Source organism: Aliikangiella marina (assembly GCF_007004765.1).
In the GTDB taxonomy this organism is placed as follows: Bacteria; Pseudomonadota; Gammaproteobacteria; order Enterobacterales; family Kangiellaceae; genus Aliikangiella; species Aliikangiella marina.
Map to the genome: position 1 here is coordinate 230,687 of NZ_VIKR01000004.1, position 115,343 is coordinate 346,029.

The following is a 115,343-nucleotide window of genomic DNA, read 5'->3' on the forward strand; positions in this document are numbered from 1 at the left end:
ATCGGAACTTCAGTTTCACATCGCCAGCAATAATATGTCTTCATAATTAGTCGCTACCCAAATCCTGTCAGTCCTTTAGTAAAAACAAATTGGTACTTTGATTTCTCTAATATCGACTTAAGCTCAGGACTGACAAATAGGTAACGCTTATCCATCACAAGAAATCGGCTACCATCTAAGTCAATATCATTAATCTGGTCAGAATCAAAGTGCTGAGTGATGACCATTTTTACATAGTTTGAATATTCTTCGTTGCTACTTCGATCAATAATCGTTGTGGGTTCATAGCTTACCCTTTCAATATCCAAGCTTTGGAAAAAATCAGCTAGCTATTTCTCGGCAATGACATAGTTGTACCCGACCATTAAAGGTTCGACCTTACCTTGTTTTATGAGCTGGTAATTGCCATCGTTCAATTTGAACAAGTCGACTTCGTTGCAAATGTTTAGATGATAGGGATTCATGTTTATTCAAACTTTCTAATTGTTATGAGTGCAGTGTGCCTATGTTGTTTTTATTTATCAACAAGTTACAACTGTGATTAAACGAACAGAAAAAAGGGCCGACAAGTCTTTATTTATTAGAGAAGTAAATGAATAAAATTTACAGAAATCAAAAGGTACGAGTTAACTGAATTTCAGGCATAAAAAAACCCGTAAACTTTACAAAATAATTTACGGGCTTTTTAATATTAACGTATTGATTTAATTAAATTTATTTCTCTAAACTTAACAAATCAGGTCTGTGGTAAGTTTTAGAAAGGAATATCATCATCAAATGAATCATTAAACCCATTATCCATTGGCGCAGCTTGCTGTGGCGCTTGTTGCTGCATTGGTTGACCTTGATTCATCGGTTGGCCTTGATTCATTGGTGCTGATTGCGGTGGACGCTGGCCGCCACCCATGCCGCCTTCTGCACGACCACCTAACATTTGCATTACGCCGTTAAATCCATCAACAACAACTTCTGTGGTGTAGCGATCTTGGCCTTGCTTATCTTGCCACTTGCGAGTTTGCAGCTTGCCTTCGACATAGACTTGTGAACCTTTACGTAGATACTCACCGGCAATTTCAGCTAGCTTGCCGAAAAAGGACACGCGGTGCCACTCAGTTTTTTCTTGCATTTGACCGGTATTTTTATCTTTCCAGCTCTCACTGGTTGCAATACTGATGCTGGTGATTGCACTGCCGTTTGCTGTATATCTAACTTCAGGATCTTGTCCTAAATTACCTACTAAAATAACTTTATTGATGCCGCGAGTGGCCATGAAATGTAACTCCTAAGATTGAACAGAGGTTGAGGCGTGTCTATTTTATAATCAAGGGCTCAACCCATTACCGCTTACTATATTTCTCCAAGCTTTTCGGATCAAGCTGCTTTTTGTCGACTTTCAAGTAGACTGCGCCTGCTTCTGGTAAGGCAACCGCTTCGGATACCCCTTCAATTGCTTTAATTTCAGCAACTAAGCCCGGAAAAGCTTCTTCTGAAACATCCGGCATGGTCAAAGTGTATGAGGTGACAGCCGGCGGATTTTTTAAACCGATCAGTAAGCCACCCCAAACCAACGCCATCAAACCACCCATTTGGTAAACGCCGGCTTGTCCGAAATGCTGCAATACCAACCCAGCTGCCGGGCCGCCTAAAAATGCCCCACTAAACTGAAAAGTCGAATAAACTCCCAATGCCGTACCTTTGCCGGATAAAGGCGCAATCCGAGAAATCATCGATGGCAACAATGCTTCCATTAAATTAAAACCAGTGAAATAGACCACTATTGCGGCCACCACCGGCCAAAGCGTTAAAGTCGAACCGCCAAAAGCAAATTGTACCGCTGCAATGAGTAACACGCCGGTCAGCATGACTTTAGCATGCTGTCGATTCTTTTCGGCATAAATAATCATGGGTAACATTAGTACAACCGCCCCCACCATTGTCGCCAGATAAACCCATGAATGTTGAGCAAGGTCTACCCCAAGGGACTTCAATTGGCTTGGAAAGGCGACAAAAAATGATGTCAGTAAAAAATGGAGAGTAAAAATGCCAAAATTGAGGCGCATCAATTGGCCGTCTTTAAATACCTGAGCAAACTGATTGGAATTGGCAATCGCATCGCGCTGCACATAGGTATGCGAAGGATTTGGCGTAAGGTACTTGATCACAAACATCGCAACCACGGCTAAAACCGCGATAACCACGAATATGCCTTGTAATCCCAACCAACCGGTCAGCCATGGTCCAACAATCATCGCCAGCGCAAAGGCCGCACCGATGCTCATACCGATGCTCGCCATAATTTTAGTTCGCTGTTCATCCCTTGATAAATCAGCGGCTAGCGCCATGACCGCACTCGCAATTGCGCCACAACCTTGTAATAACCGCCCGGCGATCACCCCATAAATATGGTCGCTAAACGCTGCAACAAGACTGCCTATTGCAAACAGGGCAAGACCAAACAAGATAATTGGTTTGCGACCAAATCTATCGGAGAGCCAGCCAAATGGGATTTGAAAAATCGCCTGCGTCAATCCATAAGCGCCAATAGCGAGTCCTATCAATGCGGGGGTATAACCGGTCAATTCTTGACCAACAATGGCGAACACCGGCAGCAGCATAAATAATCCAAGCATCCGCAAAGCAAATACACTACTTAAAGTTAGTGCAGCTTTTTTCTCAATAGAATTCATTGCAGATTGATTATTCATTTTGCCCTTAAGACTGTGATTGCGTTATTATGGTTAGTTCGTTTTTCGCGCATTGCTAAAATATCCAAATAGCAATTTTTCTCGTAAAACCTGAAAGCCCAGTTGGGTTCAACTGGTGCAATCGCTCGCTTTTTGCGACTAGATTGCAAAGCTTAACATCAAGTTTTCGTTCGCATTGAATTAACTCAAAACCGGCATTATACAAGAACACTAATGGATCACATAGAAGTCAGGGGTGCTAAAACCCACAATCTAAAAAATATCGATGTCACTTTGCCTCGCGACAAGCTGATCGTGATAACCGGCCTGTCCGGTTCTGGGAAGTCATCCTTAGCTTTTGATACCTTGTACGCAGAGGGTCAAAGGCGTTATGTCGAATCTTTGTCTGCTTATGCACGGCAATTTCTATCACTGATGGAAAAGCCGGATGTCGAACACATCGAAGGGTTATCGCCTGCGATTTCGATTGAACAAAAATCGACCTCTCACAACCCGCGCTCGACCGTAGGTACTATCACAGAGATCTATGACTACCTAAGACTATTATTCGCCCGTGTCGGCACGCCATACTGTCCAGAGCACAACCTTAAGCTGGAAGCACAAACGGTCAGCCAAATGGTTGACCACACGCTTGCATTGCCAGAAGGCAGTAAGCTGTTGTTGTTGGCGCCGGTCGTCAGAAACCGCAAAGGTGAGCATGTCCAGTTATTTGAAGAGTTACAAGCCAAAGGTTTTGTGCGCGCAAGAGTGAATGGCAAGACTTACGAACTCACTGAAGTGCCTAAGTTAGAACTGCACAAAAAACATACGATAGAAGTAGTCGTCGATCGCTTTAAGGTTCGTAAAGATTTAAAACAACGACTCGCGGAATCTTTTGAAACGGCGCTAGAACTTGCCGACGGCCTCGCCATGATTGCGCCGATGGAAGACAAAAGTGATCTTGAAGAAGTATTGTTTTCCGCAAAGTTTGCCTGCCCAGAATGTGGTCACAGTTTATCTGAACTAGAACCTCGCCTGTTTTCTTTTAACAACCCGGCCGGTGCTTGCGGAACCTGTGATGGTCTGGGTGTTGATCAATTTTTTGATCCGGATCGCATCGTGGTTAACCCTGAAATATCGCTTGCTGGTGGTGCAATTCGTGGCTGGGACCGAAGGAATATTTATTATTTCCACATGCTCAATTCGTTGGCTGATCACTATGGGTTTGACATTGAAAAGCCATTCAACAAATTAGCCAAAAAACACCAGAAGACCATTCTTTTTGGTAGCGGCAATACCAAGATTGAATTCACCTATGCCAATGACCGCGGCGACGTCATGACACGCAACCACAAATTCGAAGGCGTTATCCCGAATATGCAAAGACGCTTTCGTGAAACTGAATCGATGGCAGTACGCGAAGAGTTACAAAAGTACATGACAACCCAAGCTTGTCCTTCCTGTGGTGGAAGCCGCCTGAAAGAAGAAGCACGACACGTTTTAATCAAAAATCATAATTTGCCGCAGTTAACCGCGTTGCCGATAGATGAAGCACACACATTTTTTAGCAAGTTAAAGCTACCTGGCAAGCGAGGAAAAATTGCAGAAAAAATTCTTCGGGAAATTTGTTCTCGTTTAGAGTTTTTGGTGAATGTTGGCTTGGAATATCTATCAATGGAACGTAGCGCGGAAACTTTGTCAGGTGGAGAAGCACAACGTATTCGACTGGCCAGTCAAATTGGTGCCGGTCTGGTCGGCGTTATGTATGTTCTTGACGAACCTTCGATTGGCTTACACCAACGAGACAATGAAAGACTATTAAAGACGCTTGTCCATCTGCGCGATTTAGGAAACACCGTGTTAGTCGTTGAACATGATGAGGATGCCATCCGTACTGCCGATCATGTTTTAGATATTGGACCCGGTGCTGGCGTCCATGGGGGTGAAGTTGTTGCAGAAGGTACCCTAAAAGACATTCTTAAAAATAAAAAATCGCTCACGGGTCAATACCTCTCGGGTAAACAAAAGATCGATATCCCGGAAAAACGTCATGCTGCTCGCGATGGCGAACATCTTGTATTGTCTGGTGCAACTGGCAACAACTTGCAAAGTGTTGAACTGAAATTACCCGTTGGCGTATTCACATGTGTTACCGGCGTTTCTGGTTCAGGTAAATCAACCCTAGTTAATGACACCTTGTACCCAATCGCAGCCACCCAATTAAATAAAGCCTCAACCTTAACACCCTCGCCTTATGAGTCATGCGAAGGAATGGATTTGTTTGATAAGGTGGTTGATATCGACCAAAGTCCAATCGGTCGAACGCCCCGCTCAAACCCTGCGACTTACACCGGTATTTTTACGCCGATTCGAGAGCTTTTCTCTGGCACTCAAGAAGCACGTTCTCGAGGCTACAAGCCTGGTCGATTTAGTTTTAATGTTAAAGGCGGTCGTTGTGAAGCTTGTCAGGGCGACGGCGTAATCAAAGTCGAAATGCACTTTTTACCCGATATTTACGTGCCCTGTGATATCTGTAAAGGAAAGCGTTACAACCGAGAAACTTTGGAAGTCACTTACAAGCAAAAGAATATTCATGAAGTGTTAGAAATGACGGTCGAAGATGCTCGCGAATTCTTTGATGCTATTCCGGTGATTGCGCGTAAATTGCAAACCTTAATTGATGTTGGTTTGTCTTACATCCGGTTAGGGCAAGCTGCGACGACTTTGTCGGGTGGTGAAGCACAAAGGGTTAAATTATCACGAGAACTCAGTAAACGCGACACCGGCAAAACTTTATATATTCTCGATGAACCAACAACGGGTCTTCACTTCCATGATGTAAAACAATTACTCGCCGTACTCCATCGTCTTCGTGATCATGGTAATACGGTTCTCGTTATTGAACACAACCTCGATGTGATAAAAACAGCAGATTGGATCATCGATTTGGGACCCGAAGGTGGTAATAAAGGTGGTCAAATTATCGCAGAAGGAACGCCTGAGAAAGTCGCCAAAGTCAGAAAGTCTCATACCGGCCGTTTCTTGAAGGATATGCTTAAGTAGTTTGCATGCGAGACGATTAGCAGCCGGGCAAGTTTATTGCTCGGCTGTTAAATGATTATGATCAAAATTTTTCAAAATAAACGGTAGCCAATATTTTTTGTTGTGATTTTTATTTATCTTTGACACGAAAGGGTTATTTAGATGGAATAACTTTCGTTTCTCTAGGTTAGCTTGCTTTATCGCCACACCAAAATACTGATTAAAAAGTCGGTCAAAGCTGCCGTCATTGATGGCTTTAATCAAACCAAACTCAATTCGCTCTTTCAGCCCTTGATTATCTTTTGCGACAAAAAAATACACTGGCAAATCATAATAAATCAGCAGCGCGTTATCGACTTTCATTTCCGGATATTCTTGACTCAATAGCCTATGCTCTCGATAGATTTCATTGATTCCTCGTGGAAATGCATCAAAACGCTCAGCGTTTAGCATCTTAAACAAACTGTTATAGTCGGTGACTGGCGTCACCAGTAAACCGGCATCTTCGAAGATCAATTTATCCAGCCACCCGGCTCCTTGGCCAAAATTCAGTGTTTTTAGTTCCACAAAATCATTGATCTTCGCTAATCGATCAACTTGATTGTTTTTGACCAACATCAGCCTTATTCCCTGAATCCCTTTTACCAGAGGAATAGGAATCGCAAGCATAGACTCGCTTAACTCTGTGGAGTCCGGCGAGGTCATAATGTTGAGGTACTTACCTTTTCTTACTTCTTTAGGGATCCGAGAACTGGGAATAACAAAATCACCATTACGCAACTGGTATGCACCATACTTTTGCGCTGACTTTTCGAGGGCGAGTGTTAATAACTCATAAAAATACTGATCTCGAATATCCGAGTTACTGGCAGGCTTTGGATAGATAACGGCCAACCTTCCTTCATCCGCCAATAGATCAGCAGATGTTAAAACGCTCAGAAAAATACAATTAAACGCGATAAAAATACGTTTCATGGCTTCTCAATTGAAGTTAGGTTCTATTTCGACAATGATTAATGGCGGTATTATATCGTTATGCAAGCAAATCGTTTGATTTTGAATGTGAAAAAGTATTAACTGGCTTAACTGGTTGATATTAATGATATATTTACAACATGTTTTGCGCTTTTGAAAGGCATTTGTAAACCGAGTTCTTAGTTTGCAAACCCAATAACAAGGAATTCTTATGATAAATCGGTTCTCTCATCAAATTTTAGCGTCTGCTTTAACGTTGGTTATATTCCTCAACCCCTATGCATTATTCGCTAAATCCAGCGCAAGTCAACTTGATCAGTTATTTCAAGCTGCAGCAGATTCTAATACCGTTCCAGGTATCAGCGTTGCAATTGCGAATAATTCGGGTGTGATTTATGCCAAAGGCTTTGGCTTTGCTGATATCGAAAACAAAGTCCCAATGTCACCGACGACAAAGTTACGAATAGGTAGTGTTTCCAAAGTAATGGCAACCGCTGCTTTGATGAGAATGGTTGAGGATAATAAAGTCGATTTAGCGGTAAATGTTGAAGACTTAGTAGATGCATGGCCGAAAACCCATGCTGATATAAATTTTTATCATTTAACCGGACATACCTCAGGGATCCGTCATTATCAAGGTAGTGCTGAATTTTTATCAAATAAGCAGTACAACTCTCGCGTGGAAAGTCTGAATATTTTTAAAGACGATCCACTCCGTTTTACACCCGGCGAAAAGTTTGGATATTCCACCTACGCTTGGACTTTGATTAGTGCTGCACTGGAAAAAGCCGATGGTAAAAGAGATTTTAATCAGCTAATGCAAGATTATGTTTTTAATCCGCTTAACATGAAACACTCTTTACTAGAAAAACCTTTGACTGAAGTTGCTGAATCACAAAAACCTTATTCGGTTTCAGCTGGCAAGCTGGTTGATTCACGTGAGGTCAATAACAGCTACAAGTATGCAGGTGGAGGAATTTTATCAACACCAACTGACGTGGTTAATTTTGCCATGGCGCATACCAAGCCTGGTTATCTTAAAAAGCAAACTCTCGAACAGATGTTTACCAATCAGCGTTTTAACGATGGTAAGAAAAACCAATATGGAATTGGTTGGCGGGTCGGTTTTGAGCGGCAAATTGCGCGATTAAAAGGTGACTCAGATGAAGAGAAAAGATTAGTTGAAATTATGCAACGTCATCCAAATTCTGTGTTTCATAGCGGCGGCAGTATGGGCGCGTCAAGCATGTTAATTTTGTGTTTGGATCATAATCATGCTGCGGCAATGGTAAAAAATGTCGATGGGGATCGTTCGTCTAATTTGATGAATTTGACTTTGTTGGCGTTGGATGTGGCTATGGGGGATCCTTACAAATAAGAGCTTGATAGTTTCTGATTAGCCATAAAAGTTACATCTAAACCTATGAGAGTTATGTACTCGGGTGTTTTAAATGACATTGGGTATATCGCCCCTATTAGAAAGTATACTTTCCAAAATTTCTATAAACTGATTACTCAAATAATAAAGCAATATTGGGTATCATCTATCTCTTAATATCGATTTCACTTGTCATTCGCCAAGATACTCTCATCCTTAAAATAAAAAAGCGCATTAACTCAGCGTTAATGCGCGAACTATGATATAAGCGTTTAACTAAACTTCAAGTCAGTAAACTTTTTTACTCCTCATCACATGGACATCCGAGTTTTCTTTGGCGGGCAGCTTCTCGTCTACTCCAAAACCTAGCAGTAAAGTCTTCATTTCCACCGAGCTCATCGGGAACAAGACTATTAATCATTATCTGCGTTGCGGATGACGCTGCATTACCGACAATATCATTAGACAAGTTCTCGTAAATACCACCAACAGCTCCTCCAATTTGGCCAACTGCGGCCTGAGTTCCGAGGCCGCTCATGGATGGCGCATTATCATTACTCATGCCTAGAGCGTCTACTGCCGCATCAACAGCGCTGCTCACAGCCATACTGTTAAACGCTTCCATTCCAGCTTGTACTAATCTGCTAGAAGGTTTATAGAGTCTATTTAAGTAACGCTCTAATATTCCCGAAACAGCTCCCTTACCAGCTCCTACTAGAACGCTGCCTAATGTTGCACACCTTTTTTGTGCAGCGCTAATGAGACCATTTCCGCCAGCGAACACACCTGCACAAGCATTTGGATTTCTCGTACACATTGTAAGTGTCGTGAACAAGCCATATTGATCAGTACCTTGTACTGGGTTCTGATGCACGTACCCGTAGGTATTTGATCCATCATATAAACCAAGAGGATCACTCTGGATATAACGGCCAATCTCAGGATCATAATCACGGAAGTAATTGTGATGCAATCCAGACTCTTGGTCATAGTATTGGCCAAGGAAACGGATATTATTAACGATTGTTTCGTGAACAACTGTAGCGTCACCGAAGGGAGTATATTCAGCTTGCCAAACAATATTTTGATTAACATCTGTCATTAACTCCGGAGTGCCCAAATGCGAGTTGTGGTAATAATAAACGTTATCACCAACTAGCTGCGCCAGCGGCTGGTTGTTAAAATGAACGTACTCTTTTATAGTGTTGCCTTGCCCGTCCGCTTCTGCAATCAAACTACCATTAGGCCCATAAATATAATGCGTTTCAACACCACTAGTAGCTTTAATACTCCGTTCGCCATTTGCATTATAAGTATACGTTGTTGTTGCTCCGCCAATACTTGACGAGCTCATACGGTTAGCTTGGTTGTATGTAAAAGTTAAACTATCTTTTCGAACGGTATTCCCGTTCTCATCATACTCGAAAATCGTCGATCCAGTACCATCTATCTGAGTCAATTTACCAGCAGTTGCAGGGCTCGCTTGACTTGCTTCGCCACCAGTGGTTCCAGTCGCTAAACTAGCAATTTCTTCAACGGTTAAAGCACGATTAAACAGCATTAATTCATCCACGCTTCCAACCATCCCATTGAATCCGCTTTGATTTGCACCAATGGTAAATAGTCGACTAGTCGTCGGTGGAGTCGCGTTGTTAGAAGATGCTACTTCAACTCCATTGATATAGAAGCGAAGCGTTCCATCTTTTAAAGTGCCAGTCCAATGCTGCCATTCGCCGGCATAACTAGAATAATCAGTTCTAGCGATCGAGCTGCCCGCTCCGGTATACGCACCACACATTCCCAGGTAACAATAGAAACCAAAATCTCCACGCGCCCAGAACAGGCCTTGCCCTAGAACAAATCCGATAGATTGAACGTCAGTAATCTTAACCCAAAAACTAATGCTCAGCTCATCAGTGGTTCCCCATGAGGCCGGGGTAGTAACAATGGCATAGTCTTGTGAGCTGGGCATGTGGATCCCGTCATTAACTTTGCCTGACTCATATTGAGTCGCCCAACGAAGTTCAGTGGTTGCGCCGGGATTATTTGAATCATTATTGTCGGAATCAAATCGGTAATGTGAAATGGCTTGTGCGCTGACATCGCTGCCAGTTGAAGCCGCATATGAATAGCTTTGGATTTGACCGTTGTCGGCTTTTTGAGTTCTGTCGCCAACACGGTTGTAAGCAAAACCAAAATCACCGTAGCTGCCGCTCGCCGTTACTATACGGCTGAGGGAGTCATAAGTAAAAGTATCACTGCTAGGGATATTAATATTATTGATATTTGTGATGTTATTAACTAAGTCATATTGATAACTTTTTTCACTAATCCCAAAAGTTTTACTCTCCACTTGACGATAATCTTGGTCATAAGTATTAACATGACTAAGACCATTACCGTACTGGAAAGACTCGAGCGGACCAAACGGCAAATAATTAAGGTTTGAAGCAATAGATTTAGTTTGGTTGTTAATTGTTGCATTGATGCTTTCGACTAATCCATTCGCGCCGTAAACGTAATCAATTCTTGTACCAGAAGGATAAGTGATCCCTGTGGCTCGCCCAACAGTGTTATAGTGATAATCAGTAACATAATTCTTACCATTAATAACTTTGGTTTCTTGGGTTACCTTACCAAAAGCGTTATAAACGTAGGAAGTAGATCCTGATGCATCGCTTACAAAGGTTAATCGACCAATACCTTTATTACCATTAGCAACATCATCATATGAGAAAGCTACGTTTTCTGACCCGTCCGAATAGACTCTTGTCTTAACTCGATTTAATGCATCGTAGGTGTATGTTACCGTTACCCCTCTTGCGTCGGTTTTCGTTAAGAGGTTTCCAGCGTTGTCATATGTAAAGGTTGTTAGTCCTGTATCTTCACTGTTTAAATTGATAAGCTCACCGAATGCATTGTAGTTGTAGACTGTCTGTTTACCTTCGGCATCAGTAACAACTTTTATCTTTCCTTCGCTATTGTATTCAAAGTCAGTTTCACCGTTGGCTGCATCTACAGTTTTGCTAATTCGGTTAAACGCGTCAAAGATCGATGTCGTCGTATTATTAAGAGCATTGGTGTCAGTTTTTGGATTACCTTCTTCATCATAGGTAAATTCATTAAATTGACCTGAGTTACCAAGCACTTTAGTAAGTTGTCCAATTGCATTAAATATTGAGGTTTGCAGCTTTAAAAGATTACTTGAATCGTCTTTGATTTTCGTTTCTGTAACATTGCCCATCAAATCACGAACATATTCTAATCGATTACCCGTCACATCTACGATAGCAGTCAGTCGCTCACCACTATCATATTCATAAGTCAACGTTTGGCCAGTAGGTGTCGTAACTGTTTTAATCGACCCTGTATCAAAATATTTATATGATGTAATCGCGCCGTTCAAATTCATTGACTCTAACCAACCACGTGGCGTGTAGGTCAGCACGAATTCGGTACCATTTGGATCAATGATTTTTCCTACGCGTCCACTGTTGTCATAATTGTCAAAAGTTGTAGTTTGATTCAGTGCGTTTTTAATCGTAACTAAGTTTCCATTTGCATCATAGCTGTAAGTCGTTACATCTGAAATATCAGTTCGTGGTCCATCGACAGTTAATAATAGTCCATTAGCATCATATGTATAGCTCGTAATACGACTTGTATTGGTATTTAAGTCCCATACTTGAATTGAAGCAAGCTTGCCATTTGCACTGTATGAATAAATTGTTTTCTTGCTTCCTTCAGTGATAGTTTTTGGTAGTCGAAAAATGGGATCCCAAGTTGTCTCTGTTACCTTTTCTAGTGAAGTACCTTCTGCTTCAGTTTGCTTAATTATTAATCCATCAGAGTTACGCTCTAATTTGGTAACTAATCCTTTAGGACTCGTTGATTTCACTAATTTGTTTAGTGAGTCATACTCATATTCCCAAGTCCCCACTCCACAACTAGCGCAAGGAAGCTGCTCACTCTTCACGGTAACTTTTTGGTTATTCCTAATTTCGTGATGAATTACTTCTTCATGGAATAACTCGTTTGAAACATAAGTCTTAACTTTCGTTTGACCAGAGATATCATAATTCACTTCGCCTTTTTCGATACCACCACTGTGTTCACTTGTTATTGCTCTTCCAAATGAATCATAAGACCAACTAGCAAAACGAATACCTTTTTCATTTATTTTACCAGTCATATGTTTGGGGAAACGAGTATCTTCGTAGAGATAATCTATAGTTGGATTATCGCTTGAGTCAGTTGCTGTTTCATCTGGAAAAACAACCTTAATGAGATTGTTGATAGCATCGTAATAAAATAAGTATTCGTTATTGTCAGGGTCTATTAACTTATTCAGGAGTCCATTGTCATTATAGAAGTAACGCAATTGTTGCCCAAAATGATTGGTCACAGTGCTTAACCTACCTTCTGGTGTATAACTGTAACGGCGGGTAAAACCGTTACTTGTGACTTTTTCGCTTACTCGACCGTTATTAAATAAGATTTGTTTTCCTGAATTAGTTGTGTAAATAAAGTTTCCGTTACTTCCAGTAATGTCTCCATAACGACCTGTTAAATCGGTTAAGGGTGTTCCGACCTTTCCTATGTAAATTCTGCTCTTCGGTTCGTCAATATTTAGTCGTTGCGGGTCATCGTCTGCAACTTGGCGAACAATTTGATTTACCCCCCCCCAGCTCAAACGAACAATAATACCTCCATTTTTTTCAGACTCAGTTACTAAACTTAAGCCATTATTGTCATACCGCTGGTTACCGACATTAAATTGGAACTCACCTTCCGTTGATTGGTCTTGCAAGTTGGTTACTGGACTAGTGTAATTAATTGTATAGCTTAAAGGATCAGCACCTTGCCCCTGGTAAATAACATCCGTTTCAACCTTTTGACCTGTCGAGCAGTTGATAGGGTTTAATGTTAGCTCATGCACTTTTGTTGGACAAAACTCTTTCGGTGATTGAAGACAATATTCGAATCGGCCATCATCGTTTGCGTCGTAACCATATGGGTGCGATTCTGGGCACTCTTCAATGTGCAGAACATCAAAGGTGTGCTCTCCGCTGTCAGGGCTTGCTTCCCAAGTGTAATGGTGCTTTAAATAAGTCGATGTTGGCCCAGCTGGCGCCGAGCCAATGATGCTTCCCGGACAAGTGCTGTTGTAAGGTGAATCTCTATACGGAGATTTATTAGAGCAAAACCAATCGGTTGCGTCCTCTATTTTTTCAAACCTATCAAGAAAGGTATAACCGACTACCTTGTAGCTATCGACTTTTTCTTTTTCAAAATCCAACCATTCCTTTTTCGCTGCCAAAATCGAATCGGTATACATAAAAAGTAAAACCATAAAAAACTTAATAAGAATTTTGTACATTAACTTCCCTCTAAACCCTAATTTTTATCTGTGGACTACGTGCGCAGTGAATAAAACCATACTGCTTTTGGGTAACTTATAATATTTAACAATCAACCTACATTTAGCAAGGTTAATAGACTGATTAAAATACTCTCTAAAACCATCAAACTTGAGAAACTGTCGCTCAGTCATTCTGATAAACTCAAAATCTTAGGTTCGTATTAACTCAACGACTTTTCTAATGCCGGTATTAAGGTAACAATCAATTTCAAAATTAGTTATCAATATCCTGCCAAGCGTTATCAAAATCCTGCCAAACCATGAAAAAACAGGCTTAACAGTTAACTCCACGGAAAATCCGCTTAAAAACACCTCCCAAAAAAATGCTCAAAATTTGTACAAAACCACCCATAATGAGCGCAATTTTCCGGCGCGGGATTATAAAGAAGAGCGCGTTAAAGTAAACAGTGAAAATCACCAATTGAGATATTGAGCACAATTGCAAAATCTTGGACATAAAAGTGGAAGTTAGACCCAATTTAGACAGGGAACAAATCCAGACAGGCATCAGATATCGCTTGTCGCACAAGGACCGTGGTTGAGTACTTATATTTAATATCGTTATTTAGGAGGTTGACGCAGCTAGGCGTCAGTTTTTAACTGAACTTTGCTTGTCCAGAATTGATATCTAGAATTGATACCTTTGGAGTTGGTGAGACCAAACCCAGACAGGCACCATAAATCGCTTGTCGCACAAGAACTGTGGTTGAGTACTTACATTTAATATCGTTATTTAGGAAATTGACGCAGCTAGGCGTCAGTTTTTAACTGAACTGTGCTTGTCCAGAATTGATATCTAGAATTGATACCTTTGGAGTTGGAATCAATGCACTCGGCCTATCCTCGGTTATGGCAAATGAGCTAGGTATTGAGGCACTTATCTTGTAAAAAATCAAGTTATCATCTTTATACTTTAAACCGTGAAATTGGAAAATTGTAGGAAAGACAACGATTACTTCTATAAGTAAGTACTTATCAACGCTACCATTTTCTCATTCTCTCGATATTTCGCATGCTCTAACGGGGTTTGCTTGTCATAGTTTTTGTGAGTTAAATCTGCGCCGGCCTCTAATAACAGTTTTGCTGATTCATAAGCATCGTTTTCGATTGCAACATGCAGTGGCGACTGGTCAAGCACCCAGACACTGTTCACATTGACTTGTTTATCGAGCAAAAATTTAACCAGCTTTGGATAAATAATGACTTGGTCATAATTCAAGGCATACGAATCTTTAGGATCGAAGCCGTACTGGATGAGTAACTCAAATAACCTCATCGCATTCGCAATACTTCGGGGTTTACTAATCGCTTCATCAAGCGGGCTTGACCATTTGCTCTTACTGGATTTTGGGGCGCTTTGTAATAGCCGTTCGAACAACTGCGTATTGTAAGAGTCTTGATGCTGCGCAAAGAACGCTTTTAATGCATAACGACTATCTTTGGGTGTATTGATATAGTCGACAGGTACACCTTGCGTCAGTAAGTGATCCGCAAAAGCCACCAGATTATTCTTTAACGCAAAATGCAAGGCATTCGTGTGATACTTATTCCAATCTTTGTTTTTCAAGTCACTTTTGTTTTGAGCTAGCAATTTAACTATCGGTAAATTTTTATTTACCACCGCAATATTCAACGGTGTTCTGTCGTATCGGTCTAGTTGATTTACAGTCGCTCCGGCTTGCATGAGCTGCTTGACCTTGGTTTCATCGTTACTAACAACTGCTAAATAGAGCTGAGAAAGTTCAGGTAATAAATTTATTTTAGCTAATATGTCTTTGTGTCGCTTAGTTGGTGTGTACTCCTGAGTCGCAAATTCTTTAAGTTGGGTAAATTCAATCAAATAAGGAAATCGACTTGCAGCGTTACCGACTTTTAATTTTCGCAAATGATTTATTGCTAACACCTGTATTTGAAAAAGATGTGTTGAATCTATGCCGTAGCCGAATGCCGGGATACTTTGATTGGAAAGCGCAGCTAAGGCTCGGGTAAATTGCTGAACCGATGATTTATCATCAAAAAGTCGATCGAACATTGGGTACTTACTATCAACAACTTTACTTGTCTCATTCGAGTGATTTAAAAATAATTGACTCATTCGAAAAAGCAAATCCATTGTCAATGATTTATCATAATAATCCTCATTGACATCGTAAAACAGAATGATTTGCCTGGCTAGAAAAGTTGCAAATTCATTATCTCCTCGCAAAATCGCCAAAGATAATACTTTGAGAATTTTTTCAGATGAAAACTCATCGAAGTAAAAGCGTGAGTGCTTGACTAAATCTCGATAAATTGAATAAAGCTCCAATAAAGGTTCTGCATCGTTTTCTTTGATCCATTTTTTAAACCAATATTCTCTGTTGTATTCAATCTGATTACTTAATCGGTTAGTGAGTATTCCTGGATCAAACTCGTCACTGACTAATAATTCATGCACTCTATTGAAATCTCGCGCAACGGCTTGCAATACTTGTTGCGAGAAATCGGTCAATCGATAGTTGTTGATTGCTGCTACATAATCACTACCAGGAAGGTTGATTCGGCGACCTTGCAAAATGCTTAACCAATTATTGCGCGCTATTTCGTTAGCATCCGGTGGGTCGGATCTATCCCATTTCTGATATAGCTCAGATTGGTTGGCCGACAGCCTTAGACCATATTCATCCTGTAAATAAAAATAAAGCCTAGCGATATCTCCCATCCTAGACTCAGGTGGTTGGACAATACCTGCAACTTTATCGATTTTTAATCCACAACGACTAGACCTCGACTGAGCTTTAACCTCACCAAAGGCTTTGATATTTGACCAATCAAAATCGGATATTGCAGCGAGTGGGTAAAGCGTATGGAGATCATTTTCTAGCTGCTTTTGTAGCTTAGAATCGGGTACAACAATCAAGTTGTGCCAACTTACCTCAGTGTTAGTAAGCTTAGCATTACAAGTATCAGCATCGATTTGATCACTCATATCAAAGGAGCATTCACAAAAGAAACTTTTATTATTTTGGGACTCAACGATTCTAATTTTTTCGAGACGTTGCTCCGTCGTCAAAGCTAGCAAGTCTTTCGGTTCTGCCAATATTGGAGCACCGACTAAACAACCAAGTAATACAGCCAATCTGCGACACAATTTAACTCTATCCAAAGACTGATTCGTATTTATAGATTTCATCACGTCAAAAGCCTTAATCATGCCCATAGAAGTAGACTCCTTTATTCTTCAGTGCAGCTTCTTTTAGAACATGATAGATGCGTATTTTTTCAAGTTGGCGCCAATCACCATTGGAAAGTGCCAGGTTTTGCGAGCCCAATACATTTGGTCTTTTATCGCGCTTTTTTTGTTCATTAAGTAATTGGGTCATTTGCCAGAACAACCGTTTTATTTCTTTAGGAGAAAAAACCACAGTAGTGCGACAATCACCATGAATGAGATACCCGCCTTTCTCAGCACATGGGCGTATATCGTCAGATTTAACCATTACTCGTCCAGTAAGTAAGTGAACAGCTGGAGACTGAGGGAATATTTGTTTCAATCGCTTTGCCCAAAACATTAATGTTTGATGCGCCAATAAGTCACCACTATAGGAGTGAGGATATTCAACCGCGTATTCCTTGGTATGCTCTTGCAGATAATCGACTATCATCCAATCAGAATAACGCCCAATTGGCGCATCTGAATAACTTTCTTGCTCTAGCTTTTCCAGTGGCCCTCTAAGCTTTGTGTCATAATCCCGAGTAAATTTATGGTAGTCAAAAAGCAATGGATACCAACCAAATCCATCAGCTTTTACTGGTATGCTTTGCGCAAGCAAGATAACGATGAACAAAATTCTAATGGTTCTCACGGTAAAATCCTAAAACAAAAAGCCACCCCAAAAGGTATTTGATTATGGGTTTGGATACTGGTTATTTAAATTGAGGTTATCTGAAAGCTTTTTTTAACTCAACACTATTGGCTGTCGTTTTGAATATCTGCATAAAATGATGTCACCAATCAAGCGGTTTGATTAGCGCGCTTTATTTTACTTCGGTATTTGTTTCTGAAGGTTATGATCAACATATATAACCCCGTTAATGATAACACCAGTAATCCGCAAGCGGCAGGTAGGAACAACCATAAGCGCGCCTTTTCATGAAAAAAACTTCCATCATGAATACTTTCAATCAACTCTGAACGCCGCAATGCAGTTTGAAGTATCTTGCCATTATGTGCATCTATTTGGATTTCCCAAGATGAATGAGCTCTGACTTTAATTAACCCTTTCGCAGGACGAATATCCAGCCGTTCAATATCCTGCCATTTGTTTATCCCCGCCTCAGGAACAGATTTAGCAATGCTTAATATTTGTGTGAGTGTTAGTGGAGAGGTGGTTAAAGCGAGCGCTTGTTCACCTGCTTGAGTAGCTGGCTGCACCCAATTGAGTTCTTTTTTTAATTGGAGTAACAATCCAGAAATGACTACAACAATAATCGGTAGAACTATGGTTAAAGAAATCCAAAAATGACTACGGCGAAAGAAAATATTAAGTTTCATAGACAACATCACCCATTAAACAGGGCTTTGACCTTACACTAATCACTCAAGGATAAATAGTCTGAACACCCTATTTCAAGAAAAAGACCTTCGCCCACGAAACGCTTTGACAGGCACAATATCTACATTAACGTACAAAAACAATCGACAAAATCCTACCGTTCAAACTAATCATTCAGATTTTGACTAGTCGGAATGTAAGCAATAGACCAAATGGTGCCTGTCACAAATTCAGGCCTCACAAATTCAGCCCATCGACAAAATCCTACAGTTCAAACTAATCAATCAGATTTTGACTAGTCGGAATGTAAGTAATAGACCAAATGGTGCCTGTCACAAATTCAGGCCTCACAAATTCAGCCCATCGACAAAATCCTACCGTTCAAACTAATCATTCAGATTTTGCTAGTCGGAATGTAAGCAATAGACCAAATGGTGCCTGTCACAAATTCAGCAACTTGAGTTAAATGATGTCAACCACAGGCGTTAACGGGCGTTCTGTTAAGACCTCCAACTCGCTTTACGAAATAATTGGCTATTAAATTCACTATGAAGAACCGATATAAACCCATGCATCGCCATCTACTGGCTATTTTGATGTTGCCATTATTTGTCTTAGTAGGAGGCTGTGGGAGTTCCTCTGAAGCACCGGTAATCGATGCGTCTTTCGATGAAGATAACGCTCAACCCACAAACGAAGTTAATGTTGGTAGCGGGATCACCGAACAGGCGAATTACACTTACGAGGTAATCCGTGATATCACTTACGCTAAGGGTTCGAGTCATTCTAGTTGGAACTCCGATGAAACTCAGGTAATCGAACTTAAATTAGATATTTATCAAACCTCAAACCAGTCCTCACAAAAACCTGTGGTGGTGTTTATCCATGGCGGTGGATTCCAAAGTGGTGATAAAGCAACCTCACACGCAGCAGCACTTGTAGGATACTTTGCTGAAAGAGGTTTCATCGGAATTTCGATCAACTACAGACTCGAAGGCGATTACGGCACACTACCAACAGAACTAGTCAATGCAATCGACCGATTACCCGACTTAGATGAAGCTTCAAGAAACCAAATAAAGGCAATTTATCCGGCAACTCGCGATGCGAAAGCTGCAATTAGGTGGATTTATGCCCATGCTGAGACTTTTGGAATCGATACTAATTTTATTACGGCGATTGGCGGCTCAGCGGGTTCGTTTATTTCGATGGGGCTCGGTGTCAGCGAACCTGAGGATTATACTAATGAGATCAGTGGGTCTTTTGATACTACGCTAAGTTCAACTCACCTCGATTACCCTTCTAAAATTCATACCATCATTGACCATTGGGGAGGCACCGGCGTGCTTTCGCTATTGGAAATTGCTTACGGCCTTGGTCGCTGGGACAGTAGTGACGCTCCGGTGAGTATAGTTCACGGTACCGAAGACACAGTCGTTCCGTTTAGTGAAGCAGAAGCTATCAAAGCTTACTATGAAACGAATGGTGTACCATTTCAGTTCTATCCACTCGAAGGCATCGGGCATAGTGCTTGGAGTGCTACAGTTGAAGGAAAAGGTTTACCGGAACTGGCTTTTGACTTCATTGTCCAGATTCAAAACATCACAGTGGCTGATTAATTCAGCCACTGATTGCCTTATATGATATTTTTAATCAATGTTTATTAATCGAATCGGGGCGCCATTTAGTTAATCGTTTTAATAAAATCATTTGCCTCTTTGATCGAGCTATTCATTTCTTTGATTAACCGAGACACATCGGATTCAATTGTTTTAAGTTCACCCTTGATCGATGCTATTGCTCTCGCATTGAGGTTATGTTTTAGATAAAGAACTTGGTCATTAAAAACATTTAACACAGGCTGCATACTTTTTTCTGCGCGACGCATTGACTTAATCAGTCTTTGATATTGACGCTTGGTGTCAGAAAGCTGTTGTTGGCTCTTACGTCTCAATGAATCACTTGTATATTGCGAAAGTTCATCTTCCCATTCATCAAATAACGCTTCAGAAACATTAGCTACACTATCAATACGGTCAGAGACTTCTTGAGCGGCTTCTTTGCTTGATTCGTACTCATCATTTAAGCGGTTGTAAACTGACTCGAGTTCACCGCCATCAAAATTAACAACACTTTTAAATTGTTCTAATGCCGACTGAAATTGTTATTTGGCTTCTTCCTGACTATCCCGTGTATTCTCCACGCGCGAGACTAATACGTCTCTTTTATGGATACCAACTTTTTCTAATGCTCCGTAGTAGGCCGTTTGACAAGCAGAAAGTGACACGACCATTACTAAGGCCGTTAATAATCGAATTTGCATAACGCTCATTTTCTTTTCCTTGAAAGTAGATCTGCATCTAGACTAACGATAATCGCAGAGAGAGACAAGTGAATTTAAAAGCGACCATCACTGATGTTTATTTTTTTCTTCAATCCACTTGGACATAAACTTGGTACTCCGGTGTGAGTGATGCTTGAGCATGCTACCGACAAAATTGTCGAGTCGGTGCTGTGATAAACAGTCTTCAATCTGATAGATTCGCTGAATGAGTCGGTGGCCATTTTTTTGGCCATCAAATCGATCATTTAATAGTTTTTGAATCCGATTGGTTGCCTGTGTCCACGTCCCAGGATTCGTGTATAAATCCACCGCACCCGCAACAATTTCCTCGACCGAGTCAGCAATTGCCCCTGGCCACGGCATGTCGCCAAACATCCCTTCTGCGCCAATCGAAGTGGTCACACTTGGTGTATTCGCCCGCATCGCATCCAACAACTTCCCTTTAATGCCTGCACCAAAACGAAGTGGAGACAAACACACTCTGGCAGATTGAAGTACGGTTAACGCATCCTCGGTCCAACCTTTCACCAAAAAACCAGTTTTAGGGTCATTCAGTTGGGTTGCCTTTTTCGGCGGATACGAGCCGTATATATGTAGCTCAGCCTCTGGTAGTTGCCGCCGAATTTTCGGCCAGATTTCCCGAAGATACAAAACGGAGTCCCAGTTGGGTGCATGTCGGAAGTTACCGATAGTAACAAAATGCTGTCGTTCATTAAATTCAGGTCCGCTCGCTTTTAACTGTTGCCCCGTCAGCATAAAGGGCAAATGAAATAGCAATTGCTGATCGACTCGATAGTGCTGTGTTAAATGTGCCACTTCGAAGTCAGAAATGATTAAAGCGAGATCAGTGCGTAAAATAGCAGCGACTTCTCGCTTTGCTAAATCAGACGCATAATCCGCTTGATTAGGATTGCGAAACGCTTTGAGGGCCGTTTGCCTTGCTGCTCGTAGCGACTGCAGGTCTTCGGTATCCAGAATTCGTAAAGCCATGGGGGCTTGTTCTTCGACTCGCCAGCCGAACTGCTCCTCCATCATAAACCGATCAAACATCACATAATTAGGTTGCAATCGATGCACAAACTCATCGAAGGTTGAATCGTTTAATAAAATCTCAATCGCCTCAATATCAAGCAAAGACAGATCAACCATATGCTCGGTCTTTTGAGCCGGTGTTGCAAAAACGACTCGCCATCCCTGTGACTTAAACAATTTTAAAAGCGAAAGCATATGCGAGCCAGCCGCAGATGAGTTGGGCTCTGGCCAAACATATCCAATCACTAGAATCGTTTTATCCATTAGGTCACTTACCTTAAATCCGCTTACTTTAAATCCGCTTACTTTAAATCCGCTTACTTTAAATCCGCTTACTTTAAATCCACTAACATTGTGGCCGCGAAAGAAATTCACCGGCGCAAAGTATAATAGAAGGACAGTAGCAGAAGAAACCGATTAGTAAAAAGATTATGAGACGTAGAAAGCAGAAAAACATGAAGGAAAAATATGAAGGAAAATATGAAAGATAATATAAAGAAAAAGCATCGAGGAAAAGCACGGCGCAAATCAGAGTTTAAAATCTTTCGAGTATTTATGAGTGATAACCCAGCTACCCTCAAATGCTGACGTTGATCTCTATTGGTTTTATATGCTTTGGATCTTATGTATGAGAAATTGTCTAGCTAGCCTTAAGTAAGTTGAATCTGTCTCGTGAATAGCTTCGTAAAAAATCTCAGATGTCGAGTTAGGCTATTGTTTTTAATGAGATTTATCCTGTTTCCGTGTGCTGTGGTTAAGTTTTTGGGACCTCGCAATATATATCTAGTCACAAAATCTTCATCAAATTAAGCAAATATTTTCTTGATCTTCCCAGGCCTTTTTCTATAATGACGATCCGTCACGTGACGATTCGTCATTTATCCAAAGTAGAGATATTAAGCGGTTATGAGCCCAAGAACCATCAGCGAGACAGAGTTTCATGCGCGCGAGCAAGAATTGCTTAACGTTGCCAGAAGTCTGGTAGAAAACGAGTGCTTGACTAGTTTAACCATCGACAAACTGGTTGCCGCATCGCCTTATTCGAAAGGCACGATCTACAAGCATTTTATCAGTAAAGAAGACATGTGGATGGCAATCTGCAATATGTGTGTTACTGAAATCCACGAGTTGTTCAGTCGAGCACTATCTTTCAAAGGTAGCAGTCGAGAGCGAGTCCTGGCGGTATTTGTATCTTACTTGATTTGGGCGAAATTACATCCAGCGCAATTATTTGCCGTGCTTTCGGCGCATTCACCGAGCGTTGCTTCGCTATGCTCTGACGACAGAAATACCACTCACCATCAACTCGAATCCGATTTGATGGGATTAATGAACCAAGTGATCGCCGAAGCCATCGAAGCCGGTGACTTAGTCTTGCCTGAAGGCATGTGCTTTGAACAAATTACTTTCGCTATGTGGTCCGCCAGTTGGGGAGCAATGGCATTAATTATGAGCAAAGGCCACTCATGTGAGCTGAACCAAATGGTTCTTGAAAGAGAGTCCTTTACTAACGCCAAATTGATTCTCGATGGGTTTCAATGGAAACCAATGTCTCAAGATTGGAATTACAACGAGTCCATTAAACGTATTGCAAACGAGCTATTTCAGCCAGAAATTGAAGCGCTGGAAAAAGCTGGCAACCCTTTTATATTTGTTTAACAGTTGAGTAAAACATCATGGAAAAATTTTCTAGTTTTATCCAGACCTATCGATGGTTAGTTATTCTAGTCACTCTGATTACGGTTGGTATCGCCGGATATGGCGCTTCTAATTTAACTTTTAAGAGTGACTATAAAACTTTTTTTAAGGAAGAAAATAAGCAGCTCAATGACTTCCTGCAAATGCAAAAAATTTATAGTAAAAGCGATAATGTCGCGATCATTGTTGCGCCCAAAGATGGCAACGTGTTTACCAAGGAAAATTTAACCGCGATTTGGGAATTAACCAATGAAGCATGGTTAATTAAATACAACTCGCGTGTTGATTCAATTACAAACTTCCAGTACAGCTATGCCGAAGAAGACGACCTGATCATTGAAGATTTGGTACTTGAAGCTGATATGCTTGACGATGAGATGATCGCTCGAGCTAAACGTGTTGCATTGAGTGAACCACTACTGCAGAAAAAACTAATTTCTTAATCGGGCGATGTTGCTGTGGTAAATGTCACCATTCGCTTGCCGGCGATCGACATGACCTCTGAAGTCCCAGAAGTTTCGGGAGATGCGCGCGAACTCGTAGCCCGTATGAGTGAGAAGTATCCCAATATCGATTTTATGCTGTCGGGCATGATTATGATGAACACCAGCTTTCCGGAAGCTTCGAAAAGTGATTCATCGATTCTTATTCCAATTATGTTACTGGTCGTTATTTTTACCGTAGGCGTGCTACTAAAAACGATCAGCGGAACCTTTGCAACGTTAGTTGTAATACTAACAAGTATCGCTGGTGCTATGGGTATGTGGGGCTGGTTTGGTGGATATCTCACGGGCCCATCAGCGGCTGCGCCGACGGTAATCTTAACCTTAGCGGTTGCCGACTGTGTTCATATTTTATCAACTTACTACTACAACATGCGACACGGAATGGAGAAAATTGAGGCCATTAAGGATAGTCTCAGAGTCAATATGCAACCGGTGTTTTTAACCAGTATCACTACGGCAATCGGCTTCATGACGATGAATTTCTCTGATGCTCCGCCATTTGCCCATTTGGGTAATATTGTCGCGATTGGCGTTATGTTAGCGTTCGTTTTCTCAGTAACTATTTTCCCCGCGATGCTTATTATCATGCCAGCCAAAGCAGGTCGCACCGTTGAGCACAAAACAGATTCAATGGATCGACTGGCAAGCTTTGTGGTTAAGCGTCGGAAAGTACTATTGCCTGGTATGGCGCTCGTCATCCTGGGCTTCACAGCTTTTGTTCCCAATAATGAATTGAATGATGATTTCGTCAAGTATTTTGATGATCGAGTTCCGTTTCGTCAGGCCACTGACTTTATGGGCGAAAAAATGTCGGGGATGACAACTCTAGAGCTCTCGTTTGACTCGAAAGAGAGCAGTGGAATCAATGATCCTAAGTTCATTAAATTTGTATCTGACTTTTCCGACTGGCTTCGCGAGCAAGAGGAAACCGATCATGTTAATACGATTACCGATACCTTAAAGCGTCTTAACCGAAATATGCACGGCGATGATCCGGCTTGGTATAAACTTCCCGATCAACAGGAAATGGCCGCACAATATTTATTGCTTTACGAACTATCCTTGCCGCAAGGTCTCGATGTGAATAATCAACTCAATGTCGATAAATCGAAGACTCGGGTAATCGCAACTTTTAGAAATCTTACCTCCAATGAAATTATTTCTTTGGAAAAAAGAGTGCTTGATCATTTTGAGTCAATAGACTCACCTTATGAGCTTCAAATAGCGAGCCCATCTTTGATGTTTGCGCATATCGGCGCGGCAAATATCGTCAGCATGATTACCGGTTCATCAATTGCGTTAATCTTAATTTCTATTTTGCTTGGGGTAGCGCTTCGTTCGGTTAAATTTGGCCTCATTAGCTTAATTCCAAATTTAACGCCAGCCGCAGTGGGTTTCGGTTTGTGGGGACTGTTTGTCGGTGAAGTTGGACTCGGTCTATCTGTCGTTATGGGCGTTACCTTAGGGATAATTGTTGACGACACGGTGCATTTTTTGAGTAAGTACATACGAGCAAGACGTGAGAAAGGCCTTAGCTCGGAAGATGCTGTTCGTTATAGTTTTGCCAGCGTTGGAAAAGCGCTTTCGGTTACCACGGCAGTACTCGTTGCAGGTTTTGGCGTAATGGCTACTTCTAGCTTTAAAGTAAATGCAGATATGGGTTTACTCACTGCCATCACAATTTTGATCGCATTAATTATTGACTTCCTATTCTTGCCACCGCTCTTGATGAAGCTTAAGAGCCGCAAGGATAAAAAAGTTGAACAAGAAAATAAGGCTTCACTGACCGAAGCAACTCAAGAATCTTAATTAGTATTTAGACTATAAAACCAATTCCATAAGGGAGTTATTAATGAAATTTTTAAAAACAAGTTTAATCACTTTAGCATCAGTGCTTGTATTGAGCGCTCCAGCTTTCGCTGGCGAAGCCGAAGACAAAGGCTTAGCTATCGCTAAAGAGTCCAAGGTCAGAGATCTAGGCTGGGGAGATACACAAGCAAGAATGCAAATGCTATTAAGAAATCAACACGGCGAAACTTCTACTCGGCAAATGCGCATCAAGAGTATGGAGCAGGAAAATGACGGCGATAAAAGCTTAACGATTTTCGACTCGCCGAGAGATGTTAAAGGTACCGCCTTCTTGAGTTTTTCTCACCCAACGGCAAATGATGAGCAGTGGTTATATTTACCAGCACTCAAACGCGTCAAGCGAATTTCTTCTCGCAATAAGTCAGGTTCTTTTATGGGCAGCGAGTTCTCTTTTGAAGATTTAACCTCATTTGAAATTGAGAAATACACCTATAAATATATCAAAGACGATACATTCAATGGCGTTGATTGTTATGTAGTCGAACAGTACCCTGTAGACAAATACTCCGGTTATACCAAACGTGTCGTGTGGATTGATAAAGCCGAGTACCGTAGTCAGAAAGTTGAGTTTTATGATCGAAAAAAGTCACTACTAAAAACCCTCACCTTCAGTGATTACAAAAAATATCTCGATAAATACTGGCGTGCAACCAAACTCAGCATGGTCAATCATCAATCCGGTAAAAGTACTGATTTAACCTGGTCTGATTATCAATTCAGAGCGGGGTTAGACGAAAAGGACTTTAACAAAAACGCACTCAAACGAGCGCGCTAGACGGCTGGTTTATCTAACGTACAAAGTCTATCGAGCCTAAATTCCAGTAGGCCGATAGACTCACCTAAATTTATTAAAGAGTTTCCTAAAAATGACTAAAAAACTGTTGATGTCTGCAGCTTTGTTGGCAGGTTCGAGTATTTTTAATGTTGCCGCAGAAACGGAATTTGAATTTCGCGGTAACGTTGAGCTTCAAGGGCGATTATTTACTGAAGATGCTTTATTTCCACTACAAAATGATGAGCAGTTTTCACTCGCCTTTGCGCCGGAGTTCTACTGGAGCTGGAACAATGGGGATGATGCTATAGAGTTTGTACCGTCGTACCGCCTCGATCAACATGATGATGAGAGAACGCATGGGGACATCCGCGAGTTGGCTTGGATCCATGTCGGCGATGATTGGGAGACCCGAATTGGTATTCGTCGTGTATTTTGGGGCGTTACCGAATTCCAACATTTAGTCGATGTCATCAATCAAAGCGACTCCGTCGAAGACATTGATAATGAGGATAAACTCGGTCAACCCATGATAAACCTTTCGTTGGTGAGAGACTGGGGGATTATCGATTTTTATGTTTTACCTTACTTTCGAGAACGAACCTTTGCTGGTCCGGAAGGACGTCCAAGCATTCCGATTATTGATACCGATAACGCATTTTACCAATCAAGCGATGAGGAGAATCATATCGATTTTGCCGTAAGATGGGCACACAGTATCGATGATTATGAACTTGCGGTTAGCGTTTTTGATGGTACTAGTCGCGAGCCACTTTTGGTGCCGACAAATCCAATCGACCCCAACACCACACTTACTCCGCTTTATATTCAAATTACTCAAGTTGGAATTGAACTACAAGCTAATATCGAGGACTCTTTGTGGAAACTTGAAATGATCCACAATCAAAATGATATCGAAGATTACTGGGCATTGCAGGGAGGGATCGAATATTCTCAGTATGGTGTGTTTGATTCTAACGCCGATCTCGGCTGGCTGGTTGAATACGGATGGGATGAACGCGGCGAAGATAGTCCTTCAAACTTTCAAAATGATATCTTTTTTGGCAATCGCTTGGCACTAAATGATGTTGATTCAACCGAAATTCTGTTCGGCCTAAGTTACGACTTAGATTTTGATTCTACCAATGTATTGCTAGAAGCTTCCCGTCGTTTTGGTAATAGCGTCAAAGTCTCATTAGATATGCGTTTGTTTGAGTCAGATGACTTTAATGATCCAATTTATTTGTTCCGACGCGACGATCATCTACAAATCACCGCGCAGTACTTTTTTTAGCCAACCCTAAAGCGTCGATTTTAATAACCGTTTTACTCTTTCCCGTCCTAGCCAGTTAAGTCATTGATTTTTAATACTTAACTGGCTTTTTTTATTGTGCCTGAAAAAGCGACATGCCCATTTTAATTGGCTAATTAATGCTAGACAGTTTAAACGTCGAGCAATAGACTAAATCTAACTGAAGCAAAGCTGTAAATGTTTAAATGTCTTACTACGCCCTAACTCATGGTGACGCAATTGATTGGTTGCAAACGCTACCGGATGAATCGATCGATTTAGTCATCACCGATCCACCGTATGAATCCTTGGAGAAGCATCGTGCAATTGGCACGACGACTCGACTAAAGGACTCTAAAAGTTCTTCGAACCAATGGTTCAACATTTTCCCCAATAACCGCTTTCCCGATTTGTTTAGTGAAGTATTCCGCGTTCTAAAACCGAATACTCATTTTTATTTGTTTTGCGACCAAGAGACGATGTTTGAAGCGAAGCCCATCGGTGAGAAAATTGGCTTTAAGTTTTGGAAACCCATCGTATGGGATAAAGAAAAAATTGGCATGGGGTATCACTACAGAGCAAGATATGAGTTTATTTTATTTTTTGAGAAAGGGAAAAGAAAACTCAACGATCTTAGTATTCCGGACGTTCTCTCAATACCGCGAATTTGGAAAGGTTACCCAACAGAGAAACCAGCAGCGCTGTCTAAAATTTTGGTTGAACAAAGTACTCAGGAAAACGAAATCGTTATCGACCCATTTTTTGGCTCGGGTAGCGTCGGTGAAGCGTCTCTGTCGGCTTCCCGACAGTTTTTAGGATCGGATATTTCTGACAGTGCACTAGAACATGCGAGTCTCCGCTTGGCCGCAATCGATGGCACAGAAAGTAAAACACCACAGGATCTCATCGATTTTTCGGCTTATAATAGCGCAGCTCAACAAACATTAGATTTAGCAGAGCTTTAAGTGATTTTACTTTAGGATCAAACATTGAACGGAAATGAATACGCAGACTGGGTCGCTAACTACATCAAGCATAATTTTGGTCAACGCGGACTCAAAATTTATCGCGAGGTCAGTATCGGTAAAAGTATTATCGGTAAAAATCGTCGAGTCGATGTATTAGTCATTGACGAGTCTCAAAATCTCGCAGTCGCAATAGAGTGTAAATATCAATCGACATCCGGTACCGTCGACGAAAAAATTCCCTATACGCTCGCCGACACCAAAGCCATGCAGATGGATGCCTACATTGCCTATGGCGGTGGTGGTTTTTCTAAAGGTGTCATCCATATGCTTGAAGCATCTGAGCTAGCATGTCACGCAGAGCCGAGCGAAAATGATATTCTTTTATACTCTCAAACTCGAGATACTCAAGAACTCGATCAAATCTTGGCCATGCGTTTTGGTTGGTGGGATGTATTTACCGAGGGAAAGCTGCCGCTATAACAACTGGTCAAACGGCTTAGTTTTCTAATGCACAGCTTTCGCTGAGACATATTTTTTTATATATCAACGCTCGAAAACCAAAACAGTAAGCGATCATTATTAAAACAACGGTTAATGTCTGACTAATCAACCGGGCGACATTTCCGGAAAAACTAAATAAATTAACCAACCGGTTGATCCCACTTGCGGATACTCCCTGAAATAGGTCGACTGTCATCTGCATAGCAAGACCGATCAAAAGTAAGCCCATAAAAAAAGAAAGTCTCAATTTCATTAGCGTGTCCATAAAGTGAATTCATTCAAGGTCAAGTAATCGATCGTTTACTGATCCAACTGCTTTATTAGTCGCATTGAGTAGCGATTTATTACACTAGTCATTTAAATGTTAGTCCTAGCACCACTAATTAATTTGCCTAGTGACCATTGACTTTAATCAGAATTCATCAAGCTTACTCACTATCTTGGTCCGATTTAAGCGAGGATTAAACCAAGTAAAATTACACAGACAAAGGTTGTGCTAAAAAATGTTAAAAACAGGTAGTTAACCGCGTTTATATCGATTAAAGAGACGTAAAGCTTATCCGTAAATAGCGAATAGCTCGTTGGCATGATCGCGCTTACTGCCATCGCAGCTGATAAATCGACGCACAGGGAACGACTCTATCAGAGCATCTTCGTAGATTTCACGAGTCATTGAGGTATCATGATTGGATATGATGACTTTGACGCCACGGGCCGCCAACTTTTTCGCCCGATAAGCCAATTCTATTTGCTGATCATAGGAAAATCCTTGTGACGCATAACTGGTGAAACTTGCGGTTGGCGAAAGAGGTACGTACGGTGGATCGCAATAGACAACATCCCCTCGTCGAGCACGGTTCATGACGGAGACGAAATCTGCGCACACAAACTTTGCGTGTTTCGCGTGAGAAATAAAGTGAATCATTTCCTTCTCGGGGAAATAGGGTTTTACGTATTTTCCAAAAGGCACGTTAAACTCATGAGATTTATTGTATCGACATAGTCCATTAAACCCATGCCTATTTAAATACACAAAAATCGCCGCTCTTCGTCTTCCTTTAACACCGGAATTAAATTCAGTGCGTAATTTGTTATAGGCTTGCTGCTTATTATTCTCTTCACTAAAAAAAGAGTTTGCATACTTAACAAACTTGCCCTTCTCTTTTTGCAGGCATTGGTAGAGGTTGACTAAATCCGGATTGATATCGCCCAATAAATATTTGTCAAAATCAAAGTTTAAGAAAACCGCGCCGGATCCCACAAAAGGTTCGATTAGCTTACGACCATGTAAATGGGGAGCAAGACGATCGACCAAACGGTATTTTCCGCCAGCCCACTTTAAAAATGGTCGACTGCGCTGTGCTGTTATTGGGTAATATTTAGTCAATGAAGACTCTAAGGATACGACGTTTAGGTAGGGAGTTTACGGAAATCACCGCCATTAGTGAAATGATTTGTTGATTTAAATGAGTTGAACGCTCCCCTAAAAACACCTAAGCCGTTTGCGATAACAAAGGTTGTTGTTCGAGATCTTCCAAGGCACCTGAGTTGGCAATTCGTTGATTAAGCGCAAGCGATGCTCTTCGAGCGGCCACTGGGTTGGTTACTGAGAAACCGTCGTTTTCCTCGCTGACAGAGACCGACACTTCTCCAACTCGAGTATCATTGTTCGACTCATTCGACGCTTGAGCTTCTTCAGTGCGCTGGACGCTAAGCTCGACTCTTGCTTGGTTGGCAATTTGGCCCGCGATTGCTGCGACCTTTAAATCTTGTCCAGAAGGATCGGCTGGGGCCAATGCAGCACGCTGCACTTGTTGCATTTTTTGAATAGTCGCCTGAGGATCGCCAGGTACCCGACTAGTATCAATGGAAACTTCACCCGCTATTGCATATCGCTTACCGTCTGGGCCGGTAGTGTAGGTGTAGCTTGGCGCACCGGCGTATTGTCCGCCGACGGCCGCATGTGCTCTTTCATGGGCTTTTACTTCAAGATCGGTTCTTTTTAATTCATCAACAATACGCTGCTCTTGAAGTTCTTGCCTTTTCTCTTGCCTGCTCTCTTGTCCTTCTGCCTGTTGCTGACTGTTTTGGTCTTGCCTCGATTGGCCTGATTGTTCACCTTCCTTATCAACTCGATCTCGTTGATTGGACGGTGAATTACTCTCAACATTGGCGCGCTGCTGTTCAGCTGTATCAGCGGTCTTTCGAGCTTTCGGGCTATCTGTTGTCGATTTAGGCTCAGGAACCGGATTCTTTTGGGCAGACTCAGCCGCTACCGCTTCGGTAGGTGGGTTTGCCGTAGAAACAGGCAAAGCAACTGGCGCTGAGGATATAAGCATTTTTCTTTCTTAAAACAATCTGTAAAAAACTTTAAAAATGGTCACTAAGCCTTAACATCAAGTAAGGTACCAACTAAATCTGAGGCCGTTTCGATTATTTCGACACTCGCCCGAGCATCAATTTCCGCAACTTTTAAATCAACAATACTACTGGTTAAATCTTGTTGGTTAATTCCCGCTTGCGATGCATCTTCGACAGACTGCGACGCGATTTCTTGCGCGGCTTTGTTAGCACGCGAAGCAGCATCTTGAAAACCCTGCACCCCAGTGTTTAAAATTCCAGAAACATCCACGGCAAACCTCTACTTCAATAACAACACGACAAAAAACGAATAAAAACATTTACTTACCTAAAAAACAAAGGTCAGTTAAACGCGCCCGTATCTTTGTTATCGGCCGCCAAATGTCGAGATTTAGCGATTCCTGAAAATATTTTGTGTTTCCGCTTTTTTGAGAATGTTACAGGTTTTAAAGCGAGGCCCAGTCACTCGGGCGGAATGGAGTTAAAACAATAAGATAACCAGCCAAACAACGACTAGTAAAGTCAGACAAGTAAATACCATCGCAGAGCCAATATCCTTTGCTCTTCCCGATAACTCATGATGTTCTGGACCAATTCGGTCTATCGCCGCTTCAATCGCGGAATTACTCAATTCAGCAATAATCACCAGAAAAAGTGGCATTATTAACCATAAAAAATCGTATTTGGTTTCAGCTAACAAATAAGCCAAGGGTATCCCCACTGCAGCGAGCAAAACCTCTTGCCTGAATGCCGCTTCGTTATTCCAAGCGGCGGCAAAGCCTTTCATTGAGTAGCCGGTGGCATCAATAATACGCGGAATGCCGGTTTTCCCTGGTTTCGCCATCTTTTATTATTCCTTTGATTATGCTTTTGATTAATTCATTACTTGGCTTTTTATTGGCGATCTTGTGATTGGCGATCTTGCTTTTCTTGAGCAACCATTCGTTTAACATCTGCAAGTAGCTTCTTGGCATCAAATACAATACCGTCTTTAATCGTATATTTTACACCGCCAACTGTTACCGGTTTATTATTCTCGTCTAACTTAATATGCCCCGTACCGTAAAGTGTCTTAAAATTATGTAAAGGGTTCTCCTCAAGGACAACTAGATCTGCTAACTTCCCTACGCGTATAGAGCCGATATCATCGGCCATGCCTAATGCTTCAGCACCGTTAATGGTCGCAGACTTTAATACTTCAAGCGGATGAAATCCGGCTTCTTGCAGTAGTTCAAGTTCTCTGATGTATCCAAACCCATAAAGCTTGTAGATATAACCTGAGTCAGAGCCTGTTGTTACTCTTCCACCGTGATTTTTATAATCGTTCAAAAAAGTCATCCAGCGTGAAAAATTTTGCTTCCAGTTAATTTCTTCTTGAGTCGTCCAGTCAAACCAATAGGAACCATGCGAATAACGGCTGGGTTGGAAAAAATCCCACAACCTTGGCAAGGTATATTCCTGATGCCAATCTGCATTTCGTTCACGCATTAGATCGCGACTTGCTTCGTAAATTGTCATGGTTGGGTTAATAGTGAAGTCTAATTCAATTAATTCATCTCTCACTTGATTCCATTTTTGACTGCCGGGCTCTGCAGCTTGCAACCAAAGTTTTCCAGCTTCTCCAAAGCGGTGCTGTTCATTGTTATAGTTATAATCCAGCGAATAATTTTGGATAACTTGATCATCAAACATCGCTTCGGGTAAGCCGTACCAATGCTCCATGGTATCTAAACCCAATCTTGCACTGTCAATAACGTTCATATGGACTACATCTAGTTGAGCATGATGCATCATAGTCTTTAAATTCTGCGCCTTGGCTTCTTCAATAGCAGCTTTCATTATCGACGGGTGAGCACCAAAAAACTTAATTCCTTTCGCCCCTTGTCTGGCAATTTTTTTAACCCAGGTTTTGGCTTTCTTCGGCGAAGTGATGGCTACAGGATAGCCCATTCCGAACCCAAAATAAGGCACTATTCTCGGTGCTGTAATGGTATTTTTTGCACTACGATTGACATGGTCCATGGTGAAACTGACCCCATTAAAACTGCCAGGTTCGCGGACTGTGGTAATACCATGCGCCAACCAGAGTTTGAGGGAGTATTCTGCAGAATTTATTTGCTTGTCATTGCCGATATGGCCGTGCATGTCAACAAATCCGGGAATGACATAATGACCAGTCAAATCCATTTCTTTATCGCCTGGTAAAACCTCTGGTCGCGTCGCGACGATGGGTACGCCAGGATAACCGACACTAACTACTTGTGTAATTCGATTTTGCTCAATAACGATATCCATTGGACCGCGTGCAGGCGCGCCTTCGCCATTAATTACCGTAACACCACGAAGTATCAAGCGACTGAATGGCCCCTCCCCTTGCGTTCTCTCAGGTGCTTTTTCTGGCGCAGCGATCGATGAATTGCTGGAGCAAATCACTACAAGCGACAAAATCAGTGAAATTATTCGATAGTTTTTCATTATTTTTTTACCTTATTGACGAGTCGCTCAAACTGTTGTTTCAAAACTTGTTCTACCGGACCCGGCCAAGCTTTTAACCCTGGGACCGCACCGCTCACTTGATAAGTCACTTTTAGCGTCGTCGTACCATCAGAATTACTGGCCATTGAGAAGTCGAGTACGCCGTTAACCGGAATAGTTTGTAAAGGACCTAAACCTCCAACCAAACGAATGAGTTTGTTGGGCTGATAATTGACAAGTTCTAAATGTCGCACAATACCTTGATCACCCAAACGCTCACAAAAGCAATGGCGCTTTTTTAAATCAATATACAGGTTTTCTGATTTTCCGCTGTATGTGTGACTGGGGTGCCACCAATATTCTATTTTAAGTATTTGCTTATTTAATCGTTCCACTTTTACCGGAAGTTTTTCTTCAAATTGAATCGAAAAATAGTGCTCATTGGCTTCCAAGATTTCTGCATGAGCATTGGGAACAAAAAAAATCAGAATAATTAAAAGTAATTTCGTTTTTATTTTAAGCATTATATTTCTCAATAAAGTCATTAGTATTTTTATTCTACTCAACCAAGTGAATTCCAGATTTATCGATGGTTATTTTTCGCTGTTTGTATAGTGAACCAAGTTCTGCTTTATAAACTTTTTTACTCACACCAAATGTTTTGTAGATTAGATCCGGTGGAGCCTTGTCATTAATGGTTGAATGGCCATTATTCTCGGCTAAATGTTTTAAAATTTTATTCGCCAAGGTCTCGTTTTGTTCAAACCCCGGTTTTTTTAACGTGATATCCAGTCGTTTATCCTGCCGTACATTCTTGATAAACCCTTTGAGCTGCTGACCATAACGAATTTCTCGGAATCGATCGCTTTCGTGCAAAATTCCCCAGTATGATTGATTAACGATCATCTTGGTGCCTAAATCAGTTTTATCACCCACAATAAGGCTCACAGGCTGACCGGTTTTTAGTCCTTTAGACTCCGGTTTAACAAAACGATTGAGCTTACTCGAGCCACATATTCTTCCGGTATTATCCTCATATACGGCGACAATATGAAATTCACCAGGATTCATTTTTTTACTTTGCTGGCCGAAGGGCACAAAAAGATCTTTCGGCAACCCCCAATCTAAAAAGGCCCCAACTTTGCTCACCGAGACGACTTTTAGACAGGCGATTCCACCGATTTCTACCCGCGGCTTTTGGGTCGTTGCAACCACCTTATCGTTAGCGTCTTGATACAAAAACACTTGGATTTTATCCCCAACTTCACAGTGCGAAGGGGTCAACTTGGCAGGCAAGAACAATTGGCCAAATTCTCCGGCAAACAGAAAAGTACCGCGAGCTGTTTTCTGTGCGATTTTTAAATAATTGAACTGACCGATTTTAATCATTTTGATTGGCTATTTTGACCGTCAACTGTCGATTTAAGATAACAAGGCCTCGAGTTTAACACAGCGGCTTGCAGATTCGATGGCATTATCTCCAGTCAAATAAGGAATTTCCGCAATCAGGGGACATTTCAAGCTGGACTTTAAGGTTGCCAAGTTTTCTTTTTGTACTTGCATATTTGGGTCAATGAAATTGGCCACCCAACCGATTAAATTCAACCCTGCTGCGTTAATGGCAGCTTGAGTCAGCATCGCATGATTAATACAACCGAGTTTCATACCGACCACCAGAATCACCTCACAGTTTTCAAATCGCGCGTAGTCGGCAAAGGTTTCTGCTGCATTGAGCGGCACTAACCAGCCTCCAGCGCCTTCGACTAAACAAAAGTCGCTGGTCACCTTGTTCACTGGACAGGCCTTTGCGACAGCTTCTACCGATAATTCCACGCCTTCCTGGATGGCCGCTATGTGAGGCGCTATGGGCTGCTTGAGCGCAAAAGGATTAACCCTTTCATAATCCGGCTTATCATCCAATGCGGCAATCAAAGTTAACGCATCATCATTTCGTGGCAGACCATCGACAATTTCGCAACCGGCCGCTACCGGCTTAAATGCTGAGACAGTTTTCCCGGCCGCCTGCAATGCGCCAATAAGACTTGCTGTAAAAAATGTTTTGCCAACTTCAGTGTCAGTCCCTGTAATAAAAAATGGTGCGCTTGCCATAATGATGTTTTGACTCTCTTTTGCTGTTTCTTGCTTAAGCGTAATGATTCTACCAGCTGACGATTTTACCTTGTCTCTTAGAGATTAAATAGCTTCCCTCTGACCATTTCTCGATATTCTCCAGGCGTCATCTTGTTTTTGATTTTAAACTGCCTGGCAAAATAGCCTGCATCTTTAAATCCCACTCTATCAGCGATCGCTTGATGGCTCAGGTTGGTATCTTTCAACATCTCTTGTGCTTTTTGAATTTTTAAATCCGCACCGTAACTCAGCGCGGACTTACCCACCGCAGCTTTGAACCGTCTTGAAAAATTTCGCACACTCATGTTAGCCATTTTAGCGAGTGATTTTAAATTAAAATGTTGGGAGTAATGGGATTGCATCCAATCTTGAACTTCAATAATGCCTTCATCCGGATGGCGTGACGCCCCTGTTGTATACCAGGGCTTATCGTACGTACGATTAATTTCATGACTGAAATGCTGCTCAATGACTTGACTCACCTCTTTACCAAACTTGTTTTCAATAAAATAGACAGTCAAGTCTACCAACGCATTAATACTGCCACAGCAAAACAAATTGCCCGCCTGGGTAATGAAATGATGGCGCTGTAAATTAACATTCGGGTATTTGCGTTCAAATTCATCAAAGTAGTACCAATGCGTGGTAGCGACTTTGTCATCCAACAACCCTGCGCGCGCCAACAAACCAACGCCGGTGCCGGTGGCACAGATTTGTGCACCCCGTTCATTTTGCGCTTGCAACCAGCGGATGAGCACAGGTGATCGATCAACCACAATATCAGGGTTCCCCCATATCGGCGGTAAAAAGATCGCATCCGCTTCAGGCGCGCTAGCCAAGTCAAATTTTGGTACGATGCTGAGGCCTCTCGCGTACTCAACGGGTTCACCGGCGGGTGACAATGCAGACACGACGTGGCATTTCCAGCGGCGATCAGGGCACTGTTTAATTCGAGCGACCGAGACAGCCGCAGCTATCATCTCCATTGGTAAGCTTAAGCTGGTCAGTAAAGCACGTGGATAACAGAGGAATATTGAGTTTTGCATGGCTTATTTACACATTTGTTATGGCCATATAGTACTATTTTATGGCCATAAAATCCTATAATTACGTCATCAATTTTTAATAAACTAGCCGGCAATTTATTTTGTCTTTATTCGAGAGTTAACATGAGCAAATTACCTGTGATCGTCGGTTTCGGTGGTATTAATGCTGCTGGACGAAGTTCGTTTCATCATGGCTATCGACGTCTTGTCCACGAAGCCTTATCTGAAGAGGCGCTAGCCCCTATGTTTAAAGGGCTGGCAAATTTGATGGGTAAACAAAATGCCGATGATCGGCAAGACATGCTTGACCACACGCTAATTCGCAAAATCGAAAAGCAAACATTCGACATTAATCAGGTAACGACCCATCGCAAAACCAATATGCAATCGAATGGTGAGTCAATTACCTTTGTTACTCGAAAGCGACAGTTACCTGCCAATATTCCGGATAATTGGCAAATAGAGGAAATTGAAGCGGGAAAAGTTAAAGTAACTGTTGACGGTGATTTAGAAGTGATGACCCAGGATACATACACCCCAGCGATCACCAGTGCATCGCAGCTGCCGACTGGATTCGATGCTTCACAATACTACAACTCGAGAAACCAGCCGAAAGGCCTTCAATTGGCGGTATTTGGCGCTTCCGATGCGGTTCATTCTCTGGGAATCGATTGGGATACCGTACTCGAACATATTCAACCAGATGAAATTTCGACCTACGCCGCTTCCGCTATTGGACAGTTGGATGATTTTGGCGGGCGCGGACTAGCGCAAGCTTCCCTAAAAGGAGGACGAGTTACCTCAAAGCAAATGTCCCTCATGTTGACTCAAATGCCAGCAGACTTTGTGAACAGTTATATGATTAACAGTGTCGGCGCGACCGGTGCGAATATCGGCGCTTGTGCGACCTTTTTGTATAATCTACGCCAAGCGATCGGCGATATTCAAGCCGGCAGAGCTCGGGTTGCTATCGTTGGTGGTGCAGAAGCGCCAATCGAACCGGAGGTAATTGAAGGTTTTAAAGCCATGGGCGCTCTCGCGGAAGACGCACAAATTGCCGCAATTGACGGCTCTGAAACTGCTGACGATAGGCGCTTTAGCCGACCGTTTGCAGAAAATGCTGGATTTACCATTGGTGAAGCGGCCCAGTTTTTTATCCTTATGGACGACCAACTCGCTCTCGAGTTAGGTGCGACGATTTATGGTGCTGCAGCTGATGTTTTTGTGAACGCCGATGCCAATAAAAAATCGATCTCATCGCCCGGGGTTGGTAACTATATTACTGTCGCAAAATGTATGGCCCTCGCAAAAAATATTCTTGGCGAAGAAGGTGTCAAAAAAACCTATGCCTCGGCACATGGTACAAGCACTCCACAAAACCGAGTCACTGAGTCTCACATTCTTAATGAAGTTGCCAAAGCGTTTAATATCGATAAATGGCCAGTTGCGGCAATCAAAGCCTACGTTGGACACTCTCTAGGACCAGCAGGTGGTGATCAACTCGCCGCCGCTCTCGGGGTTTGGGAATACGGCATCATTCCAGGAATTAAGACGACTCACAAACTCGCTGACGATGTGTATGATTCTAACCTTGAGTTTTGTTTAGAACACAAAGCCGTGGGAGAAAAAGGTATCGATATGAATGCCGTGGTACTTAACTCCAAGGGTTTCGGCGGTAACAATGCCAGCGGATTAATTTTGTCACCCCATGTAACCATGAAAATGCTAGAAAAGAAATACGGCAACGAAGCGCTTAGTGCTTACCGAGAAAAGAATCAAGCGGTCGTGGCAAAAGCCAAAGCTTACGATGAAGCGATTACCAATGGTCAAGTTGAAGTTATCTACCACTTTGGAACTCAAGTGATGGAAGGTGATGACTTAACCATTACTTCAGAGGGTATTTCCCTTGAGAAGTTTAAAAATCAAGTCGAGTTTAGCAACGATAATCCTTTCGCTGATTATTGTTAATTCATGGGTGTTTTTTTCTGCGACTTGTTTGATGGCACACACCCCAAAATCTCATCCCTCTTCTGCACGAAGAGGGATTTGATATCACCAGCTTGGGACTCTGATTGCTCGGTGCTGAATACTAGGTACTAGGTTCTAAGCTCTGAGTTCTAAGTTCTAAGTTCTAAGCAACTTTTCTCGCCTTAACACTTGCAGTACCGCTCAACCCTACTTTTTAGTGTAATGCTCAGCAAATTTCTCAAGTAAGGGATGGTTTGGATCAGAGAAAGACTGAACGGACATCACCTTTCCATTCGGATCGATGAACACTAGGCCGGGCGTACCAGTTACCCCATACATTTTAGCAACATCATCTCCTTCAAGAACTGAGCCGAAAGTGTACTCATGGTTTCGCCAGTAAACTCGTGGTTTCCAATCTTCGCGAATATTAACTGCGATAACTTTCAAACCTTTCTCTGCATATTTTTCATGTAATGTTTGAATACCTGGCAAAAGCTTTTTGCAGTATGGACACCAGGTAGCCCAAAATACTAAGATGACTGGCTGACCTTGATTATCAGATAGAGTAACCGTTTCTCCAGCAAGATTTGTCAGTGTCCAATCCTGCCCCTGATAAGCTTCTGTCGAATGGCTCACTCCGGCAGAAGCGAGGCCTGCAACGAACATTAAGGGAAGTAAAAGCAACTTTAACGGTCTCAATAAGTGATATTTTTCAATTACAAGTAACTTGCTCACCACTGCTATTTCTCCAAGTTTAAATAAAAGCTCAACGACTAAATTGACGGTTAATCGCTTTAACCGTTACAACTTGTTGATAGAACCCCATTAAAAACCAATTGAATTATTTGAACGATTGAATCAACTCGCGTTTGTATCAACCACTGACTAAATGACCGGGGTTGAGGTGATCTTCTTACACAAAAATTGTAATGATATTGTGCTTTCCTTATTAACCTTACCGCCATACAATGATTATATGCATACTAAATGGGTCATGGGTGTGGTCTCTTAAATGGCGCTTAACGAGCTGTATCAGCAAGCAATAAAAACTCACAGCAAAAATCCAATTGGCAAAGATTTATCATTTGAAGCTACTCATCGTGCGGAAGGCTACAATCCAAGTTGTGGTGATGAACTGTCGGTATATCTCACGTTGAATAAAGAATCCGATAAAGTGACGCATATTGGTTTTACTGGTGATGCTTGCGCGATTTGCATCGCTTCAGCCTCCTTGATGTGCCAACATGCGCCTGGAAAAAAGACAACGGCGTTAATCAACGATCTCAATCTGCTGAGCCAGTCATTGCACGAACGGTCAGATTTAACGATCGAAACACTGAACTGTCTCACGGCAGTCAGCAAACACCCAAGTAGAATAAATTGTGCTTTACTCCCATGGAAAACACTGCAGCAGTCTTTCCAAAACCCTGGAGCTAGTTTTATTGAAAATGAAAAATAACTCTAATTAGTTACCGATATTAGTTAACAGATATTAGTCACCCGATACTAACGAACATGATTTATACACTGACTCAAAACTCCACCTATGCTGAACTTATTTAGTGCGCTCGAAACCTTCCAAGTCGACCAAGACTATGTCCTTGCAACGGTAATCCAAACGCAAGGATCAACCTATCGAAAAGCTGGCACATTAATGCTGCTCGACTCCGCGTTAAACTATTTTGGATTGATTAGCGGCGGATGTCTCGAAGGCGACATCCAAGAGCACACTAAAGCAGTGTTGAAAGAAAAATCCGACAAATTAATTCACTATGATATGCGAGGTGAAGAAGACTTAATATGGGGAATGGGCTTGGGTTGTGACGGAGCCATTGATCTACTCCTAAAATACTTACCAGCTAATGAGGGGCACTTTCAGTTCTTTGATATTTTGAAATCAATACAACAAGGAACGCAGCATGTTTTAAGTTTGAGTCTTAGTCCCCCCTTCGAATTTTCATTTAATAGAATTCACCCGGATAATACCAATCAGACTAGCGTCAAACTGACTGACTCTACAATTGAAATACCACTCAAACCACCCTTGAGAATTCTCGTTTGCGGTGCATCGCCCGATGTTCCGCCTGTCGCAGGACTTGCTAAACAACTCGGGTGGCAAACCACTATCATCGACCATCGGCCAGACTTTATTCAGCCCGGGAACTTCCCAATGGCCGATAAAGTGACTTTAGTGAAACGGAACCAATGGGATAACTTTGATTTAACAAACTTCGATGCCGCTATCATTATGACGCATCAATTTGAAAGAGATGAAGAATACTTAAAGCGTTTACTGACCACGGACCTTAATTATATTGGCTTGCTTGGGCCAGTAGCCCGCAGAGATAAATTACTGGCTAACATCGGGACAACATTCGCAAATCACGAAGGACGAGTTTTTGGTCCTGTTGGTCTGGATATTGGTGCGGACTCACCTGAAACTATCGCGCTAGCTATCATTTCAGAAATTCAGGCAGTAAAAGCGCAAAAATCTGTCGGCTTTTGCTATCAGGATGAAAACCGGTGAGCAATCTGACATTCAAAATTGCTTGCGTTTTAATTGCTGCCGGCAACTCCTCGCGTCTTGGTCAGTCGAAGCAACTGGTCAAGTACCGAGGAAAAACCTTACTCAACACCGCCATTAACCTATCACAAGTCGCGACTGATCGATTAATTATCGTCTTGGGAAGTGATGCGGAAGAACATCGACGATCTATTCAAACAGAAAAGTCGGCGTTGACGACCGTCATGGTTAATGAAGACTGGAATCAAGGGATGGGAACATCCATTGCTAGGGGCGTTAGTGAATTAAGCGACGATTTTTCACATGTGTTGATCATGCTTTGTGATCAGTGGGCGCTCAATGAACAAGATTTGCTCACTTTACACCAAAACTCGACAACTCACCCCAATAAAATTATTTGCTGTGAGTACCTTGATCGCCAATCAAACAAACAGGTTTTAGGCGCACCGGCAATTTTTCCTAAAGCTTTTTTTAAAGAACTGATTCAGTTGAGAGAAACTGGGGCTCGCAAGATTTTGGAGGCTCACTCATCAGACGTTATTTCCGTAGATGTTGCAAATGCGGGTTATGACTTAGATACAGCACAAGACTTACTTCGATTAAACCGCCACTAACCGCATTAGCAAATGTCGGTATTGTTGACTGTTCAGTATTAGCGTATCCAAGCCCTATAACTTAAAGTGATGTATCTAAATAAAAGGCTTTCGGCTACTATAGCCAATTCCGCAATAAAGGTCGCCTCACTTTCTGAGTGTGAATTGGTAAATGGATAATTAGGCCTTCCACCCGAAGCGCTGAGACTAAAACGAATGAACAATATCAGCTTATTTTTGGTATCGGCTCTTATCTGGGGCTCAACCTGGATAATGATTACTTTTCAACTGGGAGAAGTAGAACCTTTAGTATCGGTGGTTTATCGTTTTTTCCTAGCAAGCACTATCGTATTTAGCTTTTGTTTGTTGACCAAGCGCTCATTTAAATTCTCTGCCAAGGATCATAAATTAATTTTCATTCAGGGATTATTGTTATTTGGTTTCAACTACTGGGCTACCTATGTTGGAATTACCAAAATCAACAGTGCACTCGCTGCAATCTTGAGCACCAGCATCGTTTACTTTAACGTTATATTTGCGCGCATTTTTCTCGCTGAGCCAATAAAAGTTGAGGTGATAGTCGGTGCGACCATCGGCGTCGTCGGTATCGTCTTAATTTTTATGCCTGAAATTGAGATTGGTGAAAACAAAGACGCGACCTGGTACGGCATTGGCTTAATCCTACTCGGTAGTGTTTTCGCCTCACTCGGTAATATCGCATCAGCCAAAACACAACGGAGAAAAATTCCGGTTCTCCAAGCGAATGCCTTCGGCATGGGATACGCATCACTGCTATTTGCCACAATTGCGATATTTAGCGGCTACCAATTCACCTTCGAAATGACTTTCGAGTACGTCGGTTCCCTAATCTACCTCGCACTGTTTGGCTCGGTATTAGCATTTGGCGCATTTCTCACATTGTTAGGCCGAATTGGACCTGACAAAGCTGGTTACGTCACTCTCGTCTATCCAGTCGTAGCGATGGTGCTCTCGACCTTTTTTGAAAACTATATTTGGACGACCGAAGGACTCATTGGTTTAGTCGCTATTCTGATTGGCAATTTTGTCGCAATGGGCAAATACCGAAATTTAGCACTCTATCAAAAATGGAAGCAATCGCAGACGGCTCAATCGACTCGTTAGATGCAAAAATGCTTGATGAAACTCAGCCCCTGGCCGCTGTTAAACATCTTGATACGCAAAATCGGCTCGCGAGTTTCAGCTACTACCTTTGAAGCTCAAGTTCCGGCTTAAACCAGTGTTCAGTTCTCAGGCTTAAATAAAGTGATCCGCTTGATAACTGACCAATATTGACTATTATTAGCGCCAAATGAGTGCTGACTGAAACAGGTCACATAACTGCAATATTCTCAAAGCCGAGTAAAAAAGCCTATTTATCACGCTTTTTAGATATAACAGTATCAATAGTTCACCTTTGAAGACTGAGATCGCACGGTTAAAACCTGAGATCCACAGTGGATTGGTCGTAAACAGTCACCTAAATGTTGTCATAAATGGATTGAAAGACGTGTTATCGGTCAGTTTTACGCGCCTTCATCGACCAATTATGACACTTTTATTTGTCTTACAAAGGCGCTTAAAACACGGTTTTGGACACAATTCTGCGAAAATATGAGTAAAACGGCTGATTTATGACATTAATGTTACCGATATTAGATTTTTGTCATAAACGTGAAATATTTGGCTTCCATACTCTCGCCCCATAAAAAAGCTAATTAAGTTATTTTTATACATAATCGGAGAAAAATATGAAACTTAAACTAGTAAGCAGCGTTATCGCAGCGACTTTTGCGTGCGCACCTGTAATGGCCGGGGAAGTAACTACTGATGGTGCTGATATTAAAATCAAAACCAAAGGTGGTTTAGAAATTAAAACGGCTGACGACAAATACTCTATGAAAATCGGTGGTCGTGTTCAGTGGGATTACAACTACGCAGAGTTAAACGGCGAAGCTGATGAAGATGACTTAAATATCCGTCGCGCACGAATCTACGCTAAAGGTGATGTCGGCGAAGATTGGTCTTACAAAGCTCAGTTCAACATCGGCAATAGTAACGGTGGAACGCCAGAAGATTTGTATATTACCTACAATGGTTGGGGCAAAGCGGCTAAAGTTACTGTCGGTAAGCAACGTGTTGTATTCGGTCTAGAAGATTTCACAAGTTCTAACGACATCACTGCACTTGAGCGTTCAGGTATCACTGAGCAATACGGCGTTGCGCGTCAAGACTCTATCCGACTTCACGGTCAGGTTGGCATGGTGAACTACTCTGTCTCTGCTTATGAAGATGGCGCGGCAGCTGGCGATGATGATTTCGGTTTGTCTGGTCGAATCGCAGTTGTTCCTGTTCAAGATGACGACATGCTTATTCACTTAGGTTTGGGTTACACCGAGCGAGGCGGCGATCGCTCTGCAACCGGTATCGAATTTGCTGCAAACTTCGGTTCATTCCACGTCCAATCTGAGTTTTTTGATGAAGACCAAGGTACTGAAAGCCGCGATGGTTACTACGCTCAAGCGGGTTGGATTATCACTGGCGAAACTCGTCCGTACAAAGACGGTAAATTTAAGCGCGTTAAGCCTGGTTCTAGCGATGGCGCGTGGGAAGTATTTGTGCGTTTAGAAGAAGGTGACGGTAATCACAGCGACATCGAATTAGGTCGTGTTGATGCTAGTGCTTATACCTTTGGTGTTAACTACTACGCAAACAACAACGTACGCATTGGTATGAACTACTCTGACGGTGACAGCAATGAAGCTGGAAGCACTGACAGTGGTGAAGAGTTCCGCTTACGTCTGCAATTAACTTTCTAAGTTAACACGCATTAAAAAAAGGGCAAACAAGTGATTGTTTGCCCTTTTTTATTTATAGCGAAACTACACTGAAATTAACTCAGCATAAGCCTATTTGATTTCAGAAAGTAGCTCAGGATTGGTTACTAAGTTTCTCACTGCATGTGCGTGGTCTTCGTTAAAGACATTGTCTTCACACCACTTTCCAACCGTTTCAATTTCAACTTTTTTTACCTTGGGTCTGACGCTCCAAGACACTTGCAATGGTGAGCCTTTTTCATTGTATGAAGGACCGGTTGTTGACCCTGCAAACCTGACCGGTGTCCCCGTATCGCTTGGGATATTGAGAGCCTGCGCGTAACCATTGCGCTCGCCGATCGCGGTGAGCTCGCCAAAATCCGCACCATTGCCATCGTTAACTAATACGTAAACTTGGGTCTCAACTCTTAACTGAGGATTCATTATCGACTCGCTCAGACAAGCGCCTAATGTAGGCCCTGGTTTTACCTGAGCGCTCGAGTGTACATAATGTAACTCGATTGTGTCGCCAGACTGAAGTCCCTTACACACCTTGTTTTTTGAAGGTGTCAACTCAGCTTTGGTCAACTTACCAGAATATTTAAATCCAGTGTTGTTTCCCTTACCGTCGCCATTTCCAGCATAAGTGGTGAATTCACCGCCTTTATTTTCAGCGTTTTTATGGAAATGGATATTGCACAAATTCATTTCATTATAGGCTGGTGCTTCCTCAAACAAGCGAGTATTCGATCCGGCTTTATTATCAATATCGCGAGGCGTTTGTGGTCCAAACCCCTTTCCTTTGGTATTTTTGGCTAAATTATTTCGCTGCTCTTCGATGACTTTATCCGATACATTTTTCGTAGAATGACCGTGGCCATCGGCCAAAACCGGCGCAGAAGCTAAAGCAATCGCGATTGATAAATAAACTTTGTTTTTACTCATGAACACACCTCAGTGAAAGTGTAATAGTTAAGTTAACCCATTAAAAAACCTTAAATTTTTTCTGGGTATTAGGTCAATTATTGCGCTGTGCTAGCAATTTAATGAACCAAAATGAATTGTCATTTAATCCCTGCACAACTCTGGCTTCTCTTCATACGAAGTTAGACAAATCCAGATCAGGTTCCAGCCAGTAAGAATGTTTCAAAATATTACATTTGCAATATAATTGTAGATGCCTTTTCAGGATATATCAGATATAAAAACTCACTCAACAATACGACGCTTCACACTTGCAGAGGATTATTCAACGGGCTATTTGGGGTTTATTATGATGTTGGATTCTTGAAGCTCGCCCGCATCCGGTTGCGACACCAAAGTCGAATCGTAAGTGTACTCACGACCGTTAAACTTGAGAACGACACTACCGATTTTCTTGGTGTTGACGACTAAATTGCGCCAACTTTGATTCTGCTCGGGTGAAAGTTTGATGGGCGCGATAACAAAATGCGTTTCAGAAACAAATTTGAATCCTGATTTTTCTCCCTGAAGTACCAGCAACTTGCAGCCCGCGTCTGTGCAGTCTTCATTGCCAGAAAGATAAACGATCGCATCTTGCAACCCGTCACCATTTAGGTCCTTAAAATAGGCGACATAGTGTGTTTTTCTGTCTTGAAAGTATTGTTTGAGGGCAACATCGAGATCGTTTTCTGCTTGAGCGCTAACAAAATCACATAAAACTGGTAGCGTCATTGCGACGAAAACCATCAATAAACATTTTCTGATAACCATGCTAGCTCCCATCCCCTAAAATGACTCTATCGCTCAACATACGACCTTGTTCCACGCCTATTTATCGTTGCTGACTTGATAATTGACAGCACGAATTAATGGCTAGTCTCTCGGTTGTTACCTGTTAATTTCAACTGATAAAGACGAAAGCCAAGGTCAATCTTAGCTTTTTATTGGTGACCTGTATCGATCTCAATCAACACAAACGTCTTTATTATTAAACATAACCAATGGCTATTTGGACAATTCATTTGACTAGGGTATATTTTAGCCATCTAGACATCCAAGCGAATTAACCAACTCAAGCTTTACTAAGTTCGCTTATAAGCGCAAATTATAATGCGTTTAACTTAGCGTTATGTATACTGAAGTTATACATGGCTAAAAAATAACTAATTAACAGCGGAATTTTTATCAGTGAACAAGCCCCTTACCACTATCATTTCTGATATCACTGTAGGCTCTATCATGGGCAGTGCAGTTATTATTGGCTTGATTATGGGCGGCACGGGTATGGGTGGTACCTCGACCATCACCTCTACCCAACAAGGAGTCACAGGCTAACTCAAGCAAAATAAAATTTACCCCAAAGCCCGTGACTCAGATAAGACTCACGGGCTTTTTTATAAGTGAGATAAAAAATGAAAGTTTTAAAATTCGGCGGTTCATCATTGGCAAATTTAGCCTGCTTCAATCAGGTTGCCTCAATCATCGACAAAGAAAGTCAATTGGATCAAGTCGCGGTCGTCGTTTCTGCGCCTCAAGGTGTTACCAACGAATTGGTCGAGTTAGTCGACAATATCGGTGAAGTTAAGGTTTGCGACGAATTATTTGAATCGATCTCAAGAAAGCTCAAAGCCTTGGTTGAAGATGCTCTATCGAGTCAACCCAAGTTAGCTAAGGAGAAATTACAAACCGCTTTTGAAGAGTTGATCGTTAAGCTTGGACAATTGATTCAAGGTGCTAGACTGCTTGAACACTGCCCTGAATCAACTCGTGCCCAGATACTGAGTACTGGCGAGCGATTCAGCGTCCTCCTGTTAAATGCTTTATTAGACGCAAATGCGATTGAAGTCACGACTTTAGAACCAAAATTATTTTTGATTACCGATACAACTGGCTCAGAACCGGTTGCAGACTTGGAAGCCAGTAAAGTTAAATTTCAATCAAATTATCCTCAGCTCGGCCAAGTCGCTTTGCTACCTGGCTTTATCGGTTGTAATTCTAAGGGTGAAACAACTACTTTAGGTCGTAACGGCTCTGACTATTCCGCCGCGGTTTTGTCGGTTTGCGTTGACGCTTATTCTTGTGAAATTTGGACTGATGTTGACGGCGTCTACAATGCCGATCCAAGGTTGGTTAAACATGCCCAGCTGATAGACAGTATGTCTTATCATGAAGCCATGGAACTTTCTTATTTTGGCGCAAAAGTGCTTCATCCAAAAACCATTGCTCCGCTTTCGTTAAATCAAATTCCTTGTTGGATTAAAAACACCCATGCACCAGAAAAAGCCGGTACCTTGATCTCCAATGAAACCAGTGAAAAAGAGGCAATCAAAGCAATCTCTAACCTGTCGGATGTCGCGATGATCAATGTTTCTGGTCCGGGAATGAAAGGGATGGTTGGCATGGCTAGTCGCGTTTTCTCTGCAATAAGTTGGGCTGATATTTCGGTGATCTTAATCAGTCAGTCTTCTGCTGAATACTGTATAAGTTTTTGTGTCCCCGGAAACGAGGCCGATGCCGCGCTTGAATGTTTAAATAAAGCATTTGAACTGGAATTAAAAAGTGACTTGCTGGAACCAATTTCTGTCAAACGAAACTTAGCTATCGTAACCTTAGTTGGCGATCACATGCAGCAGCAAAAAGGTACCGCAGCCAAATTTTTCAAAGCTTTAGCACAAGTTCGTGTCAACATTATCGCGATCGCTCAAGACTCCTCAGAACGGAGTATTTCTGCTGTTATTCGCGATGAAAGAACCGATGATGCGGTAAAAGTTTGTCACCAAAACCTGTTCTTAAAAAAGCCGACTATTGATGCAATTGTGGTTGGCTGCGGTAATGTCGGTGGCGAACTCATCCAGCAGATAAAAAGACAGCAAGCGGGATTGTTTGAAAAAGATATCGTACTTAACCTGGTCGGTATTGCCAACAGCAAGAGAATATTGCTTGATAAGAATGGGGTTGATTTGGATAACTGGCAAAATGATTTGGCTCGTTCTGAAGACCAACTCACTCTCGAGAAATTAAACCAGTTTGTCAGCGAGGCGCATTTAAGTACGCCAGTAATCATCGATTGTACAAGTAACGAATCAATCGCGATGCAATATGCGGACTATTTAGCGAATGGTTTTCATATTGTCACGGCAAACAAAAAAGCCAATACTGCTGATTTAACTTACTATCAAAAGCTGCGAGATATTGCCCAAGCAAAACAAAGAAGATTCCTCTACGAAACTAATGTCGGTGCTGGTTTACCGGTTATCGATAACCTCCAAGGATTACTTCGAGCGGGAGATTCGCTCATTCAATTTGAAGGGATTTTAAGTGGCTCGCTCTCTTATATTTTTGGGGAAATTCACAAAGGTCTGTCATTATCCGAAGCAACTTTAAAAGCACGCGAGCTCGGATATACCGAACCGAATCCAGCAGAAGATTTAAGCGGCCTGGATGTCGCACGCAAAGTACTGGTCATCGCTCGTGAAACAGGGCTTAAACTTGAGTTATCTGATATCGAACTTGAATCGGTCGTTCCTGAAGAACTGGCGCAAATCACTGATGCGGATGAATTCGTCCGCCGGCTACCTGAGTACGATCAAACTTTCCAGTCTAAGATCGAAAAAGCTCAACAAAACAAACATCATTTACGGTATATTGCGAGTATTGAAAATGGACGGTGTAAAGTCTCTATCCAATCAGTAGACGCGTCGCATCCGCTTTACGCCGTAGCAGATGGTGAAAACGCGTTGGCACTTAGCACGGAATATTATCAACCGGTTCCTTTTGTTATTCGAGGTTATGGTGCCGGTGCAGCGGTCACAGCAGCGGGACTGTTTGGCGACCTGCTGAGAACTTTAGCCTGGGACCATGCGCAGTAATAATGATGTGTTCGGTTTTAAAAAAGGCGTCTTTTACGACAAAAATGTAAACACAAATTAACAAACCTTATGTAATCGACTTTGATCACAGCGACTAGGATAAAACTATATGTCAGTATCGGTCTTTGCGCCTATTTCAATCGGTAACCTGAGCGTTGGCTTTGATACTCTTGGGCTTGCTATCTCTCCCATCGATGGAAAATTGGTCGGCGATATCGTTCGTGTTGAGGAAGCCTCGCATAATCAATTCGTGCTGACTGGAAGTCATACAAGCAAACTGCCCGATGATGAAAATAATATTGTATGGCAATCATTGCTCGCATTTGATCAAGCGCTCGAGCAGTCAGAGCAAGCGACTGTTCCAATAAAAATTACCCTTGAAAAAAATATTCCTGTCAGCAGCGGCTTAGGCTCAAGTGCTTGCTCCGTTGTTGCCTCGTTAGTCGCATTGAATGAATTTTATCACCGCCCCTTTAGCGATATCCAATTACTCAAACTCATGGGTGAACAAGAATCTGCGATTAGCGGGAGTCTTCACTACGACAATGTCGCTCCATGTTTTTTAGGCGGCTTACAATTAATGCTCAATAAGCAAAACCAGATCACTCAAAAACTACCTGTTTTTGAAGATGTCTACTGGACTATTGCTTACCCTGATGTCGAAGTCAGCACTAAAGCGGCAAGAGAAATCCTACCCGACAATTATTCACGAAGCACGTTAATTGAATTTGGCCAAAACCTTGCCGGATTCATTGATGCCAGTTATCGCCAGGATAAAACTCAAGCGTTTAATTCAATTGTTGATGTGGTGGCAGAACCACATCGGACTTCTCTCATTCCTAATTTTCTGGAATCTAAATCAACGTTAATCGAAATGGGTAACTTAGCGGTTGGTATTTCCGGCTCGGGGCCGACTTTGTTTGCGGCAACCGATGACTTAGCAACCGCACAAGCTTCAGCGTTATGGCTTAACGACCATTATCTCCAGTCAGAAAATGGATTTGTTCATATTTGCAAAGCAGATTTGATTGGTGCTAGAAAAATTTAAATTAATTGACGACGAGAGCGAAAGTGGAACTCTACAATTTAAAAGACGATTCTCAAATAGTTAACTTCGAAACGGCGGTAAGAACGGGCTTAGGCAACAAACAGGGCTTATTCTTCCCTCAAAAATTCTCGCCGATAGAAGATCAAGCAACGCTACTTAATCTCGAAACCAAAGAGCGTAATAAAGTAATTTTATCCAAAATAATTGGAAAAGATTTAAGTTCATCGACACTCGAAAAAATTATCGATGCAACCTTCCGATTTCCAGCTAAACTCGCCCAAGTCACAAATAATGAATATTGCTTAGAGTTGTTTCATGGACCAACCCTTGCGTTTAAAGATTTTGGCGCAAATTTCATGGCGAACTGTCTCCAATCTTTTTCAAATGACCAACCAATCACTATTTTAACCGCAACTTCTGGCGATACCGGCGCAGCTGTCGCTCACGCTTTCCATCGATTACCGAATATTCGTGTCGTTATCTTATTCCCACACGGAAAAATTAGCGAACTCCAACAAAAAATGTTTACCACGCTTGGTGATAATATTCACACCGTGGCTATTGAGGGTGATTTTGATGCTTGCCAAGCGCTGGTTAAACAAAGCTTCGATGACTTAGCGTTTGTTAAAAACGTTGGTTTAAACTCTGCCAATTCGATTAATATTTCAAGACTGCTCGCTCAAGTTTGCTACTACTTTGATGCCTTCGTGCAACTTCCAGAAGAACAGCGCAAAAAAGTTGTGGTTTGCGTACCCAGTGGGAATTTCGGTAACTTATGCGCAGGGATTATCGCTAAAACGCTAGGATTACCCATCAAACGGTTTATCGCTGCAACAAACCTCAATGACACCGTCCCACGCTTCTTAGCATCCGGAGAATGGACTCCAAAGCAAACTATCGCGACAATTTCAAATGCCATGGATGTCAGTAACCCCAACAACTGGCCACGGATTCAGTACCTCATTGATAGCGGTCAATTTGATAGCCGCAATTTAACCGGTTGTGCTGTTGACGAGCGACAAACAGAAAAAAGTATGCACCTTTTACAAGCAGCGGATTACCTGAGCGAACCTCATGCCGCGGTTGCCTATCACGGACTTCACCAATCTTTAAAGCCCGATGAAACCGGTATTTTTTTGGGTACCGCCCATCCTGCTAAATTCAAATCGACTGTCGATCAAGTATTAGATATTGATATTAAATTACCCGAGCCATTGGCCAAATGCGCACAGTTAACCGACCTATCGGTTAAGATGCCCGCCGATTTTGAACGTCTTAAAGACTACATTTTGGAGGCTTGCGAGGAATCCTGATATTCTGTTGCTCTAGTTTACTGATTAAACCCAACTTGAATTGAACAAAGTTACCTTTGCAATTAAAGTTAATCAATCACACGGGCTCTTGTCGAACAAAACAAGGACAACAAGCATGAAAATTCCACCATTACTCGTATTGCTCGACGTTATTGGTATGGTCTTCATCGGTATTGGCTTAGCAGATTATTTTGGCGCAATTGATTGGCTCCCCCAATCAATAAGATTTGAGTTCATCGGATTTGTCTTGATTTTTTTGGGCTTTCTCATGACAACGCCGTTGATTGTGTGGGTCATTAAAAATGGCCAAAACTCAAAGGGAAATTAACTTTCACTTACGGGAAAGACAATGAATTGGCATCTTAAAAAATTTAACGAACTCAGCGGTCACCAGGTCTATAAAATTATGCAACTCAGAGTTGATATCTTTGTAGTCGAACAAAACTGCCCGTACAGTGATCTGGATGGAAAAGACGAGCACCCGGAGGTTTTACACTTGTTCGCCACAGAAAACGAAGCGATCGTTTGTTATTTAAGAATCCTTCCACCCAATCTCGCTTATCCCAATAAGCCGGCTTTGGGAAGGATTGTCTCTTCTGCTCAGTATAGGGGAACCGGCGCAGGGCACCAGTTAATGCAACAAGCCACCCAGATACTTGACGAAAAATGGCCTAACTTAACCAGTCATATGTCAGCCCAAGCACACTTACAAGGGTTTTACGGAAAGCATGGCTATACGGCGGTCGGAGAGGAATACTTAGAAGATGATATCCCGCATATCGGAATGGAGAGAGCCCCGTTAGCAGGATAGGCTTAGCGGTCAATTAAAGCAATCAATTAAACCAGTTGAATAGGCCTGTCAGTATCATTCACTTTTGGGTCATCCGTAAATCTTCAACTTGGTAGTTTCAGTTTTAAGCAGGTAAAGGTTCATCAGTAAAGGTTTCCCGCATAAAAAAAGCCGATGAAAACATCGGCTTTTTTAGAATTCAGGAAGTAATTCGATTACTTAGACTTTTCGTCAGTTTTGGCTGCATTTTCAATCGCTTCCAATAATTCTTCGTCAAGCGCAGGTACTGCTTCTAAAGAAGACTTGTCTTCAACTGTTTCAGCCAACTGGTTATATTGCTCGTTTGCTAACTTCTGCAAATCTCTGAAATTACCCACCAATTCAGCAGCTTGAGTCAAACTAGCTTTTGATTCAGTAAGGTTTTGTTCAACTTTTTGCTTTTCTTTACGCAAGTTGCGGCTTACTTCTTCCGCTTTTTTACGCGCATTAGCTTCGTCCATTTTTTCCTTTTTAAGGCCTTTCATTTTCTTGACAACATTTTCGGGTGTGTCGGCAAGAATCTTGGTGATTTGCTTAATTTCTTTTTGCTTATCAGCAAGTTGTGCCTTAATTTTCTTTAATTCTTCTGCATTTGCTGAGCGGCCAGCAGTGACTTTGTTTTCTGCGGCTTCTTGCGCTTGTAACGCTTGATCGCGTTCAGCAATAAGACCTGCATTCGCTTTTTCGCTTTTTTCAAGTCTTTCTTCAAGAGATTGAATAGTCTCTTTCGCTTGAGCTTGCTCTGCAGCTAGCTTGTCTTCAGCGACTTTGGTTGCACTCATTGTCTTTTTAAGTGCTGCTTCCAACTCTTCTGTGCTGCACTCTTCTTTTAGTCCGAGCGCTTTAGTTGCAGTTTGCATAAGCACTTGCTTAGAAATCGCAAGTTCTTTCCAAACCTTCAATTGAAGTTCTAAATCTGGTTGTTCCAACTGTTTCTCCTGTACTGCCTGAATTTCGCGCCGCATCATACTAAAAAATGACCATAAAAAGCTAGTGAAAAAAAGCCTATCTTGAACTTTTTGTTAATTTTTTAACCAGTTCATGGATAAGTACGGGAAATTCCCTTCTGAACTTTGGATAGAATCGACATACGCCTGCTGAAAAATGACTTCTGAGTCGAATAAGGAATTAAAACTTGCTCCATCCTAGTTACATGTATTTATTATAAAGCGCTTATCCAGAGGATGAAGTTAATCAGTGAGCTGCTCGGAAAATTAGAATAAAAACCCTCTTTTCTTAAGCTTATCGGTAGCAAGCCGCGTTTCTATTCGCAGCGTTAATCCATATAGAAAGCTTCACCTATCATCAAGGTACGTGCAGTCCGAGTAAAAGTGGCTTTTTCTGCGACCCAAAATCCCCCCTTTTCGTTGACAGAGGAATCAACCGCAAAAATACCACCGGGATGGGCTATTTTTATGCAGGATTCACTTTCCTCCTCACGCACAGCGAGCTGTTCAACAATGGTGCCTGGAATTTGCGCTGCAACACTGGTCGCTATGGCAGCAGTGCCGGTATAGGCATGGTGCACTAAACCACCAGAGAGCATCCGACAACAAATATTTTGCTCTTGCGCGGTAATCGTCTGACCTTGGGCAGAGACAAACGCTTGAGGTTTAGCGACTAAAACGACTTTAGGCGAAGATGGTTGATGACTCCTGGCGAACTCTATCGTCGGCGAAATATTCATTTCAACCGCTGCGATACAACGAATAAGCTCAAGTAAATTCAGCGTTTCTCGTTTGCTTTCAATATCCCTCGCAAACTCAGTCCCTTGTAAGCCAACATCCGCGGCGCGGACAAATACCGTATTGCCACCCGCTGAAAGTAAACTAACCGCCACTTCACCAAACCCAGGTACATCCAACAATTGGCTTGTTTGTCCGGTCGACAACACCCGACCTAGTTTACCTAAGCCAGGCTCGAGGAGTTCTACTTTGATCGGCGCGCCAGTTCCCGAAACTCCGCTGATTGGGAAGTTGCCACTCACCAGCGGTTGTCGGTCTTTGATGGGTAAATACACATTAAGTTGACGATTAATGTTTGATTGCAATATTTTGACGCAGTAGCCTCCATCTTTATCCGGAATAACTAAGCCTTGCTCAACAGCGAAAACCCCAACCGCAGCAGAAAGATTGGCTGAAAAGCCAGAATAGTCGATTACATCGGTATCAATTGAGACACTGCCAGAAACATATTCAACATCAAATTCAGGGTCTTCAGATTCGCTTATAATTGCCACTAGGCTGGTACTGGAAGTGGCCCCGCCGATACCGTTCATTTGAGTCCTATAGAGATCGGGGCTACCAAATAGGCGACAAATTACTTTATCTCGCTCGCGTTCGTATTTGGGTAAATCTCCCGCTAGAAGAAATAATCCTTTACTACTCCCGCCGCGCATCCACACCGCAGGAATTGAAGATTGATTCATAGACTCAGTCCCCAGAAAATATTCGTTATTATGTCTTTGATCGCTTTTTAGTATATCGAGTCGCTTCGGCGTTTAGCGGATCATCGGGCCATGGGTGCTTGGGGTAGCGACCGCGCATTTCTTTCTTAACTTCTTGGTAGCTAGTTTGCCAAAAGTGTGCCAAGTCCTCTGTTATCTGCAACGGTCTGCCTGCAGGTGATAACAAGTGTACCACAACAGAAATTTCTCCGTTTGCCAGGCGCGGAGTCTCTGTCTCGCCAAACATTTCTTGTAGTTTTACGGCTAAAACGGGTTTATCTCCATGCAGATAATTTACTTTTATTTGTGAGCCGCTCGCCACTTTTATTCGTTCTGGCATTAAGGCTTCTATTTGCTGTAAGGTTTGCCAGCTCACCAGATTTTGTAAAGCATTAACGACAACCTTTTCATCAATTTGTGATATTTTGGTTAAGCCCACGATGCATGGCCCTAGCCAAGTAGCCAAATTTTCAACCAGCCAACCCTCACTTATATCTGGTACATCGCTGCAAAAACGCGTTTTTCCTTTTATCAGGCGTAATTTAGCCAGCCATTGCTTAGCACATTCAGACCAAGGTAGCTTTTCAATCCCATTACGCTTTACCCCCTCAAGTAGCCCATTTGTCATTGCTTGCGGAGAAAAATTTTTTACAGGTTGATTTGATAAAACGATTTCTGCTAATCGAGTTTGTCGTTCACAGCGAACCGATTGTGATTGTTCATCCCAAAACGTGACCTCAACCGCTTTTATCGTATCTGCAAACAAGTCTTGTAAAACCTCCAAGCCGATTTCAACGCCATGAAATATTCTCGTATTATTGGCTTGGCCGACCAACTGACTGATAACGATAAACTCAGACTTGAAAAAATCATTTTGGGGCGGTTTTACGCCAGTACCTGAAGCAAGTTTGTAACCACTCCCTCGGCGTTGTGCAATTCTGTCGGGAAAAGCGAATGCAAGTAGCTTGGCCAAATCTTCAGGAAAGGCTTTAATTTGCGAAGTTTCACTTTTAAGTAAGCCTGCTGTCATTGCAAGTTTTCGAAAGCGATCTGACTGCTTCAACACTCTCTGGACCTGATGGTTTAAAGCAGAAACCTCTAAACAATGCTGGATTCGATTAAAAAAATTAGCATCATGTTCTCGCTGACCGAGAAAAACATCTTTTTCCTCGAGTAATGCCGCAGCTAAACAAGCGAGTTCAACTAATCGAAAGTCTTTTGCCCTAATGATCATATGAGCGATTCTTGGGTGAGCGCCAAATCTTGTCATTAACTTTCCATGGGGGGTGATATTGAGTTGCTGATCGATAGCGCCAAGCTGCTTAAGGAGTTGTTGTGCCTGCGCGATGCTTCCTAGGTTTGGTTGTTCAACTAATGCCAACGCTTGGGGACTTTTTACTCCCCATAGACTCATTTCCAATAACGCAGATGACAAGTCCGTTCTTAAAATTTCGGGGACACTCGCTTCTCGCAGGATTTGGGATTGTGGCCATAGTCGATAGCAAATACCTGCCGCTAACCTTCCTGCTCTGCCTTTTCTCTGCTCGGCGGAGTGAGCTGAAACGCGGACCGTTTTTAAACGATCAAAACCAACGTTCGGGTCAAATTGCGCATAACGGCTCATCCCCGAGTCAATGACACAGCCGACACCATCGATGGTAATACTCGCTTCCGCTATATTGGTCGCCAGTATGACTTTTCGAACTTGAATGTCATTGCAGAGTACTTGCTGTTGTTGCTTGAAGGGTAAACTTCCATGAAGCTCAAATATCTGAATTTCTCGGTCTGAGGAAAACGACTCATTGAGAAAATCCATGGATGTTTTTATTTCTTTTATGCCAGGAAAAAAACACAAGATGTTGGGTGGATAATGACTCTCTTTTTGTAACTTGATAAACTCCTTAATAACACGCACTAAGGTTACGCGCATATCATCATGCTTTGCAACAGGCCGATGTTGCACCATTACTGGAAATTCTCGACCTTTGCTTTGAATGAGTGACGCCCGATGAAATAACTTAAGCACTTTTTCGACTTCTAACGTCGCCGACATAACGATAATTTTGAGATCTTCTCTCAAGCTATTTTGGACATCAATGGCGAAAGCCAGCCCTAAATCACTGCTTAAGCTGCGTTCATGAAATTCATCAAATAAAACATAATCTACTTGGGCTAACTCAGGGTCAGACTGAATCATTCGAGTAAAAACTGCCTCAGTAACGACCTCAATTTGGGTGTTCTTGGAAACTCGAGTTTCATTTCTCACTCTGAAACCGACTGAATCACCCACCGGTTGTCCCAGTAACTGGCTCATTCTCATCGCAGCATTTTTCGCCGCTATACGCCTCGGTTCTAATACAATTATTTTTTTTCCTAGCTTAAGCGTTGCCAATAGCGCGAGAGGCAGAATTGTTGTCTTGCCAGCACCAGGTTCGGCACTGATAATAACCGCAGGATAATCATTCAGCTTTACAGAAAACTCATCGAGGATATCTACGATGGGTAGGCGAGAGTCTTGGATTAATGTTGAGATTCTTGTTGTATTCAAAGTGTTATTAACGTATCCAGACCGCAATTAAAAGAAACAGATGATTTAGGGTCGTTAAATGATGTCTTGACTAATCAAATAAAGTGTCACGCCTGTAATGGCGATAACCGTTACCCCAATCGCAACCCAAATAGCATTATAGCCACTGCCTCTTGCGATTTTTTTAGTTTGTTTTTTTAATCCGTCAGTCCACTCAAATGCTTTCATCGGCTGCATGTTATAAAGTCGCTCTAAGTATACATGATTGGAAAAAGGCTCGGTTCTCTGCAGCATTCTGCTAATGAACATTGCTCTATCCATACATGAACGAGGAATTTTTTCATCGAGCTGACCTGCTAGCTGAGTCAGTCGATTTGACTCAAAGCCCATCGCGCGCCATGGAATATCGCGCTCACTAGAATACCATTGAATGTTAACCATTTCAGGTACTAGCGTTGCCATTAATTTACGTTCGATTTCCGCGTCATTGTGACTGACAACCAGGTCGGCTTGATCAAACATCGCTAAAGCTTTGTCTTTATCAAATGCTAGAACCTCTTTTTCATGAACATTGAGGTTAAACTGGTTGATGGTTTTCTTGGGAATTGAGTTTCTTGTTTTTCTGCTTCCCCAATAAGTATTGATAATCTTGCTTTTTTTCATCCGACTGGGCGTATATTCAAACAAAACCATAGCGACTTCGGCAATTTCATCTTTGTCTGAAATCCCAGTATAGACAGCAGATAATGCGATTACTTTCAGAGACTGAGTTTCAAAGGGCTCTTTACCCGTCGAGACTCTTCTTTCGACTTTCTTTTCGCTAGAAATTGAAATAAATTCTTCTTTCTTCTCAGCATCGTGATCGTCATCCGGCACCAACGCTAGCGGAGCGACTTTTTCCTTTTGCTTCTCAACTAAGGCATCAAGTTCCTTGGCATTTTCAATCCGTTCCAGAATATCAACAAACTCGTCTCGGTTGGCGTATTTAAAGTGGGTAAAGCGCTTTAATATCTGAACTTCTTTTTGGTACTTTTTATGAAAGTGAAAAAGATCGGCTAACTGCAGATATAACTTGGCATCGACATATTGGCCCTCCTGTTTGGCTTTTTGTTCCGCCGAATCAATCAATCCACAAACCTTCCTCTCGATATTTGCAGTGAGGTCCGGTTGACCAATTTTAGGCTTGATAGACTCTTCCATATCTTTCAATTTTACGCGCTAGGTGGCCTATTTTAGCAAGTTTTAACGAGCTGTGAACACTTTTTCACAGATTAAAAGCCGGTTATTTCCTGATACAATTCAGGTCGCCGGTCTCTGAATAGTCCCCAGGCTTGTCGATCACTCGCAATCTTATCAAGATCAAAACATGCCAAACCGATCCCAGCGTCAGTGTTGTTTAGCTCACTCACTTTATCGCCAAATTGGTCGGTAATAAAGGAGTGACCGTAAAAAGTAACTTCGCAACTTTCACCAATTTCGCTACCGACTCGATTAGCTGCCACAACCGGTATGACATTGGCCGCACTGTGACCTTGCATCACTCTTTGCCAATGGTCTTTAGAGTTAATAGTGGGATCTTGAGGCTCCGAGCCAATTGCTGTTGGATAAAATATTGCTTCGGCGCCTTTTAACGCCAAAATTCGAGCGGCCTCAGGAAACCATTGGTCCCAACATATCGCTGCACCAAATTGACCATATTTTGTTTGCCAAACTCGAAATCCGGTATCTCCTGGTGAAAAGTAAAACTTTTCTTGATAACCCGGACCATCAGGTATGTGAGACTTGCGGTAATTATCTAATACTGTCCCATCAGCATCGATAACCGCGAGCGAATTAAAAAAATTATTGCCGGACTTTTCGAAGTAACTGATCGGTAAAACAACTTGATGCTTTTTTGCGATGACAGAAAAGTGCTTCAGTATTCGCGATGCAGAAAAAGGTTCAGCCCAACTGAAGTAGTCAGGATTTTGGTCTTTACACCAATACAGATTGGCGAATAACTCTTGCAACAAAATAACGTTAGCGCCCTGTTGTGTTGCATCCTCAATTAGCGACTCGGCTTTAGCAATATTTTCTTCCTGTTTGTCGCTCACAGCAAACTGTGTTGTTGCAAAAGTTACTTCTCTCACTCTTTCATTCCTATATTAGTCAACCAAGGCCCAACAGTTCCAAAAACACTATAGCTAAAAATAGACCTTTTTTATCGCTGTCGCTAGCACAGTTTGGGTTGCTGCATTGTAATGCAGTGTATCCCACCACCACCAATCAAAATTTCATTTGCATCAACCGCAATAACTTTTCTGTCAGGGAAAAGGTTAGTAATCTCACTCATTGCCTCTGAATCTTGAACGCAACCAAACTTTGGGATCACAACAAGACCATTAGCGATATAAAAATTAATGTAGCTTAAAGGTACTCGCTGTCCATCAAAATAACGAGGTTCAGGCTCAGCTATAGTGAATAGTTCTAAACCACTTTTTGCGACGATGTTTTTATTCGTTTCATAGATGCAAAAATTTTCACTTGCACTGGGACAATGTTGACTCAGAATAAGACTTTCGTCGACAAAGCAGGCAATATTGTCAATATGGCCATCGGTATCGACATCGCCCGAAAGTCCCCGCGAAAGCCAAATAACTTGAGAGGCTCCAAAAATGTCTAATAGTTGCTTTTCAATCTGATGTTGGTTGAGCTGCGAGTTTCGATTTGGGTTTAACAAACATTCTTCTGTTGTCAATATGACGCCTTGACCATTGGTATGAACTGCGCCACCCTCTAATATTAATTCAATATTGAAGTTGTCTGTTCCTGCGACACGATTAATTTTTTCTGCGACTTTTTGGTCTTGGTCATATGGCCAGAACTTTTCACCCCATGCATTAAACTGAAAGTTAAGACCGACTAAACTCTCCTGCTTTTTAAGCCAAATAGGCGCTGTATCTCGGGTCCAACTATCATCCATTGACATTGGTATGATTTCAATTGATCGGGATAAAAGACGCGATGCGGAATCAATTAATTCCGGTCGGACGAGCATTTTTACTGGTTCGAAATCGGCGATGGTATTGGCAACGTTAGCAAAAGCTTTTTGAGCCTTCTCTAACCCGTTTAACCATATTTCCTGCCGGCAAGGAAATGCCATCCAGGTCGCTTCGTGAGTTTCCCATTCAGCTGGCCACCGGACATTATTTTTCAATGCGCGCGCTTGCATCAAGCTAATCTTCTAAATAGCAGTAGCCATAAATACCTTGACGAAGCTCTGCGAGGTACTGTCGCTGAGTTGCTTGTGGTAGGGTGGTATTTTTTAGCTGTCGTTTGTATGAGTCGAGCAACCAAGTAGCGTTAAAGTCGACATAATCTAGTAGCTCTTCGACACTATCCCCCTCTTCGGTCGCCACAATTTGTAATTGATTGGATTCATCCAGTTTAAAATCGACTGTATGAGTATCGCCAAATAAGTTATGCATATCGCCGAGGATTTCTTGATAGGCACCTACCATAAACAATCCTAACCAATACTCCTGACCCGCTTGGTACTCTGGTAATTCGATAGTCTTAGTAACGGACTGTTGGCTAACATATTGTTTTAACATTCCATCACTATCACAAGTAATATCTTGAATGACTGCGGTTTCAGTGGGAGGAACATCGAGACCTGCAAGTGGCATGAGAGGGAAGATTTGCTCAATAGCCCAAGCGTCCGGTAATGACTGAAAAATCGAGAAGTTTACAAAAAATTTACTCGCTAATTTTTCATTGAGCAATTCGAGTAATTCTTGGTGTGTCTGTAACTCCGGCTGCAACTGGCTTTTGACCAAAAATAAGACACGTCGGTAAATTCTCTCCGCCAAGGCTCTTTCGACTAAACTAATCACGCCATGATTAAACATTTCGAGTATTTGCTTCAGCAAATATTCCGAGTTATGGAAACATTCTACTAAGATATTATTTTCATTGGTCTGTTTAGCTTCTTGAAAAATTCGCCATAACTCATGCAATTCATGAGCGTATTGAGTACTCGGCTTTTCTACTTGTACTTCTCGTGGCCGCTCCGAATCAATCACATTGGTAATCAAAACAGCGTGATGTGCGGTCAAAGCTCTTCCTGACTCGGTAATAATTGCGGGGTGACTAATTCCTTTCTTCTCAGCGATATCAAAAAACGCACCGACTACATTGTTGGCATACTCGCTGAGAGTATAGTTAACCGAGCAATGGTTTTGGCTTTGAGTTCCCTCATAATCGACGCCTAATCCGCCACCGACATCTACTGTCGAAATTGGTACTTTTAAATTAATTAATTCGGCGTAAAAACGGGCACACTCTTTGAGCGCATTTTGAATGTCACGAATTGAGGTTATTTGTGAACCTAAATGAAAGTGCAACAATTGAAAGGTTGATAATCGATTAGATGCTTGTAGTGTTTCAACAACTCTAATTATTTGACTCGCCGATAAGCCAAATTTTGAGTGGTCACCTCCAGAATCCTGCCACTTACTTTCACCTTTTGAAGCGAGCCTCGCTCTTACCCCGATCTTAGGTTCAACCCCCATTGAGTCAGATTCTTGCAAAATGAGGTTTAACTCTGAAAGTTTTTCAACAACAAGGAAAACTGTGTGTCCCAATTGTGTTGCGATTAGCGCTGCTCGCACATATTCTCTATCTTTATAGCCGTTGCACACAATCACTGAATTTGTTTTTTCAGACATCGCAAGCACTGCCATCAGCTCTGGTTTGCTGCCAGCTTCTAAGCCAACCTGGCTGCGTTCGGAATTTTGGTTACTGTCAACAATTCCTTCCACAACGCGTTTTTGTTGGTTAACTTTTATCGGATAACAAACAGTGTATTGCCCTTGATAATTGAGATCTTTGATAGCTTGATTGAATGCTTCACAAAGCGACTTGACACGATCTTGTAAAATATCAACAAAGCGCAATAAGATTGGCATTTGCATGCCTCTTTGTTTTAACTGAGCGCAGATTTCAGATAACTTAAAGTTAGTTTGTAACTGAGTTTTTCTTGGGTTTACCGTTAAATGCCCAGACTCATCAAGACCGAAATAACCTTCGCTCCATTGTGGCAGGTTATAGAATTGTTCAGCCTTTTCTGACGACCAATCTTGGTTGCTGTCGGATCTATCTGCAGCATCACTTTGCAAAAAATTTACTTTAGAGTTTGTCGCGATGTTTTGGTCTTTTGATGAAGTCATCATCTCGACCCCCATATTGTGAAGCGCTCGTCAGCATAACTGCGTCGAAAGCTAATTGTTAAGCAAGTTCGTCAACAACATATTGTGGCAACGCGAAAGCAGCAACATGGACCTGAGGATTATAGTAACGAGTTTTAAAACCCTCTGCTTGAAAGCGCTCTTGGATAACCGCAACCGGTTGGTGACGTAAACTTGAATCATCAGTTCCCCAGGACAGGGTCATTATTCCGCCGACATAAGTGGGGACTGGTGCTGCGAAGAACCAACGATCGGCAAATAAACCATCGAAACGTTGATAGGTCGTCTTAACCTCATCCAGTTGCATAAAGCTCACACCATTTTGAGTCGCCAACACGCCGCCATCGGTTAAGCTATTTTTGCACCCTTGATAAAAACGAGAGGTAAACAAAACTTCGCCGGGGCCTTCTGGATCGGTTGAGTCTGAGATAATCACATCGAACTTATCTTGATTTTCAACGATAAAATCAACACCATCGGCAATGACAAGATTGACTCTTGGATCATTGAACGCACCATCAGAGTGTTTCGGAAAGTATTTGACACACATGTCGACGACAGCCCGATCAATCTCCACCATAGTGACATGCTCGACATAAGAATGCTTTAGTACTTCTCGTAATATACCACCGTCACCGCCACCAATAATCAACACACGCTTCGCGTTTCCATGAGCAAACAGCGGCACATGAGTCAGCATTTCATGGTATATAAACTCGTCCTTTTCTGTGGTTTGAATAACCCCATCAAGCGCCATCACTCGACCGAACTGCTTATTATTGAAAATAATTAAGTGCTGATGCTCAGTGCGGTTTTCGAAAAGGACTTCATCGATAGTGAAGCTTTGACCGTAAGTACTGTAAAGCGTTTCAGTGAATCTTTTAGCCATCGTTTAGCTCTCAACAAAGAACAGGCCTACTGGCCAATGTTTTCACCGCGTAAAATCTCTCTCACGTCGATTCGCGAAGGAGAAAAAGCTTTACGCAGAATTTCTGTTGCTTTGTGCGGTTCCGCATCACCACACATAAATACGTCAAATGCTGCGTAATCCGCCTCCGGCCATGTGTGAACACTTATGTGAGACTCAGCAAGTACAGCCACACCGGAAATACCGCAGTTAGGCGTAAAATGATGCATGTGAATATGCAGTAAGGTCGCGCCACATTCGGTTACCGCATCACGGAATGCTTGTTCCATGACATTGAGGTCATCAAGTTTCGATGCCCCCCAAAGGTCGATAATAATGTGTGTACCGGCGAAGGTTTTGCCATCGCGTCGAATGAAATGATCGTTTCGCTCATCGTTCTCATTGACGTTAACATATTCAGGCCAATGAGTTTCTGTTGCGACTGTCGGATCAATTTCTGAGTTACAGTCGAAGTCTTTGTACACTTCTCCTACTCCTATAATCAAAAATCAAAAAAATCCTGGAACACGAAACCATTTCAAGTAATTTCCAGAACCCATTCCTGAACAGCCGGACTAACCATAAAACACCTTGCAATTGGTCATTTTTCAGTCAGCCAACAAATTTTGGAATGTGCTTTATACGCTTTTTTTGGCAAAGATCAAGAAAAATCGCATCAGTGAACCTATAAATCACAATCATCTTAATATACTCTAAACACTCAGGAACGCTATCTATTTGATTTATATTGTCTTTTTATAAAAACTTGTCAACCCACTTTGAACACTGTTTGTTGACCTTATCTTGCAAGATAGCAACTGATTTAGCCGTCTAAATAGACAAAAATAAGCAACTGAGTCTGTAAATCTTTAGATATGATTGATTGAAAACTCTGTTGTATAAATGATTTAAGTTAATAACTTTTTCAACTGCTCATAGGCATTTTTAATTTCCATAAAATGTTTGCTATCCCCGCCTTTATCGGGGTGATGTTGTTGTGCTAATTCATTGAAGCGTTTCTTTACTTTGAGTATATTCAAATCGCTATCTCCTTCGAGACCTAAGATTTGAATCGATTTAGCTTTTTCATCGAGCGCAAGATACTTTTGCCAAAATACTTTTTGCATTTCTGCAATTTCTTCTGCAGATAAGTCCAGGTTCTTTATTTCGGTATAAAACTGACGCAGACCATCGGTTTCGTTTACTGCTTTTTTAGATTCATCGGATTGAAAAGCCATTACTCTGATTTCGAGAGGGGAAATTAAAAGCCGCAGATTCTTTTTTGCGAACTCATCGGATAATCGATACAAATGATGAAATAATAAGAAATGTTTTTGATACAAGGAGGGTCTTAAACCTAATGTTTCAAAAAACTTTGGATGCTCTTTTTCTAAGTGCTTAAGTAAAGGATACTCTTGAGTCACCCCATCTTGAGCAAAAATATAATCAGCGATGACTTTAGAGTAATCCATTGTTTTTGTTTAATAACATCCTTTGAAGTTTGACGTCTTGTATGCGTTAACATCACATTCGATTTCATTTAATTTAATCTATCAGAGTCTTTTTAAACTATCAGCATGCTTTTGATCTGTGAGAACACTTTTAATTAATGCGAACATTTTTAAACAATCAGTGTCCTTTTAAACAAACAAAACCCTTTGCGATTTTTTATTGCTTTAATGAGCTGTTCAACAATGGATGAATTAAGCCTTTTATGACGCAGCGTAACAAATGCTTACCTCATCTTTTGGTATCTCAGAAAGCTATGTAAATTATAGCAATAATTATTCACTTCGCTAAAAATTATTACTCTACAATTTACCCGATATTCAATCATTCATAATCTGAATTAATAGTTATTTGCAAACGTACACAATTAGAAAATATTTCAATTAAATCATCGATAAAAACATATTTTTTTTGCGATACCTAACTTTCAATTTCTGTTCCAGGCCCTGTGTTTATTAGCCTACAACACATCACTAAATGAGATGAATAAAAACATCTTTTCATACATAAAATTTTATTTACGCTCCGCCCGCTAAAAAGCACTTATCCCAGTTAAAAACATCAATTTTGGTTACCTTGACCCCCCTATAGTGCTTCGGTATAGTCGACTCGAATTTTGTCGGACGAGTCGTATCAAAATTCTAACTAATAACACTAAAATTCAAAAAAAAGGGAGTTACATAAAATGATAAAAAACCCATTTAAACTCCGGCTGGTAACTATGGCATTGGCTAGTGCTTTAGTTGCACCTGCAGCCGTTTTCGCAGCTGAAGATGAAGGCGAAGAAGAACAAAAGCTTACCATTGTTGGATCTCATATAAAACGTAGCGATACAGAAGGCCCATCGCCTGTCACAAGTTTAACCTCTGAAGATATTGAGTTAACCGGTGTAACAGATCTGATTGGTTTATTTGCGAAGTTACCAATTTCTGGGCAAGGAACTTTTTCAACCCAGGCCAATAGCAGCGATGACACCGCTAATGGTGGCTCAAGTGTTTCTCTGCGTGGACTTGGTGCAGATTCAACTTTAATCTTGGTCAACGGCAGACGCGTATCAGTTTCTCCGTTTGCTAAAAACATCGATACTGCTTTTGTTGATATTAATAACATTCCACTTAGCGCTATCGAACGTGTTGATATTCTTAAAGACGGCGCATCAGCTACCTATGGTTCCGATGCGATAGCTGGTGTAATTAACGTTGTTCTGAAGGACGATTTTGACGGGGTTGAGATCTCTGGCAAGTACGGCACCACAGCCGACGGCGGCGGTGAAGAGACCAATGTGAGCGTCCTTTGGGGTAACGTCAATGAACGCTCTAGCCACACATTCATCATGGACTATTTTAATCGTGAAGAAGTACTTTATGCTGACCGTTCATACTCAAGAACATCCAACCAAACAGCACTTCGCCCCAATGACCCTGACGCGGTAGATTTTCGAAGTTCATCCGGTATTCCCGGAACTATCGCGCTAGCTTCTGATCCAACCGTTCGCGTTCCAGACACTTTCGGTAATGATGTTTGTGCACCAGAAGATATTGTGGGTACCTTGTGTCGATATGATTATGCGCCTTTCATGTCAATGTTCCCGTCGACAGAACGTTTTAGTTTTAACTATATGAGTCGCTATGACCTGACCAATAGTGTCACAGCTTTTACTGAGTTAAACGGCCAAAACGCACGCTCAACCATCCGTGGGGCAGGTAGTCCGAGCTTTAATGAGCTGTTTATGGCTGGCGATAATCCAAATCATCCATTTGCAAATGATCCCGGCTCTCAGTTTTTTCAGCAAGACTTAACAATGCGTCGTCGAACCGTTGATATAGGTAACCGTGAAAAGCGTGTTGAAACCAATTACTATCGAGCCGTTTTGGGCTTAGAGGGCTCTGCAGGGGATTGGGACTGGACAACTGCGATTAGTTATATCAAGAATAACTCGACAGAACGCGGTGTCGATGGTTTTCCAAACTCTCGCCGAGTACAAGAAGCTATCGATAGCGGCCTTTGGAACCCCTTCGAACCTTCTTCCAACACGCAAGAGGCGCTCGACTTTATTGAAACCACAACGACTCGTGTCGGTAAATCAACCCATAAGTCATTTGATGCAACCATGTCTGGCCCGATTGCAAATATCGATGCCGGCGAAATTATGCTAGCGGTTGGTTTGGAATATCGCGAAGAAAAAATTGCAGATAACCCAGATGACCAGTTCTTGCGTGGAGACGTTTTTGGAACCGAGGCAACCCAAGCAAATGGGAAGCGCGATAATACTTCTATCTTCGCTGAATTAGCTATTCCTGTCACTGACGACTTTGAGTTACAGTTGGCTGTTCGAAACGAAGATTACAGTGATTTTGGTACGACAACTAACCCTAAAGTAGCATTCCGCTGGGCAGCTTCCGATGATCTTGTCGTACGTGGTTCTTATGGTACTGCCTTCCGAGCACCTTCGTTACATCAACTGGGTCTTGGTCGAACTGATGAATCGCCAAGCTTAATTGATACCGTTAGATGTAATGCAGTCGGTAACGTCAATAATGCGTGTGTACCACAAGAGTACACAGCTGTATTCGAGGGTAATCCTGATTTAGGACCTGAAGAATCAACAAGCTATAACTTCGGTGTGATTTATGATGTAAATGACGACTGGAGCATTTCGGTTGACTACTACAATTACGAGATCGAAGACATCATTGATTCTGACACCCAATTTGTATTTACTAACTTTGGTTCAGATCCTAATGTCGTTGAACGTTTACCTTCAGCAGATCCAAACGATCCAGGTGAAGTCGTTCGCATTTTTGACTCATTCCAAAACATCGGTGATTTAAATACATCGGGATTAGACTTTGATATTCGATACGGCATGGATACTGATGTTGGTCGATTCAATTTCGCATATGTGCTGAACTATGTATTGGACTTTGAAGAACTTCGTCCTGATGCAACCGGTGGTCAACGAGTCAATCGTGTTGAAGGAGATTTCGAACAACCGGAAATGCGTTGGACGCTATCATCTGAGTGGTCAAATGATGAATCCAGTGCGGCTTTAGCCCTTAACTTTATTGATGAATTTAAAGGTGATGCGGACGCTGGTTTCGGTGATAAAACCGTTGACTCTTGGATGACAGTCGATGCTTCATACAATTACGGCGGCATTGAAAACGTGATTCTTTCTGTGGGTGCAACCAACCTATTCAACGAAGAACCTCCCTACAGCCACCATGACTTTATGGGGTTTGTAACTACTATTCATAGTGGTCAAGGAAGATTTACTTATGTCAGAGCAACTTACACTTTTGACTAAGCAAATCAAATAAATAAAAAAAGGGAGCAATCGCTCCCTTTTTTTGTGGCTAGTGTTTATCAAATACGATCAACTACCTTGTTGACTCTTAGCTATTTGTTCAGCACGCTTTTGACGTTTCAATACTTTCCTCTCTGCTAAATTTCGTGCGGCATCGCCGCCGATATGCTCTTCACCACGAACTTTCGCCAACTGCATTTGTCTTTCTCTTTCCTCGTAACGGGCTTTTTGTTCCGGCGTTGTTTTATCAAAACAGTAAGGACAGCTCACTCCTTGTTGATATTGCGCTGACAATTTATCTTCTTCAGTTATTGGTAACCGGCAAGCATTACACTGATCATAGTGACCTCTATTTAAGTCATGATCCACAGTCACGCGGTCGTCAAAAACAAAGCACTCTCCTTGCCAAGTCGTCTCCTCCTTGGGTACATCTTCTAAGTACTTCAAAATACCACCTTTTAGATGGAAAACTTCTTCAAAACCTTCTTGCTTTAATAATGCTGTCGATTTCTCACAACGAATACCACCAGTACAAAACATTGCGACTTTTTTGTGTTTCGCTGGATCTAAATGATCTTTCACATACTGAGGAAACTCTCTAAATGTCTCCGTTTTTGGATTAATCGCATTTTTAAATGTGCCGACCGCATATTCGTAATCATTTCTGGTATCGATGAGGATCACTTCAGGATCATTGATCAGATCATTCCAGTCTTGCGGTTCAACGTAGGTACCAACAACCCGATTAGGATCAATATTCTCGACCCCCATAGTGACAATTTCTTTTTTGAGTTTAACCTTGGTGCGCTTGAAAGGTGCTTCCTCTGTGTAAGACTCTTTATAAACAATGTTATCTAAGCCGGGCTGCTTTTCTAACCAGACAAGCAAAGAATCGATAGATTCCCTAGAACCCGCGACAGTGCCATTTATACCCTCGTGGGCAAGTAATAAGGTACCGCGAACATCATTCGCAAGCATAAAATCAAGTAAAGGTTGACGGATTGATTGATGATTTTCGAGCGCGACAAACTTGTACATCGCACAAACAACGTATTGAGACATATTATTCCTCTTGCAATCTGAAACGTAAAATCAGGGCAAAATTGTGAGGCGGCATTATAATCATTTTCTACTTTTAATCAACAATTACTGCTCATTTATTAACCAATCGAGTAAATAGAAAAACACTCACTCAAAAAATAGTCAGCCTTTACTAACCATTGAAGGTCTTTAATGATAAAGTGTGCCCAAATTTATCCCCCTTTCGTTGACTGAAGCGTTCAGGCGTGCAAATTCTTACTTGCGTCGACCTAACCTCATAAGATAGAACCGAGTATTCACAAGACAAAGCATGAAAAAGCAATGGGTTATACTAAAATTTGGTGGTAGTAGTGTTGCAAAACCCTCGCATTGGGAAACGATTGCTAATGCTGTACAGCAGGTTCTTGATGATGGCGATCGACCGCTGATCGTTCTTTCGGCATTGAAGAATGTCTCAAACGAGCTCGAACGGCTTCTTCATGAAGCACTTGAGTCAAAATTTGAGCGCTCGCTAAACGCTTTAAAAATCCGACATTTAGACTTTTGCAAGCAGCTTGGCATTCAACTGGATGCGCTTTTGGATGACTATTTCAATCAACTTTCGCTAGAGTGTCAGCATATCGCAACAAAGCAAAAAATCACCCCTGCTGCACACGCTAGAGTCCTTTCATATGGAGAATTATTATCCACCCAAATTGGGGCAAACTATCTAAACGCTAAACCAATAAGGTGCCATTGGCAAGATGTTCGCGAGTTGCTAGTCAGCGAAGATTCAAGTGATGAGTGGCATCACTTTACCAGCGCAATTTGTCAGTTTGGACGCTCCCTTGAACTGGTGGATAAACTACCTCAATCTGAATCGGTTATTGTCACCCAAGGCTTTATTGCAAGCGACAAAAACCAAAACACCGTATTGCTTGGTCGTGAAGGTTCAGATACATCAGCTTCTTATCTCGCCGCTAAACTTGGCGCGAAACGAATTGAGATTTGGACCGACGTGGCCGGTATATTCTCAGCAAATCCAAGAGAGATAACCAACGCTCAACCGATAGACCGAATTGACTTTGAGCAGGCCAACGATTTAGCACGGCTGGGCGCAAAAGTGCTTCACCCAAGAGCGATAGAGCCTGCGGCGAGTCAACAAATTCCAATTAAAGTGAAATCAACCATCGACCCGAAGCAACCCGGTACTTTAATTACCGCAACAGAGGGCAATACTGGAGCAGGAATCATTGGTATCGCTAGCGAACCGAAAGTCAGTCTTTTATCCGTGCCTGAACACTTTGATAGCGAGATCACTCGAAACATTTTAGCCATGGGTTTCGACCTATTAGTCACTTTACAGCAAGAAAACCAACACCACTTAGTGTTTGTATATGCTAATAGCGATTCTACCCAACCAGCAGATTTAGAAGTCGCGCAGGTGTTACCCAAAGGCTTATCTTTTCAATCAGGCTTTGGATTAGTGAGTTTGGTTGGCAATTTTAGTTTAAACATGCTCGGAGAATTGAAACGCAAAATCAGTAGTGAAGTATCCAAGATAAACTCGAGCTATCAGCTCAATGATAACGCGATTTGTTTCCTAACCAACAGCCAAGACGCATTAGACTTAAGTCAACAATTACACAAACTTTTAATTGAAAAGTAGCGCCTTTTAATTGCGGTGTTAGAGACTATCGCCGTTACTTTAAAAAAGGCTCGCGAATGGGGTATTCAATCGCATTTTTAAGGGTTGATAACACAACCGAAGACTTAATTTTTCCCAAGCTATTGAGTTTAGCCAGTTTTTCTCTCACAAAACGCTCGTACTCGTTTATATCTTTGCAAACAACTTTGAGCATAAAGTCATCATCTCCAGTCACATGGTAGCACTCGAGCACTTCATCTAACGAATCGACGGCTTTATAAAAATCATCAATCGTATCTTGAGAGTGTTGATGCAAACTCACCGAGACCATCATAACGGTACCCAGGTCGATTTTCTTCGGATCTAACAGTGCTGCATAACCAGTAATATACCCAGAACTTTCAAGCTTTTTGACTCGCTCTAAGGTCGGTGGTGGCGACAGGCCGAGTTGGGATGCTAACTCTTTATTGGTGATTCGCGCATTCTTTTGCAAAATCGTTAATATCTTTCTATCTATTCTGTCTAAATGAGTCATCGATATAACAATGTAATCCGTCACATGGGATCCTCATGGTACATTTGTCACTAAAATGCTGCAAGCAAACTTCTATGACAATCTTTCATAACGGTATCTGTGTCATATTTTTTTACTTTTTATCGATGATGATCATCAATCGCAATACTTGCGTATATAGACTGAGTTCGGTTTAATGCATTTTCATTTATCAAAGGATAACGGCTTATGAATAAAACAATTAAAAAACTGATTCCACTAAGCGTCTTGTTTTCAGCTCTAGTTAGTACTAGTGCCTCCGCTTTTGAAACCAGCAAACTGGAAAAGGTGATAAAAGGTGAACAGCGCACCGCAAAGTATGCTGAACGCGACCAATATCGTCATCCTCAACAGACTCTTGAATTTTTTGGAATTAAAGATGATATGACGGTTGTCGAAATTTCTCCCGGCGGAGGCTGGTATACCGAAATTCTTGCACCTTATTTGAGAGACAATGGAACATACATTGCGGCCGGCTTTAACCCTCAATCTGAAGTCGAATACTACAGCCGTAACGCCAAAGCTTTCGCCGAAAAGCTCAAGAGTAATCCCGCCGTCTATGACAAAACCCAAGTGACTATCATGGAGCCTCCTAGCATGCTTGATATCGCCAAAGCTGGTAGCGCAGATATGGTTGTTTCATTTAGAAACACGCATGGCTGGCATCGCCGTGGTCACTCAGAAGCGGTTTATGGGGCTATCTTCAAAGCGTTAAAACCTGGCGGTATTTTCGGTGTCGTACAGCATCGAGCAGGCGCTAAGGTACCTGCCGACACATCTGGGAAACTGGGCTATTTAAAGCAAGCCGACGTTATTGCAATCGCTGAGAAAGCGGGCTTCAAGCTCGTCGCTACCTCAGAGATCAATGCGAACCCCAAGGACACCAAAGACCACCCTGATGGCGTTTGGGCCTTACCTCCAGGTTATCGCCACGGAGACAAAGACAAGCAGAAATACATGGCAATTGGCGAAAGTGACCGTATGACATTAAAGTTTGTTAAACCAAACAAATCTTAGATGCCTACTCCACTCAAAGTAAAAGCGGAACACTGTTCCGCTTTTTTATCCGATTTGAAACCAAACTAATCAATCCGAATGCTTGCCTTGACGATTTTGATTTCTTTCTTTGGTGTTCCTCTTCTCGAGCCAAGCTTCTCAATGGCTTTAACCGTTTCCATCCCAGCTACGACCTGACCAAACACAGTATGTCGATCATCTAAGTGCGGTGTGGGTTTAAACGTTATAAAAAACTGACTACCATCGGTATTAGCACCCGCATTAGCCATGCTCAAAATTCCTGCTTTGTCATGTCTGGCTTGCGGGCTAAATTCACCGGAATACTTATAACCCGGTCCACCGACCCCATTTCCATAGGGATCGCCACCTTGCGCCATAAAACCAGTAATCACTCGGTGAAAAGTAAGATCATCATAAAATCCCAATGTCGTGAGATAAACGGTACTTGATACATGCATTGGTGCTACGCTAGGCATTAATTCAATGGTGATAGGCCCTTCTGAAGTGGTCATTTCCCAATAATATTTTTTATCGGGATTAAAAGTCTGCTGCGGCGGCTTCGGTAAATTGATTTTCCAATCGCTTTTTGACTGATCAATGTTTTGCTCAGCGATAAATTGTTTAGTCGCGCTTATCAAGGGATCTTCTGAGGTACACGCCCCCAGGATAAACACAAAAGTGAAGCAAACCAGCGTTCGAAAGGACTTTATCGGTAGATTATAACTAAGCATTTTATTCTCTTTATTTATGTTTATTAAAATATTTGCATCGATTATAGGCTCTGCGCTTAAAATTGTGAAAGCAATGCCTAGACATTCTTGTATTCTCAACTAAACTTTTTACAAACGATGCCGTTAAATAATGAGCATTACACAAGATTATTAGAAATATGCAGCCACCAGAAAAAGACTTACTTTTTGCCCGTCAGCCTATCTTCGACGGTAACAACAAACTCTACGGTTATGAGCTACTTTACCGCTCTATGCATCCTAACGAGGCGATTTTCGAGGATGGTAATCGCGCCACCAGCGAGCTACTAATTAATTATTGCGGTGGGATCTTAAATGACGAAGAAGCCCCTTACGTTAAGATATTCATCAACTTGACCCGCGAGTTAATTTTGTCAGACTACTTCTTCCCGATTCAACCGGACAGGGTGGTCATCGAAATTCTGGAAAATACCCTAGTCGATGATAGATTAGTGAATAAAGTCGCTGATTTGAAAAAGCTGGGATACGAGTTTGCGCTTGATGATTATAGTTTTTTACCGGAATACGACCCGTTGGTCCCGTTAGCAGACTATATCAAAATTGATCTACTGCATATTTCGGATGTAACCCTGAAAGATTCAATTCATGAGCTTGAGAATAACATCCTTTCCACGCTTGATCGCCGGCCGATATTTTTGGCAGAAAAAGTAGAGACTCAGCAACAACATGACGTCTGCAGAGCCGCTGGTATCGAGCTATTCCAGGGATATTTTTTGGAGCGACCTCAATTGGTCTATGGCAAGAAGATCAATAATAACTCACAAATTGCCCTGGAAATCGTTGCTCAATTGCAAGAGCCTAATATCGACATTGATGACTTATGCAACTCAATTTCAAGAGACACTAAGCTGAGCTATCAAATTCTTAAAATCATCAATAGTCCACTTTGTCGGCTGCCAAGAAAAGTCAGTAGTTTGAAAGAAGCGGTGGTGTTTCTCGGACTCGACCAGATCAAGAAGTGGGCCATGGCAATGGCTTTGTCCAATAACTCGAAACAATCAACCGAACTGTTTCGCATTTTATTGCAGCGCGGTCGGACTTGCGAGCAATACGCGCTTGCCAAGCGCTTTGAACACCCTGAACGTTATTTCACAGCCGGATTGTTCTCTGGAATCGATGCTGTGATGCTAGCCGACAAAGCCTGGCTGATTGATAAACTCGACTTAGCGCAAGAGATGAATGATGCGCTCATCGATGAATCAGGCCCCATCGGCGAAGTCTTAAAATTGGCAAAAGGGGTAGAAACCGGTGACTGGAAAGCCACTGAGCATTTATCTGCAGAGGATAACATTGAGTTATTTTCGGCCCATGAAAACGCGATTACATGGACCAACCAACTGTGTGAGCTGCTGTAACTAAGCGCTAGCTGTTTTTTTTGTGAGCTTCTGCACTTGGGTCATAATAACCACCAATATTGCTCCCGCAGCTATCCCGACTAGTGCTCCAATTATTGAATCCGAGAGAAACGCTAAGGTTCCGCCAATATAAGGCCAGCCCGCAACCACTTGTTGAAATCCATGGACAAAAGGTTCTAAAACCGGGATACCATGCAACAGTATTCCGCCACCCACCAAAAACATGGCGGCCGTACCAACGACTGAAAGTGACTTCATTAAAAACGGTGCAAAAGACAATAAGCCACGCCCAAACGCTCGTTTCAATCGAGCTAAAAGCGCTTCTCCTTGGGCTTTGATCAGATAAAAACCAGCATCATCGAGTTTTACAATACCGGCCACTAAGCCATACACAACAACCGTAATTAACAGTGCCAAAATCGAAACCACCGCGGCCTGCATTTCAAATGCTTTGTCTTGAACGGTACCTAAGGCAATAACGATAATTTCTGCGGAAAGAATAAAATCGGTTCTTATTGCACCTTTGATTTTGTTCTGTTCAAACTCAACCATGTCAACTTTGGGATCCGCCACCGCTTTAATGATCGCTTGATGTTTTTGTTGATCTTCTTCTTTACTATGGAGTAATTTATGAGCGACTTTTTCGAAACCTTCAAAACATAAAAAAGCCCCGCCAATCATCAACAATGGCAAGATCAAAACGGGTACAAATGCACTGATTGCCAAAGCCGCAGGCACCAATATAAATTTGTTTTTAAACGATCCTTTAGCGACTGCCCAAACCACCGGCAGTTCTCGATCAGCTCTCACTCCAGCAACCTGTTCCGCATTTAAGGCCAGATCATCCCCGAGGACCCCAGAGGTTTTCTTGGCTGCAACCTTTGTCATCACTGAAACATCATCCAGTAGAGTTGCGATATCATCTAAAAGCGCGAGTAGACTTGATCCCGCCATAAATAGTCCTTATTTAATTTTTATTGATTATGGCAATCATACTAACTGATTTACTGGCGGAATTGAAAATTCTTATCGACCAAATAGTCACAGAGCAATATGCCGCTGAGCGATAAACAAATTATTGGATATTTAAATTAGCAATTCATTCTGAGGCGGATTAGGCTGTGTCAATCTTTACGTTAAAGAATTAAATGATTATGGCGACAACCGTTGTGCTCGGAGCGAGCCAAAATACCGCGCGATTTTCTAACCGCGCCATCAGCAAACTGATCGCCTTAAACCATCCGGTGATTCCTGTATCACCCAAAGGCGGCAATATCCATGGAGTCACTTGTGTTACATCACTCGAGGCAGTCGAGACTCATCCAGACACTGTAACGATTTATGTTAATCCCACTCTAATAGAGCAAGAAGTTGACAAAATCATCGCATTAGCTCCCAGGCGAGTCATCTTTAATCCTGGGACCGAATCAGTCATGGCTATCGATAAGGTCAAAAGTGCGGGGATAGCGGTAATCACGGATTGTACTTTGGTGATGCTAGATTCAGGTCGTTACTAAACACATTTAAAACAGAGTTTAAAGCAGAGTTCAATTATGACTGAAGCAACACAACAAAAAATCCGCTTAGTATGCGCTCATTGCAATACTATCAATCAATTTCCAGTAACTCGACTCGACGACATGCCAATCTGCGCGAGCTGCAAACAACCGCTGTTTAATCAAAAACCCATCGAAACCGATGCAAATGGACTGATTCGACATATCGACAATTCTGGGGTTCCGGTACTGGTCGACTTCTGGGCCCCCTGGTGTGGGCCTTGTCAAAATTTCGCGCCGGTCTTTAACCAGTTTGCAACCGCAGTCGGCAATCAAATGCGATTGCTCAAGGTGAATACCGAAACTCACCAACAAGCCGCTATGGACTTTAATATTCGCTCAATTCCTACGCTTGCGTTATTTAGAGATGGCCGAGAGGTTGCTCGAATGTCAGGCGCATTACCGTTGCCTCAGCTCCAGCAATGGGTCGTTGAGCAACTCACTCAAGGTAACTAAATCAAAGCGATTTAATCAGCCAGACAAAAAACCAAATGAGTTAGCATTGGCGATAAATAACCCGATCACTGGCAAGCTATTGATCAGAAGCCGAATTGAGATGAGGGGTGAGACTGATAGTGTATTTTCCCCATTTCATTTCGGCTTGTGTTTTGTTGTTGGTGAGTAATTCTGGTTGCGCGATTAAATCAGGTGAGTCACCACTGAGATCATAGATTTGCGATGATATTCTAACCTGACCATCAGACACTTTAGTCAATCTCAAGATAACCGAGAGCTTGCCATCAATCGCTAATTCGCTCTCTTTTCCCGTTTCGTTTAACAGCTGGACATTCGCTAACGAACGCTGCTCATCGTAAATTACTGCATCCAATAAAATACTCTCCGCCGAAGCAGGTAATAAGAAAAGCGCGCTGACCACCGCTATAAAACTTGAAACCGTCGCGACAATAACATTTCTCCACGACTTTTCAGAACGCGAGCAGACTAACAAATCTTCGACAGGTAACTCATATACCGCAGCTAAGGCTTTCATCGACTCGCGAGACGCATTACCAGATGACTCAATTCGTTGAATCGTTCTTAAACTTAACCCAGCGACCTCTGCCAAATGATTTTGACTCCAAATACGTTCTTGCCTCAGTGCTTTTATTTTTTCGACGTTAAGTTTTGTGTGAGCCAAGTTTGTTTGGTTTAAGCCACTTGAGTTGATGTTCATTAACCTCATCCTTTTTTAATGCTTCGATTGCTTTTGTTATACCCCTTAATATGCGGTAAAAAACGATCCTTGTATACGACACTATTACGCCAAGCCAAAATAAATTCACTAAATGCGGACTTTGTGTTGACTAGCTCAGGAGCCAATACCATAACGGTAACGTAGCGCACGAAGTAAACAGGCCGATTCCAACACAAGCAGCGGCGAGTTGAGGTGCCAAACGAGCATGAATCGCCATAACACTCGCGGTAACCATTGGTGGCATCGCTGCTTCAAAAATAGTGACTTGAAAAATTAGCGAATCTTTTAGGTCGGTGGAAAGTAATCCACTTAATAGTAACAAAGCGCTCAAGGGTAAGAGGATTAATTTTAGCGCTAAGGCAATTTGTAGTGGCTTAATATAGCGTGCTTCAATTTTTAGTGACAAATGCATTCCGACTAAAAACATGGTTGACGGAATCAGTAACTGACCGATTAATGACAGGCCATTCTTAAGTGTTTGAGGATACTCTAGGTCGCCGATCGCGAAGGCGATCAAAATCGCGATGAACGGTGGGAAAGTGAGTAATCGCTTTACGGCAGCGATCCAACTGAAGCGCTCGCCACCTGAGTATATCGCTAAAAAGATGTTACCGACCAACGCTAAACTCAAAAACGAGCCCAAAACATCATAGATTACCGCGTAAGGCAGTCCCTCCTCCCCCCAGAAAGCGCTGACCATCGGAAAACCAAAAAACGAAGTGTTACCAAAGCAGGTAACCATTAGTAAGCAACCAGTCACCTCCCTACTCCAGTTGAACAAAGTTGCTACTGAGATTATAAGTAGTGAAGCAATGAGTAAAACACCCCAAGGGACAATTACCGGTAATAGCAGATTGGTATCTAAAGTTAGTTGGGGGATTTTTAATAGAATGATGGCCGGTAAACAGATAAATATGACGAACTGATTAAGCCTAAGCGACGCACTATCGCGAACCCAACCTTTATATTTTGCGAAAGCCCCAGACGCTAAAAAAATAGCGATTAAAACGAAATTTTCCAACCGACGATTACTCTTAGTTAAAGTTGAAATGAATAAACAGATGAAAATGCATTTTGATGAAAGTTATCAAGCTAATATCCCGCCTTTTTATCAACGAGATTAACCAAAGGTTGCTCACTGATCGTTCGCTGATAGTTTTCAATTATTTGCGGTGCCACCGCCTTAGGTTCAGTCAAACTTGAGACATGAGGCGTCATATAAAGATTCTCTTGGTGCCAAAATGGGTGCGTTTTATCCAATGGTTCTTGATTAAACACGTCGAGAAATGCTGCGGATAGCTGCCCCGTTGATAGCGCGGATAAAAGCCCCTCGTCGTTTACATGGGCACCCCGTCCGACATTAATTAACAGAGCGCCATGAGGAAGTTGTCCTAATAAAGTTTGGTCAATTATCCCTCTCGTCTTGGAAGTCAAGGGTAACAAATTGATCAAAGCCTTCGAGTTTGTGAGGAGTTGGCTTAACTGCTCATTGCCGAAAAAACAACTAACTCCATTTAGCGATTTAGGCGAATTTGACCAACCGCTAACCACAAAGCCCGAGTCGGCGAAGTCAGTCGCCACGGCTTTTCCGATTTGACCAAGCCCCATAATGCCAACCGTTAACTCATGCTTGGGTATGGGTACTTTAGGCGACCAGCGTTGTTTTAATTGTTGAGTTCGATAAAACCCCAAATGCTGGCGGTGAGCACTCACCACGGCCAATAAATACTCCGACATTGTCGATGCCAATCCAGGATCAACAAGTCTTACAATCTGGCATTCATCGGAAATATGCTTGTCAGCGAGCAAACCATCAACCCCCGCTCCCATTGAGGAAATCGTTTTAAGACGCTTCATCGGTACGAAGCACCCCGCAGGATGATTCCACACCAACGCAAATTGGATGTCTTCAGGATTGCCTATATCCGGCCACAACCGAATATCTAACTGAGGTTCGATAGCAAGGAGTGCGTCCCTCCATGGTTGGAGCTGTTTATTTTGGCTAATAATGGCAATGGTCATGATCGACTAACTATAACTAACTATAGGGCAACGAATTTTATCTATCTCATTGATTTTTCATTATTTTAGCAGCTTTAGCCGATAATTCATTGGTTAATTCTCGATAACATTTGTTTACATTCTCTTGGAATATTCTGTCAACTAAACGCCAAAGCCTCGCGTCATAACCAATAAATCAATAGTCAACCTAGGTCAGATTGGGGAATAAAAATGGAAAACTTAAAAACGTTAAAAACTTCGTTGGGTCAATTGTTTAAAATCACAGCCTTGACGATGACGCTCGGCTTATCAGCAAATGCAACCGCCGATGTCACAGATACCATCGAAAAGACTTTAAACTTCGATAGTGATGGAACGATTAAACTTTCTAACATTAATGGTGACGTCACAATTAAAGCCTGTGACTGCTTACAAGTGACCATGACTGCGACAATTTCAGCATCTAGCCAAGAAGTCAGAGACCGAATAACCATTGATATCGATGAGAGCAGCGACTATTTAAGAATCGCGACTAAATACGCTAAAAATAATGAGCGTCGATGGAATAACAACCGTTCCGAAGTGACCTATGATCTTTCGGTACCTAATGCGGTAAATTTGGACTCGATAAGTTTAGTTAATGGCGACTTGATTGTTAAAGGTGTCAGTGGAGAATTAGACGCAGAGCTAGTGAACGGCGCCCTAAAATCTGATGGCAATACCTCGACTACCCGTGTTGATATGGTCAATGGCGACATGGAAATTCGCTTCAGTAGCCTCGATAACGCTAAAAAAATCGATCTTGAATCAGTTAACGGCGATATCGAGCTGTATTTACCAGCCGATGCCGATGCAACGATTGATGCGGATACGGTCAGTGGCAAAATCCGCAACGACTTTGGGTTAAACGTTATTAAACACAAATGGGTCGGTAGTGAAATGCGCGGTAAGATCGGTTCTGGCAAGGTCACTATTGACTTAGAGAATGTCAACGGCAGAATCTACGTTAAATCAAATTAGGCTCGGCCATACTGACACGCAATATCCCTCGAGAATCAAATGACATTCTTGAGGGATGTTTTACTCGAATAGTCCTTGCCAGTCACTCAAGTCGGCAGAACGTGAGTCATTAAACTCGATACCCGCCAATATTTCGTGCTCGGTTGTTTCTGTAATCCATTTAATGGTTCCAGCCATACTGAAATCTCGGTCTATTTCACTCATATGAATGACTAAGCTTACCACTGTACCTAAATTGAAACTTTGACTACCGTGTATTCGCACACCACTTCGAGAAAAATCCCTTGAGAAACAGTCATAGCTGATGCTTTCTTTGGGCGATTCTTGTGACACCACATCAACTTTGACTCGCTCTTCTTGAATTTCGCGCGGGTGGGCACGTCTCTCTTGCATAATATTTTCCTTACTTTTTAAATTGGTTCACTCTTATATTTTTAGTGTAGTTAGAATTTCGGCCGTTTGCGAAAGGAATTTAAACCTTACACGCACTAACAAAAACAGGAACCATCCGTTACTACGGCCACTATTTTTTAATCAAAAAAAGTGAATGACACTCATCTATCGCTCGGTAAAACTCACTCGTTAGTTTATTTTTTTGCGGCGATAAGTTACTGACATAAAGTCCAATTTTCATCGACGGTAAGTTAACCAGTTCAGTTCGTTTAAGGCCTATAAGTAGTTGCGGTGAAATGTTTTTCTCAACGATTTCTCGAGCAATAACAACGCCTTCAACGCGGTTTCTAAGCAACATACCGGTAATCGAGTCCCAACTTGATGCTGTTTCAATTTTTGCTTTAGTAAAGTTACTCAACAAATGATGAAAGTTCGTGCCATACACAGTTCCAAGCGTCCACTGAGACCAATCCTCATTGGCTTTTATTGGAGTATCTTTTTTGGTCAGCAGTATGTATGGATGCTCAATGAAAGGACCAATAAAGGTTGAGTGCTCGTCTCTGACATCAGTTCGTGCCAGTAATATACCAACATCTAACTTGCCGCTTTCAAGCATTTTCGTCATCCGTCTGACAGGCAAATTCTGGAAGCTCATATCGTTACTCGAGAAGTTACCTTGCATATTTTCGAATAAACATTGATAGATTGTGCCATAGAAACCGGTCCAACGAATTTCTCCGCGATCAAGGGCAGCAGGTACCGAACGATGAAACCCGACCTGTATGGCTGAATCGGGATTTTCACGACTACTGAGATTCAGAGAGTCTTTGGGCTCGGAATCTATCGAAGATTGAGCGCCCAATAAAACAACAGCGCCGAGAGAAACAATAGAGCCAGGAAGGACTGTTGAACTAGGGGGGATTGAAAACCCAGGAGAAACCATAGAATCCACTGGAGCCATAGAGTCAATGCCAACCGCAGATTCAAAAGCGGTACTATGAGTAATCCCAGACCAGCAAAAGATGAGCAAGAGCGCCAAAAACCTCAAGGATTGGCGCGAAAGTTTTGTGGGGCGTTGTTGTACCATCGTCTAAGTATAGACAAGGACGCTAGGCTTAGCGCTTAATTCGTTCGACTTTTGCGTGAAAACAGCGCCCGTAATATAGATTCCGAAATTTACGCCGCGTAACAAGCGGTATGGGCAATCGAATCTAAAGTTACTCCTTCATAAGCCACTCACCTTCTCAACTGGCTAAAAATCCCAAATCTCGATTGGAAAAGTTATGCAGGTTTGGAAAGACCAAGTCTAACTCACCGTCACTCAGTCCAAACCATTTAAATAGCGTTGCGCCATACTCGTCCACTGAAGTAGTGGGGATTATTCTACCGCCAATGGTGTCATCTGGACCATTTAAACTTAAGTCAGGCATGGTTCCAAAAATATTTCTGCCATTAACCGCACCTCCCATGACCATTGAGTGTCCCCCCCAACCATGATCGGTTCCATCGCCATTACTTGTTAGAGTCCGTCCAAATTCTGAATTCGTAAACGTTGTCACTTCATTGGTTATACCAATTTCACTCAAAGCATCGTTAAATGCTTTTAAATTTTGACTTAAAGAAGAAAGTAACTGAGGTTGTTCAATCGCTTGTAATCCGTGAGTGTCAAAACCACCAGTAACCACATAAAATACTTGCCGCTTGTTACCGAACGTCTCTCTCGCGTTAATCATTCTTGCAACCATTCGTAAACTCAGGCCGAGCGGATCAGCTACAAACGGGGCATTGACTGTTGAGTTTTCAAGCCCAGATTCGATGACCCCAGCAAGATTCATCGAGTTGCGTTGGACCCCACTGAAAGCTCGTGCAAAAAGGCTTTGATGGTTTTCATTCAGTAAATCATTAAACACTTGAGAGCGCCTAACCGTGTCAGGGTTACCATCATCAATCGCGTATAAGCGACTCACGCCGCCAGGGCTTAGCCCATAAGCAGAACTGCTAATGCCGCGTTGAAACAGGTCGGTACCGCTCAAAGATATATTGAGTGGTAGCATGGCGTCAGTATCCATAATCAAGTCACTTACCCGTCCGGCCCACCCGGTTCTTTGGTTACTGGGTAACTGCAAACTTTTCCAAAAATCTTGTTGATCACTGTGCGAGAATAACTGGGGCGGAGTGACTGCTGAGTTGTTTAAAAACTCGTCACGAGTCACTGGTTGGATAAGCGCGCCTAGATTAGCAATAAAACTCAAATCACCTGATTCAAACAATGATTGAACACCACTCATACTTGGATGTACACCATACTCGGTCCCATCGGATGTTAATGGATTGATTGGTAACATATCTTGTTGCGGTATTGCCAACGACTGTCTCGCTTGTGCATAGACGTTATAGGCTTGTGAGCTGCGGGGCATTAGCATGTTAAAAGCATCATTTCCGCCGGCTAAAAATATACAGACTAACGCTTTGTAATCATCAAAATTTTGTTGGCGAGTAAATGCGTTCGCCACAGATAGTGAGCCTAGCGTGCCATAAATACTCGTGCCAGCTAAACTTGACATCATCAGCCTTTGACAAAATTGTCTTCGATTTATTTTTTTCATATCAATTACCTCTGAACCGCAAACTGAGGAGAACTCGCGATAAAAAAGATCGCTTCTCTAACTCTTGACTCCGCTTGTGCGGTGGGAATCTCATTAATATAGTTTGAGATAGACTGAGCCATTGTTTCAGACAAGGTCCCTCCCATCAGTTTTTCATTCAAATGGTTCGTCAGTGCTTCACCATCATCAGCCAACTGATACTCCTCACTGAAGTCAAAGTTAATTGTGTGCCTGCCCGATAAAGCGTCGATACCGACATCCACCTCATAGATCAACTCGAGGATTCGGTTAGTCGTTTGGGTAATGGTGTTCTCAGTAAGAATTTGGATTTCCGGAGCAACGAGATTTGCATTGGTAAACTCTCCAGGTGGCGCATAGTCGGGTCGATAGAAATTAAAAACGGAACGAGAATAATAGGGAAATTGACCCAAGCTATTGAAGTCGGCAAAGCGCAACTTACCATCAGCGCCTTGGGCGTCAAATGCTCTAAATAGCTGAGTTAACCTGAGAATTGGTTCTTTTAATTTACCAAACTCAATCGACTCAGTTGCCTCCCCTGCTAACGCCTCCTCATCCAATAAAATCGCTTTAATTACCGCTCTCATATCGCCACGAACACCTTGCCCATTATCGTTAAATTGACTGGCGACGCGAGCGATATATGCTGGAGAGGGGTTGCTTGTGACTAATCGTTGAATTAACTGCTTGCTAATAAATGGACCAACGTTGGGATGGTTGAAAACGACATCTAAAGCTTGCTCCAGATCGACCAGTGCCGATTGTCCCGCTGGTAAAATTTGACCATCTAACAGCACCTTCTCGCCAGTATCATGAAAATTTTCGAAGGCTCTCATGGGTAAAATTTCACTTTGCATACTGATAGAGTCAGAGCGCAGTACTACGGCATCTCCATAATTCCATCCTGTAAAAACGTGAGCAAATCCCTCTATCACCGATTGATCATAAGTCGGGATTAATTGTCCATCATTATCCCGTTTAACCGTTCCATCGATGTTAAGTTGATGAAGGCCGATTGAAAATAGCTGAAGTAGTTCACGCGCATAGTTCTCATCAGGGCGAATATTAAACGCTTGAGCCGGCTTTTCATTGCGACGCATGCTGAGATAGTCGCCCATGATTGGACTTAAGGTCACCTCTTGCAGTAATGTTCTAAAATTACCAAAAGCATTTCTGGCCAACATATCCTGATAATTAGCAAAACCTCGAAACTTATCAAACTCACTGTCCTGAGAAAGCGAAACAACAAATATTTGGCTTAAAGCATAGGCGACCCGCTGACGCAATTGGTCTTGACCATAAACCGCAAAGTGCCACCAATTATCGGTGAATCGAAGCGCACGCAACGGAACATCATCTAATACTTTGTTAAATATATTTTCATCAATATAGATTTGATTGAGACGTTCAAGATGATTACTGGGTTCACGACTAAACTGATCATCAATCCAACTTGTCGCATCGAGCGTCATTAATAGCTCGATGTCCTCTCGAGTTGGCCCGAAAGTCGCCCGTTGCAAAAACGCATGAGCCTTCGCTTGTGTATCAATAACTCTTGCCGGCGGCTCTGGATTAGGCGGCGGTTCAGTTTGGACAGTCCCATCGCCGCCACCACCGCAGGCAGCTATAGACATTACGATTAATACTGGAATAATCCCCGACCTTGACCAACTGCCTAACCCCAACATAAAACAACTCCTCCTATGCTAGCAAACTTTTCCAACCGTCAGAAAAGTAGGATACTCTCCTCTATTGCTTTTCGCCGAAAGCATGAGATAGAAAGTGTATTTCTCTGTTTGTGGCAGTTCTGTAGAGTTGGTTTACTCTGATCTCAAATTATTATTAGCTGAGGTTTTTTGTGAGGAATCTATCAAGATGATTTGCAAAAAGCTGACGGTCACTTTGACTTAATGGTGGTGGACCTCCAGATTGAATACCACTCGCTCTCATGGTATCCATAAAATCACGCATATTGAGCCTTGCTCGAACATTATCAGGCGTGAAGCGCTCACCTCGCGGGCTTAGTGCACTCGCTTGTTTATCGATAATTTCCGCCGCCAAGGGTATATCACTGGTTATCACCAAATCACCTTTTTGACAACGTTTTACAATTTCATTATCTGCAATATCAAAACCCGATGGTACCTGCAATGCGCTAACACTTGGGATTGAAGGGACCTTTATTGGTTGATTAGCAATAAAAGTAACCTCTACGCCAGTGCGTTTTGCCGCTTTAAATAAAATCTCTTTGATTACAACCGGACACGCATCCGCATCAACCCAAATTTTCACAGTATTTTTCTCTGATTCCATCGTGTTAATTTAATCATTCTATAAGTGCAATACTAAGCTTTTCAACTTGATGCTTCAGTTTAGTCGATTGCATTCTGTCATTTTATTTTAACCGTCGGTATTAACATTAAATAAATCAATAATCTCTGCGATAAAGGTCGCTAAGGTACTAGTCATGAGTGCAAAATCGGCGTCAAATTTAACCAACTCATCTTCACCATCAACATCATCATTTTCTGCGAGCAGTTCGTCTGTGAACTTCATTGATTTAACGGTTAAATCAGGCTGCAAAATCCCCTTAAAATGTCCTTTGTAGCGAAAGCCGAGTTTATTAACAGAGTATCCATCTTCGAGCAAATCCCCAAGAACCACATTTTCTGCTTCATTGTCTTTAAATTTAGCGACTCTTTCATCCAGTAAATCTTTAAGCTCGTAATCGCCAGTAAACTCCCAGCCTTCAGGTAATCCATCAGTTACCCAATGGTTTAGAACACCTGCAGGATTCTCATCGCCAATCAATTTAACCGATCCAAATGAACCAATGGTTTCAACCAAAAGCTCAAAAACAAGATCGGCAATCTTGTCACTGGCGGCATTAATCACTAAATAATCATTTTTAGTATCAATATAAGCCCAAATATGAGTCGAGCGGACAAAAGCTTGAGGCATCATTTGACTCAATATATCTTCTTTTAAAGACTGTTTCTCTTTTGAGTAAACTTTGCGGCCTGTATCTTCCTCGATAATAGCGACTCGTTCTTCTAATGCTTCTTTGACTGCACTTGCGGGAATCACTTTTTGCTCACGACGCATACAAAACAAAATACAACCACCAGCCGCATGAACCAAATAGTCTCTCGAACGATGAATGGGTGAGACCCAACCGACGCTTTCTTCCGACTGTCTACCACACGGTTGAAAACGTTTTTCATCGAGTTTTTCTGCGAGAGACTCAGGGGAGTATTCAAAAGGCTTAGTAAGCCGATAAAGATGTATATTTTTAAACCACATAAAAGAATTTCATCATCAGTCATTTTAACTACAAGGCCGGCTATTATCGCGGAATATAAAATGTAAAGCCAAAGGTATTTAGACAGCCATTTTTATCTCAATAAATCAATAAGTTAGTCACTGAAATTGAAGAGTAATGTCATCGAAGCTTAATAATCTGGTCATTTATTAGTCACAAATTATTCCTAAGATCATTCTTGTAAGCGAGGGAGAATTATTCAAGTTGAGTACAAGTGGTGAAACCATATAAGAGGGTGAGCCGATGGGGATTTTAAAAACACAATTTCAACAAGCTGACACGGATGCATTTTTATGGGTTCAAAAAAAGCTCTGTAAGAAACAGCATGTACCGGTTGTCAAAGCAATCTCTACATCGGGAGATGGATGGTGCTACCCTATCATTGCTGCAATCGCATTGATTCAGAATTTCAATACTAACTTGATGTTCTTATATGCATGTTTGCTGGCCTATGCTATGCAGGTACCACTTTATATTCTTTTGAAAAAGAAGTTCAAACGAAATCGACCACAAGATTTTATCGCTTCGTTTGAAGCTAAAATAAAACCGTCGGACCAATTTAGCTTTCCTTCGGGACACACTGCCGCAGCGTTTGTAATGGCAACTCAAATTATTATTTTTTTCCCGCTATTCAGCATTGCTGCAATTATTTGGGCAATCCTCATTGGCGCTTCTCGAGTTTTACTTGGTGTTCACTTTCCGGGTGATATTCTGGCAGGGCTACTACTCGGCATTTTATGCAGCTTACTCTCGGTCGAACTCTTAAGTCTACTCAGCATTTTCTAAAATTTTTCGGGCTAACTATTCAATTAGTTGAAAATAAATAAAGATATTAATTAATGAAAATATTATATGCAGTTCAAGGCACTGGAAACGGACACATCACTCGTGCACGAATCATGGCGAAAGCATTACGCTCTTTGAATGTCGATGTTGACTGGGTATTTACCGGTCGCCCAAAGGATGAATTATTTGACATGCAAGACTTTGGTGATTTTCGCGTTTTTTCTGGCTTAACTTATGCGATAAAACACGGAAAAATACAATATGTTCAAACTGCTTTTAAAAATAATCTTTTTAAGTTTCTTCGTGATGTATTCCGTTTTGACTTTACTGGTTATGATCTGGTTATCAATGACTTCGAACCCGTTATTGCTTGGGCGGCCAAGCGCGCAAAAGTGAAAACTATCGGCCTTTCTCATCAAATGGCTTTTCAAAAAGACATTCCGATGGCAGGCGAGAATATCCTCGCAAAATTTGTTCTCAGGCATTTTGCCCCCGTCGACTTACCAATCGGGCTTCATTGGAGTGATTTTGGACAGCACTTATTACCGCCGATCATTGATGACGCACCTGAGAGAAAGGCACTATCGCTTAGAGATGTGCTAGTTTACTGCCCTTTTAGCACCAAAGAAGAGTTAATTGATTGGTTTGCGCCATTTGGCAATTACCGATTCCACGTCTTTCATGGCTGCGACGACGACTCTGGATACAAACATATTAATCTTTATCCATTTTCGCGCAGCCACTTTCAAGAAAAGCAATCTCATTGCGCTGGCGTAATCACCAGCGCGGGCTTCGAACTACCCAGCGAAGCACTTCAAGTTGGTCAAAAACTTTTAATCAAGCCGCTTGGCGGTCAAATGGAGCAAACCTCCAACGCGTTAGCATTAGATAAGATTAAACGTGCGACCATAATCGACAAATATACGAACAGGACACTAGAGCAATGGCTTCAAGAACCTCCCAGACCCGCAATTCAATATCCCAACGTCGCCTTAGAAGTGGCGAAATGGCTAGTCAATTCAGAAAGAGAATCACTCGAAAGCTTAAGCAAAAAACTTTGGGAGCAAACCAAAACATTAACTAACTTTCAAACTGAAGACTCAACGCATATAGAAAAACAAGGCAGTACGCAGCTAAACTACACCTAGCGAGTCACTATCTGCCACGATTTTCAATATCTTGAACGGTTAACAACTAGAGCCAACAAACAAATAGCACTTGTTAAGGTTAAGCACTTTAGTCGATGCCCGAATAGTATCGGGCTTTTTTATTTATCAAGAATAAAGTGTTATCTTTAGGTTTTTCCACAACCGAACGACCAAGATGGCTAATAAAATAGCAAGCACCAATTATACCAAAGACACATTGCAACTTTTTCGCTCTCACCCCGGACTGGCCTTGATTGCTTCCTATTTTTTTCTCACGCTCATTGGGGTCACTTATTATTACTACTACTACGATGCGTTCGATGTCCCTATTCTCAAACTAGTCGACTTCAGTGATATCATAATCGCGGGGATTAGAGAGCCAATGATTATCGTTATGTTTCTGGTGACATTGGCTTTGACTGGGTGCTATGACTGGATGTTTAGGACCAGCGCAAGACTCCATAAACGATTAGAGCGACAAAAAAAGACGGTTTGGAATAAGGCGCGTTACTATCTACTCTATATGCCTAAAAGCAACATTACTGTTTATGGATTCATTACATTTTTTCTTATCTATGTGCTTTTATTTATGATCCAAATTCTTGCCGACCACCGTGTGGAAAACATTAAACAAGAAAGTACCAATACCATGCTACTGCAAGTCGGAGATAATCCCGATAGTAGAAGTGTCGTATTACTAGGTTCAACGACTAACTATTTAATCTTTTACGACCCCGGACTTAAGCGAGCGGAAGTCATTAATGTGGAAAACATTAATGCGCTCTCACCGAATACTGAGAAAGTTTCGGAACCAAAGACATAAATTAGACTGCCGTTGACTCAGAAACTTACCGATTAACTCAGCATAAACTTTCAGCACTCGCGATAATAAATAACTAACAGCAATAAAAGTGCAAGCTAAACAACTAAGTTGTTATCAAAAGGTGAAAAGACTGCAAATGTTCGGAATTAAGGGCGCGGGTAGTATAAGATAAATCTTCCTAGACATTTTTTCTCTGAATAGTTGTGTCGCGGAATGAGGAGCTTATCATGTACACCTTAACCCCTTTCGAATATCTTGATTCATTATTAATTGACTATACTTTGGTCCCCCATACAACAACTTTTACCGCTCAAGAGACAGCTGAGTCTGCACACATTAAAGGCAAGAACCTTGCGAAGACCATCATCATTGGAGCCGGCCAACTCATGTCAATGGTTGTTGTTCCCGCTAACTGTATTTTGTTACAAAGCGATTTGTCGAGGTTGTTAAAAACGCCCGACTTGACGATTGTTCCGGAGCACCAATTTGCCGAAAGATTTCCTGAGTGTGAAGTCGGCGCAATGCCGCCCTTTGGCAAGCTTTATGGTATGGATGTCTATATTGCGAAAGATCTCGTCAAAAATAGTTCGATTACTTTTAACGGTGGTACTCACAATTTATTGATTAAGATGCGAACTGCCGACTTTATGAATATTAGCGATGCTCGAATTATTTCGGTTGGTTACAAAGCCTCAAACTTAATTAGTGATAAACACCGATTCAAAGATCAAAATTGGCACTGGATATAATTGCCTGGATATCATTGCCTGGATCCAGGGAGCGATATAGTGAAATATGAAGCGCTAGATTTAGAGAATTAAACAAACTGAAGTTTAACGAACCCGTCTTCATCGATGACAAGAAATGCCAGCTGGTCAAATTGGTTAGCGATTTCGAATGCAGCCGCTATAGAGACATCAAAAATCAGAAAACTCTCTTCTCTGGGCCAATGTTGCTGATCATCGGTACTATATCCAGAGAGGAAACAATAGTTCCTTGACCGGATCTCGTCGCCTAATTCAACCGTTCGCAGGTAATTTTTCTGCTCGCTTAATATCACACTGGAAGGATTGCAGGCAGTCATAAAAACTGCACTTCGAGCATGATATGATGCTATCAACTCGCGCAAAAATTCAAATCGGCCATTCACACGGAAAACAAACTCGACAATATCAGTAACGTTTTTCTCTTTAGGGCTCGAACAACCCTTTCTTGCCGCGCCATCTTCGCTACTCGAGCAATTTTCTCGCCTCAGACTGTTTTTGAGCAAATCATCGACTTGCTCACAGAGCAAGACATAACGAGCCTGAGCATACGCCGATGTGATATCTTTTTTATTCAAAATTTCAACTTAGCAATCGCGCAAAGCTTAACCATTAAGCTATATGTATGGCAGGCTAGTTTAGCCAAGCTCAATCCCTAAAATCAACTGGGTAAAACTTGAAAAATATCGAGAGTTTACTACCATAAATAGCGAACGAGAAAAACACGGGAACAGGTTTGAGACTATTATTTAGTATTTTATTTTACTGCTTCCTCGCAATCGTTTTGCCAAGTCCCTCTGCTAGCGGAAAACCCTTTTCCGCTAATAGTCCTCAGCCACAAAACTGCCAATTAAAATACGGCTGGAATCAATGGCCACCATTGCAGTACGTCAATAACAATCAAGAAGTCAAAGGTATTCAAATCGAATTCGTCAAGGCGATTGTCGAGAGCCTCGGTTGCGAGCTTACTTTAGTTGAACGATCATGGAACGAGGTGATTAATGGTATTGAAAACGGCGACATCGATTTTACCGCAAATGCCTCTGTAACAACAGCACGGAAATCTTATGCTTATTTTTCACTACCCTATCGAAAAGACTTGTTTTCAATTTGGGTAAAAAGGGAAGATAAAGCCCTATATAGTCGTAATACGCTGGCAGAATTCAAGCAAACAAAAGTTAAACTTGGTTTAATCAAAAACCAGTACTATGGCCCTTTAGTTGAGTCGTTAAAATCAGACCCGTCTTTTAGCCAAAATATAACGCTTTTTGATACTAATAATGCGCTATTAGCCAGCTTCATTAACAGTGAGATTGACGCAATGATAGAAGATCCCTTTGTTATGGCCTACCGCAAGCGAGTTGAGAAGATAGATTCGCATTTATCTCGGGTTCCTATCGACTTCTTGGGATCTGAAGTGGGATTCATGTTCAGCAAGAAAACGACTACCGCAGAATTTGTAAACCGATTTAATTTAAAAATGCGAGAATTGAAAGATAGCAATGTTTTTCAGTCGATTTGGTTGGATCCAGAGTTGGTCGACAAATTCTAAGTTGTTGAAATAAAATCGCTTTTCCGTTTGGTTCTATACAAGGTGCATTCGAACGAATATTTTATCCGCCAACTAAATGCCAAATTGCCAACAACTTGAAAAATACTGAGTTTCCTCTAGTATACGTAGTCAAGTTGGACAGACACTCGTAAGCTCATTGAATAAGGTTTTAAATTCAGTTTTGCTCTTTTGGCTTAACACTTTTCTGCTGGTTATGACTTTCCAAGTATCGGCAGCTCAAGCAACAGATAATCAATCTGAGAAATGTATCCTCAAGTACGGGTGGGCTGATTGGGCACCGCTGCAATATGTAGATACCTCCGGAAAGTTGACCGGTGTACAAATCGAATTGGTTAAAGCGGTTACCGATGCTGTTGGCTGTAAGATTGAGTTTATTAAACTGCCTTGGAGCCAAATCATCCAACAAATAGAGTCAGGTGAACTTGATTTTACCGCGAACGCTACCAAAGACGATTTCCGCAGTCGATTTGCCTATTTTTCTAATCCCTACCGGCGAGACACCTTTTCTTTTTGGGTTCCCAAAAGCAGAAAAGCACTGTTTGACAAGCCTTCGGTAGACGAAATTATGAGAACCGGCGCTAAACTTGGTCTTGTCGCCAACCAACTATATAGTGACGACATAAAAGCGTGGGAGAACGATCCGAACTACGGCAAAAATATTGCTTATGCCGAAGAAATCGCCGATCTTTTATCCATGTTAAAAGAAGGCCAAGTCGACATTGCCGTCGAAGATCCCTATCTCATCGCGTATCGAAAACGTATCGGTCTGTTCTCTGACGACTTCACGCGTTTAGGTATCAGAACCTTTGGCTACGAAGTCAGCTTTATGTTTAGCAAAAAGTCTACCTCAATGGCACTAGTCGAGCAGTTCAATAGCAAAATGCGTGAACTGAAATCGACACCAGTCTTCCAAACTATCTGGATGAACCCTGAGCTTATAAAGTAGCCTTCAGCGATTATTTCTGCAACTGAGGGTCTGTTCTGAATGCTTGCGAAATCTGCTGTTGCAAGCGTTGCCATATCGGTTTGCTCGCCTTCCCTATCCGGCTATTGATGGCGATTACTTGCGACTCAGTTACTTTATTTTCCACCCAACTATGGTGGTTACCGTGTAAATTATGCAGCAATGGCGGGACTCTATCGATTGCTTTAGCATATTGGGCATCAATCGTTTGACCCGCTTCAAACTCATCCCATAAAGCAAGATAGTCTTTAGCTTGTTGATCGGATAAAAACGCGAGAAGTCTTGCCACGCCGGCTCTTTCTGCTAATTTGTTTTCTTCTGTTTCACTCTGGTAAATAATTGTATCACCGGCATCGATCTCGCCTAAGTCATGTATGAGCAACATCTTGATCACTCGGCAAATATCAACCGGTTCATCGGCGAAGTCTTTTAGCATTAAAGCGCTAATACACACATGCCAGCTGTGCTCAGCGGAGTTTTCGTATCGCTCCAATCCCACCGGGCGGGTTTTACGATGAACATCTTTTAGTTGCTCAATTTCAATAATGAACTGAATTGCTCGCTCTAAATTTCCACTTATATTTTCCGGCATAGACTATATCCTTGCATACTTGAAAGTGACAAACGGTGAGTTTTCTCAAATCAAACTAAGTCGCCTACTGTGAGGACTTATCGCCAAGTTTTACGGAAACCCAATAAAAAACTGCACCAGAAAATATTAATAGTAAACTCATGTAAGCTTCTTCCGGGCGCTGCTTTAGTATAAATAATAGTGTCCAACCAATGAGTATTAAGAACACGATCGGCGGTATCGGAAAAAGCCAAGTTTTATAGGGTCTTGATAGTTCAGGGCGTCGAATTCGCAAAATAAAAATCCCTAACACCGCAAAAAAATTGTTCAACGCTAAAGCGAAGCCGGAAAAAACTAAAATCGACTCAAACGAAGAAGTCACAACAAATATCAGTGCGATCATCGACTGAAAATATATCGCTCTCTGCGGAATACCGCTCCTATTTAATTTGGCAAGCGATTTAAATATTGGGAAGTCTTCTCCAATCACATGCAATACTCTTGGGCCAGCCATAGTCATTGCGCTTACTGTTGAAATCAGCAATAGTGACATGACAATGCCTGTCATCGCAGCACCAGTTTCCCCAAATAATGACTGAGCAACCACATAACCGATTTCAACTTTTCCTTGCATGCTCGAAATGGGTGTCGAGTATAAAAAAACAAAATTCAGTGCCACATAAGCAACCAGAACGAGCGCGGTGCCAGTCAGTAATATTTGGGGGAGTGATTTTTGTGGCTCCTCAAGTTCGCTACTTAAATAAGTCGCGGCATTCCAACCGTTGTATGCGTAACTCACATAAATTAAGGAAACAGCAAACGCACCACTCAGTACCGACTCTAAATCGTCAACACTCGGTGTGAAACTGATCGGTTGTGGCTGTTCGACAACGATGATTGCAGCTATACAAAATAAAGCGATCAATAACAGTTTGATGAGTGTAAAAATCCACTGTAGCCCCGCACTTTTTCGGTGGGTGCTACCATGGACGACCGTTAACAATATTATTAAGGTAACCGCTAACCAAGTTTTAGAGAGTATTGGGAATACGCTAGACAGGTAGGCTCCAAATGTAATCGCAGCTAATGCTACCGGCGCAGCAAAACCAATCGTGGAAGATACCCAGCCAGAAATAAAACCCGCTATAGGATGATAACTGTGGGTTAAAAAATTGTATTCTCCGCCACTCCTCGGCAACGCAGCACCTAACTCAGCATAAGTTAACGCACCACACAAAGCGGTGATCCCTCCAACGACCCAAAGCATCAACAATGCAAAGCCTGACTGGATATCTAATAACTGAAAACCTAAACTAGTAAAAACTCCCGTACCAATCATATTAGCAACCACTACTGCGATCGCCGTTTTGGCAGTAAATTTCTGGGAAGGTTCGTGGCTCATATTTCGCCGTTAAATCATTTGCTTTAAGGCCAAGCGGATTAAAGTTGCTGAAGGAAGTGAATCATCTTCTAGTTGACTGATTGCCTTACTTGCGTCGGTCGGTTTGTATCCAAGCGCGACGAGACCACTGATCGCTTCTTCGACATTACCTTTACTTTCGACTGATTTACTCGACTGAGAGCCGCTGGCTTGGGCAGGCAATTCAACTTCCCAATCCTTGAGGCGATCTTTCATTTCGACCACTAACCTTTCGGCGGTTTTCTTACCTACCCCCGGTATTTTAACCAAAGTAGCGACCTCACCGTGATGAACATGTTGGACAAATTCAATAGCACTCATCCCTGACAAAATCGCCAGTGCGAGCTTAGGGCCAACGCCATTGACTTTGATTAACTCACGAAACAAGGTTCGTTCTTCTAGCGAGTAAAACGCGAACAAAGTATGGGCGTTTTCACTAATAGAAAGGTGAGTGTGCAAGACAACTTTTTCACCCACTTCAGGTAAGTTGTAAACTGTATTCATCGGTGCTTGGCATTCATAACCAACACCTGCGACTTCGACTAGAACAAAAGGAGGTTGCTTTTCTAAAAGAATACCGTTGAGTCTTCCTATCATTTTTTTCTCATACTAATTTATTTGATTATCTCAGGCGGCCACGGGTAACCTTTTTAGCACCGGCTTGATAGAGTGCGCTTTGCATCGCATGACCGTGACAAATCGCTACCGCAAGACCATCGGCAGCATCAGCCTGAGGCTTTTTGTTTAATCCCAGTAAGCTCGTCACCATGTGTTGAACCTGCCCCTTGTCTGCAGCACCATTTCCAACTACCGACTGTTTGATTTGACGGGCCGAATATTCTGCTACCACCAAGGCGTGTTGCGCCATCGCAACCATAGCTGAACCGCGCGCTTGACCTAACTTTAGCGCTGAGTCGGCGTTCGTTGACATAAACACCTGCTCTATCGCCGCTTCATCCGGCTTGTACTCTTGAACCACCTCTGAAATACAATCAAATATTTGATTTAATCGATCTGACAAGATGCCTTCTTTAACCCGAATACAGCCGCTCGCGATATATTCAATTTTTCGGCCATTCATACGAATCACCCCAAAACCAGTAATTCGTGAACCAGGGTCGATGCCGAGAATAATTGACATAAAACTTGAAATACTTGCGTCAGAAATTATTTAAAACAATATATCACAAACAAAAAAGGTGAGCATATAAACTCACCTTCCACCTCGCGTGTGTTGACGATTGGGTTGAAACTTACTGTTAGCTCCATATCGCTCCTGAGCAAATTAGCGCTTAAAGTTGCTCATAAGCCTCTGCAGGAATATCTGCATTACTATAAACATTTTGAGTGTCATCCAAATCATCAAGTCGCTCAATCAAGTTGAGCACTTTAACCGCGGTCGCTACATCAAGTTCTGCTTGAGTAGAAGGCAGCATGGTAATTTCTCCCGCTTCTGGGACGAGTTCTTTTTCTGCCAATGCTTCTTTGACATTCATAAAATCCTCAGTAGCCGTTAAAACTTCAAACGAGCCATCTTCGTGATTCAGAATATCTTCTGCACCGGCTTCTAGCGCCTCTTCCATCAGCGTGTCTTCATCAATATCTGCAGAGAATATCATTTGACCCTTGCGCTCAAATAAATAGGCAACTGAGCCGGACGCCGCCAGCTCACTACCTGCTTTAGAAAAGGCATGACGCACTTCGGCAACGGTGCGGTTTTTATTGTCGGTTAGGCAATCAACCAAGATAGCCACACCACCGGGGCCATAACCTTCATAGACCAAATTTTCGTAATCATCACCATCACTCGTGCCAGCACCACGCGCAATCGCTTTGTCGATAGTATCGCGCTTCATATTCGCACCAAGCGCTTTATCGATTACTGCCCGCAAGCTCGGGTTGTCTTCCGGATTCGGCCCACCCGATTTTGCCGCGACAACAATCTCTCGAATGATTTTAGTAAAGATCTTACCGCGTTTAGCATCTTGCGCTGCTTTTCGGTGTTTGATATTGGCCCATTTACTATGTCCTGCCATTTCTACACTCCAACCTCTCTGATTTGACGCTTATAACTTGTAATCGATACCTGAAATCTTACTGCTCTTCTTTAACGGCTGTTGACTTGATAGCCAATTCTTCCAGCTGTGCTTCTGAAACTCTCGAAGGAGCCGAAGTTAGAGGGCAACTGGCAGTCGTGGTCTTCGGAAAAGCGATTACATCTCTGATCGAGTCTGCACCGACCATTAACATCACTAAACGATCCAAACCAAACGCGATACCGCCGTGTGGAGGACAACCATACTTCAACGCTTCCAGTAAGAAACCAAACTTTTCTTCCGCTTCTTGTTTTTCAATTCCAAGAATATCAAACACCGCCGCTTGAATAGCTTGGTCATGAATACGCACGCTACCGCCGCCAATTTCGCAACCGTTTAGCACCATATCATAAGCCCGTGAGAGAGTCGCCGTTGGTGCTGCGCGTAGTTTATCAGCATCATTTTCCTTAGGTGCTGTAAACGGATGATGCAAAGCATGAAGTTGACCGCCATCTTCTTCGAACATTGGAAAGTCAACGACCCAAAGTGGTTTCCAGCTATCTTCTACCAACCCGCGATCTTCTGCGACTTTTAATCGCAATGCGCCTAATGCGTCAGTGACCACTCGATTTGAATCAGCACCAAATAACAAAATATCACCACTGTTAGCGCCACTTCTCGCGACAATCTGGTCAATCAATTCATCATTAAGGAATTTTGCTATAGGCGATTGAACCCCATCAACACCCTTGCCAGGTTCATTGACTTTAATCCATGCGAGTCCTTTTGCTCCATAACGACCAACATATTCACCATATTGATCAATCTGTTTGCGGCTCAGCTCAGCCCCGCCAGGTACACAAATAACAGCCACTCGTCCTTTGTCATCATTGGCAGGCCCTGCAAATACTTTAAATTCAACTGCTTTGAGCAAATCAGCAACGTCGACCAGCTCCATCGCTACCCGTAAGTCAGGCTTATCGCTGCCAAAACGTCGCATTGCTTCTGCATACGGCATTCTCGGGAAATCACCCAGTTCAACATCTAGGCACTCTGTAAACACTTGCCGGATCATTTTCTCCATCATGCCCATAATTGCCTCTTCGTCCATAAACGAAGTTTCGATATCCAGTTGAGTAAATTCTGGTTGGCGATCGGCACGTAAATCTTCATCTCTAAAACAGCGAACAATTTGATAATAACGGTCGAAACCACTCATCATTAGCAATTGTTTGAACAGCTGTGGCGATTGAGGAAGCGCAAAAAATGAACCTTTATTGGTTCTACTGGGAACCAAATAATCACGGGCACCTTCAGGCGTCGCCTTTGTCAAAATCGGTGTTTCGATATCAGCAAAATTTTCAGCTTCCAGAAAATCTCGTAATTTTTTTGCAACCTTGTTACGGAACAATAACTTTTGCTGCATTTCAGGACGACGTAGATCCAAATAGCGATATTTCAGTCGCAGTTCTTCAGAGACCTCTTCGTGTTCGTTGACCAATATCGCTGGAGGAGCCGACTTATTGAGGATGGTAATGACTTCAGCGGTAACCTCAATAGAGCCAGTTGCCATTTCGCTGTTCACCATATCCGCAGGTCGATTACGCACTTTCCCAGTAACGCTTACGACAAACTCGTTGCGCAATGATTTGGCGACGCTTAGAAGTTCTTCTTGGTCAGGATCAATAGCTACCTGAATAATGCCGCTACGATCGCGCACTTGAAGGAAAGCAAGACCACCTAAATCACGCTGTTGATGGATCCAGCCAGCAACGGTCACCTGTTCGCCCGCTGCGACTTCTAATAAATCACCACAATAATGGCTACGCATAGTTATAACCTTAAAAACTCAATGATTTCGCGGCATTCCGCGAAGTAGAAAAACCGCGTATGTTACTGGATACGAGGGGTAAAGTCGATGGTTTTAGCTATTGAGAACCCAATGCTAACTCACTGAAAAATCAATCCTAAGTCACTTTTCTTCTACGTCGGGGAACCACTTTAAGAGAGTAGAGTTAACTAGTTGTTTTTAAACTGATAATGTCCAGTAATTCGGGCATCGAATAAAAAATCCTCTAACTTTGGACCAGCGCCGATGTTATGGACAATCAGATAACGCGCCCCGTCAGGAGATTTTTTATTACTCACGATACCAATATGGGGCAAATTACCAGGCAACATCCAGGTTACAATATCGCCCGGTTGATAGTCCCGCGGGTCATTACTGATATTTCTGACAGTTCCGTTGCGCTCGAAAAAAACCTGTAAGTTTGGCACCCGGCGGTGATCGATATTCGGATCAGGACGCTTCAATCCCCACAGGTTAGGGTATTTTGAAAAATGAGCACTCATATCTTCATGCACCAACTGTTGAAGATCTACACCTAATTCACGAAAGCTCCTTATTACAACATCAGTACAAACACCAATGTTAGCCGGAACATCTCCATTGGGATACTCAATCGCATAGTACGCGCCAGAATAAGTGACATTCGACTGTAAACGCTTGTGGGCGGCGTCAACCAATCGCTGCGACCAGCTTTGGGCTGATGTTGACTCATACGCAACACAACTAGAATACGCTGACGCTAATACAACCAACAATAAAAAACGAACCATTCCCACTTATCCTGACACCTTGAAACTAAACTAACCTGAAAACATTTATTTCTCGAGCTCCTTAAGCATCAAACTGCGGATGACAGAGACAGGCGCATTACCGAAACTCAAGAAGCGATTATGAAAAGTTTTCAAATCAAATTTGTCTCCCATTTTTTGCTTTAGCTCTTCTCTGAACGCATATATTTCAGCAAACCCATTGTAATAACTGGTAAGCTGGACTTGCGTTAAGGTTGCCCGGCGCCACTTGCCTTCTGCTTCAGCTTGTTCTTGAAATGCTTCGTTGATCATCATACTCATGGCTTGATCTTTAGTCATTCCAAGAACTTGAATACTGTAATCGAGTATCGTATTGACCACAGCTCGTAAATGCCATTTGTTGTACATTAGCAACATTTCCGGCTCGCCATTGCCATATCCGGCTTCGATCATCATCTTTTCAGCGTATACCGCCCAGCCCTCAATCATCGCGCCATTTCCAAAGATCGATTTAATTTTACTCGGCGATTTATTCGCATGCATTAGTTGAGTGTAATGTCCGGGAACCGCTTCATGAATATTAAGAATCTGTAAAATCCAATGATTGTATTCTCGCAACCAACTCTCAGCTTGTTCTTCAGTATTGTTGTCCAAGGGGGTCACATTGTAGTAAGTATTGGCAGTCGCATCATAAGGACCGGGCGCATTGATCGAAGCACCAGCAATCCCCCGTTGATACTCAGGCGCTTCTCGAACAACAAGCGGCCTTGTCGGATCTTGATCGAGTAAATCTTTTTCGCTTACAAATTTTTCCAATTCAGGAATTTGTCTTCTAATCTCATCAACAAAATCCTCGCGCTTGACATGCTTAACCGATAAATGGTCAATCATTTGTTTGACCGCTACCAGTTTATTCTCGGGGATAGGTGTTTCTGAAAGATATTTTGGCCAGAGCTGTTCAGTAACTAAAATCATTTCTTCGTGGAGGCGAGATTTCGCTGCTATTGCATGTTCATACAACGCTTTTGCCGAAAAGTTAGAAACTATGTCGTATTTGAATTTCTGTTCATAGAGTTCTGCGCCAATACGAAAATCTCTGGCGCCACCATCACTTAAAACCTGCTTTTTTTCTTCTAGCCATTCAATGTAAGCTTGGATTGCTTCAACAGCAGCTTCAATTTTTGGTTGAAACATTGCCTTTTCTTTATCAGTGAGTTTTGAAGCGCTAACCGTTTCTCGCAATGAGGTTGCAAACAAACCGATTGCTCCGCTGTTTTGTTGTATCGCTAACTCAGTGTGTTCTAACGTCGGGTTTTTGATATTTTTTGTTGCCGCTTGATAGTAGGCAGGGACACTATCGATTCGTTCAAATATTGCTCTCAAGCGCTCTTCGAGCGGTTTGTATTCGGTATTTAAAATAACGCCAAAAGGGCCTGCGACGTTATAATCAGAGGGATCCCACTCTCTCGATTTAAAAACCTCGCTATACCATTTTGATGACTCAAGTTGGTTTTTAATTAACTCTAAATCAGTGGCATTTGACAGTGACAACTTTGCAGGATCAAAACCATTCAACTGGGTCATTATTGACTCAGCAAAAGCCATCTCCTTTTGCCGACTGGCCTCATCAGGAATGGTCATCTTATTATCATGTTTATAGTAACCGACATAAACCGCATACCCCGGATACAATTCCCAAAGCTGTTCTAAGAAAGTTTCTTTGAAGGCCTCAAAGGCTTGATCAGGATCGTCTGATTGGTGACTTTGGTTATTTGCATGTTCGTCTTGTTGACATGCGACTAACAAACAGAACATCAATACAAAACTAATGAACTTAATAGCTTTAGCAAGCGATAAATGAAGGGTCATTATTTTCCTCCGAGATTTAAATTTTTAGTGTGATTAGGCGAGCCCTTTTTGTCGAATCATTTCAAATAAACACACGCCTGTTGCCACAGAGACATTTAAACTTGAAACTGTTCCTGCCATTGGTATTTTTATTAATTGATCACAGTTTTCTCTGGTGAGTCGCCGCATGCCAGTACCTTCCGCGCCCATGACTAAAGCGTTGGCCCCAGAAAACTTTATTTGGTAAATATCCTCGGTTGCTTCACCAGCAGTTCCGGTTACCCAAACATTTCGCTCACGCAGTTGCGTCAAAAAGCGCGCCAGGTTAGTTACCTTAACGAGAGGAACATGCTCGGCAGCGCCACAGGCTACCTTTCTTGCTACCGCAGTTAACGATGCCGAACGATCTTTCGGTACAACCAACGCATCGACTCCTGCGGCATCTGCCGTTCGTAAACAGGCGCCTAAATTATGCGGGTCGGTTACCCCATCAAGAATTAATAATAATAAATCATTTTTCTCTTCCGCTAGCGCTAACAATTGATTCTCATTGAGCTGTGCATCACAAACTTGAACTTCCGCAATGACGCCTTGATGATTTCCTTTGACCCAATCATCCATTTTTCGTTTGTCCACCGGTTGAAAATTGAGTCCGGCGTTTTTCGCCAGCAATTCAATTTGCTGTAGCTTTTTATCATGGCGGTTTTTCTGAAGAAAAAGCTGTTTCACTCTTTCCGGTGATTTTGCGAGATAACTCTCAACCGCGTGGATGCCAAATATTTTTTCAGATTGACTCATTCGTTCATTTCTTAAAAATTTAAGTTTTAATTAACGTCTAGTTTTTTTCTTTGACGATTTGTTTACCTTTTTTGCCGACTTTGGTCGTCGCGAGTCACGATGCGACCCAGCATTTTGACCTTTCAAGGACTTCATTCTTGCTCTTGCGTAAAGCTTTTCGCGCTCACTTTTTTGCCGCCGCGGCGACTCAGATGAATCTTCACCGATTCTATTGACTAGGGTAAAGTCAATATTGCGTTGCTCTAAGTCAACCTCAGAAACTTCTACTAGCAACTTATCACCCAAACCGAAAGTTTGTCGCGTATGATCTCCAACCATTTTCTGGCGATGACTATCATATTGAAAATAATCATTACCGAGTTCAGCGACATGAATTAGACCTTCGACATAAACGTCGTCTAAACGCACAAAAATACCAAAATTTGTCACGCTGCTGATAACACCTGAATACTGATTACCTAAATGAGCTTGCATATATTCACATTTCAGCCAATCCATCACATCACGAGTTGCCATATCAGCATTTCTTTCCGTTTGCGAACTTGATTGCCCAATACTAACCAAAGTGCTTTTATCATACTTAGCTAGGATCGCTTTTTTATCTTCTTTATTTTGAAGTTGATCATCGGCTACTAAGGCTTTGATGATACGATGGACGACCAGGTCGGGATAGCGTCGAATGGGTGAAGTGAAATGGGTATAAGCATCAAATGCTAAACCAAAATGTCCTTCATTGTTTGGCGAGTACTCGGCTTGACTCATCGAACGCAACAGCATGATCTGGATGTTTTCGGCATCCGCACGGCCCTCAATTTCTTCGAGTAGCTTACGGAAAACTTCAGGTTTAGGTTCGGCACCACCGGTAATAAACAGCCCCAATTCGCCAAGATAACTTCTGAAGACCTCCAATTTTTTTTCCTTTGGACCAAGATGCACCCTGAATAGTCCTGGAACTTTATGCTTTTCAAAAAATTCGGCGGCGGCTACATTGGCGCAGATCATACACTCTTCAATGATCTTATGAGCATCGTTTCTAACCACGGGAACAATCTTTTCGATTTTCTTTTGGTCATTAAAAATAATTCGAGTTTCGGTTGTCTCAAAATCAATCGCTCCGCGCTTTGCTTTAAACGCTACTCGCGCCTCGAATAGCGCATGAAGATCCGCAATCGGCTTAACTAAAAAATCATATTCGTTACATAACGCTTCATCACCTTGCAATATGTCCCAAACTTTCGTGTATGTCATGCGGGCTTTAGAGTGCATGACAGCCGGATAAAACTTGCTATCAATAACATTGCCCTTTTTATCAAGCCGCATTTCACAGACCATACATAAGCGGTCAACTTTCGGTTTGAGTGAACACAGTCCATTAGACACCTGTTCAGGCAACATGGGTACCACAGAGTCAGGGAAATATACGGAGTTTCCTCGCTGGATCGCTTCCTTATCGAGCGGACTCTCAGGATGGACATAATGGCTCACGTCGGCGATAGCTACCCACAATTTCCATCCACCATCCGTTTGCGGCTCACAGTAAACCGCATCATCAAAGTCTCTAGCATCCTCACCATCAATCGTTATCAGCGGTAAATGACGGAGATCCACGCGGCCTTTTAAATCTCCCTCTTCAACTTCCAAGGGGAGTTTTTGTAGCTGATCATGAATTTCATTATTCCAATGCTTACGGATTCCATATTGGGCTATGGCTATATCAATTTCCATGCCCGGCGCCATATAGTCTCCTAGCACCTGGGCGACCGTACCAACTGCCTTTGAACGCGCTGTTGGTCGAGTCACAATATGAACAACAACAACCTGACCTGGCTCTACATTAAGCGGATCATCAGGCGGAATTAAAATATCTTGAGCAATTCTGGTATCTTCGGGGGTTACGAATGAGATACCGCTTTCTTCATAATAACGACCAACAATTTGCAACGGCTCCTCGTTCTCGAGTACTTCAACGATACCAGCTTCTATTCGACCATCGCTGTGGCGTTTGCGTTCTCGAACTAAAACTCGCTCACCGGGGAACACACGACGCATTTCCCGGGCAGAGATAAGCCAGTCGGTTCCTCCTGCGTCAGGCACAAAGAACCCATAACCATCGCGGTGACCGATCACTTTTCCCGCGGTCAGATTCATTTTATCGACGATCCCGTATGCGCCGCGCCGGTCAACGTGCAACTGGCCATCTCGCTCCATGGCTTTGAGTCTTCGGCTAAGCGCGACTTCCTGCTCCACATCATAGAGCTCGAGGTTAAATTGAATGGCTTTAAACTTGAGAGGACCGCCAGCTTTTTCTAACAATTCGAGGATAAACTCTCGGCTGGGGATAGGGTTATCGTATTTTTCGAGTTCCCGTTGAAAATGCGGGTCTTTGTTTTCTTGCGGCTTCTTTGCCATAAATCCTTGCTTTTAAATCAATATTCAATGCAAGCCATTCTACCTGATATCAATCAGATTCGTCATAATCAATTAACGATTTTAAGACTTTTTTTGCCGACAAAGCACTAATGACATGGCAGAATGCTTTTATGGGTAACTTTCAAAACAAACAAAAGGAATGCAATTCTACTGATATGCGAAGTTTTCTCATTTGGATATTGCTGAGTTTCTGTTTATTCTCCGATGGCTTGATTGCAGCTGAAAACACCACCTCAAAAAGCAAAACTGACTCGCTGCTGCAGACTTCATCGAATGAGCAGCTAGATTTGCCTTTGTTACTCAACTCAGGATGGTTTTTTTGTCCCGTTCAAAATTATCAACCAGATGTTGATATTTCGATTTTAAACTGCAAACCGATCAATCTACCTGTCGAGTGGGAATCAATTCAGCCTGGATATGATGGCTACGCACTTCTTTATAATCGCTTTACACTACCCAATGAAAACCGACTTACCAATCTGGGGTTGTTCATCAAACGGTTACGAGATGCGGATAAAGTTTTTCTTAATCGTCAATATGTCGGCGCCACGGGAGAGTTTCCACCCGACTTTCAGAAAGCCGTTCTTTATTCCAGATTGTATCCCATCCCCCAGGAACTGCTTAAACCCGGAGAGGACAATTTACTCACCATATGGATTTACAACGATGCAAGACCCGGAGGTATTACTCAAGAAACACCGGTCATTGACAATTATTTTGAACTAGTTGATCAGTTTTATGATGACAACTTAAAAGCGTTGGCGTTCATTATTATTATTTTTATGTTTGCCTTAGTACACTTCATCTATTTTATGTTTCATCGCCAATCATTTGAAAATTTTTCTTATGCCATTTTTTTAATTCTTTGGGGTTCGTATCTTTACACCATCACCAATTTACCGCTCACTACTGAGCTTTCAATGAACTTTTTATTCCGCTCCAACATCGCGCTATTTTTTCTTATTTTTAGTACTTTTCCTTTTTTTCTGTATCAATTTTTTCAACAGAAAATACCGCGAGCATTAAAAATAATTATCGGCATTTCGTTAGCCATGGCGCCATTTTGTTTTTTGCTACCAGAACCGAAGTTACTTTATTACCCGCTTCAGTTTATAGAAGTCTTGACAATACCGGCGCTACTCATAATCTATCACCTTCTGTTTAAAGTAATCCGAGCAAAACTCGCTTATGCAAAGTTAATTGCTTGTGTCATTGTGCTTTATACCTGTTTTGGTGCGGCAGATATATTCATTGATCTTTTAGGAATTCAACAGACAAGAGACTTTGAAATATTTTCTCTGTGGGGATTATTGATTTTATCATTGTGCCTCACATTAATAATGGCACATAAAAACCTCGTTTATTATAAAGACGCTACGGTTGATCGGCTGACTAATGCGTTACGCTATAGCGAATTTATCTCTCGACTCGATCTCGAGGTTTTCCGAGCCGACCGTGAAAATCATCCACTGGTATTGTTGATGATTGACTTGGACAACTTCAAAAAAATTAATGACCAATTTGGACACATGCAAGGTGATAAAGTCCTAGTCATGGTAGCAGAAGCCCTTCGAGGTGAGCTGCGACATTTTGATTTGCTAGGTCGCTATGGTGGTGATGAGTTTTGCGTCGCCGCTATATTAGAAAATGATCGAGAAATTCGCAATTTTGTTATCCGTCTGCACGATAAAATCAATAAACTCTGCATTGAAAAGAAAAATCAAGAAGTGCCAATTCGAGCAACTTTTGGGGCGGTAATTAGACACTCTGGAGAAGAAATCACATCTCAAACATTAGTTGAACGCGCTGATAACTTATTGATAACTGCTAAGTCCAATCAGAAAGGTACGGTGTTATGGTAACCACTCGAGATGGCCAACGACACTTTTTCTGTGATTGGACAACGGTTGTGAGTTTTAGTAAAAATCACTAGATTTCAATAGGTTAACGCTAAAAACTGATTCAAGTTGGTTGAACAACGGTTCTCCCCTATAATAACCGACCTATTGCTTATCAATCCAATAAACATAATATCAATCAACAGAAGGCTTGTATGAAAACAATCTTAAAATTGGCTGTTAGTCTGTGTTTATTTGTTGCTTCAACTAGCTCTATAGCAGCAAGTAATCAATCTAGCGAAAACAAAGACTGGCATACGCTATCCAACTATCAGCAAATCATCTCAACCCATATCCACCTCAATCTAGAAGTTGACTTTAATCGCAAGCAACTGAAAGGGTATGTCGACCATACAATCAAAAAAATTGATCCTTCAGTTACGACCTTAGCTGTCGACACCAGAGCTTTAGAAATCCACAAAACAGAAGCAATGGTCGACGGGCAATGGAAAGCCACTCCGTTTGAAATGGCTGAGCCCGATGCGGTTAGAGGAACTCAATTAAGTGTCGAAGTTCCTGCGGCAGCGACTCAAATTCGAATTCATTACAATTCTCGCCCGGAAGCTTCAGGGCTTCAATGGTTGACCCCAGAACAAACTGCTGGAAAAAAATATCCATTTATGTTCAGCCAGTCGCAGGCAATTCATGCAAGAAGTTGGATTCCTATCCAAGACACCCCGGCTATGCGAGTAACTTACACTGCAACCGTAAAAACAGACAAAGCTATGCGTCCAGTCATGAGCGCTGACAACAACCCAAAGCGCAGTCCAGACGGTGTTTATCAATTCAATATGCCTCAAGCAATTCCGCCTTATTTAATTGCAATTGCGGCGGGAGACATACTTCATAAAAAGATGTCTAAGCAAACCGCAATATACTCTGAACAGGCGTATCTCGACTCTGCCGCAAAAGAGTTTGAAGACACTCAAGCGATGATCGAAGCAACTGAGAAACTGTACGGTGACTACCTGTGGAATCAATATGATTTATTAGTACTACCACCGTCTTTCCCGTTCGGCGGTATGGAGAATCCTCGCTTATCATTTATAACGCCAACGGTAATTGCGGGAGATAAAAGCCTAGTCAATTTAATTGCTCATGAATTGGCCCATTCTTGGTCGGGCAATTTGGTTACTAACGCAACTTGGCGAGACCTATGGCTTAACGAAGGCTTCACGAGTTATGTTGAAAACCGAATTATGGAAGAAGTTTTTGGACGCGATCGGGCAGTGATGGAGCAAGCCTTAGCTGCGCAAGATTTAAATCATGAAATGAAAACATTGCCGGAAGCCGATCAAATTCTGCACGTAGAAATGCAAGGCCGCGATCCCGATGATGCATTTTCCGGTATCCCCTACACTAAAGGCCAGCTTTTCTTAATTTATCTTGAAGAGAAATTTGGTCGACAGCGGTTTGATGCTTTTGTGAAAACTTATTTTGAAACTTTTGCCTTCAAAAGTTTAGATACACCCAGCTTTGTTAGCTATCTCCACAAAAATTTAATTGATAAATATCCTGGTGTGGTTTCCAAAGCAGAAATTAACGAGTGGATTTTTAAACCTAAACTCCCTAAAAATGCACCACAACCTAAATCAAACGCTTTTAAATTAGTGCAGCAGCATATTGATAATTGGCTGGCAAGTAAATCGTCATTAGCCGATATCCCAACAGGAAAATGGACTATCCATGAGTGGCTCTATTTTGTGAATAATCTGCCGAGGGACCTTTCTATCGAACGCATGGCGGAACTCGATAAAGCTTATAATTTAACTCAGTCCACCAATAACGAAGTAGCCCATGCTTGGTTATTACTAAGTATTCAACGTGAGTACGATAAAGTTAACAATCGACTGTCCGACTATTTGATCTCAATTGGTCGACGCAAACTTATTGTACCGCTTTACAAAGCATTACTCGAAAACCCAGACTATCTAACCTATGTTTCTGGAATTTATCGCAAAGCACGCCCCGGTTACCATCCGCTTGCGCAAGGAACAATCGATGCACTATTCAAGGAAGCTAAAAATAAATAAGCAACTAGTCGCTTATGATAAAAACCGACAGACGACACTTTAACAATTTCAACAGCGCTCTTCGGAGCGCTTTTTTATTGAGATAGCTTTTTTATCGGGATAGCTTCTTTGTCGGGATAGCTTAGAATGAGTAATTACTAACAGCCGACCGAACTGGCCTTCTGATGAATCTTTCTGGCTGTTAAAACACGAATGAATTATCAATTAATGCGTTACCCACTCCGATAGTAACCTTTGAGTCGCCATCTTAGTTTTTGCAAACTTTGTCCATATTTAAATCTTATCAACAGTATCAATTCATAAACACTCTCAATACATAGACGATCTCAATACCTAGAGGATCTCAATGCGACAAACGAGGCATAACGTATAAAGCGACGCTGTGATATGAAAAATTTTCAGTGTACAAGTGTTCACTGAAAGCGTATGATCTTAGCTTATCCGACCAGTTAGCCCAAGCGAATTGATGTCTATCAAAGATCACATCCCTGATTACAGCCTTCATGAAGAGATTTGGAATGTCGCCTCTCATGCGGTGGGGTTTGCCTTGGCAATCGTCGGACTTGTATTCCTGATTCTGCGCGCTGAAGGGCCCGTTGAAGTCACAAGTGTCAGTATTTATGGCGGAACCTTGGTGTTCATGTTTCTCGCATCAACGGTTTACCATGCGATAAACCACCCACAAAGCAAACGCATTTTAAAAATAATCGATCATTCAGCAATTTATCTGTTGATAGCGGGCACTTACACACCTTTTCTTCTGATCAGCTTAGACGGCCTAATATCCCTAGCTTCAATCATTTTCATTTGGACTGTGGCTATCATTGGCGTGGGTTTTAAGCTATTTGCTGGGCACAGATTCCCAAAACTCTCACTCGGCACTTACTTATCTATGGGATGGTTTGCGGTATTGCTGGGATACCCGCTTTATCTAGCAGTCCCAACCGGGGGTTTATGGCTGTTGCTCAGCGGAGGCGTTTTATTTAGCTTGGGGGTTATTTTCTATGTCGCGAAACATAAGAAATACACGCACGCTATATGGCATTTATTTGTTGTTGGTGGCTGTATTTGTCACTTCTATTCGGTTTATTTGTTCGTCGTTTAACCGCAAGTAACTTACCCCAATACCATCTATCGCTCCGAAATTCGCAGTACAATGATAGCGAGGATAGTAAAAATCAATATATCGGCCTTTATTCATAGAAAAACGTTGACTATTTTTTAGACAAATAGTGAAAATAAAGATTATTTCTGAGAAAATACGCGCCGTTTTTGCAGTAACCTCCTGAGAGCCAATGATTAAAGCTGATAAACATCTGTTTTCCTACCCAAAATACTGGGCGGAATGTTATGGCCGTGCCAAATTCCTCCCTATGTCTCGAGCGGAAATGGATGAATTAGGTTGGGACAGCTGCGATATCATTATTGTTACAGGCGATGCTTACGTCGACCACCCGAGTTTTGGTATGGCGGTAATTGGCCGTTTTCTTGAATCACAAGGGTTTAGAGTCGGCATTATTGCCCAGCCTGATTGGAACGATCCTCAAGCTTTCCAAGCTTTAGGAAAACCTAACCTTTTCTTCGGCATTACTGCTGGCAATATGGATTCGATGATAAACCGCTACACGGCAGATAAACGAATCCGCAGCGATGATGCCTACACGCCGCATGGCGAAGCGGGCAAGCGCCCGGACCGCTCAGTGATTGTCTATACCCAAAAGTGCCGTGAAGTTTATCCGACTGTGCCAACGGTAATCGGCGGAATCGAAGCAAGCCTCCGGCGAATTGCCCAATATGATTATTGGGGTGATGAAGTCAGGCGATCAGTGTTAATCGATTCGGCCGCAGATATATTGTTATATGGAAATGCAGAAAGAGCGATGGCCGAAATAGCTCATCAGATTGCGCTCGGGCGAGACGTCAAATCTTTAACGGATATCCCTGGCACTGCAATTGTTCGAGATGCGGTTCCTGAAGGTTGGACGGAAGTCGACTCAACCCGAATCGATTGGCCCGGGAACATTGCTAAAATGCCGAATCCGTTTGAGCAAAACCCCTACGAGTACAAAGATCCGAAAAGTGAAGAATGCCAGTCGAAGCAAAAACAAGCAGAAGACCCTGCAGCAGTTCCTATCAAAATTGTACCAATGCCGCTTATGGGTAAGGCAGGTCTTGACCCTAAAAAGACGGTAATTCGTTTGCCCTCTTTCGAAAAGATTCGCAAAGATTCTGCGCTATATGCACATGCTTCACGAATTTTACATTTGGAGTCTAACCCTCATAACGCAAGAACACTGGTGCAAAAGCACGGCACCAAGGAAGTATGGGTCAATACTCCACCAATCCCTCTACTGACAGACGAAATTGATGGTGTGTTTGACTTAGAATACGAGCGCGTTCCGCACCCGAGTTACGGTGATGCGAAAATTCCTGCGTACGAGATGATTCGTTTTTCAGTCAATATTATGCGAGGCTGTTTCGGGGGCTGTACATTCTGCTCAATTACAGAGCATGAAGGACGTGTTATTCAAAGCCGCTCCCAAGAGTCAGTAATAAAAGAAATTGAAGAAATGAGAGATAAGGTTCCTGGGTTCACCGGCACCGTCTCTGATTTGGGTGGTCCAACAGCTAATATGTACCACCTTAATTGCAAAGACGACGAGATTCAGAAGAATTGTCGTAAACTTTCGTGTGTTTACCCGACCATCTGCAAAAACTTAGTTACCGATCACAAGCAAACGACCGAGCTTTATCGAAAAGCGAGAGCGGTACCAGGGGTTAAGCGAGTAGCTATCGCATCAGGCCTGCGCTACGACCTTGCCGTTGAAGATCCGGAGTATGTAAAAGAGTTAGTTACCCATCATGTTGGCGGATATTTGAAGATAGCACCAGAGCACAGCGAAAAAAATACCCTCGAAAAAATGATGAAGCCGGGTATGGATACCTACTACAACTTTAAACAAATGTTCGAGCGTTTTTCGAAAGAAGCAGGAAAAGAACAATATCTGATCCCCTATTTCATTGCAGCTCATCCCGGCTGTGATGACAATGACATGTTAAATTTAGCCTTATGGTTAAAGAAAAATGATTTCCGATTAGACCAGGTTCAAAACTTCTATCCCTCACCAATGTCGCTGGCGACCGCAATGTATCACTCTGAGAAAAACCCATTGCACAAAGTGACCTATAAAAGTGACAAAGTTTTTACCGAGAAGGATCTCGAGCGCCGACGTCGTCATAAAGCTTTGCTTCGCTATCATGATGAGAAAAACTGGTCATCAATTCGCAAAGTTTTGATTGAGCTAAAACGACCTGAGCTAATCGGCGATGGCCCCAATCAACTGGTTCCTGCAGCGGAAAACAAAACGAGGCTGAGTGGACAAAAATCCAGTCGACAGGCGAGACCGAGTTCAAAAAACAACCAAACAAAATCTTATCGCGGAAAGACTCGCAAAAGTGCAAACAAAAGCCGACAAAGTCGACGCTAATTGTTAAAATAACGCGAATTGTTGAAGTAATATCGCGACTAACTTTCTGAGAGATTTTTAATGACACAGCTGACGATAACTGCACCAGACGATTGGCACTTGCACTTTCGCGATGGCGATATGCTGAAAGAAACGGTACCAGCAACCGCTCGCTGCTTTAAGCGCGCAATAGTAATGCCTAATCTGGTCCCGCCAGTTATCAACGCCGAAATGGCTATGGCTTATAAAGATCGAATTTTAGCCGCACGCCCAGGTGGCAGCGACTTTGAGCCATTAATGACTTTATATTTAACAAATTCGACGACCGGGCAAGATATCGTCGAAGCCAAAAAAGCAGGCGTCACCGCGGCAAAATTTTATCCCGCGGGCGCGACAACTAATTCGGATGCGGCGGTCAGTGAAATGAAAGCGCTCTACCCTGTATTTGAAGCAATGCTCGAGCAAGACATGCCGTTACTCATTCACGGCGAAGTTACCAACCCTGATGTCGATATTTTTGATCGCGAAAAAGTTTTTATTGATCGCAACCTCATTCCACTAACGGAAAACTTCCAAGGCCTAAGAATCGTCTTTGAACATATAACCACGAAAGACGCGGCGGAGTTCGTTTTTAGTCAGGGCGATAACGTGGCAGCAACTATCACGCCGCAACACCTACTGCTTAATCGAAATGATTTGCTAGTCGGTGGAATTAGACCCCATAACTATTGTTTACCGGTACTTAAGAGGAACATACACCAAGAGGCATTGAGAGCAGCCGTTGCAACTGGCTCAAGCAAATTTTTCTTAGGCACTGATTCTGCGCCACATGAAAAACATCGTAAAGAGACAGCGTGTGGGTGTGCCGGGTGTTATTCTGCATGGAGCGCGATAGAACTCTATACTCATGTGTTTGAAGAGCTAGACGCGTTAGATAAACTTGAAGGCTTTGCCAGCTTTCATGGTCCAGATTTTTATCGCTTACCAAGAAATGAGGGCAAAATCACATTGGTAAAAGAATCATGGCAAATCCCAAATTCAATCACATTGCCCGATGGAAACCCGATAGTACCGTTTTTCGCGGGTGAGATGATCCACTGGAAATTACAATAGTTGGATCTTCCGTTCTAATATTCGACTCCTTTTCTCGACGATTATCGGCTAAATCGATTTCTTCCTGATGATTTAGCCCGATATAACGCTTCGTCTACTTGAGCATATATTTTTGCAGGCGTATCGGTATTGTTATCAAATGCGGCAACACCGATACTCACCGTTGGCACCACTAAATCACCTTGGGTCGCTTCAACACTTTCTGCGCTAATCGACTCTAATAATCGAGTAGCTATCAACTCCTCGGTTTTTTCATCGGTTCGAGTTAACAGCAACATAAATTCGTCGCCCCCTATTCTCGCAAAAACGTCTCCATCTCGAGAAATCTCACGACCGACCCTGGCAACAGTTTTCAATACCGCATCACCAACTTGATGACCATGTATATCATTGATTGGTTTTAAATCATCCACGTCGATCAAAAATAAGCTATGGCGATAATACTGACTTCTGTGAAGGACAATTTTTTCGATGGTTGAAAATATAAATCGGCGATTCGCTAAACCCGTAAGCTCATCGGTAATTGCTAAAGAAGCAAATTTTCTAGACACTCGGAACTGCCACCAAAGAAAAATTAAAACGATTAAAATGACACTAATTGAACCATACAGCCATAAGCGTTGGATTTGAATTTGTCGCTGCTGATTATTGAGCATTAATTCTTGCAGTTGTGTTTTATTTTCTAAAAGTTCTAACTCGAGGATTTCTCTCTCGCTTTGTAGTTCGAGCTTTAACTCCTCAACAGATTGCGAGGTATTGCGGCGTTGGACATCGATAACGGCTTGGTAGTATTGCTCAATTAGTTGATAAGCCTGGCGGTAATTTTTTCGCTTCGCAGCAACTTGCGCGGCAATTTTATCGACTTCAATCTGCCAAGTTGTACCTTTAAGCTCAGGGATTTCATCAAAGATTGCACGAGCCCTAGCTACGCTATTGTCGGCACTTTGGAAGTCACCCAGATCGGCAAAACACAGTGCTTGTTTCTTATAAAGTTCAGCTTTGTAATCCTTAAACCCGTCAATGGATAAACCCGCTGAAAATAGTGGCATCGCTTTATCGCAGTTTCCGCTGTTGGCATATGACAGGCTAATTCCGTAGTGATAGTAGAACTGAGTATAACTTGATGTCAGGTCGCCCACTGCGGCTCGATATTGCTCGAACCCCTCAATCGCTTGCTGCCATTTTTCCCAGCGACGATAATTAGATGCTAAACCAAAAGTAGACTCCGCGATAAAATAAGGATAACCGAGTTTTAAATATATCTCTCTGGCTTTTTGATAATACTCAACGCTCGACTCCATTTTAGCTGTGTAGCTATACAGCACCCCATAAACTTCATAGGTTTGCGCGATTAGCAATGGATTGTTGTTCTCTTTTGCAATACGAAACGCTTCTTGAAGATACTTTAACGACGACTCATACTTTTCTTCTAAAGTATCATTGTATCCGATCTCAAGTAGCACGTAGCCCTTCACATAAGGATCGGTAACTGAATTCGATAACCTAAATGCTTGTTGTAACTCTTTGCCGGCAGTTAAGTAATCGCCGCGTCGTTGGCTAATAATTGCCGAGTAAAGATAAAACATTGCCGCGATTTCAGGAGGGCTATTATCATCCAGTAAGTTTTTGCCCTCAAGAATCGGCACTTTAAAGCGATCAAATTGGAATGAAAAATTGTAAGCTTCTGCCTTTCTTAATAGCCACA

At 42.2% G+C, this 115,343-nt stretch carries 98 protein-coding genes and 1 pseudogene (2 of these 99 running past the window's edge); 40 read left to right on the plus strand and 59 right to left on the minus strand.

Features of this window, described 5'->3' with window-relative positions; all coding sequences use genetic code 11:
• From FLL45_RS15790 to FLL45_RS15805, 4 genes are all read right to left on the minus strand, one after another.
• Positions 1–44, minus strand: the beginning of a protein-coding gene (locus FLL45_RS15790) for a hypothetical protein (RefSeq protein ID WP_142943065.1). 286 nt of this gene lie to the left of the window's left edge; only the first 44 of its 330 coding nucleotides appear in the window; it begins with the start codon at positions 42–44; its stop codon lies off the left edge, out of view.
• Positions 45–53: 9 nt separating this feature from the next.
• The gene (locus FLL45_RS15795; RefSeq protein WP_142943066.1) at positions 54–308 is read right to left on the minus strand and encodes a hypothetical protein; all 255 of its coding nucleotides are present in this window, start codon (positions 306–308) and stop codon (positions 54–56) included.
• Positions 309–754: 446 nt separating this feature from the next.
• Complete coding sequence (ssb, locus tag FLL45_RS15800) at positions 755–1,270, minus strand: single-stranded DNA-binding protein (RefSeq protein ID WP_142943067.1); 516 nt, start codon at positions 1,268–1,270, stop codon at positions 755–757.
• A gap of 67 nt (positions 1,271–1,337) precedes the next feature.
• Positions 1,338–2,705 carry an MFS transporter gene (locus FLL45_RS15805; protein ID WP_142943068.1) on the minus strand — a complete coding sequence of 456 codons (1,368 nt, stop codon included), beginning with the start codon at positions 2,703–2,705 and terminating at the stop codon, positions 1,338–1,340.
• Between the two features lie 213 nt (positions 2,706–2,918).
• On the opposite strand from FLL45_RS15805, the gene uvrA reads away from it, so the two are divergent.
• A complete protein-coding gene (gene uvrA / locus FLL45_RS15810; RefSeq protein WP_142943069.1) occupies positions 2,919–5,747 on the plus strand; it encodes an excinuclease ABC subunit UvrA in 2,829 nt (942 codons plus the stop codon).
• 33 nt (positions 5,748–5,780) lie between these two features.
• Here the strand turns inward: uvrA and FLL45_RS15815 are convergent, their stop codons facing one another.
• A complete protein-coding gene (locus FLL45_RS15815) occupies positions 5,781–6,701 on the minus strand; it encodes a type 2 periplasmic-binding domain-containing protein (protein WP_142943070.1) in 921 nt (306 codons plus the stop codon).
• 211 nt (positions 6,702–6,912) lie between these two features.
• On the opposite strand from FLL45_RS15815, the gene FLL45_RS15820 reads away from it, so the two are divergent.
• On the plus strand, positions 6,913–8,079 hold the full coding sequence (locus tag FLL45_RS15820; RefSeq protein ID WP_142943071.1) for a serine hydrolase domain-containing protein: 1,167 nt from the start codon (positions 6,913–6,915) through the stop codon (positions 8,077–8,079).
• A 301-nt stretch (positions 8,080–8,380) separates the two neighbouring features.
• Here the strand turns inward: FLL45_RS15820 and FLL45_RS15825 are convergent, their stop codons facing one another.
• From FLL45_RS15825 to FLL45_RS15840, 4 genes are all read right to left on the minus strand, one after another.
• Positions 8,381–13,459 carry an RHS repeat-associated core domain-containing protein gene (locus tag FLL45_RS15825; RefSeq protein ID WP_142943072.1) on the minus strand — a complete coding sequence of 1,693 codons (5,079 nt, stop codon included), beginning with the start codon at positions 13,457–13,459 and terminating at the stop codon, positions 8,381–8,383.
• Positions 13,460–14,459: 1,000 nt separating this feature from the next.
• Positions 14,460–16,700: an ankyrin repeat domain-containing protein gene (locus tag FLL45_RS15830; protein WP_142943073.1), complete on the minus strand. Its 2,241-nt coding sequence runs from the start codon at positions 16,698–16,700 to the stop codon at positions 14,460–14,462.
• A complete protein-coding gene (locus FLL45_RS15835; RefSeq protein WP_142943074.1) occupies positions 16,687–17,346 on the minus strand; it encodes a hypothetical protein in 660 nt (219 codons plus the stop codon). Before FLL45_RS15835 ends, FLL45_RS15830 begins: the two co-directional genes overlap by 14 nt.
• A 149-nt stretch (positions 17,347–17,495) precedes the next feature.
• Entirely contained in the window at positions 17,496–18,035 is a 540-nt protein-coding gene (locus FLL45_RS15840; RefSeq protein WP_142943075.1) for a PepSY domain-containing protein, read from the minus strand.
• Between the two features lie 549 nt (positions 18,036–18,584).
• On the opposite strand from FLL45_RS15840, the gene FLL45_RS15845 reads away from it, so the two are divergent.
• Positions 18,585–19,655: an alpha/beta hydrolase gene (locus FLL45_RS15845; protein ID WP_142943076.1), complete on the plus strand. Its 1,071-nt coding sequence runs from the start codon at positions 18,585–18,587 to the stop codon at positions 19,653–19,655.
• 65 nt (positions 19,656–19,720) lie between these two features.
• Here the strand turns inward: FLL45_RS15845 and FLL45_RS15850 are convergent.
• Positions 19,721–20,368, minus strand: a pseudogene (locus FLL45_RS15850) (DUF2959 domain-containing protein).
• Between the two features lie 78 nt (positions 20,369–20,446).
• Complete coding sequence (locus tag FLL45_RS15855) at positions 20,447–21,676, minus strand: glycosyltransferase (protein WP_142943077.1); 1,230 nt, start codon at positions 21,674–21,676, stop codon at positions 20,447–20,449.
• A gap of 642 nt (positions 21,677–22,318) precedes the next feature.
• Between FLL45_RS15855 and FLL45_RS15860 the strand changes: the two genes are divergently transcribed.
• The 7 genes from FLL45_RS15860 to FLL45_RS15885 all read left to right on the plus strand — a co-directional run bounded on the left by FLL45_RS15860 (position 22,319) and on the right by FLL45_RS15885 (position 28,996).
• Complete coding sequence (locus tag FLL45_RS15860) at positions 22,319–23,071, plus strand: TetR/AcrR family transcriptional regulator (protein WP_142943078.1); 753 nt, start codon at positions 22,319–22,321, stop codon at positions 23,069–23,071.
• A 17-nt stretch (positions 23,072–23,088) separates the two neighbouring features.
• On the plus strand, positions 23,089–23,553 hold the full coding sequence (locus tag FLL45_RS23035; protein ID WP_246075844.1) for a hypothetical protein: 465 nt from the start codon (positions 23,089–23,091) through the stop codon (positions 23,551–23,553).
• A 15-nt stretch (positions 23,554–23,568) separates the two neighbouring features.
• The gene (locus FLL45_RS15865) at positions 23,569–25,425 is read left to right on the plus strand and encodes an efflux RND transporter permease subunit (RefSeq protein ID WP_281282212.1); all 1,857 of its coding nucleotides are present in this window, start codon (positions 23,569–23,571) and stop codon (positions 25,423–25,425) included.
• A 43-nt stretch (positions 25,426–25,468) separates the two neighbouring features.
• Positions 25,469–26,260, plus strand: coding sequence for an outer membrane lipoprotein-sorting protein (locus FLL45_RS15870; protein WP_142943079.1), 792 nt, complete (start codon positions 25,469–25,471; stop codon positions 26,258–26,260).
• Positions 26,261–26,351: 91 nt separating this feature from the next.
• Positions 26,352–27,551 carry a hypothetical protein gene (locus FLL45_RS15875; RefSeq protein ID WP_142943080.1) on the plus strand — a complete coding sequence of 400 codons (1,200 nt, stop codon included), beginning with the start codon at positions 26,352–26,354 and terminating at the stop codon, positions 27,549–27,551.
• A 203-nt stretch (positions 27,552–27,754) separates the two neighbouring features.
• Positions 27,755–28,513, plus strand: coding sequence for a DNA-methyltransferase (locus FLL45_RS15880; protein WP_142943081.1), 759 nt, complete (start codon positions 27,755–27,757; stop codon positions 28,511–28,513).
• 24 nt (positions 28,514–28,537) lie between these two features.
• On the plus strand, positions 28,538–28,996 hold the full coding sequence (locus tag FLL45_RS15885; RefSeq protein ID WP_142943082.1) for a PD-(D/E)XK nuclease superfamily protein: 459 nt from the start codon (positions 28,538–28,540) through the stop codon (positions 28,994–28,996).
• Positions 28,997–29,012: 16 nt separating this feature from the next.
• Here FLL45_RS15885 and FLL45_RS15890 read toward each other — a convergent pair whose 3' ends face one another.
• The 10 genes from FLL45_RS15890 to FLL45_RS15935 form a co-directional block, all read right to left on the minus strand.
• Positions 29,013–29,270 (minus strand): hypothetical protein, encoded by a 258-nt coding sequence (locus FLL45_RS15890; protein WP_142943083.1) that lies wholly within the window; start codon positions 29,268–29,270, stop codon positions 29,013–29,015.
• A 303-nt stretch (positions 29,271–29,573) separates the two neighbouring features.
• Positions 29,574–30,404: a Dam family site-specific DNA-(adenine-N6)-methyltransferase gene (locus tag FLL45_RS15895; protein WP_246075846.1), complete on the minus strand. Its 831-nt coding sequence runs from the start codon at positions 30,402–30,404 to the stop codon at positions 29,574–29,576.
• A 106-nt stretch (positions 30,405–30,510) separates the two neighbouring features.
• Complete coding sequence (locus tag FLL45_RS15900) at positions 30,511–31,356, minus strand: putative metalloprotease CJM1_0395 family protein (protein WP_142943084.1); 846 nt, start codon at positions 31,354–31,356, stop codon at positions 30,511–30,513.
• A 44-nt stretch (positions 31,357–31,400) separates the two neighbouring features.
• Positions 31,401–31,649: a flagellar biosynthesis protein FlgE gene (locus tag FLL45_RS15905; protein WP_142943085.1), complete on the minus strand. Its 249-nt coding sequence runs from the start codon at positions 31,647–31,649 to the stop codon at positions 31,401–31,403.
• Positions 31,650–31,859: 210 nt separating this feature from the next.
• Positions 31,860–32,222: a diacylglycerol kinase gene (locus tag FLL45_RS15910; protein WP_142943086.1), complete on the minus strand. Its 363-nt coding sequence runs from the start codon at positions 32,220–32,222 to the stop codon at positions 31,860–31,862.
• A gap of 50 nt (positions 32,223–32,272) precedes the next feature.
• On the minus strand, positions 32,273–33,853 hold the full coding sequence (locus tag FLL45_RS15915) for an amidohydrolase family protein (protein ID WP_142943087.1): 1,581 nt from the start codon (positions 33,851–33,853) through the stop codon (positions 32,273–32,275).
• Positions 33,853–34,377, minus strand: coding sequence for a hypothetical protein (locus FLL45_RS15920; RefSeq protein WP_142943088.1), 525 nt, complete (start codon positions 34,375–34,377; stop codon positions 33,853–33,855). The genes FLL45_RS15915 and FLL45_RS15920 overlap by 1 nt, the downstream gene beginning before the upstream one ends.
• A 34-nt stretch (positions 34,378–34,411) precedes the next feature.
• Complete coding sequence (locus FLL45_RS15925) at positions 34,412–35,242, minus strand: CvfB family protein (RefSeq protein ID WP_142943089.1); 831 nt, start codon at positions 35,240–35,242, stop codon at positions 34,412–34,414.
• A 33-nt stretch (positions 35,243–35,275) separates the two neighbouring features.
• Positions 35,276–35,962 (minus strand): dethiobiotin synthase, encoded by a 687-nt coding sequence (gene bioD / locus FLL45_RS15930; RefSeq protein WP_142943090.1) that lies wholly within the window; start codon positions 35,960–35,962, stop codon positions 35,276–35,278.
• Positions 35,963–36,039: 77 nt separating this feature from the next.
• A complete protein-coding gene (locus tag FLL45_RS15935; RefSeq protein ID WP_142943091.1) occupies positions 36,040–37,029 on the minus strand; it encodes a GlxA family transcriptional regulator in 990 nt (329 codons plus the stop codon).
• Positions 37,030–37,152: 123 nt separating this feature from the next.
• Here FLL45_RS15935 and FLL45_RS15940 point away from each other — a divergent pair, with 123 nt between their 5' ends.
• The gene (locus FLL45_RS15940; RefSeq protein ID WP_142943092.1) at positions 37,153–38,997 is read left to right on the plus strand and encodes a beta-ketoacyl synthase; all 1,845 of its coding nucleotides are present in this window, start codon (positions 37,153–37,155) and stop codon (positions 38,995–38,997) included.
• 207 nt (positions 38,998–39,204) lie between these two features.
• Here FLL45_RS15940 and FLL45_RS15945 read toward each other — a convergent pair whose 3' ends face one another.
• A complete protein-coding gene (locus tag FLL45_RS15945; protein ID WP_142943093.1) occupies positions 39,205–39,732 on the minus strand; it encodes a peroxiredoxin family protein in 528 nt (175 codons plus the stop codon).
• Positions 39,733–40,009: 277 nt separating this feature from the next.
• Here FLL45_RS15945 and sufU point away from each other — a divergent pair, with 277 nt between their 5' ends.
• The 5 genes from sufU (at position 40,010) to FLL45_RS15970 (ending at position 44,951) form a co-directional block, all read left to right on the plus strand.
• Positions 40,010–40,456, plus strand: coding sequence for a Fe-S cluster assembly sulfur transfer protein SufU (gene sufU, locus FLL45_RS15950; RefSeq protein ID WP_142943094.1), 447 nt, complete (start codon positions 40,010–40,012; stop codon positions 40,454–40,456).
• 87 nt (positions 40,457–40,543) lie between these two features.
• A complete protein-coding gene (locus tag FLL45_RS15955; protein WP_142943095.1) occupies positions 40,544–41,524 on the plus strand; it encodes an XdhC family protein in 981 nt (326 codons plus the stop codon).
• Positions 41,521–42,135, plus strand: a complete 615-nt coding sequence (locus tag FLL45_RS15960; protein ID WP_142943096.1) for a nucleotidyltransferase family protein — start codon at positions 41,521–41,523, stop codon at positions 42,133–42,135. The genes FLL45_RS15955 and FLL45_RS15960 overlap by 4 nt, the downstream gene beginning before the upstream one ends.
• 195 nt (positions 42,136–42,330) lie before the next feature.
• On the plus strand, positions 42,331–43,257 hold the full coding sequence (locus FLL45_RS15965) for a DMT family transporter (RefSeq protein WP_142943097.1): 927 nt from the start codon (positions 42,331–42,333) through the stop codon (positions 43,255–43,257).
• A gap of 626 nt (positions 43,258–43,883) precedes the next feature.
• Complete coding sequence (locus FLL45_RS15970) at positions 43,884–44,951, plus strand: OprO/OprP family phosphate-selective porin (RefSeq protein WP_142943098.1); 1,068 nt, start codon at positions 43,884–43,886, stop codon at positions 44,949–44,951.
• Positions 44,952–45,041: 90 nt separating this feature from the next.
• Here FLL45_RS15970 and FLL45_RS15975 read toward each other — a convergent pair whose 3' ends face one another.
• Together FLL45_RS15975 and FLL45_RS15980 are read right to left on the minus strand one after the other, a co-directional pair.
• Complete coding sequence (locus tag FLL45_RS15975) at positions 45,042–45,893, minus strand: delta-class carbonic anhydrase (protein WP_142943099.1); 852 nt, start codon at positions 45,891–45,893, stop codon at positions 45,042–45,044.
• Positions 45,894–46,205: 312 nt separating this feature from the next.
• Positions 46,206–46,682 (minus strand): hypothetical protein, encoded by a 477-nt coding sequence (locus FLL45_RS15980; RefSeq protein WP_142943100.1) that lies wholly within the window; start codon positions 46,680–46,682, stop codon positions 46,206–46,208.
• 417 nt (positions 46,683–47,099) lie between these two features.
• Here FLL45_RS15980 and FLL45_RS22815 point away from each other — a divergent pair, with 417 nt between their 5' ends.
• The 6 genes from FLL45_RS22815 (at position 47,100) to FLL45_RS16005 (ending at position 52,952) form a co-directional block, all read left to right on the plus strand.
• A complete protein-coding gene (locus tag FLL45_RS22815; RefSeq protein ID WP_185964499.1) occupies positions 47,100–47,246 on the plus strand; it encodes a hypothetical protein in 147 nt (48 codons plus the stop codon).
• A gap of 77 nt (positions 47,247–47,323) precedes the next feature.
• Positions 47,324–49,780: a bifunctional aspartate kinase/homoserine dehydrogenase I gene (thrA, locus tag FLL45_RS15985; RefSeq protein ID WP_142943101.1), complete on the plus strand. Its 2,457-nt coding sequence runs from the start codon at positions 47,324–47,326 to the stop codon at positions 49,778–49,780.
• A gap of 109 nt (positions 49,781–49,889) precedes the next feature.
• On the plus strand, positions 49,890–50,828 hold the full coding sequence (gene thrB / locus FLL45_RS15990; RefSeq protein WP_142943102.1) for a homoserine kinase: 939 nt from the start codon (positions 49,890–49,892) through the stop codon (positions 50,826–50,828).
• Positions 50,829–50,851: 23 nt separating this feature from the next.
• Positions 50,852–52,141, plus strand: coding sequence for a threonine synthase (gene thrC / locus FLL45_RS15995; RefSeq protein WP_142943103.1), 1,290 nt, complete (start codon positions 50,852–50,854; stop codon positions 52,139–52,141).
• Between the two features lie 115 nt (positions 52,142–52,256).
• Positions 52,257–52,469 carry a hypothetical protein gene (locus FLL45_RS16000; protein WP_142943104.1) on the plus strand — a complete coding sequence of 71 codons (213 nt, stop codon included), beginning with the start codon at positions 52,257–52,259 and terminating at the stop codon, positions 52,467–52,469.
• Between the two features lie 21 nt (positions 52,470–52,490).
• Entirely contained in the window at positions 52,491–52,952 is a 462-nt protein-coding gene (locus FLL45_RS16005; protein ID WP_142943105.1) for a GNAT family N-acetyltransferase, read from the plus strand.
• Between the two features lie 194 nt (positions 52,953–53,146).
• On the opposite strand, the gene FLL45_RS16010 is transcribed toward FLL45_RS16005, so the two are convergent.
• The 10 genes from FLL45_RS16010 to FLL45_RS16055 all read right to left on the minus strand — a co-directional run bounded on the left by FLL45_RS16010 (position 53,147) and on the right by FLL45_RS16055 (position 65,550).
• Positions 53,147–53,899, minus strand: a complete 753-nt coding sequence (locus tag FLL45_RS16010) for a coiled-coil domain-containing protein (RefSeq protein ID WP_142943106.1) — start codon at positions 53,897–53,899, stop codon at positions 53,147–53,149.
• A gap of 347 nt (positions 53,900–54,246) precedes the next feature.
• The gene (locus tag FLL45_RS16015; RefSeq protein ID WP_142943107.1) at positions 54,247–55,398 is read right to left on the minus strand and encodes a PrpF domain-containing protein; all 1,152 of its coding nucleotides are present in this window, start codon (positions 55,396–55,398) and stop codon (positions 54,247–54,249) included.
• A gap of 28 nt (positions 55,399–55,426) precedes the next feature.
• A complete protein-coding gene (hrpB, locus tag FLL45_RS16020) occupies positions 55,427–57,964 on the minus strand; it encodes an ATP-dependent helicase HrpB (protein ID WP_185964500.1) in 2,538 nt (845 codons plus the stop codon).
• Between the two features lie 54 nt (positions 57,965–58,018).
• On the minus strand, positions 58,019–59,143 hold the full coding sequence (locus FLL45_RS16025) for a hypothetical protein (RefSeq protein WP_142943109.1): 1,125 nt from the start codon (positions 59,141–59,143) through the stop codon (positions 58,019–58,021).
• A gap of 71 nt (positions 59,144–59,214) precedes the next feature.
• Positions 59,215–60,072 (minus strand): N-carbamoylputrescine amidase, encoded by an 858-nt coding sequence (aguB, locus tag FLL45_RS16030; RefSeq protein ID WP_142943110.1) that lies wholly within the window; start codon positions 60,070–60,072, stop codon positions 59,215–59,217.
• Between the two features lie 83 nt (positions 60,073–60,155).
• Positions 60,156–61,154, minus strand: a complete 999-nt coding sequence (locus tag FLL45_RS16035; RefSeq protein ID WP_142943330.1) for an agmatine deiminase family protein — start codon at positions 61,152–61,154, stop codon at positions 60,156–60,158.
• A 4-nt stretch (positions 61,155–61,158) separates the two neighbouring features.
• Positions 61,159–63,156: a biosynthetic arginine decarboxylase gene (gene speA, locus FLL45_RS16040; RefSeq protein ID WP_246075847.1), complete on the minus strand. Its 1,998-nt coding sequence runs from the start codon at positions 63,154–63,156 to the stop codon at positions 61,159–61,161.
• Between the two features lie 55 nt (positions 63,157–63,211).
• Positions 63,212–64,060, minus strand: coding sequence for a polyamine aminopropyltransferase (gene speE / locus FLL45_RS16045; RefSeq protein WP_142943111.1), 849 nt, complete (start codon positions 64,058–64,060; stop codon positions 63,212–63,214).
• A 26-nt stretch (positions 64,061–64,086) separates the two neighbouring features.
• Positions 64,087–64,563: an adenosylmethionine decarboxylase gene (gene speD, locus FLL45_RS16050; RefSeq protein WP_142943112.1), complete on the minus strand. Its 477-nt coding sequence runs from the start codon at positions 64,561–64,563 to the stop codon at positions 64,087–64,089.
• A 423-nt stretch (positions 64,564–64,986) separates the two neighbouring features.
• Entirely contained in the window at positions 64,987–65,550 is a 564-nt protein-coding gene (locus FLL45_RS16055) for a DNA-J related domain-containing protein (protein ID WP_142943113.1), read from the minus strand.
• A 722-nt stretch (positions 65,551–66,272) separates the two neighbouring features.
• Here FLL45_RS16055 and FLL45_RS16060 point away from each other — a divergent pair.
• Positions 66,273–68,894: a TonB-dependent receptor plug domain-containing protein gene (locus FLL45_RS16060; protein WP_142943114.1), complete on the plus strand. Its 2,622-nt coding sequence runs from the start codon at positions 66,273–66,275 to the stop codon at positions 68,892–68,894.
• Positions 68,895–68,963: 69 nt separating this feature from the next.
• On the opposite strand, the gene trhO is transcribed toward FLL45_RS16060, so the two are convergent.
• Entirely contained in the window at positions 68,964–69,956 is a 993-nt protein-coding gene (gene trhO / locus FLL45_RS16065; protein ID WP_142943115.1) for an oxygen-dependent tRNA uridine(34) hydroxylase TrhO, read from the minus strand.
• A 289-nt stretch (positions 69,957–70,245) separates the two neighbouring features.
• Here trhO and FLL45_RS16070 point away from each other — a divergent pair, with 289 nt between their 5' ends.
• Positions 70,246–71,583, plus strand: coding sequence for an aspartate kinase (locus FLL45_RS16070; RefSeq protein ID WP_142943116.1), 1,338 nt, complete (start codon positions 70,246–70,248; stop codon positions 71,581–71,583).
• Positions 71,584–71,617: 34 nt separating this feature from the next.
• On the opposite strand, the gene FLL45_RS16075 is transcribed toward FLL45_RS16070, so the two are convergent.
• On the minus strand, positions 71,618–72,121 hold the full coding sequence (locus tag FLL45_RS16075; RefSeq protein WP_210247213.1) for an Lrp/AsnC family transcriptional regulator: 504 nt from the start codon (positions 72,119–72,121) through the stop codon (positions 71,618–71,620).
• A 183-nt stretch (positions 72,122–72,304) separates the two neighbouring features.
• On the opposite strand from FLL45_RS16075, the gene FLL45_RS16080 reads away from it, so the two are divergent.
• Entirely contained in the window at positions 72,305–73,132 is an 828-nt protein-coding gene (locus FLL45_RS16080) for a class I SAM-dependent methyltransferase (protein WP_142943117.1), read from the plus strand.
• 65 nt (positions 73,133–73,197) lie between these two features.
• Here FLL45_RS16080 and FLL45_RS23135 read toward each other — a convergent pair whose 3' ends face one another.
• A complete protein-coding gene (locus FLL45_RS23135; protein ID WP_142943118.1) occupies positions 73,198–73,863 on the minus strand; it encodes a peptidylprolyl isomerase in 666 nt (221 codons plus the stop codon).
• A 158-nt stretch (positions 73,864–74,021) separates the two neighbouring features.
• Between FLL45_RS23135 and FLL45_RS16090 the strand changes: the two genes are divergently transcribed.
• Complete coding sequence (locus tag FLL45_RS16090; RefSeq protein ID WP_142943119.1) at positions 74,022–75,257, plus strand: EAL and HDOD domain-containing protein; 1,236 nt, start codon at positions 74,022–74,024, stop codon at positions 75,255–75,257.
• Here FLL45_RS16090 and FLL45_RS16095 read toward each other — a convergent pair whose 3' ends face one another.
• The gene (locus tag FLL45_RS16095) at positions 75,258–76,211 is read right to left on the minus strand and encodes a DUF808 domain-containing protein (RefSeq protein WP_142943120.1); all 954 of its coding nucleotides are present in this window, start codon (positions 76,209–76,211) and stop codon (positions 75,258–75,260) included. It lies immediately after the preceding gene.
• 200 nt (positions 76,212–76,411) lie between these two features.
• Between FLL45_RS16095 and FLL45_RS16100 the strand changes: the two genes are divergently transcribed.
• Positions 76,412–76,774, plus strand: a complete 363-nt coding sequence (locus FLL45_RS16100) for a CoA-binding protein (RefSeq protein ID WP_185964501.1) — start codon at positions 76,412–76,414, stop codon at positions 76,772–76,774.
• A gap of 36 nt (positions 76,775–76,810) precedes the next feature.
• Positions 76,811–77,269 (plus strand): thioredoxin TrxC, encoded by a 459-nt coding sequence (gene trxC / locus FLL45_RS16105; protein ID WP_142943122.1) that lies wholly within the window; start codon positions 76,811–76,813, stop codon positions 77,267–77,269.
• 76 nt (positions 77,270–77,345) lie between these two features.
• Here trxC and FLL45_RS16110 read toward each other — a convergent pair whose 3' ends face one another.
• From FLL45_RS16110 to FLL45_RS16120, 3 genes are all read right to left on the minus strand, one after another.
• Positions 77,346–77,987 carry a helix-turn-helix transcriptional regulator gene (locus tag FLL45_RS16110; RefSeq protein ID WP_142943123.1) on the minus strand — a complete coding sequence of 214 codons (642 nt, stop codon included), beginning with the start codon at positions 77,985–77,987 and terminating at the stop codon, positions 77,346–77,348.
• Between the two features lie 130 nt (positions 77,988–78,117).
• Positions 78,118–79,029 carry an AEC family transporter gene (locus FLL45_RS16115; protein WP_142943124.1) on the minus strand — a complete coding sequence of 304 codons (912 nt, stop codon included), beginning with the start codon at positions 79,027–79,029 and terminating at the stop codon, positions 78,118–78,120.
• A gap of 71 nt (positions 79,030–79,100) precedes the next feature.
• Positions 79,101–80,030, minus strand: coding sequence for a 2-hydroxyacid dehydrogenase (locus tag FLL45_RS16120; RefSeq protein WP_142943125.1), 930 nt, complete (start codon positions 80,028–80,030; stop codon positions 79,101–79,103).
• A gap of 210 nt (positions 80,031–80,240) precedes the next feature.
• On the opposite strand from FLL45_RS16120, the gene FLL45_RS16125 reads away from it, so the two are divergent.
• Positions 80,241–81,029 (plus strand): DUF4097 family beta strand repeat-containing protein, encoded by a 789-nt coding sequence (locus FLL45_RS16125; protein WP_142943126.1) that lies wholly within the window; start codon positions 80,241–80,243, stop codon positions 81,027–81,029.
• 60 nt (positions 81,030–81,089) lie between these two features.
• Here the strand turns inward: FLL45_RS16125 and FLL45_RS16130 are convergent, their stop codons facing one another.
• The 6 genes from FLL45_RS16130 to FLL45_RS16155 form a co-directional block, all read right to left on the minus strand.
• Positions 81,090–81,422, minus strand: a complete 333-nt coding sequence (locus tag FLL45_RS16130) for a PilZ domain-containing protein (RefSeq protein WP_142943127.1) — start codon at positions 81,420–81,422, stop codon at positions 81,090–81,092.
• Between the two features lie 130 nt (positions 81,423–81,552).
• Positions 81,553–82,452 carry a substrate-binding periplasmic protein gene (locus FLL45_RS16135; protein ID WP_185964502.1) on the minus strand — a complete coding sequence of 300 codons (900 nt, stop codon included), beginning with the start codon at positions 82,450–82,452 and terminating at the stop codon, positions 81,553–81,555.
• A 214-nt stretch (positions 82,453–82,666) separates the two neighbouring features.
• Positions 82,667–84,028: a DUF1501 domain-containing protein gene (locus FLL45_RS16140; RefSeq protein WP_142943129.1), complete on the minus strand. Its 1,362-nt coding sequence runs from the start codon at positions 84,026–84,028 to the stop codon at positions 82,667–82,669.
• A 5-nt stretch (positions 84,029–84,033) separates the two neighbouring features.
• Positions 84,034–85,734, minus strand: a complete 1,701-nt coding sequence (locus FLL45_RS16145; protein WP_142943130.1) for a DUF1800 domain-containing protein — start codon at positions 85,732–85,734, stop codon at positions 84,034–84,036.
• 154 nt (positions 85,735–85,888) lie between these two features.
• Positions 85,889–86,338, minus strand: coding sequence for a YaiI/YqxD family protein (locus tag FLL45_RS16150; RefSeq protein WP_142943131.1), 450 nt, complete (start codon positions 86,336–86,338; stop codon positions 85,889–85,891).
• 108 nt (positions 86,339–86,446) lie between these two features.
• A complete protein-coding gene (locus FLL45_RS16155; protein ID WP_142943132.1) occupies positions 86,447–87,349 on the minus strand; it encodes a recombination-associated protein RdgC in 903 nt (300 codons plus the stop codon).
• Between the two features lie 262 nt (positions 87,350–87,611).
• Between FLL45_RS16155 and FLL45_RS16160 the strand changes: the two genes are divergently transcribed.
• The 4 genes from FLL45_RS16160 to FLL45_RS16175 all read left to right on the plus strand — a co-directional run bounded on the left by FLL45_RS16160 (position 87,612) and on the right by FLL45_RS16175 (position 90,874).
• A complete protein-coding gene (locus FLL45_RS16160) occupies positions 87,612–88,154 on the plus strand; it encodes a phosphatase PAP2 family protein (protein WP_142943133.1) in 543 nt (180 codons plus the stop codon).
• Positions 88,155–88,207: 53 nt separating this feature from the next.
• The gene (locus FLL45_RS16165) at positions 88,208–89,302 is read left to right on the plus strand and encodes an MJ1255/VC2487 family glycosyltransferase (protein ID WP_142943134.1); all 1,095 of its coding nucleotides are present in this window, start codon (positions 88,208–88,210) and stop codon (positions 89,300–89,302) included.
• Between the two features lie 175 nt (positions 89,303–89,477).
• Positions 89,478–90,125: a hypothetical protein gene (locus FLL45_RS16170; protein ID WP_142943135.1), complete on the plus strand. Its 648-nt coding sequence runs from the start codon at positions 89,478–89,480 to the stop codon at positions 90,123–90,125.
• A gap of 227 nt (positions 90,126–90,352) precedes the next feature.
• Complete coding sequence (locus tag FLL45_RS16175; protein WP_142943136.1) at positions 90,353–90,874, plus strand: aminoacyl-tRNA deacylase; 522 nt, start codon at positions 90,353–90,355, stop codon at positions 90,872–90,874.
• A gap of 68 nt (positions 90,875–90,942) precedes the next feature.
• Here the strand turns inward: FLL45_RS16175 and FLL45_RS16180 are convergent, their stop codons facing one another.
• A complete protein-coding gene (locus FLL45_RS16180) occupies positions 90,943–91,467 on the minus strand; it encodes a DUF3293 domain-containing protein (protein WP_142943137.1) in 525 nt (174 codons plus the stop codon).
• Positions 91,468–91,625: 158 nt separating this feature from the next.
• On the opposite strand from FLL45_RS16180, the gene FLL45_RS16185 reads away from it, so the two are divergent.
• Positions 91,626–92,441: a substrate-binding periplasmic protein gene (locus FLL45_RS16185; RefSeq protein ID WP_185964503.1), complete on the plus strand. Its 816-nt coding sequence runs from the start codon at positions 91,626–91,628 to the stop codon at positions 92,439–92,441.
• A gap of 157 nt (positions 92,442–92,598) precedes the next feature.
• Positions 92,599–93,408 (plus strand): substrate-binding periplasmic protein, encoded by an 810-nt coding sequence (locus FLL45_RS16190; protein WP_185964504.1) that lies wholly within the window; start codon positions 92,599–92,601, stop codon positions 93,406–93,408.
• Between the two features lie 10 nt (positions 93,409–93,418).
• Here FLL45_RS16190 and FLL45_RS16195 read toward each other — a convergent pair whose 3' ends face one another.
• From FLL45_RS16195 to rnr, 10 genes are all read right to left on the minus strand, one after another.
• Positions 93,419–94,018, minus strand: coding sequence for an HD domain-containing protein (locus FLL45_RS16195; RefSeq protein ID WP_142943140.1), 600 nt, complete (start codon positions 94,016–94,018; stop codon positions 93,419–93,421).
• A 64-nt stretch (positions 94,019–94,082) separates the two neighbouring features.
• The gene (locus FLL45_RS16200; protein ID WP_142943141.1) at positions 94,083–95,399 is read right to left on the minus strand and encodes an APC family permease; all 1,317 of its coding nucleotides are present in this window, start codon (positions 95,397–95,399) and stop codon (positions 94,083–94,085) included.
• A gap of 9 nt (positions 95,400–95,408) precedes the next feature.
• The gene (gene ruvA / locus FLL45_RS16205) at positions 95,409–96,014 is read right to left on the minus strand and encodes a Holliday junction branch migration protein RuvA (RefSeq protein ID WP_142943142.1); all 606 of its coding nucleotides are present in this window, start codon (positions 96,012–96,014) and stop codon (positions 95,409–95,411) included.
• Positions 96,015–96,039: 25 nt separating this feature from the next.
• Positions 96,040–96,558 (minus strand): crossover junction endodeoxyribonuclease RuvC, encoded by a 519-nt coding sequence (gene ruvC / locus FLL45_RS16210; protein WP_142943143.1) that lies wholly within the window; start codon positions 96,556–96,558, stop codon positions 96,040–96,042.
• Between the two features lie 151 nt (positions 96,559–96,709).
• Positions 96,710–97,453, minus strand: coding sequence for a YebC/PmpR family DNA-binding transcriptional regulator (locus FLL45_RS16215; RefSeq protein ID WP_142943144.1), 744 nt, complete (start codon positions 97,451–97,453; stop codon positions 96,710–96,712).
• 58 nt (positions 97,454–97,511) lie between these two features.
• Positions 97,512–99,284 (minus strand): aspartate--tRNA ligase, encoded by a 1,773-nt coding sequence (aspS, locus tag FLL45_RS16220; protein WP_142943145.1) that lies wholly within the window; start codon positions 99,282–99,284, stop codon positions 97,512–97,514.
• A 188-nt stretch (positions 99,285–99,472) separates the two neighbouring features.
• Positions 99,473–100,072: a DUF1287 domain-containing protein gene (locus tag FLL45_RS16225; RefSeq protein ID WP_142943146.1), complete on the minus strand. Its 600-nt coding sequence runs from the start codon at positions 100,070–100,072 to the stop codon at positions 99,473–99,475.
• Between the two features lie 45 nt (positions 100,073–100,117).
• Positions 100,118–101,920 (minus strand): DUF885 domain-containing protein, encoded by a 1,803-nt coding sequence (locus FLL45_RS16230; RefSeq protein ID WP_142943147.1) that lies wholly within the window; start codon positions 101,918–101,920, stop codon positions 100,118–100,120.
• A gap of 33 nt (positions 101,921–101,953) precedes the next feature.
• Complete coding sequence (gene rlmB / locus FLL45_RS16235; protein WP_142943148.1) at positions 101,954–102,697, minus strand: 23S rRNA (guanosine(2251)-2'-O)-methyltransferase RlmB; 744 nt, start codon at positions 102,695–102,697, stop codon at positions 101,954–101,956.
• A gap of 30 nt (positions 102,698–102,727) precedes the next feature.
• Positions 102,728–105,106, minus strand: coding sequence for a ribonuclease R (gene rnr, locus FLL45_RS16240; RefSeq protein WP_142943149.1), 2,379 nt, complete (start codon positions 105,104–105,106; stop codon positions 102,728–102,730).
• Positions 105,107–105,237: 131 nt separating this feature from the next.
• Between rnr and FLL45_RS16245 the strand changes: the two genes are divergently transcribed.
• The 5 genes from FLL45_RS16245 (at position 105,238) to pyrC (ending at position 113,638) form a co-directional block, all read left to right on the plus strand.
• Entirely contained in the window at positions 105,238–106,989 is a 1,752-nt protein-coding gene (locus FLL45_RS16245; RefSeq protein WP_185964505.1) for a sensor domain-containing diguanylate cyclase, read from the plus strand.
• A 191-nt stretch (positions 106,990–107,180) separates the two neighbouring features.
• Positions 107,181–109,058, plus strand: a complete 1,878-nt coding sequence (locus tag FLL45_RS16250; protein WP_142943151.1) for a M1 family metallopeptidase — start codon at positions 107,181–107,183, stop codon at positions 109,056–109,058.
• 466 nt (positions 109,059–109,524) lie between these two features.
• Positions 109,525–110,163 (plus strand): PAQR family membrane homeostasis protein TrhA, encoded by a 639-nt coding sequence (gene trhA, locus FLL45_RS16255; RefSeq protein WP_142943152.1) that lies wholly within the window; start codon positions 109,525–109,527, stop codon positions 110,161–110,163.
• Positions 110,164–110,353: 190 nt separating this feature from the next.
• The gene (locus FLL45_RS16260) at positions 110,354–112,546 is read left to right on the plus strand and encodes a YgiQ family radical SAM protein (RefSeq protein ID WP_142943153.1); all 2,193 of its coding nucleotides are present in this window, start codon (positions 110,354–110,356) and stop codon (positions 112,544–112,546) included.
• Positions 112,547–112,606: 60 nt separating this feature from the next.
• Positions 112,607–113,638, plus strand: coding sequence for a dihydroorotase (gene pyrC / locus FLL45_RS16265; protein ID WP_142943154.1), 1,032 nt, complete (start codon positions 112,607–112,609; stop codon positions 113,636–113,638).
• A gap of 41 nt (positions 113,639–113,679) precedes the next feature.
• Here pyrC and FLL45_RS16270 read toward each other — a convergent pair whose 3' ends face one another.
• On the minus strand, positions 113,680–115,343 hold the 3' portion of the coding sequence (locus tag FLL45_RS16270) for a tetratricopeptide repeat-containing diguanylate cyclase (RefSeq protein ID WP_185964506.1). The gene runs 217 nt beyond the window's last position; the window shows 1,664 of its 1,881 coding nt (coding positions 218–1,881); its start codon lies beyond the right edge, outside the window; its stop codon occupies positions 113,680–113,682.

What these genes read in the sequence shown, in the direction of transcription:
- ssb (WP_142943067.1), bottom strand. Translation starts at nt 1,270, where the DNA reads ATGGCCACTCGCGGCATCAATAAAGTTATTTTAGTAGGTAATTTAGGA.
- FLL45_RS15805 (WP_142943068.1), bottom strand. Translation starts at nt 2,705, where the DNA reads ATGAATAATCAATCTGCAATGAATTCTATTGAGAAAAAAGCTGCACTA.
- uvrA (WP_142943069.1), top strand. Translation starts at nt 2,919, where the DNA reads ATGGATCACATAGAAGTCAGGGGTGCTAAAACCCACAATCTAAAAAAT.
- FLL45_RS15815 (WP_142943070.1), bottom strand. Translation starts at nt 6,701, where the DNA reads ATGAAACGTATTTTTATCGCGTTTAATTGTATTTTTCTGAGCGTTTTA.
- FLL45_RS15820 (WP_142943071.1), top strand. Translation starts at nt 6,913, where the DNA reads ATGATAAATCGGTTCTCTCATCAAATTTTAGCGTCTGCTTTAACGTTG.
- FLL45_RS15825 (WP_142943072.1), bottom strand. Translation starts at nt 13,459, where the DNA reads ATGTACAAAATTCTTATTAAGTTTTTTATGGTTTTACTTTTTATGTAT.
- FLL45_RS15830 (WP_142943073.1), bottom strand. Translation starts at nt 16,700, where the DNA reads ATGGGCATGATTAAGGCTTTTGACGTGATGAAATCTATAAATACGAAT.
- FLL45_RS15840 (WP_142943075.1), bottom strand. Translation starts at nt 18,035, where the DNA reads ATGAAACTTAATATTTTCTTTCGCCGTAGTCATTTTTGGATTTCTTTA.
- FLL45_RS15845 (WP_142943076.1), top strand. Translation starts at nt 18,585, where the DNA reads ATGAAGAACCGATATAAACCCATGCATCGCCATCTACTGGCTATTTTG.
- FLL45_RS15855 (WP_142943077.1), bottom strand. Translation starts at nt 21,676, where the DNA reads ATGGATAAAACGATTCTAGTGATTGGATATGTTTGGCCAGAGCCCAAC.
- FLL45_RS15860 (WP_142943078.1), top strand. Translation starts at nt 22,319, where the DNA reads ATGAGCCCAAGAACCATCAGCGAGACAGAGTTTCATGCGCGCGAGCAA.
- FLL45_RS23035 (WP_246075844.1), top strand. Translation starts at nt 23,089, where the DNA reads ATGGAAAAATTTTCTAGTTTTATCCAGACCTATCGATGGTTAGTTATT.
- FLL45_RS15870 (WP_142943079.1), top strand. Translation starts at nt 25,469, where the DNA reads ATGAAATTTTTAAAAACAAGTTTAATCACTTTAGCATCAGTGCTTGTA.
- FLL45_RS15875 (WP_142943080.1), top strand. Translation starts at nt 26,352, where the DNA reads ATGACTAAAAAACTGTTGATGTCTGCAGCTTTGTTGGCAGGTTCGAGT.
- FLL45_RS15880 (WP_142943081.1), top strand. Translation starts at nt 27,755, where the DNA reads ATGTCTTACTACGCCCTAACTCATGGTGACGCAATTGATTGGTTGCAA.
- FLL45_RS15890 (WP_142943083.1), bottom strand. Translation starts at nt 29,270, where the DNA reads ATGAAATTGAGACTTTCTTTTTTTATGGGCTTACTTTTGATCGGTCTT.
- FLL45_RS15900 (WP_142943084.1), bottom strand. Translation starts at nt 31,356, where the DNA reads ATGCTTATATCCTCAGCGCCAGTTGCTTTGCCTGTTTCTACGGCAAAC.
- FLL45_RS15910 (WP_142943086.1), bottom strand. Translation starts at nt 32,222, where the DNA reads ATGGCGAAACCAGGGAAAACCGGCATTCCGCGTATTATTGATGCCACC.
- FLL45_RS15915 (WP_142943087.1), bottom strand. Translation starts at nt 33,853, where the DNA reads ATGAAAAACTATCGAATAATTTCACTGATTTTGTCGCTTGTAGTGATT.
- FLL45_RS15920 (WP_142943088.1), bottom strand. Translation starts at nt 34,377, where the DNA reads ATGCTTAAAATAAAAACGAAATTACTTTTAATTATTCTGATTTTTTTT.
- FLL45_RS15925 (WP_142943089.1), bottom strand. Translation starts at nt 35,242, where the DNA reads ATGATTAAAATCGGTCAGTTCAATTATTTAAAAATCGCACAGAAAACA.
- bioD (WP_142943090.1), bottom strand. Translation starts at nt 35,962, where the DNA reads ATGGCAAGCGCACCATTTTTTATTACAGGGACTGACACTGAAGTTGGC.
- FLL45_RS15935 (WP_142943091.1), bottom strand. Translation starts at nt 37,029, where the DNA reads ATGCAAAACTCAATATTCCTCTGTTATCCACGTGCTTTACTGACCAGC.
- FLL45_RS15940 (WP_142943092.1), top strand. Translation starts at nt 37,153, where the DNA reads ATGAGCAAATTACCTGTGATCGTCGGTTTCGGTGGTATTAATGCTGCT.
- sufU (WP_142943094.1), top strand. Translation starts at nt 40,010, where the DNA reads ATGGCGCTTAACGAGCTGTATCAGCAAGCAATAAAAACTCACAGCAAA.
- FLL45_RS15955 (WP_142943095.1), top strand. Translation starts at nt 40,544, where the DNA reads ATGCTGAACTTATTTAGTGCGCTCGAAACCTTCCAAGTCGACCAAGAC.
- FLL45_RS15965 (WP_142943097.1), top strand. Translation starts at nt 42,331, where the DNA reads ATGAACAATATCAGCTTATTTTTGGTATCGGCTCTTATCTGGGGCTCA.
- FLL45_RS15970 (WP_142943098.1), top strand. Translation starts at nt 43,884, where the DNA reads ATGAAACTTAAACTAGTAAGCAGCGTTATCGCAGCGACTTTTGCGTGC.
- FLL45_RS15975 (WP_142943099.1), bottom strand. Translation starts at nt 45,893, where the DNA reads ATGAGTAAAAACAAAGTTTATTTATCAATCGCGATTGCTTTAGCTTCT.
- FLL45_RS15980 (WP_142943100.1), bottom strand. Translation starts at nt 46,682, where the DNA reads ATGGTTATCAGAAAATGTTTATTGATGGTTTTCGTCGCAATGACGCTA.
- thrA (WP_142943101.1), top strand. Translation starts at nt 47,324, where the DNA reads ATGAAAGTTTTAAAATTCGGCGGTTCATCATTGGCAAATTTAGCCTGC.
- thrB (WP_142943102.1), top strand. Translation starts at nt 49,890, where the DNA reads ATGTCAGTATCGGTCTTTGCGCCTATTTCAATCGGTAACCTGAGCGTT.
- FLL45_RS16000 (WP_142943104.1), top strand. Translation starts at nt 52,257, where the DNA reads ATGAAAATTCCACCATTACTCGTATTGCTCGACGTTATTGGTATGGTC.
- FLL45_RS16005 (WP_142943105.1), top strand. Translation starts at nt 52,491, where the DNA reads ATGAATTGGCATCTTAAAAAATTTAACGAACTCAGCGGTCACCAGGTC.
- FLL45_RS16015 (WP_142943107.1), bottom strand. Translation starts at nt 55,398, where the DNA reads ATGAATCAATCTTCAATTCCTGCGGTGTGGATGCGCGGCGGGAGTAGT.
- FLL45_RS16025 (WP_142943109.1), bottom strand. Translation starts at nt 59,143, where the DNA reads ATGGAAGAGTCTATCAAGCCTAAAATTGGTCAACCGGACCTCACTGCA.
- FLL45_RS16035 (WP_142943330.1), bottom strand. Translation starts at nt 61,154, where the DNA reads ATGCAAGCGCGCGCATTGAAAAATAATGTCCGGTGGCCAGCTGAATGG.
- speA (WP_246075847.1), bottom strand. Translation starts at nt 63,156, where the DNA reads ATGATGACTTCATCAAAAGACCAAAACATCGCGACAAACTCTAAAGTA.
- speE (WP_142943111.1), bottom strand. Translation starts at nt 64,060, where the DNA reads ATGGCTAAAAGATTCACTGAAACGCTTTACAGTACTTACGGTCAAAGC.
- FLL45_RS16055 (WP_142943113.1), bottom strand. Translation starts at nt 65,550, where the DNA reads ATGGATTACTCTAAAGTCATCGCTGATTATATTTTTGCTCAAGATGGG.
- FLL45_RS16060 (WP_142943114.1), top strand. Translation starts at nt 66,273, where the DNA reads ATGATAAAAAACCCATTTAAACTCCGGCTGGTAACTATGGCATTGGCT.
- trhO (WP_142943115.1), bottom strand. Translation starts at nt 69,956, where the DNA reads ATGTCTCAATACGTTGTTTGTGCGATGTACAAGTTTGTCGCGCTCGAA.
- FLL45_RS16070 (WP_142943116.1), top strand. Translation starts at nt 70,246, where the DNA reads ATGAAAAAGCAATGGGTTATACTAAAATTTGGTGGTAGTAGTGTTGCA.
- FLL45_RS16080 (WP_142943117.1), top strand. Translation starts at nt 72,305, where the DNA reads ATGAATAAAACAATTAAAAAACTGATTCCACTAAGCGTCTTGTTTTCA.
- FLL45_RS23135 (WP_142943118.1), bottom strand. Translation starts at nt 73,863, where the DNA reads ATGCTTAGTTATAATCTACCGATAAAGTCCTTTCGAACGCTGGTTTGC.
- FLL45_RS16090 (WP_142943119.1), top strand. Translation starts at nt 74,022, where the DNA reads ATGCAGCCACCAGAAAAAGACTTACTTTTTGCCCGTCAGCCTATCTTC.
- FLL45_RS16095 (WP_142943120.1), bottom strand. Translation starts at nt 76,211, where the DNA reads ATGGCGGGATCAAGTCTACTCGCGCTTTTAGATGATATCGCAACTCTA.
- FLL45_RS16100 (WP_185964501.1), top strand. Translation starts at nt 76,412, where the DNA reads ATGGCGACAACCGTTGTGCTCGGAGCGAGCCAAAATACCGCGCGATTT.
- trxC (WP_142943122.1), top strand. Translation starts at nt 76,811, where the DNA reads ATGACTGAAGCAACACAACAAAAAATCCGCTTAGTATGCGCTCATTGC.
- FLL45_RS16110 (WP_142943123.1), bottom strand. Translation starts at nt 77,987, where the DNA reads ATGAACATCAACTCAAGTGGCTTAAACCAAACAAACTTGGCTCACACA.
- FLL45_RS16120 (WP_142943125.1), bottom strand. Translation starts at nt 80,030, where the DNA reads ATGACCATTGCCATTATTAGCCAAAATAAACAGCTCCAACCATGGAGG.
- FLL45_RS16125 (WP_142943126.1), top strand. Translation starts at nt 80,241, where the DNA reads ATGGAAAACTTAAAAACGTTAAAAACTTCGTTGGGTCAATTGTTTAAA.
- FLL45_RS16130 (WP_142943127.1), bottom strand. Translation starts at nt 81,422, where the DNA reads ATGCAAGAGAGACGTGCCCACCCGCGCGAAATTCAAGAAGAGCGAGTC.
- FLL45_RS16140 (WP_142943129.1), bottom strand. Translation starts at nt 84,028, where the DNA reads ATGAAAAAAATAAATCGAAGACAATTTTGTCAAAGGCTGATGATGTCA.
- FLL45_RS16145 (WP_142943130.1), bottom strand. Translation starts at nt 85,734, where the DNA reads ATGTTGGGGTTAGGCAGTTGGTCAAGGTCGGGGATTATTCCAGTATTA.
- FLL45_RS16155 (WP_142943132.1), bottom strand. Translation starts at nt 87,349, where the DNA reads ATGTGGTTTAAAAATATACATCTTTATCGGCTTACTAAGCCTTTTGAA.
- FLL45_RS16160 (WP_142943133.1), top strand. Translation starts at nt 87,612, where the DNA reads ATGGGGATTTTAAAAACACAATTTCAACAAGCTGACACGGATGCATTT.
- FLL45_RS16165 (WP_142943134.1), top strand. Translation starts at nt 88,208, where the DNA reads ATGAAAATATTATATGCAGTTCAAGGCACTGGAAACGGACACATCACT.
- FLL45_RS16170 (WP_142943135.1), top strand. Translation starts at nt 89,478, where the DNA reads ATGGCTAATAAAATAGCAAGCACCAATTATACCAAAGACACATTGCAA.
- FLL45_RS16175 (WP_142943136.1), top strand. Translation starts at nt 90,353, where the DNA reads ATGTACACCTTAACCCCTTTCGAATATCTTGATTCATTATTAATTGAC.
- FLL45_RS16195 (WP_142943140.1), bottom strand. Translation starts at nt 94,018, where the DNA reads ATGCCGGAAAATATAAGTGGAAATTTAGAGCGAGCAATTCAGTTCATT.
- FLL45_RS16200 (WP_142943141.1), bottom strand. Translation starts at nt 95,399, where the DNA reads ATGAGCCACGAACCTTCCCAGAAATTTACTGCCAAAACGGCGATCGCA.
- ruvA (WP_142943142.1), bottom strand. Translation starts at nt 96,014, where the DNA reads ATGATAGGAAGACTCAACGGTATTCTTTTAGAAAAGCAACCTCCTTTT.
- ruvC (WP_142943143.1), bottom strand. Translation starts at nt 96,558, where the DNA reads ATGTCAATTATTCTCGGCATCGACCCTGGTTCACGAATTACTGGTTTT.
- FLL45_RS16215 (WP_142943144.1), bottom strand. Translation starts at nt 97,453, where the DNA reads ATGGCAGGACATAGTAAATGGGCCAATATCAAACACCGAAAAGCAGCG.
- aspS (WP_142943145.1), bottom strand. Translation starts at nt 99,284, where the DNA reads ATGCGTAGCCATTATTGTGGTGATTTATTAGAAGTCGCAGCGGGCGAA.
- FLL45_RS16225 (WP_142943146.1), bottom strand. Translation starts at nt 100,072, where the DNA reads ATGGTTCGTTTTTTATTGTTGGTTGTATTAGCGTCAGCGTATTCTAGT.
- FLL45_RS16230 (WP_142943147.1), bottom strand. Translation starts at nt 101,920, where the DNA reads ATGACCCTTCATTTATCGCTTGCTAAAGCTATTAAGTTCATTAGTTTT.
- rlmB (WP_142943148.1), bottom strand. Translation starts at nt 102,697, where the DNA reads ATGAGTCAATCTGAAAAAATATTTGGCATCCACGCGGTTGAGAGTTAT.
- rnr (WP_142943149.1), bottom strand. Translation starts at nt 105,106, where the DNA reads ATGGCAAAGAAGCCGCAAGAAAACAAAGACCCGCATTTTCAACGGGAA.
- FLL45_RS16245 (WP_185964505.1), top strand. Translation starts at nt 105,238, where the DNA reads ATGGGTAACTTTCAAAACAAACAAAAGGAATGCAATTCTACTGATATG.
- FLL45_RS16250 (WP_142943151.1), top strand. Translation starts at nt 107,181, where the DNA reads ATGAAAACAATCTTAAAATTGGCTGTTAGTCTGTGTTTATTTGTTGCT.
- trhA (WP_142943152.1), top strand. Translation starts at nt 109,525, where the DNA reads ATGTCTATCAAAGATCACATCCCTGATTACAGCCTTCATGAAGAGATT.
- FLL45_RS16260 (WP_142943153.1), top strand. Translation starts at nt 110,354, where the DNA reads ATGATTAAAGCTGATAAACATCTGTTTTCCTACCCAAAATACTGGGCG.
- pyrC (WP_142943154.1), top strand. Translation starts at nt 112,607, where the DNA reads ATGACACAGCTGACGATAACTGCACCAGACGATTGGCACTTGCACTTT.